Origin of the sequence: Cellvibrio sp. BR (assembly GCF_000263355.1) — a bacterium.
Taxonomy (GTDB): domain Bacteria; phylum Pseudomonadota; class Gammaproteobacteria; order Pseudomonadales; family Cellvibrionaceae; genus Cellvibrio.
Window position 1 is genome coordinate 760180 of sequence record NZ_JH668201.1, and the last position, 115343, is coordinate 875522.

99 protein-coding genes, 1 tRNA gene, 1 other RNA gene and 1 CRISPR repeat array (1 of these 102 running past the window's edge) are annotated in these 115343 nt (G+C 47.7%); of the genes, 34 read left to right on the forward strand and 67 right to left on the reverse strand.

The window, feature by feature from the left end; all coding sequences use genetic code 11:
* Nucleotides 1-33 precede the first annotated feature (33 nt).
* The 12 genes from O59_RS08490 to ffs all read right to left on the reverse strand — a co-directional run bounded on the left by O59_RS08490 (nucleotide 34) and on the right by ffs (nucleotide 12490).
* Nucleotides 34-2919 carry a TonB-dependent receptor gene (locus O59_RS08490; protein ID WP_232283054.1) on the reverse strand — a complete coding sequence of 962 codons (2886 nt, stop codon included), beginning with the start codon at nucleotides 2917-2919 and terminating at the stop codon, nucleotides 34-36.
* Between the two features lie 458 nt (nucleotides 2920-3377).
* Nucleotides 3378-3845 carry a Dps family protein gene (locus tag O59_RS08495; RefSeq protein ID WP_040391772.1) on the reverse strand — a complete coding sequence of 156 codons (468 nt, stop codon included), beginning with the start codon at nucleotides 3843-3845 and terminating at the stop codon, nucleotides 3378-3380.
* Nucleotides 3846-3988: 143 nt separating this feature from the next.
* On the reverse strand, nucleotides 3989-4480 hold the full coding sequence (locus O59_RS08500) for a GNAT family N-acetyltransferase (protein ID WP_040391775.1): 492 nt from the start codon (nucleotides 4478-4480) through the stop codon (nucleotides 3989-3991).
* Nucleotides 4481-4485: 5 nt separating this feature from the next.
* Nucleotides 4486-6468 carry a vWA domain-containing protein gene (locus tag O59_RS08505; protein ID WP_157152515.1) on the reverse strand — a complete coding sequence of 661 codons (1983 nt, stop codon included), beginning with the start codon at nucleotides 6466-6468 and terminating at the stop codon, nucleotides 4486-4488.
* A 234-nt stretch (nucleotides 6469-6702) separates the two neighbouring features.
* Nucleotides 6703-7224: a hypothetical protein gene (locus tag O59_RS20980; protein ID WP_232283070.1), complete on the reverse strand. Its 522-nt coding sequence runs from the start codon at nucleotides 7222-7224 to the stop codon at nucleotides 6703-6705.
* A gap of 51 nt (nucleotides 7225-7275) precedes the next feature.
* Nucleotides 7276-7719 (reverse strand): YcgN family cysteine cluster protein, encoded by a 444-nt coding sequence (locus O59_RS08515; protein ID WP_007641574.1) that lies wholly within the window; start codon nucleotides 7717-7719, stop codon nucleotides 7276-7278.
* 32 nt (nucleotides 7720-7751) lie between these two features.
* Nucleotides 7752-8048: a YcgL domain-containing protein gene (locus O59_RS08520; protein ID WP_007641579.1), complete on the reverse strand. Its 297-nt coding sequence runs from the start codon at nucleotides 8046-8048 to the stop codon at nucleotides 7752-7754.
* Between the two features lie 31 nt (nucleotides 8049-8079).
* Nucleotides 8080-9216 (reverse strand): ribonuclease D, encoded by a 1137-nt coding sequence (rnd, locus tag O59_RS08525; protein WP_007641580.1) that lies wholly within the window; start codon nucleotides 9214-9216, stop codon nucleotides 8080-8082.
* Nucleotides 9217-9221: 5 nt separating this feature from the next.
* Entirely contained in the window at nucleotides 9222-9815 is a 594-nt protein-coding gene (gene recR, locus O59_RS08530; RefSeq protein ID WP_007641582.1) for a recombination mediator RecR, read from the reverse strand.
* An 81-nt stretch (nucleotides 9816-9896) separates the two neighbouring features.
* Complete coding sequence (locus O59_RS08535) at nucleotides 9897-10217, reverse strand: YbaB/EbfC family nucleoid-associated protein (RefSeq protein WP_007641584.1); 321 nt, start codon at nucleotides 10215-10217, stop codon at nucleotides 9897-9899.
* A gap of 31 nt (nucleotides 10218-10248) precedes the next feature.
* Nucleotides 10249-12171 carry a DNA polymerase III subunit gamma/tau gene (gene dnaX / locus O59_RS08540; protein WP_007641587.1) on the reverse strand — a complete coding sequence of 641 codons (1923 nt, stop codon included), beginning with the start codon at nucleotides 12169-12171 and terminating at the stop codon, nucleotides 10249-10251.
* Nucleotides 12172-12394: 223 nt separating this feature from the next.
* Nucleotides 12395-12490, reverse strand: an RNA gene (gene ffs / locus O59_RS21380) — signal recognition particle sRNA small type.
* Nucleotides 12491-12831: 341 nt separating this feature from the next.
* Here ffs and tpx point away from each other — a divergent pair.
* From tpx to O59_RS08565, 5 genes are all read left to right on the forward strand, one after another.
* On the forward strand, nucleotides 12832-13329 hold the full coding sequence (gene tpx, locus O59_RS08545; protein WP_007641589.1) for a thiol peroxidase: 498 nt from the start codon (nucleotides 12832-12834) through the stop codon (nucleotides 13327-13329).
* 269 nt (nucleotides 13330-13598) lie between these two features.
* On the forward strand, nucleotides 13599-15062 hold the full coding sequence (locus O59_RS08550) for a PAS domain S-box protein (protein WP_007641593.1): 1464 nt from the start codon (nucleotides 13599-13601) through the stop codon (nucleotides 15060-15062).
* Nucleotides 15055-15486 (forward strand): response regulator, encoded by a 432-nt coding sequence (locus O59_RS08555; RefSeq protein ID WP_007641595.1) that lies wholly within the window; start codon nucleotides 15055-15057, stop codon nucleotides 15484-15486. Before O59_RS08550 ends, O59_RS08555 begins: the two co-directional genes overlap by 8 nt.
* A gap of 30 nt (nucleotides 15487-15516) precedes the next feature.
* On the forward strand, nucleotides 15517-18021 hold the full coding sequence (locus O59_RS08560; RefSeq protein WP_007641597.1) for an EAL domain-containing protein: 2505 nt from the start codon (nucleotides 15517-15519) through the stop codon (nucleotides 18019-18021).
* Between the two features lie 176 nt (nucleotides 18022-18197).
* A complete protein-coding gene (locus O59_RS08565) occupies nucleotides 18198-18758 on the forward strand; it encodes a hypothetical protein (RefSeq protein WP_007641598.1) in 561 nt (186 codons plus the stop codon).
* A 113-nt stretch (nucleotides 18759-18871) separates the two neighbouring features.
* On the opposite strand, the gene O59_RS08570 is transcribed toward O59_RS08565, so the two are convergent.
* The 5 genes from O59_RS08570 to O59_RS20985 form a co-directional block, all read right to left on the reverse strand.
* Nucleotides 18872-19786: a LysR family transcriptional regulator gene (locus tag O59_RS08570; protein WP_007641611.1), complete on the reverse strand. Its 915-nt coding sequence runs from the start codon at nucleotides 19784-19786 to the stop codon at nucleotides 18872-18874.
* Between the two features lie 337 nt (nucleotides 19787-20123).
* Nucleotides 20124-22154 carry a TonB-dependent siderophore receptor gene (locus tag O59_RS22000; RefSeq protein ID WP_040391780.1) on the reverse strand — a complete coding sequence of 677 codons (2031 nt, stop codon included), beginning with the start codon at nucleotides 22152-22154 and terminating at the stop codon, nucleotides 20124-20126.
* A 36-nt stretch (nucleotides 22155-22190) separates the two neighbouring features.
* On the reverse strand, nucleotides 22191-24689 hold the full coding sequence (locus O59_RS08585) for an EAL domain-containing protein (protein ID WP_225318378.1): 2499 nt from the start codon (nucleotides 24687-24689) through the stop codon (nucleotides 22191-22193).
* On the reverse strand, nucleotides 24686-27394 hold the full coding sequence (locus tag O59_RS08590; protein WP_007641621.1) for a response regulator: 2709 nt from the start codon (nucleotides 27392-27394) through the stop codon (nucleotides 24686-24688). Before O59_RS08590 ends, O59_RS08585 begins: the two co-directional genes overlap by 4 nt.
* Before the next feature lies 1 nt (nucleotide 27395).
* The gene (locus O59_RS20985; protein WP_007641622.1) at nucleotides 27396-27956 is read right to left on the reverse strand and encodes a YfiR family protein; all 561 of its coding nucleotides are present in this window, start codon (nucleotides 27954-27956) and stop codon (nucleotides 27396-27398) included.
* Between the two features lie 171 nt (nucleotides 27957-28127).
* On the opposite strand from O59_RS20985, the gene O59_RS08600 reads away from it, so the two are divergent.
* Nucleotides 28128-28979: a 6-carboxytetrahydropterin synthase gene (locus tag O59_RS08600; protein WP_040392061.1), complete on the forward strand. Its 852-nt coding sequence runs from the start codon at nucleotides 28128-28130 to the stop codon at nucleotides 28977-28979.
* A 16-nt stretch (nucleotides 28980-28995) separates the two neighbouring features.
* On the opposite strand, the gene O59_RS08605 is transcribed toward O59_RS08600, so the two are convergent.
* The 3 genes from O59_RS08605 to O59_RS08615 all read right to left on the reverse strand — a co-directional run bounded on the left by O59_RS08605 (nucleotide 28996) and on the right by O59_RS08615 (nucleotide 32688).
* The gene (locus O59_RS08605; protein WP_040391782.1) at nucleotides 28996-29322 is read right to left on the reverse strand and encodes a YqcC family protein; all 327 of its coding nucleotides are present in this window, start codon (nucleotides 29320-29322) and stop codon (nucleotides 28996-28998) included.
* A 73-nt stretch (nucleotides 29323-29395) separates the two neighbouring features.
* Complete coding sequence (gene dinG, locus O59_RS08610) at nucleotides 29396-31534, reverse strand: ATP-dependent DNA helicase DinG (protein ID WP_007641625.1); 2139 nt, start codon at nucleotides 31532-31534, stop codon at nucleotides 29396-29398.
* A complete protein-coding gene (locus O59_RS08615) occupies nucleotides 31534-32688 on the reverse strand; it encodes a 1-acyl-sn-glycerol-3-phosphate acyltransferase (RefSeq protein WP_007641626.1) in 1155 nt (384 codons plus the stop codon). The genes dinG and O59_RS08615 overlap by 1 nt, the downstream gene beginning before the upstream one ends.
* A gap of 151 nt (nucleotides 32689-32839) precedes the next feature.
* Between O59_RS08615 and O59_RS08620 the strand changes: the two genes are divergently transcribed.
* Together O59_RS08620 and O59_RS08625 are read left to right on the forward strand one after the other, a co-directional pair.
* Nucleotides 32840-33274 (forward strand): YchJ family protein, encoded by a 435-nt coding sequence (locus O59_RS08620; protein ID WP_007641628.1) that lies wholly within the window; start codon nucleotides 32840-32842, stop codon nucleotides 33272-33274.
* 201 nt (nucleotides 33275-33475) lie between these two features.
* The gene (locus O59_RS08625; RefSeq protein WP_007641629.1) at nucleotides 33476-34768 is read left to right on the forward strand and encodes a diguanylate cyclase domain-containing protein; all 1293 of its coding nucleotides are present in this window, start codon (nucleotides 33476-33478) and stop codon (nucleotides 34766-34768) included.
* A 19-nt stretch (nucleotides 34769-34787) separates the two neighbouring features.
* Here O59_RS08625 and O59_RS08630 read toward each other — a convergent pair whose 3' ends face one another.
* The 8 genes from O59_RS08630 to O59_RS08665 all read right to left on the reverse strand — a co-directional run bounded on the left by O59_RS08630 (nucleotide 34788) and on the right by O59_RS08665 (nucleotide 40984).
* The gene (locus O59_RS08630) at nucleotides 34788-35804 is read right to left on the reverse strand and encodes an aspartate carbamoyltransferase (protein ID WP_007641631.1); all 1017 of its coding nucleotides are present in this window, start codon (nucleotides 35802-35804) and stop codon (nucleotides 34788-34790) included.
* Between the two features lie 115 nt (nucleotides 35805-35919).
* On the reverse strand, nucleotides 35920-37089 hold the full coding sequence (locus tag O59_RS08635) for a glycerol-3-phosphate dehydrogenase/oxidase (protein ID WP_007641637.1): 1170 nt from the start codon (nucleotides 37087-37089) through the stop codon (nucleotides 35920-35922).
* A gap of 81 nt (nucleotides 37090-37170) precedes the next feature.
* Nucleotides 37171-37470 (reverse strand): lipid asymmetry maintenance protein MlaB, encoded by a 300-nt coding sequence (locus tag O59_RS08640; RefSeq protein WP_007641638.1) that lies wholly within the window; start codon nucleotides 37468-37470, stop codon nucleotides 37171-37173.
* Entirely contained in the window at nucleotides 37463-38140 is a 678-nt protein-coding gene (locus O59_RS08645; RefSeq protein ID WP_007641639.1) for a phospholipid-binding protein MlaC, read from the reverse strand. The genes O59_RS08640 and O59_RS08645 overlap by 8 nt, the downstream gene beginning before the upstream one ends.
* Complete coding sequence (mlaD, locus tag O59_RS08650) at nucleotides 38133-38615, reverse strand: outer membrane lipid asymmetry maintenance protein MlaD (RefSeq protein ID WP_007641644.1); 483 nt, start codon at nucleotides 38613-38615, stop codon at nucleotides 38133-38135. Before mlaD ends, O59_RS08645 begins: the two co-directional genes overlap by 8 nt.
* A gap of 2 nt (nucleotides 38616-38617) precedes the next feature.
* Nucleotides 38618-39409: a lipid asymmetry maintenance ABC transporter permease subunit MlaE gene (mlaE, locus tag O59_RS08655; RefSeq protein ID WP_007641646.1), complete on the reverse strand. Its 792-nt coding sequence runs from the start codon at nucleotides 39407-39409 to the stop codon at nucleotides 38618-38620.
* Nucleotides 39406-40215 (reverse strand): ABC transporter ATP-binding protein, encoded by an 810-nt coding sequence (locus tag O59_RS08660; protein ID WP_007641648.1) that lies wholly within the window; start codon nucleotides 40213-40215, stop codon nucleotides 39406-39408. Before O59_RS08660 ends, mlaE begins: the two co-directional genes overlap by 4 nt.
* A 283-nt stretch (nucleotides 40216-40498) precedes the next feature.
* Nucleotides 40499-40984: a VOC family protein gene (locus O59_RS08665; protein ID WP_007641660.1), complete on the reverse strand. Its 486-nt coding sequence runs from the start codon at nucleotides 40982-40984 to the stop codon at nucleotides 40499-40501.
* A gap of 323 nt (nucleotides 40985-41307) precedes the next feature.
* On the opposite strand from O59_RS08665, the gene O59_RS08670 reads away from it, so the two are divergent.
* The gene (locus O59_RS08670; RefSeq protein ID WP_007641662.1) at nucleotides 41308-42006 is read left to right on the forward strand and encodes a hypothetical protein; all 699 of its coding nucleotides are present in this window, start codon (nucleotides 41308-41310) and stop codon (nucleotides 42004-42006) included.
* 245 nt (nucleotides 42007-42251) lie between these two features.
* Nucleotides 42252-46899: a CRISPR direct-repeat array (repeat unit 28 nt; unit sequence TTTCTAAGCTGCCTGTGCGGCAGTGAAT).
* A gap of 145 nt (nucleotides 46900-47044) precedes the next feature.
* Here the strand turns inward: O59_RS08670 and O59_RS08675 are convergent.
* The 10 genes from O59_RS08675 to O59_RS08720 all read right to left on the reverse strand — a co-directional run bounded on the left by O59_RS08675 (nucleotide 47045) and on the right by O59_RS08720 (nucleotide 59092).
* Nucleotides 47045-47896: a KilA-N domain-containing protein gene (locus tag O59_RS08675; protein WP_369728432.1), complete on the reverse strand. Its 852-nt coding sequence runs from the start codon at nucleotides 47894-47896 to the stop codon at nucleotides 47045-47047.
* A gap of 85 nt (nucleotides 47897-47981) precedes the next feature.
* Nucleotides 47982-48572, reverse strand: coding sequence for a type I-F CRISPR-associated endoribonuclease Cas6/Csy4 (gene cas6f / locus O59_RS08680; protein ID WP_007641668.1), 591 nt, complete (start codon nucleotides 48570-48572; stop codon nucleotides 47982-47984).
* Between the two features lie 3 nt (nucleotides 48573-48575).
* A complete protein-coding gene (gene csy3, locus O59_RS08685) occupies nucleotides 48576-49613 on the reverse strand; it encodes a type I-F CRISPR-associated protein Csy3 (protein ID WP_007641670.1) in 1038 nt (345 codons plus the stop codon).
* Between the two features lie 42 nt (nucleotides 49614-49655).
* Entirely contained in the window at nucleotides 49656-50567 is a 912-nt protein-coding gene (gene csy2 / locus O59_RS08690; protein ID WP_007641673.1) for a type I-F CRISPR-associated protein Csy2, read from the reverse strand.
* Nucleotides 50564-51865 carry a type I-F CRISPR-associated protein Csy1 gene (locus O59_RS08695; RefSeq protein WP_007641675.1) on the reverse strand — a complete coding sequence of 434 codons (1302 nt, stop codon included), beginning with the start codon at nucleotides 51863-51865 and terminating at the stop codon, nucleotides 50564-50566. The genes csy2 and O59_RS08695 overlap by 4 nt, the downstream gene beginning before the upstream one ends.
* Nucleotides 51858-55202, reverse strand: coding sequence for a type I-F CRISPR-associated helicase Cas3f (gene cas3f, locus O59_RS08700; RefSeq protein ID WP_040391786.1), 3345 nt, complete (start codon nucleotides 55200-55202; stop codon nucleotides 51858-51860). Before cas3f ends, O59_RS08695 begins: the two co-directional genes overlap by 8 nt.
* Nucleotides 55199-56167 (reverse strand): type I-F CRISPR-associated endonuclease Cas1f, encoded by a 969-nt coding sequence (gene cas1f, locus O59_RS08705; RefSeq protein ID WP_040391787.1) that lies wholly within the window; start codon nucleotides 56165-56167, stop codon nucleotides 55199-55201. The genes cas3f and cas1f overlap by 4 nt, the downstream gene beginning before the upstream one ends.
* Nucleotides 56168-56282: 115 nt before the next feature.
* Entirely contained in the window at nucleotides 56283-57131 is an 849-nt protein-coding gene (locus tag O59_RS08710; RefSeq protein ID WP_040391788.1) for a YafY family protein, read from the reverse strand.
* 46 nt (nucleotides 57132-57177) lie between these two features.
* Nucleotides 57178-58695: an FGGY family carbohydrate kinase gene (locus tag O59_RS08715; RefSeq protein ID WP_007641679.1), complete on the reverse strand. Its 1518-nt coding sequence runs from the start codon at nucleotides 58693-58695 to the stop codon at nucleotides 57178-57180.
* A 55-nt stretch (nucleotides 58696-58750) separates the two neighbouring features.
* Nucleotides 58751-59092, reverse strand: a complete 342-nt coding sequence (locus O59_RS08720; RefSeq protein ID WP_040392063.1) for a DUF1820 family protein — start codon at nucleotides 59090-59092, stop codon at nucleotides 58751-58753.
* 218 nt (nucleotides 59093-59310) lie between these two features.
* Here O59_RS08720 and O59_RS08725 point away from each other — a divergent pair, with 218 nt between their 5' ends.
* Nucleotides 59311-60687 (forward strand): DEAD/DEAH box helicase, encoded by a 1377-nt coding sequence (locus O59_RS08725; RefSeq protein ID WP_007641686.1) that lies wholly within the window; start codon nucleotides 59311-59313, stop codon nucleotides 60685-60687.
* A 123-nt stretch (nucleotides 60688-60810) separates the two neighbouring features.
* Here O59_RS08725 and O59_RS08730 read toward each other — a convergent pair whose 3' ends face one another.
* Nucleotides 60811-61137 (reverse strand): DUF6172 family protein, encoded by a 327-nt coding sequence (locus O59_RS08730; protein WP_007641687.1) that lies wholly within the window; start codon nucleotides 61135-61137, stop codon nucleotides 60811-60813.
* 210 nt (nucleotides 61138-61347) lie between these two features.
* On the opposite strand from O59_RS08730, the gene miaB reads away from it, so the two are divergent.
* On the forward strand, nucleotides 61348-62721 hold the full coding sequence (gene miaB, locus O59_RS08735; RefSeq protein ID WP_007641688.1) for a tRNA (N6-isopentenyl adenosine(37)-C2)-methylthiotransferase MiaB: 1374 nt from the start codon (nucleotides 61348-61350) through the stop codon (nucleotides 62719-62721).
* An 85-nt stretch (nucleotides 62722-62806) separates the two neighbouring features.
* Here miaB and O59_RS08740 read toward each other — a convergent pair whose 3' ends face one another.
* From O59_RS08740 to O59_RS08790, 11 genes are all read right to left on the reverse strand, one after another.
* A complete protein-coding gene (locus O59_RS08740) occupies nucleotides 62807-63013 on the reverse strand; it encodes a hypothetical protein (RefSeq protein WP_007641689.1) in 207 nt (68 codons plus the stop codon).
* Between the two features lie 187 nt (nucleotides 63014-63200).
* Nucleotides 63201-65129 (reverse strand): response regulator, encoded by a 1929-nt coding sequence (locus O59_RS08745; protein ID WP_007641698.1) that lies wholly within the window; start codon nucleotides 65127-65129, stop codon nucleotides 63201-63203.
* A 22-nt stretch (nucleotides 65130-65151) separates the two neighbouring features.
* Nucleotides 65152-65595 carry a response regulator gene (locus O59_RS08750; protein ID WP_007641700.1) on the reverse strand — a complete coding sequence of 148 codons (444 nt, stop codon included), beginning with the start codon at nucleotides 65593-65595 and terminating at the stop codon, nucleotides 65152-65154.
* Between the two features lie 38 nt (nucleotides 65596-65633).
* Entirely contained in the window at nucleotides 65634-67163 is a 1530-nt protein-coding gene (locus O59_RS08755) for a CHASE3 domain-containing protein (protein ID WP_157152516.1), read from the reverse strand.
* Nucleotides 67160-67390, reverse strand: a complete 231-nt coding sequence (locus O59_RS08760) for a histidine kinase dimerization/phospho-acceptor domain-containing protein (protein ID WP_007641709.1) — start codon at nucleotides 67388-67390, stop codon at nucleotides 67160-67162. Before O59_RS08760 ends, O59_RS08755 begins: the two co-directional genes overlap by 4 nt.
* Before the next feature lie 11 nt (nucleotides 67391-67401).
* Nucleotides 67402-68727, reverse strand: a complete 1326-nt coding sequence (locus tag O59_RS08765) for a sigma-54 dependent transcriptional regulator (RefSeq protein ID WP_007641714.1) — start codon at nucleotides 68725-68727, stop codon at nucleotides 67402-67404.
* A 111-nt stretch (nucleotides 68728-68838) separates the two neighbouring features.
* A complete protein-coding gene (locus tag O59_RS08770; RefSeq protein WP_007641716.1) occupies nucleotides 68839-69081 on the reverse strand; it encodes a hypothetical protein in 243 nt (80 codons plus the stop codon).
* Nucleotides 69047-69529: a hypothetical protein gene (locus O59_RS08775; protein ID WP_007641718.1), complete on the reverse strand. Its 483-nt coding sequence runs from the start codon at nucleotides 69527-69529 to the stop codon at nucleotides 69047-69049. Before O59_RS08775 ends, O59_RS08770 begins: the two co-directional genes overlap by 35 nt.
* A gap of 10 nt (nucleotides 69530-69539) precedes the next feature.
* Entirely contained in the window at nucleotides 69540-69833 is a 294-nt protein-coding gene (locus O59_RS08780) for a DUF883 C-terminal domain-containing protein (protein WP_040391789.1), read from the reverse strand.
* 83 nt (nucleotides 69834-69916) lie between these two features.
* Complete coding sequence (locus O59_RS21385) at nucleotides 69917-70078, reverse strand: DUF1328 domain-containing protein (protein ID WP_007641725.1); 162 nt, start codon at nucleotides 70076-70078, stop codon at nucleotides 69917-69919.
* A gap of 289 nt (nucleotides 70079-70367) precedes the next feature.
* A complete protein-coding gene (locus tag O59_RS08790; RefSeq protein ID WP_232283055.1) occupies nucleotides 70368-71489 on the reverse strand; it encodes an AI-2E family transporter in 1122 nt (373 codons plus the stop codon).
* 351 nt (nucleotides 71490-71840) lie between these two features.
* Here O59_RS08790 and O59_RS08795 point away from each other — a divergent pair, with 351 nt between their 5' ends.
* The 16 genes from O59_RS08795 to O59_RS08870 all read left to right on the forward strand — a co-directional run bounded on the left by O59_RS08795 (nucleotide 71841) and on the right by O59_RS08870 (nucleotide 89842).
* On the forward strand, nucleotides 71841-72545 hold the full coding sequence (locus O59_RS08795; RefSeq protein ID WP_007641729.1) for a BON domain-containing protein: 705 nt from the start codon (nucleotides 71841-71843) through the stop codon (nucleotides 72543-72545).
* 231 nt (nucleotides 72546-72776) lie between these two features.
* A complete protein-coding gene (locus O59_RS08800; protein ID WP_007641731.1) occupies nucleotides 72777-73853 on the forward strand; it encodes a PhoH family protein in 1077 nt (358 codons plus the stop codon).
* Nucleotides 73854-73855: 2 nt separating this feature from the next.
* On the forward strand, nucleotides 73856-74323 hold the full coding sequence (ybeY, locus tag O59_RS08805; protein ID WP_007641732.1) for an rRNA maturation RNase YbeY: 468 nt from the start codon (nucleotides 73856-73858) through the stop codon (nucleotides 74321-74323).
* Nucleotides 74324-74343: 20 nt separating this feature from the next.
* Nucleotides 74344-75219, forward strand: coding sequence for an HlyC/CorC family transporter (locus O59_RS08810; protein ID WP_007641733.1), 876 nt, complete (start codon nucleotides 74344-74346; stop codon nucleotides 75217-75219).
* A gap of 88 nt (nucleotides 75220-75307) precedes the next feature.
* On the forward strand, nucleotides 75308-76846 hold the full coding sequence (gene lnt, locus O59_RS08815; RefSeq protein WP_007641734.1) for an apolipoprotein N-acyltransferase: 1539 nt from the start codon (nucleotides 75308-75310) through the stop codon (nucleotides 76844-76846).
* Between the two features lie 701 nt (nucleotides 76847-77547).
* Complete coding sequence (locus O59_RS08820; RefSeq protein WP_007641735.1) at nucleotides 77548-80490, forward strand: ribonucleoside-diphosphate reductase subunit alpha; 2943 nt, start codon at nucleotides 77548-77550, stop codon at nucleotides 80488-80490.
* Between the two features lie 124 nt (nucleotides 80491-80614).
* Nucleotides 80615-81925, forward strand: coding sequence for a ribonucleotide-diphosphate reductase subunit beta (locus tag O59_RS08825; protein WP_007641736.1), 1311 nt, complete (start codon nucleotides 80615-80617; stop codon nucleotides 81923-81925).
* A gap of 101 nt (nucleotides 81926-82026) precedes the next feature.
* Nucleotides 82027-83475, forward strand: a complete 1449-nt coding sequence (locus O59_RS08830) for a P-loop ATPase, Sll1717 family (protein WP_007641738.1) — start codon at nucleotides 82027-82029, stop codon at nucleotides 83473-83475.
* A 29-nt stretch (nucleotides 83476-83504) separates the two neighbouring features.
* On the forward strand, nucleotides 83505-83903 hold the full coding sequence (locus O59_RS08835) for a hypothetical protein (RefSeq protein WP_040391790.1): 399 nt from the start codon (nucleotides 83505-83507) through the stop codon (nucleotides 83901-83903).
* A 159-nt stretch (nucleotides 83904-84062) separates the two neighbouring features.
* On the forward strand, nucleotides 84063-84653 hold the full coding sequence (gene lepB / locus O59_RS08840; RefSeq protein ID WP_050977005.1) for a signal peptidase I: 591 nt from the start codon (nucleotides 84063-84065) through the stop codon (nucleotides 84651-84653).
* A gap of 128 nt (nucleotides 84654-84781) precedes the next feature.
* Nucleotides 84782-85228 (forward strand): hypothetical protein, encoded by a 447-nt coding sequence (locus O59_RS08845; RefSeq protein WP_007641745.1) that lies wholly within the window; start codon nucleotides 84782-84784, stop codon nucleotides 85226-85228.
* 199 nt (nucleotides 85229-85427) lie between these two features.
* Nucleotides 85428-86198, forward strand: a complete 771-nt coding sequence (locus O59_RS08850; protein WP_007641746.1) for a hypothetical protein — start codon at nucleotides 85428-85430, stop codon at nucleotides 86196-86198.
* A 90-nt stretch (nucleotides 86199-86288) separates the two neighbouring features.
* The gene (locus O59_RS08855; RefSeq protein WP_007641747.1) at nucleotides 86289-87032 is read left to right on the forward strand and encodes a class I SAM-dependent methyltransferase; all 744 of its coding nucleotides are present in this window, start codon (nucleotides 86289-86291) and stop codon (nucleotides 87030-87032) included.
* Between the two features lie 29 nt (nucleotides 87033-87061).
* Nucleotides 87062-87724: a sulfotransferase gene (locus O59_RS08860; RefSeq protein WP_007641748.1), complete on the forward strand. Its 663-nt coding sequence runs from the start codon at nucleotides 87062-87064 to the stop codon at nucleotides 87722-87724.
* 8 nt (nucleotides 87725-87732) lie between these two features.
* Nucleotides 87733-88116: an MmcQ/YjbR family DNA-binding protein gene (locus O59_RS08865; RefSeq protein WP_007641754.1), complete on the forward strand. Its 384-nt coding sequence runs from the start codon at nucleotides 87733-87735 to the stop codon at nucleotides 88114-88116.
* 88 nt (nucleotides 88117-88204) lie between these two features.
* The gene (locus tag O59_RS08870) at nucleotides 88205-89842 is read left to right on the forward strand and encodes a glycosyltransferase family 39 protein (protein ID WP_007641755.1); all 1638 of its coding nucleotides are present in this window, start codon (nucleotides 88205-88207) and stop codon (nucleotides 89840-89842) included.
* Here O59_RS08870 and glp read toward each other — a convergent pair.
* The gene (gene glp / locus O59_RS08875; protein ID WP_007641756.1) at nucleotides 89832-91067 is read right to left on the reverse strand and encodes a gephyrin-like molybdotransferase Glp; all 1236 of its coding nucleotides are present in this window, start codon (nucleotides 91065-91067) and stop codon (nucleotides 89832-89834) included. The two genes, O59_RS08870 and glp, sit on opposite strands and share 11 nt — an antisense overlap.
* A gap of 183 nt (nucleotides 91068-91250) precedes the next feature.
* Here glp and O59_RS08880 point away from each other — a divergent pair, with 183 nt between their 5' ends.
* A complete protein-coding gene (locus O59_RS08880) occupies nucleotides 91251-91634 on the forward strand; it encodes a transmembrane 220 family protein (RefSeq protein ID WP_007641759.1) in 384 nt (127 codons plus the stop codon).
* Between the two features lie 121 nt (nucleotides 91635-91755).
* Entirely contained in the window at nucleotides 91756-91989 is a 234-nt protein-coding gene (locus O59_RS08885; protein ID WP_007641761.1) for a hypothetical protein, read from the forward strand.
* Nucleotides 91990-92024: 35 nt separating this feature from the next.
* Here O59_RS08885 and O59_RS08890 read toward each other — a convergent pair whose 3' ends face one another.
* Nucleotides 92025-94433 carry a DNA internalization-related competence protein ComEC/Rec2 gene (locus tag O59_RS08890; RefSeq protein ID WP_040391791.1) on the reverse strand — a complete coding sequence of 803 codons (2409 nt, stop codon included), beginning with the start codon at nucleotides 94431-94433 and terminating at the stop codon, nucleotides 92025-92027.
* A gap of 181 nt (nucleotides 94434-94614) precedes the next feature.
* Here O59_RS08890 and O59_RS08895 point away from each other — a divergent pair, with 181 nt between their 5' ends.
* Entirely contained in the window at nucleotides 94615-95151 is a 537-nt protein-coding gene (locus tag O59_RS08895; RefSeq protein WP_007641766.1) for a DUF2062 domain-containing protein, read from the forward strand.
* A gap of 53 nt (nucleotides 95152-95204) precedes the next feature.
* Here the strand turns inward: O59_RS08895 and O59_RS08900 are convergent, their stop codons facing one another.
* Genes O59_RS08900 through O59_RS08910 form a run of 3 tightly spaced genes read right to left on the reverse strand, consistent with a single transcriptional unit; the run spans nucleotide 95205 to nucleotide 98426 of the window.
* Nucleotides 95205-96434, reverse strand: coding sequence for a lipoprotein-releasing ABC transporter permease subunit (locus O59_RS08900; RefSeq protein WP_007641768.1), 1230 nt, complete (start codon nucleotides 96432-96434; stop codon nucleotides 95205-95207).
* Entirely contained in the window at nucleotides 96434-97150 is a 717-nt protein-coding gene (gene lolD / locus O59_RS08905; protein WP_040392071.1) for a lipoprotein-releasing ABC transporter ATP-binding protein LolD, read from the reverse strand. The genes O59_RS08900 and lolD overlap by 1 nt, the downstream gene beginning before the upstream one ends.
* Before the next feature lie 34 nt (nucleotides 97151-97184).
* Nucleotides 97185-98426: a lipoprotein-releasing ABC transporter permease subunit gene (locus tag O59_RS08910; RefSeq protein ID WP_040392072.1), complete on the reverse strand. Its 1242-nt coding sequence runs from the start codon at nucleotides 98424-98426 to the stop codon at nucleotides 97185-97187.
* A 125-nt stretch (nucleotides 98427-98551) separates the two neighbouring features.
* On the opposite strand from O59_RS08910, the gene O59_RS08915 reads away from it, so the two are divergent.
* Both O59_RS08915 and O59_RS08920 read left to right on the forward strand, forming a co-directional pair.
* Nucleotides 98552-99124: a PilZ domain-containing protein gene (locus O59_RS08915; protein ID WP_007641776.1), complete on the forward strand. Its 573-nt coding sequence runs from the start codon at nucleotides 98552-98554 to the stop codon at nucleotides 99122-99124.
* A gap of 16 nt (nucleotides 99125-99140) precedes the next feature.
* Nucleotides 99141-99482, forward strand: a complete 342-nt coding sequence (locus O59_RS08920; protein ID WP_007641778.1) for a hypothetical protein — start codon at nucleotides 99141-99143, stop codon at nucleotides 99480-99482.
* An 81-nt stretch (nucleotides 99483-99563) separates the two neighbouring features.
* Here O59_RS08920 and sthA read toward each other — a convergent pair whose 3' ends face one another.
* The 8 genes from sthA to O59_RS08960 all read right to left on the reverse strand — a co-directional run bounded on the left by sthA (nucleotide 99564) and on the right by O59_RS08960 (nucleotide 107218).
* Nucleotides 99564-100979 (reverse strand): Si-specific NAD(P)(+) transhydrogenase, encoded by a 1416-nt coding sequence (gene sthA / locus O59_RS08925; protein WP_007641779.1) that lies wholly within the window; start codon nucleotides 100977-100979, stop codon nucleotides 99564-99566.
* Nucleotides 100980-101036: 57 nt separating this feature from the next.
* Entirely contained in the window at nucleotides 101037-101288 is a 252-nt protein-coding gene (gene nqrM, locus O59_RS08930; protein ID WP_040391792.1) for a (Na+)-NQR maturation NqrM, read from the reverse strand.
* Between the two features lie 94 nt (nucleotides 101289-101382).
* Nucleotides 101383-102603: an NADH:ubiquinone reductase (Na(+)-transporting) subunit F gene (gene nqrF / locus O59_RS08935; protein ID WP_007641783.1), complete on the reverse strand. Its 1221-nt coding sequence runs from the start codon at nucleotides 102601-102603 to the stop codon at nucleotides 101383-101385.
* A 17-nt stretch (nucleotides 102604-102620) separates the two neighbouring features.
* A complete protein-coding gene (gene nqrE, locus O59_RS08940; RefSeq protein WP_007641784.1) occupies nucleotides 102621-103229 on the reverse strand; it encodes an NADH:ubiquinone reductase (Na(+)-transporting) subunit E in 609 nt (202 codons plus the stop codon).
* The gene (locus O59_RS08945) at nucleotides 103229-103897 is read right to left on the reverse strand and encodes an NADH:ubiquinone reductase (Na(+)-transporting) subunit D (protein ID WP_007641786.1); all 669 of its coding nucleotides are present in this window, start codon (nucleotides 103895-103897) and stop codon (nucleotides 103229-103231) included. The genes nqrE and O59_RS08945 overlap by 1 nt, the downstream gene beginning before the upstream one ends.
* A 2-nt stretch (nucleotides 103898-103899) precedes the next feature.
* On the reverse strand, nucleotides 103900-104676 hold the full coding sequence (locus O59_RS08950; RefSeq protein WP_007641787.1) for a Na(+)-translocating NADH-quinone reductase subunit C: 777 nt from the start codon (nucleotides 104674-104676) through the stop codon (nucleotides 103900-103902).
* Nucleotides 104669-105871, reverse strand: a complete 1203-nt coding sequence (locus O59_RS08955) for an NADH:ubiquinone reductase (Na(+)-transporting) subunit B (protein WP_040391793.1) — start codon at nucleotides 105869-105871, stop codon at nucleotides 104669-104671. Before O59_RS08955 ends, O59_RS08950 begins: the two co-directional genes overlap by 8 nt.
* Nucleotides 105872-105874: 3 nt before the next feature.
* Nucleotides 105875-107218: a Na(+)-translocating NADH-quinone reductase subunit A gene (locus O59_RS08960; protein WP_007641796.1), complete on the reverse strand. Its 1344-nt coding sequence runs from the start codon at nucleotides 107216-107218 to the stop codon at nucleotides 105875-105877.
* Between the two features lie 581 nt (nucleotides 107219-107799).
* Between O59_RS08960 and mfd the strand changes: the two genes are divergently transcribed.
* Together mfd and O59_RS08970 are read left to right on the forward strand one after the other, a co-directional pair.
* Nucleotides 107800-111261: a transcription-repair coupling factor gene (mfd, locus tag O59_RS08965; RefSeq protein WP_007641799.1), complete on the forward strand. Its 3462-nt coding sequence runs from the start codon at nucleotides 107800-107802 to the stop codon at nucleotides 111259-111261.
* A gap of 35 nt (nucleotides 111262-111296) precedes the next feature.
* Nucleotides 111297-112157, forward strand: coding sequence for a CsiV family protein (locus O59_RS08970; RefSeq protein ID WP_007641801.1), 861 nt, complete (start codon nucleotides 111297-111299; stop codon nucleotides 112155-112157).
* Between the two features lie 76 nt (nucleotides 112158-112233).
* On the opposite strand, the gene O59_RS08975 is transcribed toward O59_RS08970, so the two are convergent.
* The 4 genes from O59_RS08975 to O59_RS08990 all read right to left on the reverse strand — a co-directional run.
* On the reverse strand, nucleotides 112234-112452 hold the full coding sequence (locus O59_RS08975) for a cold-shock protein (protein WP_040392075.1): 219 nt from the start codon (nucleotides 112450-112452) through the stop codon (nucleotides 112234-112236).
* A gap of 177 nt (nucleotides 112453-112629) precedes the next feature.
* Nucleotides 112630-113097, reverse strand: coding sequence for a methylglyoxal synthase (locus O59_RS08980; RefSeq protein ID WP_007641807.1), 468 nt, complete (start codon nucleotides 113095-113097; stop codon nucleotides 112630-112632).
* 113 nt (nucleotides 113098-113210) lie between these two features.
* Nucleotides 113211-115115, reverse strand: a complete 1905-nt coding sequence (gene htpG, locus O59_RS08985) for a molecular chaperone HtpG (protein WP_040391794.1) — start codon at nucleotides 115113-115115, stop codon at nucleotides 113211-113213.
* 163 nt (nucleotides 115116-115278) lie between these two features.
* Nucleotides 115279-115343, reverse strand: a tRNA-Val gene (locus O59_RS08990); it runs 12 nt beyond the window's last position.

The following is a 115343-nucleotide window of genomic DNA, read 5'->3' on the forward strand; positions in this document are numbered from 1 at the left end:
CGGCTTTTTTGGTTGCGTTACAGCAGCTAATAATTAGAAACTGTAACGAGCACCCAGGTTGTAACGAGCACCAGTTTCAATATAGTTAAACGTCATATTCTCATGACGGCCATATTGACGCGTGGTTTCGTTGGTAATGTTTAGACCTTCAAGTGACAAAGTCAGGTTGTCAGTAAGCTCGTAACTCACGCTCGCATCCACCTGACCATAGGCTTCAGTGTAGCGTGGGTTTCCACCGCCACCGGCGAGGAAATCATCACGCCAGTTGTATGCAATACGTACCTGCAGGCCATCCTTATCGTAGAAGCCAATCAGGTTGGCTGAATCGCTCAAACCATAAATCGCAAACTGACTAGCCTTGGATACATTGTTGTATTCGGTATCGGAATCCACTTTGGTAACGTTAGCCTGGAAACCATAACCCGACTCACCAAAACTATGTTGCACAGCGATCTCGATACCATCAATGGCAACATCTTCATTGTTGATTGGGCGAGTCACTTCAAAAGGCAGAATTGGATCTTCGGGCAATGCAAATACATGGTTATTTGCCGCATCCACGCTACCGGGATAGTTAGCAACAATATATTCGTTAATTGCCGTCAGGTTATTACCCACCGCTGCAACCGCCGCGTTCCAACGTGGCCCACCGACTGGAGTATGGAAGCCGCTGTCTGTGATAGTGACAGGCGCACTGCTACCAATGAAATCCACAACGTCTTTCTTGAAGAATCCAAGAGATACATAGCTTGAATCAGCGTAGTACCATTCAGCAGACAGATCGAAATTGGTTGACTCCATTGGGTTCAGGTCAGGATCGCCAGCGGAGGCAGAACCCATGCTGACGCGCGGCGCTGTGCCCCACACAAATCCACCCTTGAGATCATTGTAGTTTGGACGAGAAATCGTTTTGCTAAATGATGCGCGCGCTTTGATGTCATCGGTCAGCGCTATATCAAAATCCAAATTAGGCAAGGTTTTTGAGTAGCTACCGGTGGTGACACCGTACTCACTACCATTAGCTATCAGGGAGTACTCGTTACCACTGTTCCAGCGAATGTAGGGAGTATAGGCAGACACGTAAGCGGTTGATTCGACGTCCGTAGTCTCATGGCGAACACCTACCGCCAAATTAGCAGGCATACCGGCAATCTCAGGTTTGAAACCAAACTGTAAGTAGGCAAAATCTGACGTTTCTACCGTGGTTTGATCGTCCAACCCGTCATTCGCCAAGGCAGGGTCCCGAGTGGTGCAATAGGCTCTGATGCAGTGACCGGTATCTGAACCATAAAGGTCTGCGCCGACGGCCAACAGCTCGTCCCATTTACCGCGGACAAAACTGTTTTGGAAGTTAGCGCCATTCGTGGCATCGTGATCAAAATAGTTAGATAGCTTATCTACAATCCAGTAGGAGCGAGGAATATCGCCAACACCGTTTTCACCCTGCACACCACTCCAGCTACCCTGGTTTTGCGCTTGGTAGCCAAGGAAGAAATACTTGTTGGTGATTTCGTTAGTACCTACACCGGCTTTGACGTTGTCGATAAAGCTATCATCAAAGTTATAGGTTCCTTTTAATTGATATTCATCAACCGAGGAATCCTGCTCTTGAATGCGGAAGATGTTGTTGGTCAATTGCATCAGAGAGATATCCGGCGCCACGTTAGTGCGGCCATCCTCATGGCCAATTCTATTCATGACCGGGAACTTGCCAGAGAAATCCATAGACACTCGGTAGTTATCGATAGAACCAAAGTTAAATTGGTTGTTACCACCCCACTTGCCGTTTGGACCTGACAACGACGTTGAGTTGTGTGCGTCAAACTCCAGTTCCAGATTGTCAGTCGCATCCCACTTAACATTTAAACCGGATGACTTTAGGTTGGATTTGGTCTTGTTGAACTTAACAATACTATTGATTTCATGACGACCCGAGTTTTCCGTGTAAGACAGCGGATACGCAGGGTTGGTATCACTCCATTCAATGTCCAAATCGTTATCGCGGGTAAACCAAAAGCCGGTACCAAAATTGTTAACTTCGTTTTGCTGGGTTACATAGAGGTAATCCGCCGTCACGGTTAGCTGCTCTATCGGTTGGTATTGCAGGGTCAACTGGCTATTCAAGCGCTTACGGTTTACTTCATTGACCGAATACATCACCTCAGAAGGAATGGCGTAGGTTCTGCCATCTCCCGGCTGATGTTCGGCAGGAATTCCAGCCCAGTCGCCACCATCTGTGGCATGCACAAACCAGTCACTGACGCTGGCATTGCGATCGCCGCTGTTACGCTCTTGATAACTACCTGTCAGCGCAACACCGATGGTGTCGTCCGCAAAGGTATTACTGAACAAGCCGGAGACTTCCGGAGTCAGGTCATCCTTCATTACCGAAGAATCGTCATATACCGCTTTGCCGCCGAGCACGGCTTTCAAACCGGGGCTGCTGAGCGGACGCGGGGTGACAATGTTGATCAATGCACCCATACCGCCAGATTGCACATCAGCACGGCCGCTTTTATACACCTGAACCCCGGAAACACCTTCAGAGGCCAGGTTCGCGAAGTCAAAAGAACGGCTGGTACCGAATGATGATGCAGGCATTTGACGGCTGTTTAAGGTCACCAAATTGTAATCGCCTGACAAACCACGCACCGTTACCTTGCTACCTTCACCGTTTACACGGTCGATCGATACACCGGGGATACGTTGCAGGGATTCGGCAAGGTTGGTATCAGGCATTTTGCCGATATCTTCCGCCGAAATAGCATCGACTACACCCACTGCTTCGCGTTTTACATCCATAGAGGCCTGCAGCGACGCTTTAATACCGGTAACAATGACCTCTTCCAAGGCATTGTCTTGCGCCATTGCCACTGAACTGAAACCAGCTGCCATCACCGATGCCACTGCCGTAGCCATGATCTTTCTTTTAAAGTTGATTGGGTTTTGCATGAGCATAATCCTCGAACCGTTATTGTTATCGTAACTTGCCTCTCGTTGGGGCCTGTGCAAAAACACAGAACCTTGTGCCAGTTACTCACTAGTCTTATTTTTTCCTACGCTAGCCACCCATGAGGTGGCATTCACGCGAGCCTATAGTTGCGCGTTGGAAAGGTTCGGGCGTCCGAGTTAGTTAATTAGGGTTAAGGTGGGAAGTTCGAGTTGAGTGTTTTTAAGCGAACACTGAAAATAATCCTTTATTATCAAATAGTTAATAAACAACTTTAACGTTAGATTAGCAGTATTTTTTGCTAAAAATTGGCACCCTATTCCACAAAAAATACTTTCTGAAGGCCAGTTTTAAGGTGCGCGCAGTGAATTTGGGGCAATAAAAAACCCGGCAAGCCGGGTTTTAGGAGCGCAAAAATGGAGAATGATCACTCCAGCAAGCTGCGTAGCATCCAGGCGGTTTTTTCGTGTAACTGAATGCGCTGGGTTAACAAGTCTGCGGTCGCTTCATCGCTCGCAGCTTCCACTGAGGGGTAAAGTGAACGCGCGGTGCGGACCACCGCCTCCTGTCCTTCAACCAATAAACGAATCATGTCTTTGGCCGCGGGGATGCCCTCTTCCTCTTTGATGCTACTCAACTCTGCATACTGCTTGTAAGTGCCGGGAGCCGGGAAACCCAGGGAACGAATACGTTCAGCAATAAGGTCAACAGCCAAGGACAGCTCGTTGTATTGGGTTTCAAACATTAAGTGCAAGGTTTGAAACATTGGCCCGGTGACGTTCCAGTGAAAGTTGTGGGTTTTCAAGTAGAGCGTGTAGGTGTCGGCTAATACTCTGGACAGACCGTGGGCGATGTCTTCGCGGTGCTCTTGGGAAATTCCGATATCTATATTCATAGTGACTCCTTTAAATCGCTGTTTGAATCGTTTTTCTAAAAAATCGCTCAAATGAGCATGTGGGTGTTTATAAGATAAATCTCCATGATTCGCATCACCAGTTGCTTTTGCCTATGGCTGGTATTGCCAAATGGCGATGCATATCAGGTTTGACCATGATTTGAGGCTAAATATCCCATTAATAACCAATCACGGCCACGTGCACGGTATTGCTGGTATTTTTGTTGGATATCTGTAGGGCAGTGATTGGGCTCTAATTCATAACCCAAACGGTCATAAAACCCCTTCAAATGCGGCAATGCAAAACAGTAACAACCTTTTGGGTAAATAAGCGGCAAGGAGTATTGCAGCAGCGCACTCGCCAACCCCTGCCCGCGCCGCTCTTTGGCAACCAGCAAATTGCGCAGCCAAAAGTGCCCCGAGTTTTGGGGGACATAACGTGCCGCTGCAATGATTTCAGTGGGGCCGCCCGTTCCCCCAACCCCGTAAATAACATACACGGATTCACTAGCAGCCGTTTTTACCTTGTAACCCTGAGCGCGGTAAAAACGATCGACCACTGCGTAACGCTCAGGTTGCTCTGCGCAAAAAACCATTTCGGAGTGTGGCGAGGGTGTTTGTAATAATTCGGACACGGGTATCAAGTTTTATCTTTGTTACTATCGTCTTCCATATTATCCAACGGAAACAGGTTGTCGGCCATCAGGTCATCGGGCATGGATAAATCCATTCCCCCGCCACTATCCATCGCCATCTCACCCGCACTATTACCGCCGGAATCCATTGCTGCCGGGGTGTCTTTTGCGGTGGCTTTTTTAAGGCTATCGGGTGACATATTCAAGGTCTTTTCCATCTCTTCCAGCTCTGCTTTGTGGCTCTTGCCGGCGATAACCCTGTAGGCGACAAACCCCATTACAAGCACCAACAAATTGGCTGCAACAATCGCAATATATACCCAGGTATTGGATGAGTCCGCGGCGGCGGATGTATCAGTGGTTACTGGCGCTGCCTCGCTGCTAGCAGAAGACGACTCTGTACTCGCCTCACTGGCAGGCACTTGACCAGCCAAGACGGCGGCCTCATCCGGGTAGGCAAAATCATCCAGCGCAATTGTCTCGCTCAATGGGCTGCCATCGATCTGGGTACCCGTTACCTGCATGGCGATTGTGTAACGCGCAGTTTCCGCTGGCGCGAAGGAAAATTCCCATTGGGATTGTTCAATCGCATTCAGTTCACGCTCCAGATTATTACCCTTGGAGTTTTTAATCGTTGCCATTACCTTGGTGCTTGCCACATCAACAATCTCAAGATCTGCAATCAACTTATACACATAGGTTTTTTTATCGCCCTGCTCATCAATACGCTTTTCAACGCGGAACGCAGAATCACTCACATTGACCCGATGGATAAACTCACGCTTGAAGGTTTTACCATCAATCAGAATCTTAATATCGTGGGCACCTTGGGTAGTGAAACCCTCCAGCTGATCAGAGAAGACACCATTGGCCGCAGCCGGTTTGTTCAAGGTATGGGTTTTGGTTTCCTTGCTTGCTGCGGGAGTCACAAACGCCTCACCGGTCAATAAACTCAAGAATTCGGTATTAGTGAGCGTTTCATTATTGGCAATAAACGAATAGGCGATATCAATAGTTTCATTGAGTTTGATATTGCTTTTAAGCGGCTGCACCACCAACTGTAAATTACTCACCACAGTCACGCGGCTCCCCGGTGCCATGTCAGTTTTTACTTTCCATTGGCCAGCCACAGGTTGCTGCACAGTGATAAGGTCATATTTGTCGGTGCGATACCAATTAACATTGTTAGCAGGGTCAGTCGCGGAATACTCTTTACCGTCAGGCGCAATAATCACCGTAGCGGGAACTTCGGCGCGCCGAAAAATCAGCGCGGTAAACTCTTGAATGCTGTTATCGACTAAAAAACCATTTTCATCCAACGGAACCCGTTCGGCAGGCACGGCCTGATCAAAAATACGCAGGAAGGTCGCCATCAACTCATCGGCGGTATCGGCCACCTCAAAAATGCCGTCGGTGGCGATGGACAGTTTCTTCATCAGCTCTTGATCAGCATCAGCAGAAAGCGCAATGGTATGGATACGGTAATCAGAAGCTTTTAAGCGCGGCAATAATTCGGTGAGGATGCGTTTGCGCTCGTTGAGATTAACCACCGCCTCTTTGCTGATATCGACAACACCGTCGGTAAGCAAAATAACGTTGCGCTGGTAAGCGCTGGATTCCGTTGCGTGATCTGCTGCCGCTGCCTCCAAGGCACCACCGATATTGGTAAACATCGCCACCGAGTTAATTGAGTTCGCTTTTTTTGCTCCCTCTTCGCGCCATTGGGAGTCAACTACACGGTGCGGCACCAACATATTGACCGACTGTCCAAAGGTCCAAAGCCCTGCTTTACTTTGATCCGGTAACAAACGCACGATCAAATCCACGGCGGGTTTACGTAAATTGTTGGGGTCAGTCTTTTTCATACTGCCCGATATATCAATCACCACCCGCACATCGGCCGGTTTAGGGGCAGTAATTTCACTGGCATCACACACTGCGGAGAACAGTGTGCAACCGAGCAATAAATAATGAAGAACCTGTCGCATGGGTATTTCCACCAAAACAAAAAGCTAAGAGCGCCGATATTGAGAATGCCAAGATAAAGTGCCGTTTACTGGCCATATTGCCATTAGTTATAGCAGCTCCACCCCGATTCGCCATTTATGAAAAAATCCATTCACTGAAAGCACTCAAAAAATGCAAACAACAGAATGCAAAAAGCCAGCACTCAGGCTGGCTTTTAAACAACGATTGCTAGCGAAAAGCTAATAGATGATCAATTAGCGAATAGCTCTGATGGGCTCTTCGTTTAATAACTCATCCCGTGCGATGCGCTCCTCACGGCTCAAACCGCGACTACTATTGGCACGGCGCGCCTGGGGGCTGTAATCAAAATCAGGTTCATCGTCGTCAACATAGGCCTTATTGCGGTTTTGCCGCGTTGACTGACGGCGACGCGGTTCAGGGATCTCATGAGTAGCCCCGCCTCTATTGCGGGTCAGCAATTGATAGATCAGGGACAGAATAAGGGCACAGCCCCATAACCCTAACATAAGCTTCAAGACTGGTTTAACGCTGGCAAAGCCTCCATCCAGGAACCCGAAAAGTAGCGTATAAACCGCAGGCGCCATAGTCATTTTCTCTGCATCAATCGCATAGGGTGTGAACAGCACAACCATCACGGTGATGACAAAAAAATGCGTAACAGCGCGACCAAAACGGCGGAACATTAGCCATGCCGCAAGCACACAACCTGTTGCACCTGTCAGGTACAGCATCCACGCATATTGATAGTCAGTCATATTTTCCACAGCAAATTCTCCTTCCGGTTCGCCAGCACTGGTTTCAGCCGCTCAATTAACCCAGCGAATAACATAATCTTCATAATCCTCAGGATCGACATCCTGCTCATGCACTACACGCCCCGCCACCGAAATACCGGCTTTATGCACCGAGTCAGGGTCGCCTGAAACCAGTGGATGCCAATCAAACAGCGGAATACCATCGGCCACTAGCCTATAAGCACAGGTCTCCGGTAACCAATAGGTTTCCTTAACACTGTCCGGCGTTAATACGGCACAGGCTTCTACTAATTGTTGACGATCAGTGTATTCCTGACAACGACAGGTGTCATGATCCAAATAACGACAGGCAACCTTGGTGTAATACACATCACCCGAATCTTCATCTTCCAATTTGTGCAGACAGCACTTGCCGCAACCATCGCAGAGGGATTCAAACTCCTCCGGCGACATTTCCTGAAATGTTTTACGTTGCCAAAAAACTTGTTGTGCCATGACATGCCCAGATCATTAAAAAAGTGTCGATACTACTGGCCAGCCAGCTTGGAATTGAACGCACGCAAACGCTCAGCTTCCGGGTCGCGATCATTGCGTGGCGGCAATTGCAAATAAAAACCTTGTGTTTCCAGGCTTTCAGCAACTTTTTCAACCGTCGCGTGGGCAAGCTTTTTACCGGGAGTTAACAGCAGAACCATTGCCTGCTGTGGACGACCAAAAAGCTTGAGTAAATCTGGAGGTACCTTACTCAACCCCTCCTCCTTTTTCACGTACAGATACATGCCCTCTTCCTTGGTGCTACGATAAATTTCACAAATAATTTTCACGGGTCTTCACCTTGTTATACGCCTAGTGCGACTAAACATTCTGTTGCCGAACAATACGCAACAAGCCTTCGCCAATTAGATCAAAACGCCAGCCCAATAAACGCTCGGGCAAACGATATTCGCTACCATTCATCCCGGAGCGAACCAAATGCTCGTAATCCTTTTTGCGAATCAATACTTCGGGCGGCAACTGGGCTTGTTCGGCGTATTCGCGCACATAATTTTTCAACGCCTTCATCAGCGGGCCTTCGCTTTGCGCTAAAGGCGGATCGAGTCGCGCAGGCCATGCAGCTTCATCCATTGCCAAAGCGTCGCTGACTATTTGTAAAATAGTTTCACTATCATTTTTTAAAGTGCGCGAGGGAATATCCGGTACACGCTGTAATTGCGTCGCATCCTGAATTCTTTTACGCGCAATTTCCCATAATGAAGGCTCTTTTATTAACCTATTGCGCGGAATGTTACGTGCCCGTGCTTCAGTTTCGCGCCAAATACAAAGCTGCTTTAAAATTAATAACTCCTGTTCACGCAATTTCCAGGCAAAACCTACTTTTTGATACGCCTCGCTAAAATCATCTGCTTTGCGCGCATTGCTTATCAAATCAGCACAATCACTTTTCACCCACTCCAAACGCTCGGTTGTTTTTAATAACTGCAATAATTTTCCATACACAATCAGCATATGCGCAACGTCAAGTGCGGCGTATTTTAATTGCGCTGCACTGAGCGGGCGCTGCAACCAATCCGAGCGAGTTTCTTCTTTGGGAATTTCAATAGTTAGCAGGTTTTTGACTAAATTGGCGTAACCCAACCCAAAGCCCAAACCTGCAAATGCGGCTGCCACTTGTGTATCAAATAATGGCGCCGGCACTACTCCCAACCAGCACTGAAATACCTCCAGATCTTCCGAACAAGAATGCAATACTTTGGTGACTGCAGGGTTTAGCATCAATTCGCGCAAAGGTTCGAGATTGCCAATCGCAAGCGGATCAATTAAATAGCATCCCTTGCCATCGCCAATCTGCAGCAAACCTGCGATGGGATAAAAGGTATCGCTGCGCATAAATTCAGTATCAATCGCCAGCGCCGCTTGCTGTTGCCAGCGCACGCAAAGTTCAGCGAGTTGATCGTCCTGATCAATCCAAATAGGTTCAGTGGGTATTAGCATTAAAATTACAAACTTCTGCGAGAGGAAAAAGCGTGCGCGAGAGTGCCGCCATCGATAAATTCCAGCTCGCCACCGAGCGGGACACCATGGGCAATACGCGAGACAGTTACATTCAAATTTTTAGCGCGTTCACTGATGTAATAAGCTGTCGCTTCACCTTCCACTGTGGGGTTGGTGGCGAGAATGACTTCAGTGATCGGCTCTTGCTGTAACAAATTAATTAATTGATCGACACCAATATCTTCCGGGCCAATGCCATCAATCGGCGACAAATGCCCCAGTAGTACAAAATATTTACCTTGATAAGTACCCGCCTGTTCGATCGCCAATACATCGCCGGGGGTTTCAACCACGCATAGCAAACTGTTATCGCGCCGGTTATTGGCACAAATTCCACAATGGGCTTGCTCTGTAAGCGTGCGGCAGCGCTGGCAGCGCCCGACACCTTCAACTGCCTTATGCAAACTCAGCGCGAGCCGTTCAGCACCGGCGCGGTCACGCTCCAATAAATGCAACGCCATGCGCTGGGCAGATTTAGGACCCACGCCGGGCAAGCAGCGCAGTGAGGCCATAAGGTCATCGATTAAAGGGCTGAACATTCAATTTCCAAAATTTGTAAGGGCGCCGCTTGCTACGCCCTGATATTTTTACGGTTTTTCAGGAGGCGCACGCGCCAACGATTAAAACGGCATTTTGAATCCCGGTGGGATTCCCATACCCGCAGTCATTTTTTCCATTTGCTCGCGATTTTGCAGTTCAATTTTACGCACTGCATCGTTCACGGCTGCCGCCAGTAAGTCTTCCAACATTTCTTTGTCTTCAGTCATCAGGCTTGCATCAATGTGTACGCGTTTTACATCGTGACGGCCAGTCATGACCACACTCACCAAACCGGCACCCGCCGCACCAGTGACTTCCGCTTTCGCTAAATCTTCCTGCATTTTTTGCATATTGGCCTGCATTTCCTGGGCCTGTTTCATCAAATCGCCGAGACCTTTCATAGCATCCTCTTCAGTAAATTAGATAAGTAAATTAGATTGGTTGAATGGTTTCTTCGCGCAATGTCGCACCAAATTGAGCGATGAGTTGCTGCACTATAGGATCATTTTTAATCGCATGGATTGCATCTTGTAAACGCTCCTCGCGCAAACGAATCGCCATCATCGACGGTGTTTCGGCCGTCACTTGCCCCAGCTGGATATGCACGCGCACTGGCTCGACAAAATAATCACCCATTAAATCGGCAAGGCGCTTTTCATGGCTCACGTCATACAGGGTGCTATTGGCTTCATCCAGCACAAAAAAGAATTCATTGCCCTGGCGTTTAACCATTTGGCAATTCGCCACCGTACTTTGCAAAATACCGGTAACACCCAAGCCTAAATAAATTTCCGTCCAATCCGCAGGGCCCGCTTGTTCATAGGGAACTTTGCGTAGAGTTTTTGGCGTGGGAACCTTCACCGGTTCCGGCGCAGCTGCAATTTGTGTCGCAGGAACTGTAACTTGCTGCACTGCCGTTGGCGGCGGCTCAGCCGCCTCAGGCTTTTTTGGCTCGTTTACCTCGGGCGCAACGGGCGCTTCGTAATACGCGGGTGCGGGTTCGTATTCGTCTTCACTGGCCGGAACATAATCATCTTCGGGGGCATTGCCGTAAGCCTCCTCAAACGCAGGCGGAGGCTCAGACTCAACCGACCCACCCTGAGCTACAGGCTCAGGTGTAACACTCGCAGGGGGAGCTTCGCTTACCGTCGGAACTGGCGCCGGCGCGGCCACCGGAGCGACAACTGCCGGAGCCGCGACCTGTGGAGTCGATGAAGGCTTTATGGGTGCAGTCGATTGTGGCAATGTCTGGGTCGGCATCTCAATAACGCCCTGCGGCTTAAACGCCAGCATGCGCAACAACACCATCTCAAACCCGGCGCGCGGATCGGGGGCAAGCGGTAAATCGCGGCGCCCCAATAATGCAGTTTGATAAAACAGCTGTACGTCTTCCGAGGGCAATTGCTGCGCAAGCTGCATGATCCGCTCGCGATCACCGTGACTATTATCAACCGCTTCAGGTAGCGCCTGGGCAATCGCAATGCGATGTAGTACTGCTAACATCTCAGCAATCGCACTGGCGTAATCAGGTGCCTGTTCAGACATCCGCTCAACAGCAGCCAACACTGCCCTACCATCCAGCGACGCCAGTGCATTTACCACATCGTACACCGCTGTTTGATCGATGGTGCCGAGCATGGTACTAACTTCAGCTTCCGTAATTTTGCCGGAACCATAGGCAATCGCTTGGTCGGTGAGGCTCATCGCATCGCGCATACTGCCATCGGCCGCGCGCCCCAAATGCCAGAGTGCCGACTCTTCAAACGGTACCAATTCTTCATTCAATACAAACTTCAAATGCTGAACGATACGCTCAGGGTTCATATTTTTAAGGTTGAATTGCAAACAGCGCGACAGAATTGTCATCGGCAGCTTTTGTGGGTCGGTGGTCGCCAGCAAAAACTTTACGTGGGGTGGAGGCTCTTCCAGGGTTTTTAGCAGCGCATTAAAACTGCTATTGGAGAGCATATGAACTTCGTCGATCAGGTAGACCTTATAACGGCCGCGGGTAGGCGCATATTGCACGTTCTCCAGCAGCTCGCGGGTATCTTCCACTTTGGTACGCGACGCCGCATCCACTTCAATCAAATCAACAAAACGCCCCTCGGCGATTTCACGGCAACTGGAACACTGGCCGCAGGGCTCAGAGCTAACACCGGTTTCACAATTGAGGCATTTGGCGAGAATCCGCGCGATGGTGGTCTTACCCACACCCCGGGTACCAGTGAAGAGATAAGCGTGGTGCAAGCGGTTATGATCCAGCGCATTAATAAGTGCCTGCAGGACATGCTCCTGCCCGACCATTTCCCGGAACACACGCGGGCGCCACTTGCGCGCCAGAACTTGATAGCTCATGCCAATTGCTGCTCTCTGTATGTGAAGTGTGCTGGTTGCAAAAACAGGGCGCGATTATAGCTGCCAACGACGGAAATAAATACCGAACATAAGTACCCGACAAGCAGGACGAAGAGCAAAGTGTTAGCAAGGAAACAACAATGAAGTGAGCAACACAGAGTTTGGTAAATTGAATTAAACAGGAAGTTATAAAGAAGGAGGATTCACAATAAATGGGTGGCGACCTAACCAGCCACACCCCGGCACATAACTTACTGCTACCGTTGCTCCCTTCCGGGCCTGGCGGGGTTTACAGATCGTCATTGCGAGGGGACCGGCTAGATCACCATAGCAGCTTACGCAGTAATGCTCACTGGGAGTGGGCTACGCAAGAGGCGCGCATTATCATCAGTTTACCTCGGCATTGCAAGGCTCAATTTAAAGGGCAACTGGTTTAATTACCTCTACCGCACCACCTTAATTTACAGATGTCCCGATTGCAGTTCGCTGCTGATCAAAAACGCAACAATCAATAAGCACCGTACGAAATTGTAATAAATCGCACCAGAACAAAGATTTTATTGCAGTGGCACTCATTGCAATTCCCTTTTGCGCCACTATCAACTAGGCTTGTTTAATATTTTAATGATCAAACACACCTAACGCTCAGGAGCATTATTTATGGCAACAGTGACCCTCAAAGGAAATCCATTCAACACTAACGGCAACCTGCCCGCTGCAGGCAGCAAGGCTCCCTCATTTAAACTGGTTAAAACAGATTTATCGGAAGTCTCTTTGGCTGATTTGGCAGGCAAGCGCGTAGTGCTGAACATTTTCCCCAGTGTCGATACCCCAACCTGTGCACAGTCAGTGCGTACATTTAACGCACAAGCAAGCGCACTGGAAAATACGGTAGTGGTCTGTGCCTCTCAAGACCTGCCTTTTGCATTAGCACGCTTTTGCGGTGCTGAAGGTTTGGACAAGGTAATTCCCGCATCTGCCTTCCGCTCAGACTTTGCCAGCGACTATGGCGTAAAACTGATTGATGGCCCACTGACTGGTTTAACAGCGCGCGCTGTTGTAGTAGTAGGCACCGATGGCAAAGTATTGCACACGGAATTAGTAAGCGAAGTGGCGCACGAGCCTAACTACGACGCCGCATTAAAAGCACTCGCATAATCACGATTGTGCGAAAGCCAAAACGCCAGCCCTTGCGCTGGCGTTTTTATTTCCATCTTTAGGTGGTTTCTCGACCAGCCGATAACAGCAACAATCAACAAAACCCCTATCAATCAAACTTCTTATCAAAAAGTCATTTTTATGACTAAAGACTCTTAAAAAATAAGATTTTTTAGCCTGCCCAACACGCCTGCCGCGCCTCGCCACCTATACTCAACCCTAATACTACTTGTTGTAGCGCATTAGCAATAATAGGGAGCCGAGTGCACATGCTCACTCAGGATGAAGCAAAAAAATCCGGCAGCGACTTTACCCGCGAACTTTTGGATGCAGTACCTGCAGGGATTATTGTCAGCCGTCAGGATGGCCGGATTAGCTACCTCAACGAAGAGGCTGAACGTCTGTTTGGTTACTCGCGCCATGAACTAATCGATCAAAATATCGAGACCTTACTGCCGGATCGCTTTAGCGGTAACCATGCCGATTTACGCCAAAGCTATTTGCAGCAACCGTCCACTCGCTACATGGGTGCAGGCCGCGACCTTTACGGCAAACGTAAAGACAACACTGAATTCCCGCTGGAAATTGGCCTGCGTCCACTGATTGCCGACGGCGAGCGATTTGTGGTCGCCACCATTGTGAATATCACCCGCCGCAAGCAACTTGAAGACCGCCTTGCCGCTGTTATCGATGCCTCGCCCTATGGTCAATTACTGGTTGATGATAGAGGCATTATTCAACTGATTAACCCCAGCCTCCTGACATTGTTTGGCTACGAAAAAAATGAACTGCTGGGTAAGTCCATGGACGTGTTATTGCCTGAGCGTTACCGCGAGGGACACCAAAAGCTGCGCGAAGGTTATGTGCAAAAACCCTCACTCAGAGCCATGGGTTTAGGTCGCGACTTAACCGGCCGCCATAAAAACGGCACTGAAATTCCCATCGAAATTGGTTTAAGCCCTGTGGATAGCGACGCAGGGAAAATGACATTGGCAGTGGTGACGGATATATCCGAGAGAAAACGCCTCGAACTCAATTTAAAACAAGCGAATGCTCATCTGGAAGAATTCACCTATGTCGCCTCCCACGATTTGAAATCACCTTTGCGCGGCATTGCTGATTTGGTTGAATGGATTGCAGAAGACCTGGGCAATAACGTACCTGCACCCGTCACCAATAATATTGACCGAATCCGCATCCGCATCGGGCGTATGGAGCGGTTGATCGAAGACTTACTGCTTTACGCCCGTGCCGGTAGGCGCCATAAAGAATCAGCGGCGGTAAATGTGCCGGAACTAATCAATAACATTGTGGATATGCACCCGGTTCCCGCGCAATTCAGCATCAAACAAGATATCCACATCAATGAAATTTATGCTGCAAAAACACCACTGGAAACCGTGTTGCGCAATTTATTCAGCAACGCCCTTAAACATCATCACGGCACCACACCGGAAATAACCATCAGTGCTGAGCCGAGCGGCAGCTATTGCCTGTTTAAAGTAATTGATAACGGACCCGGCATTCCCGAAATAGCACAAGAGCGCGTTTTTCGTTTATTTCAAACCCTTAATTCTCAGGAGGCAGGAGGTAGCGGGATTGGTTTGGCATTGGCAAAGCGATTGACAGAAAGCCACGGTGGGCAAATAGAACTCATCAGCAACAGCGAGCAACCAGGCTGCAGTTTTCATGTGTGGTGGCCGCGTTTTTCGAGGAAAGATATCGATGACTAGCGAACCCAAAATTAACATTTTGCTTGTTGACGACGATGATGTATCCGCTGAATCCGTCGTCCGCAGCCTGCGCAAAAATGCTGTTGATTTTCCCATCACCCTTGCGCGCGACGGCATGGAAGCCTTGGAAATACTGCGCTCCGCACACCCTCACCTCAGCATCACCAAACCGTATCTGGTATTGCTGGATTTAAATATGCCGCGCATGAATGGTTTTGAATTTTTACACGAAGTACGCAACGACAAAAAACTTCACAACAGTATTGTTTTTGTGTTGACCACGTCCGATGCCGAGTCGGATCGCGCTCGCGCATACGATGAAAACATTGCCGGCTACATGGTGAAATCGGCGGTGGGCCCACAATTTTCCAAGCTTGCATCGCTGCTTGAAAGCTATCGCTCAACAATCAGCCTTCCCAATTAATTAACGTCAATATCAGGATGATTCATTGATATGCAAGTAACGACTGTAGTTCGCCCGGTATCGTTACTCATTATTGAGGACGACGATGTTGATTTAGAAAAAATAAAACGACTACTGCAAAAAGGTGCACTCAATGTCACCATTACTACCGCCACCTCGACCAACCAAGCGATAGAACTTATCAATCAACACACATATGACTGTGCAATTTTGGATTATCGCCTTCAAGATGGATTGGGCTCGGAATTACTACTGCAGATAAAAAATCACAAACAAAACCCCACTCCCGTAATTATGATTAGCGGCAACAGCGACGAGCGCATTGTCGCTGACATTATGCGCGAGGGTGCATTTGACTACCTACCCAAACGCCAACTTACTGCTGAGACCTTAATTACTACCCTTGAAGCAAGCCTTATTTGGGCGGAACAAGCGCGCCTGCAACAAGAGGATCAAGCGCGCGTACACCACCTTGCCGAAGGCTTACCTCACCTCGCATGGACATGTACACCGGATGGGGCCTGTGATTATTTAAACCAACGTTGGTGTGATTACACCGGTATTCCCAAAGCAGAACAAATGGGCACAAACTGGATAAACGCAGTGCATCCTGATGATCGCGAATACCTTGCTCGCAACTGGGCAAAAGCAGTCGCTAATCGGGAGGAAATGTTTGTCAAATTTAGGATTCGTCGAAACGACGGCCACTATCGTTGGTTTGATACCCGTGCAATACCGCAAAAAAATTCACAAGGTGATGTACTTCGTTGGTTGGGCACCAACACCGACATTACCGAAATGGAATCGACTCGTCAGGCACTGGCTCACAGCGAGCAGTTATTCCACGCTGCGTTTGATTATGCACCGCTGGGTATGGCGCTGATTAATATGCAAGGAATTATCATCCAAACCAACCCGGCACTGCGGCACCTACTGGGGTATGACAATCAGGGAAAAACACAAACTGCCAGCTCAGCAAAACCACTGCTTAAAATCAGTGATCTTTTTATCGCAGAGGATATAACCAATGCGCTGGTTGAGCTGGAGCGACTTTACAGTGGCAATCAACTATTTGCCCAATATGAAACCCGCTGCCAAACCCATAATGGCAACAGCATTCCCACTATGATCAATGCGGCTTATATTAAAGAATTTTCTGGCGAACCTTGTTACCTGCTACAAATTTACGATTTATCCGAGCGCAAACGCTATGAACATCAGCTGCTGAAACTCGCCCATTTTGATAGCCTTACCGGTTTGGGCAACCGCGAAAAAATGAACCGGGAAATTGAATTTTTAATTCGCAAAGCCAGCCGCAGCACAGCTCCTTTTGCAGTTATTTTTGGCGACCTGGATCACTTCAAACAAATCAATGATGGATTGGGGCACGAGGCGGGCGACATACTGCTAAAAACTGTCGCGCGTCGACTGCAAAAATCGCTGCGCCACGAAGACATTATTTGCCGCTTGGGCGGCGATGAATTTGTAATTTTATTACCTGACATTCCGCGCTTTGAAGCCGTAGCTTCGGTAGCCGATAAACTCCTGCAAAAAATTCACAAACCGATTCGCCTGGGGAAAAATCGCGTACATGTCAGCATGAGTTTTGGCATTGCCCTTTACCCCACCGATGGCGATGATGCCAAAACCCTGCTGCGCAATGCCGACAGTGCTTTGTATGATGCCAAAGCAAAAGGCCGCGGTTGCTATCAACTGTACCGCAAAGAGCTGACTGAATACGTTCACAATCGCTTACAGTTGGATGCCGACCTGCGCAAAGCAATTATCAATCACGAATTTGAGGTGCACTACCAACCGGTGATTGATCTTGACACCAATCAGGTTGTTTCTGCCGAAGCACTTATTCGCTGGAATCACCCCAAACGCGGGCGCGTAGGGCCGGATGAATTTATTCCCTATGCACAAGAAAGTGGTTTGATCTTGCCCATCGGTAATTGGATCATCAACGAAGCATGTCATCAGCTTGCGCAATGGAATAGCGAGGGTATACATATCAATATATCTATTAATGTTTCTGCGCGGCAGTTTATGCAGCAAGATCTATTGCCCGTTTTTGAACAGATGCTTGAGCAATACAACTTGCGCGGCGACCAACTTACCATCGAAATCACCGAGCAAATGTTTCTGGAAAATACGGAAAACAATTTGCGACAAATTACCCAACTTAAAAACCTGGGCATTAAAATATCGTTGGATGATTTTGGTATAGGTTATTCATCGCTGAGCTACATTTTGCGCTTTTCCCCGCAGTACCTGAAAATTGATCGCTCGTTTGTCAGTCTAATTGGTACCGGCAAGGAACATGATGAAATGGTAAATGCGATCATCGGGCTCAATAAAATAATTCCCATGCACATTGTTGGCGAAGGAATTGAAGAGGAAAACCAACGCCACTTCCTACACTCACGCGGCTGTGATTTAGGCCAGGGTTATTTATTTTCAAAGCCCGTACCGCCCGACCAGTTGGCACACTTTATTAACAGCAAACAACCCGCCACACTCTTGCTAAATTGAGCATCAACCCCCGCAAAAGCGACCCTATATTCACACACCGGTGTAGATTTTAACGTCACATTATATTAGTCTTGCCAAAGCTGTTAGCAGGGTATTTTTTGTAAAAAACCAATAGATATCCCTGCTAACGGCTTACCAAATAGTCATTAACTTAATACGATAAAAAGGAAAACAGGATGTCTCGTTTCAAACTATCTGCGTTATTGGTTCTGGTTACTGCATTGGTTAGCGGCTGTGCTACTCAGGTAACGGAAACCCCGTCAAAAGTAACACCAGCAACTACCGACTTGGGCGAATTCAGTCAGGTTATTTTAGTCAAAACTGAAATTGCACCAACCTATGCTTCTCACCCCGCCAACTTAAAAGCAGTCAAAAAAATTGATGAAATTCTTGCTGAACGTTTGGGTGGTGTTTTGGAGAACATGCAGGTAAAAACTCTGGATCAAATCAAATCTGAAAATTTGGCTAACAATGGCAATGTGCTGTTCATCAAGCCCTATGTTAAACAAATCAAATTTATTGGCGGTGCAGCCCGTTTTTGGGCTGGTGCAATGGCTGGCAGCTCTGTAGTAATTATGGACGTAGCTTTTGAAGACGGCGCAAATGGAACCAAACTAAGTAACCCCGGTTTTATGCGTAAAGCAGGGGCCTATACCGATGCATTTGGTGTTGCGTCCAACGCAATGTTGGATGACGTTGCACAAGACGTTGTTAACTATGTAGCAGCGAACAAATAATCACGCGTTAAAACTCACGCGCTTGATAAATACTGTTCGTATAGATAAAAGGCTGCCGGAAAAATAGGCGGCCTTTTTTATTGGCTGCAACCTGTGCACCAAACCCACACAAGCTAGAGCGCAATGACACCTTGCAAATTTTTCAGGCAATGGGCCTTGGCCAGTGCCAAAAAATCCTGCACATAAGGTAGCACCAAATATTCTTCACGCACTGCCGCATAAAGTGTGGGCCAAATACCTTGTGGCCCGGCAGAACGTACGCTAATCAAACCCTGCGCCACATATTCAGCCGCCACCCAATTTGGTAAAGCACACACACCGCGCCCACTGGCAACCAATTGCACCATCATCAAAGTTAATTCCGAAGTGCGCACAGCGGCTGGCTCTACTCCGGCGGGAATTAAAAATTGGGTAAACACATCCAGGCGATTGCGGCTCACGGGGTAGCTAATTAACGTTTGGTCAGCAAGATCTTGCGGCTGTAAATATTCCCGGGCGGTCAACCGATGCTCATTCGCCAGTGCGATTTGCATTTCGTAACCAAACAAGGGCACATACTCAATACCCTTGATTACTTGTGGATCAGAAGTAATTACCAAATCAATATCGCCCTGCGCCAAGGCTGGTAGTGGCTCAAAGGTAAAACCCCCAGAGAAATCCAATTCAATAGCAGGCCATTGATTGCGATATATATCGATAGTCGGCATCAACCAGTTAAAACAACTGTGACATTCAATTGCCATGTATAAGCGCCCTGCCTCGCCGTGCACTAATTTTTTTACATCGCGCTCAGCATCGCTAACTCTGGCGAGCACATCGTCTGCCAATAGCAGCAATCGTTTTCCTGCCTCAGTAAACCGCAACGGCCGACTTTTACGGATAAACAATTCGCACTCCACGCGCGACTCCAGTTCTTTGAGCTGGTGAGACAGCGCAGACTGCGTGAGAAATAAACGCTCTGCCGCCTCCACCAAACTGCCGGTTTCACGCAGAGCGATAAGGGTTTTTAAATGGCGAATTTCGATCATAGTTATGCTCTCACGTAGCTTGGAAAAGCGTAGCGCCTTCCGACGATGCAGCCCAATAGCAGTGATATGCCTGAATATTTGTTGTGTCGGAAGTCGCTGCGTTTTTCCAACCTACCCACTCAATGAATCAATCCGCACAGGGTAACATTAACCATATTCACGTTAAAACCGAAAATCACCAGTTTTATTCATGTTTGTGTTTCGCCCAAAATAATCCTGTCGTCAACAAAGGGCGTGGACGCCGATTGACCGCTATTGGGTGTAAATTGCCGATTACATTACCAGGCACAAACAAAAATGCCGCCGTGTTTTGCACGGCGGCATTTTTAGTGAATCATTACCAACGCCACTGAATTTCCGCCGTTAACTCGCGGCCACGACTAGGTACACCATCCAATTTACCGAGCCCTTGTGCCGGAGTTGCATAATCCTCATCGGTAAGATTTTTTATTTGCAAACTAATGTCGTAACCACTGGTAAAGCGGTAGCGCCATTGGGTGTTGAGCACCCAAAAATCATCCAGTGTTATTTCAGTTGTTGCCGACACAGGAGCTTGGTGTTCATCTTGATATACACCAAGCAAATTCCAATTCCAACGCTGGGCGGCGTAATTAATTTCAAAGGATGCCAGCGATTCCGCTTCGCGAAATGCCGTCTCCGGTAAATTCATATTGGTATAAGTGCTGCGCAGTGACCAGCGATCGCCGAATTTTTGTAGCCACTCTATTTCAAGGCCATCACTGCGCTCGCTATCGCCATTGACATACGTACGGGTAGTGCCAATAAAACCAGTCATGATCGGTTGTTCGTAGCGGTTTTGAAACACACCAGCGCTAAGGCTGGTGGTCTGCCAATTGCCCATTAGAATCAAGTCCCAGGTTTTTACCACCTCATGTTCAAGATCCGGATTGCCAAGCAATGTGGGGTTATTAATAAACGCTGTCTCTGCCAGCGTCGGTGCGCGGAATGCTTCGCCGTATAACAACTTCAGGCTGTAGGTTTCATTGAGTTGTTCTACCAGTGCCAAACGCGGGCTAAAACGTGCCTCTACATCTGAGTAGTCATCATAGCGGCCCCCAATGGTGAGCCTGGTTGAATCGCGCAGGCTGCGAATATATTGACCATGAATACCCGTGGTGGATTGTGAACCTGAAACCCCCAGGGGTGTGCGTTCACTCATTTCGCCGTAATAAGTGATGGGGAATTGTCGCTGGATTAATTGCACCAGATCGTAGTTGCTGTAAGCACGCGCTTTGATCTCTTCGTGGTGCGCCGCTTGTATGCCCCATTGGGCGCTGGACTTGTCGTCTATAGTCCAGTCCGTTGTGTAGGCCAAGCGATAGCTTTCGCCGGCTTGTGTTGCTTGAATCCTAAATGGTTCATTGCTGCTGGGTACGCTTACCGCCGCCAAGGCCCCCGGCCCCTGCACAAACCCTTCAAGCTCAAAGGTGAATTGTTGATAGCTGAGAGAGAAATTGGATTTGATCGCAGGTGTCCATTCAATGCCCTGATCCACACTTAAGTTCCACAGCTCACGGGCGTGATCATTCACCCCGTTGGCAGTATTTTCCGAGAGATAAAAATCCTCCGACTCGCCGCGATAATAGGTCAGATCAATTTGGGTTTTGCCGCGACTTAACCCCAGATCCATATTCAACAAACGACGCGGATCTTCAGTCTCCAGTGGCAAACGGCTGAAGCTATCGGTAATCGTCAAATCTTGCCCTTTGTCCTCATAGGCATGCAGGTACGCATCCGCCTGCCATTCTTCACCGGCGTGACTCCAAAGTGCATCCAGTGCGCGCCGCTGCTCACTGCCCACGCCCACAGCGAGGGCTTTTTGCTGTTTGCGGGTGACAATATTAATTACACCAGTGAAAGCAGAGCTGCCGTAAACCGCAGACCCTGGGCCGCGAATCACTTCCACCCGCTCCACCTGCGCTAATGGAAATAGCGGCAAGGTGACATCGGGGCTGCCAGCACGGGGGTCGTTAAATACCTTGCCGTCAATCAGCAACAGCACCTCCAGCGATACCTGGGTGGTGCGTCGGCCACGCGCGCTGTAGGTGTAAGCCAACCCACTATTGGCATTGCGATTAAATTGAAACCCCGGCACCAACCCGAGCAACTCGTGCAGGTAATCCACACCCAAGCGCTCTATGTGCTCATGAGTAAATACCGACACCGCCGCCGGTACCGTTTTAATCGACTCTTGGGTAAGGGTCGACCCAGTCACCGGGGTTTCCAGCAACTGTTCAAGGCTTAATTCGAGGTAGGCAAATTCATCCGCGTGTGCGCCCATACTGAGCAGACACATCAACGCCAACAAGCAGCGCGGTGCGCGATAAACTTTCGGTTTGATGACCATAGTGCGATTCTCCACGTCAGTAATACCGGGCGCAGGTCAGCGAGCTGACCAATCTGCCAACCAGGCATCAAACTGCCCAGGCGGTAAGGGTTTGGAAAAGTGATAGCCCTGCATTAAACGACACCCTTCATTCACAAGCAGAGTCATTTCATGGCTGGTTTCTACGCCTTCAGCAATGGTATCCATACCCAGTGACTGTGCGAGACGGATGATGTAACTAACAATCGCCAGCGACGCCTCATCCGACTGCATATCACGAACAAACGATTGATCAATTTTTAAAATGTTTACCGGCAAGCGGCGCAGATAATTCAGGCAGGAAAAGCCAGTGCCAAAATCATCAATTGCAATGCGATAGCCCAAGTCGCGAAACTTCTGCAACACCTCGATAGAGGCATCCATATCGCTCATCAGCATGCTCTCTGTCAGCTCCAACTCCAACGACTGGGGTGCCGCGCCCGCGTCGTCCATGATGGTTTGCACCTCTGCCATAAAACCAGGTTGGTGGAATTGCAGTGCTGAAATATTCACACTGACCACCAGTGAAATGGCACCTTCCGCCTGCCAGCGAGTGACCTGTCGCGCCGCTTCGGCGATCACCCAATTGCCGATAGGAATAATCAAACCAATTTCTTCCGCCAGCGGAATAAAATCATTGGGCTGAACCAAACCGCGCTCCGGGTGACGCCAGCGAATTAGGGCCTCAGCACCGTAAAGTTGCTGATTAGTGGCATCCATCTGCGGTTGATAATGAAGTTCAAACTGCCCCAACTCCAAGGCTTGCCGCAAGTCGTACTCAAGTTTTAAGCGATCCAACGTGCGCGAATTTAATAGCGGTGTATAGAACTGATAATTGTTGCGGCCTTTTTCTTTGGCGAGATACATTGCAGCATCGGCATTTTTAATCAGTTCGCTCGGTGAACTGCCATCCTCAGGGTAAATCGCGATACCAATACTTGGGCTTAAATGCAGTGGCATCTCTTCCACTAAATAAGGCTTTAATAATTCTTCGCGCACTTTGATTGCCACTTCCGCCAAATCGCGCTCATCATGCACACGCGGCAATAACACCACAAACTCATCGCCACCCAGGCGCGCAACTGTATCGTCATTACGGATAACTTTTTTCAAACGCAGGGCTGTCTGGCGCAAAATTTGATCGCCCGCTGCATGGCCGAGCGAGTCATTGATATTTTTAAAACGATCCAAATCGATAAACAGCAAGCCAACTTTTTCCTGACGCCGTTTGGCAGTATTAATCGCCATTTCCAAACGATCATTTAATAAAGTGCGATTGGGCAACTCGGTGAGGCTGTCGTGGTGCGCAAGAAAGTCGAGTCGTTCGCGGGATTTTTTGCGCTCGGAAATATCAGTAAAAATAGCGATGTAATTTTCTATCTGACCGTCGCTACCCAATACGCGGCTAATTGAAAACCAGGAGGGGAATGTCTCACCATTTTTGCGCCGGTTGCTAAGCTCACCCAACCAGGCCCCACGCTCGTTGAGAATGGCAATCAGGTTGCGGAAAAATCCTCGCGGATGTTGGCTCGCACCTATTTGGGCGGCGTCCACACCCAACACATCTTCAGCACTGAAGCCCATCATTTTTTCGTAGGTTTTATTCACCAGAACTATGCGGAATTGGTCATCCAAAATCATGATCGCTTCATTGCTGCCTTCAAATACTTTGGCCCACAAACGCAATTCCGCTTCCTGATGTTTACGCTGGGTGATGTCACGAATCACCATCACCACTTCTTGCTGCTCGCGCAGCATTACCCGTGCCTCCCAGGTGCGCATTTTTCCTGCCAGAGGCGACCAATCAAACTCGACTAATTGTTCACCTTTACCGGCAAACACCCGGCGAATTTGTGGTGCAAGAATGCGATAGACAGGTGCAGGCAAGTGCCCTTCACCACTGTCCTCATCGTAACTAACCCAATGATCCATCTCATGAGTGTAAGCGCCGACTTGCATATCAATTACATGACCATCGCGGTCAATACGCAAAATCATGTCGGGAATACCCGCCAGCAGCGCGCGGGTTTTACCCTCACTTACACTGACATCGCGAAAAGCTTTTTTGGCGCGCAGAATAAATTGCAAACGATACGGCAGAGAGCCCCAACTGACGGGCTTGGTAATAAAATCTGTGGCGCCGGATTCATAGGCGTGATGAATGGATTCTATATCGCCCAGCCCGGTGACCATGGCGATAGGTAAATCGTGGCCGCGTGGGTCTTGCAGCAACTCACGACACAAGCTGAAACCATCACCGTCGGGCAGGAGCACATCTAACAAAACAATATCTGGTTTACGCTCTGCAAAACGTGCGCGTGCAGAGGCGCAGTCGACCGCCTCCATCACCTGAAAGCCTGACTGCTCAAGGGTGATGGTAGTCATTAAGCGCGCGGCTTCATCGTCATCAACAACCAATACCAGATTCACATTGGCATCACCCAGCGTGATCAGCGGCATACCGTTGCTGGTTGTTAGGTTGAGTGCTGAATCAGGCATCGAGCGGGTTTCTTTCACGTGGATAACTCCTTTCGCTCTAATTCAGCCAAACCTTCTAGCGATAAATCATAGAGCCGTAAAATGCTGTCGACCTGCTGCGCGGCACCCTCCATTTCACCTTTGCGCGCGCTGGCCTCACAATCGCGACAAGCCGCTGCCAAATCCAGCAAACCTAGATTAGCAGCACTGTTTTTAAAATTGTGTGCGGTTTTGTAGAGTAAATTGGCATCGCCCGCGGCCACTGCCTGATGCAGCTGGGTAATTAGCGCAGGACTAGCGCCGCGAAATAAACCAATAATTTTTGGCAACAAACCAACACGTAACTCGCGCAGTTGGCGAATAACCTGTTGATCAATTTCAATTTTGCCTGACGTGGACGATTCAACAGGCGTTGAATCCTTTTCGGGTAACCAACGGCTCAGGGTTTGGTTCAGCTGTAATTGTGAAAAGGGTTTGCTCAGGTAATCATCCATCCCCTGCGCCAAACAATGCTCACGATCACCACTGATAGCATTCGCGGTAAGCGCAATAATGGGTAAAGGATTCAAGCCCATTGTTTGCTCGCGCTGACGAATTCGTCGGCTGGCTTCAAACCCGTCCATCACTGGCATTTGGCAGTCCATCAACACCAGGTCGAATGACAGGCGATCAATAAGCGCCAGCGCTTCCTGACCGTTGTTGGCAATTGTCATATCCAACCCCATGCGCTGCAGCATGGCTTTGGCAACTTCCTGATTCACTGGATTGTCCTCCGCCAGCAATACCCGACCGCGCAGCGGTTTTACACCGGGCATTGGCTTTGCGCCCTCACTGACCAGGGACTCGGAACCCAGCGGTTGGTAGATAAAATCACCAGCCGCAACCTGGGCGATAAGCCCATGTAACTCCGTCTGGCGCGCCGGCTTGAATAACATCAATGCACGGTTGGCAAGGGACTCCTGAATCGCAATGCCGGCGGGGCACAGCACAATTACCGCTAGCGATTCAAATATTGGTGAGGCCGCCAAATTATCCAGCAATGCACCGGCATTCATATCCGGCATCGCCCAGTCAGTTAATAGCAGTTCAAATGGAGCGTCCGTTTTAGCCTGTTTATTTAACAGCGCCAGCGCCTCGACAGCGGACTCTGCAAGCACCGGAGTGATTCCCCAAGCACGCAACCAATCGTCCAGAATATCGCGGTTGACCTCGTTGTCATCCACTACCAATGTGCGCAAGGGCTTGAGTGGCTGAAACTCCGGTGCCGCCTCAGTATTAATATGCTGCGCCAGCAATAAATCAAAATAGAAACGACTGCCCTCTCCCGGCTGACTTTCCAACTGAATCTGCCCACCCATCATTTCAATCAGGCGCTGCGAAATTGCCAACCCCAAACCAGTGCCGCCGTACTTGCGCGACATGGAGGAATCCGCTTGGGTAAAGGATTGAAATAGTTTTGCGCTCTGCTCAGGAGAAATACCAATTCCTGTATCGCGCACAGCAAAGCGCAGCTGCAATTGGTCTGCCTTGTTAGCCACAAGCCCAACACTGATTTCTACTTCGCCGCTGTCGGTGAATTTGATGGCGTTGCTCAATAGATTGGTAATTACCTGCCCGAGCCGCGGGCCGTCTCCTATCACAGAGACAGGCGGCAATGGTGTTCTACACAGGAGCTCCAAATTTTTCCCGTGCGCAATAGGCGCGTAACGCTCCGCGATATCTTCAATCAGGGTATTGAGCGGGAATGGCAGTAACTCTAATTCCAATTTGCCGGCTTCGATTTTAGAGAAATCAAGAATATCGTTAATGATAAGAAGCAAATCTTCGCTGGAGCGACGTGCCACCCGGGCAAATCGTTTTTGTTTGCTGTCCAGCTCTGTCTCCAACAACAAACCGGTCATGCCCATAATGCCATTTAAGGGGGTGCGGATTTCATGGCTCATGACCGCCAGAAAATCACTTTTGGCTTTACTGGCTGCTTCCGCTTGTTCACGCGCGTATTGCAACTCCAGGGTGCGCTCCAGTACCCGCTGCTCCAGCAGCTCCTGGTTTTGGCGCAACTCGCTGTCTTGCATTTCAATACGATCCAACATGGCGTTAAAACGCCGGGTCAGCAGCCCCACCTCATCGCGTACAGCGGACTCAGGTGCGCGGGCATCGTAATGCCCTTGATCGCCCACCCGCCGCGCCAATTCACTCAAGCTCCCCAAGGGGCGCATTACGCGGGAGATCAAAGCCCAAGCCAAAATACCGGACACCAACAGTGCCACAAAAGCGGCAGCCAACACCCAACCGATCTGGCCATAAAACTGTTCGCGCAATGGTTTTAGCGTGACATCCAACTCCAAATAGCCCAGAGGCTCTTCTGCCCAAAAAACGTCTGCGCGCACCCGGATATCGCGCTCAGGGCCGAGCGCTACAGTATCGCCAAGCGCAGCGCGGTATTCAGCCAGCAACTCGTTGTTGCTGAGAATCAAACGTGCCGCAATCACTTTAGGTTCCACACGCAATACGGCCAGCGTTTGTTGGGCGGCTTCTTTGTCGGCAAACATACTCGGCGCTGCCATATTCAGCGCAGTTGCTTCCGCCAAAATTTGCAGCTGGTTATTTACTTGATTCACAAAGTAATTGTATTGCTGCCAACTGGTTGCTAGTGCCGCACCCAAGACTGCAATGCTGGTTAATAACATGGCGAGCAAAGTGATTTTGCGGGTTAGCGAAGTATTAGGAATGGAGTTTGGCATCTTAGCGGCGCTCCATTGTTGGCTTTTTAGCCAATTTGAGCAGCTGGCTACTGACTTTTACACCGGCACTGGCAATCGCCTGTTCGTTGATCACAAACTCAATACGATTATCATTCGTACGCAGCAGTGCGATAGCAACACGCCCATCCCGGGGATCAGGTTCATCCGCTACGAGCAAGACACCCGGTGGCAATTGTGCGGGCAAGGAAATACGTTCACCGCTTGCGGGGCGATAAATCATTTGGCAAGAATTTAAATACTGATCGAGATCCGCCGTTTTATCGAGATAGACAACTCTGGTCTGACGCTGCGGTTGGGATTTTTTTTCCAACTGCGCCAAGGCTTGACGGGTAACACCTTCTGCCCCCAAAGCACAAAGCGAAACCGATTGATCTTTGTGTGCGGGCCATTCGATGAATTTCAAAAAGTTATAGACAAATGCAACGCGCAAGCTAGCCTCGGACGCATTCGCCGAAGCCACAAAAAAAGGCGTGAAGAGCAAGACTCCCACACCAGAATAAACCAAGCGACGGCCAGTAACTTTGGCCCACCTTCCCAGCACAGACTTCACCTTGTGCGATTCCCTCGTGTAAAGCGTTTTAATCTGCTCAGGATAGCCCAGCGGAGGTGGTTTTGCGATAAAGGGTTTTGCTTTTTCCGTCGCCTCCAGCCACCTTAATAAGACTAAGTGGTATCATGGCAGCCCTCAATTTCCATTCTTATGGCCACTTTTATGCTGTTGTTTGTCGATAACCTAACCAATGTCGATTTCAGTTTCCTTGACCCCCAGCGCGGCCTTCTCGGCGAGACCTGGTTAGCAAATGTTCGTTTGTATGGGGAACTGGATGAACAAGGCATGGTGTGCGATTTCGGCACCGTTAAAAAAGTCATGCGTCATTGGTTGGATACAGAGTTAGATCACCGCTTGGCTGTGCCCATTCGCTCACCGCAAATTGGCATTGACGATGAAGGCGACTTTCTCACCATTCATTGGCAATTTGGCAGCAATGGTGAATTTTTACACACACGCTCACCGCGCGATGCAATTGCTCTTGTCGATGCAGAGGTTCTAACACAAGAATCTATTGCCGAATGGTGCATTAGCCAACTCAAGCAACGATTCCCAATGAGCGTGGCACGTTTGGAGTTGGACTTCTCATTGGAGCCTATAACTGGAGCCTATTACCACTACAGTCACGGTTTGAAAAAACACCGGGGTAATTGCCAACGCATTGCACACGGCCATCGCTCACGCATAGATATTTGGGCCAACGGCAAAAAATCACCGAAACTGGAGCAGCGTTGGGCCGATGAATGGAAAGATATTTATTTGGCTACTCGTGAAGATCTGATTGGCAAACCGCAACACCAAGGCACGAATTACTACCACTTTGCCTACGAGGCGGAGCAAGGCCCGTTTGAAATTACCCTGCCGCAACGCTGCTGCTATCTGATCGATACCGAAACTACCGTAGAGTTTATCGCCCATCACATTGCGCAAAAAAGCCGCCAGGAAAACCCCGATACCTTTATTCGCGTGAAAGCGTATGAAGGCATTAACAAAGGTGCAATTGCAGAAGCCTAAAACAGTAGTGCAATTATTAATTGCGAGTTAAAAGATTATCAATTTTTTGCAGGTGGGTAATCAGCGGTGCTGAGTGTAAATTCAACACTGAAAAATACTCTTCAGCCATAGGTGCTACTGAGCAATATTTGGGAAGCTCCATTTGTTGCTCAATCATAGAATACAAGCGCGGTAAAAAAATAAACTGCAACCACTGCGGAAAGTTCATGGTATCTATCGCGAAAGGCTCCGTACTCGCCAGCGCCTCCTCGGAAATCATTTCAAATTCCCACAGCTGTAATTGCCGCAGTTGTTGTTCAACGTCCATTAACACTTCGGCAACGGCGATGTGGAGTTTATTCATGGTATATCCGGCAGTCAGGGTGCTTCGTAGGTTGGTGCTGAGCGCAGCGATGCCCAACACGCTTTTTAAAAAATCATTTGTGAACGATATGGGTAAACGGCGGCAGCGAATTCAAAATCGCTTTGCCGTAACGCTTGGTAATAATGCGGCGATCAAGCAGGCTGATTTTGCCTGTATCCGTTTCAGTGCGCAGCAAACGCCCACAAGCCTGAATTAATTTTAGCGATGCATCCGGTACGGTAATTTCCATAAATGCATTGCCACCACGCGCTTCAATCCACTCCGATAATGATGCTTCAATTGGATCATCGGGAACCGCAAACGGCAGTTTGGCAATAATCACGTGCGTGCAATATTTACCCGGTAGATCCACCCCTTCGGCAAAACTTGCCAACCCAAACAGCACACTACCGCGCCCTTCATCGATAGCTTTTTTATGCTGCACCAACATTTCCTGCTTGGAATTATCACCCTGCACCAAAATAATTTCGCGTAGATCTTCCGGCATATCCTCAAATACATCGAGCATTTGTTTGCGCGATGAAAACAACACCAGAGTGCCCGCATCGGGATCAATTAAATTCGGCAGATCGTCAATAATGGCAAGGGTATGCACATCCGCATTAGTCGCCTCCACTGCAGCCACGGGAATTTCCAGCGTCGCCTGTTGAAAATTAAAAGGGCTGGGCACTACATGGTAGTTGGCGTCCGCAGGAGTTCCCGCGCGCATTTGAAAGCGTTGAAAATTCCCCAACGCGGTTAAAGTTGCGGAGGTAATAACCGCACCGCAGGCTTTTTCCCACAAACTGTATTCAAGGGTTTTGGCGGCAAGAATCGGGCTGGAGCAAATTTCCAAATCGAGGCTGCCAGTGTGGTCTATGGGGGTGATCCAACGGGCTTTGGGAACCGAACCGGGTTTATCGGGCGTAGCAAAACTCGCCCACAAATCGCGATTGGCTTCCGCACGCGACTGCCAGGTTCCCAGCAGCGGATAATTATTTTCCAAATCAATTTTGGGTACGGGGCAATGCGCATCTTCCATCGATTGGGTTAATTCATCGCACATTTTTTTGAGCAATTCACTCAGGCGATCAAAGCCTTTGTACAACTCAACACAAGGCAGGAGTAGATCCTGAGGAATTACGCCGCTGTCAAAACGATAATGATTTTGGCGATCATCAAAGGCAATGCTCTGCGCCAACTGATCAAACACCGGATACAACTGATCCAGTCGTTGTTTGCAATCGATTAATGCCTCCGGTAATTGCTCGCCATAACGATCCACATTCCCAGCGCCACTCACCGCACCTAAAATTGCGCCGAGCGCTTTATTGCATTGATCCAGCCATTTGCTGGTCGCGAGCATGCGGCTGTGATGCGCAAAATGATTGAGTGCTTTTTGCGGTAAGTGATGACCTTCATCGAACACAAAAATCGCGTCCTCCGGTGCGGGCAAAATAGCACCACCGCCTAAGGCCAAATCGGCCAGCACCAAATCGTGATTGGTAACAATACAATCCACGGCATGCATTGAATCCCGCGCTTTAAAAAAACTGCACACCGACACATTGGAACAGCGGCGTCCGGTACATTGGCGATGATCAGTGGTAATGATTTGCCACTCGTTTTGTTCGAGTGCTTGCGGCCAGGTGTCGCGCTCGCCATTCCATTTATTGCCAGCGAGGGATTCCATCATGGATTGATACAGTTTTACGCTTTGTGCAGACACACTCGGATATTCATCTTCATAGAGCGCGCGGGTGGGGTTTACACCGCTTTCGTATTCAGCAATGAGATTATCGAGCTTACTCAAACACAAATAGCGACCACGGCCTTTGGCGAGCGTGAAGGAAAAATGTAGCCCACTGTTGCGATGTAAATCGGGTAAATCTTTATTTACGATTTGCTCTTGCAGCGCGACTGTCGCGGTAGAGACAACTAACTTCTTACCCAGAGCTTTGGCCATGACCAGCGCCGGCAGTAAATAGGCGATAGTTTTGCCCGTACCTGTACCTGCCTCAACCACACAAATATGACCACCGGCACGATCCTCCACTAGACGATGATTTTCATCATCCAATTTAATACTTCCAAGCGCTTTAGCGATTTCAGCGATCATTAATTTTTGGCCATAGCGGGACTTTAAGCCCTTATTTTCCAAAAATGTGCTGTAGGCGCTTTGAATTTGTTTTTTGAGGTCATCGGTTAGCATTAGCTGCTGCTACTCAGTTTGCTCACAACCGGGTTAGCATAAATTCCCAGCGCAATTTCGCGCTGCCCTTCGGGGATTGCATTCATACGCTGGGCAAAGGCTGCTTTTTCTGCACTTAAAGTTGCAGGGTCATAAGGTGTGTTGTTTACACCATAATTCACTGTCGGCACATTGCCATGCAACATTTCATAAGCAATACAGTTAGTAGCATGCAATACATAGTTGCCAAGAATTTGTTTGTCCAAGGCGGCAACCAGCTCATCAGTATCGGTGTAATCGCCATCCAAAATATCGCCGAATGCCAAATGCACATTACCTTTGTCGCCAGCAATTCCCATGGCGATGCTTTTTACATCCTCATGCTCTTCTTTTTGGTAACTGCCTTGCGTGCGCTGTAAATAAAGCTCGCGCGCTTTCGCTGCATCGCAAGGGTCCAACTCGTAAGAAATAGATACCGGCACTATGCGCAACTGCCGGATATAAGTGGCCAACTCTTCCGTTTTGGGTTTATTTAGCGCGATCATACCCAGCACCGCGGAATTGGTTTTATCGCAACCATCTTTGGCGCGACCTTCACGCTGGGCGATCCAGATACTTGAATGTTCATTGCAAATTGAATGATGAATATAAGACGACAAATATTTTGCCGCTTTGAGTTTTTCACGCGGCGCTTTTGCCGAACGGTTAACAATAAAACTTTTATTCAACCGCATTAAATCTGACACAAAAGGTTTGGTCAGCAAGTTATCGCCAATCGCGATACGCAAAGTATTGCTGTGGTTGTGATAGAGAACCCAATTGACAAATGCCGGGTCCATCGCGATATCGCGATGGTTGCTTATAAACAAATAGGCCGTTTTTTTATCCAGCTTATCCAGGCCTGATGTAGTTAATGCGGTGACGCGCTTGGCCATCATAGCCGCCATATAGTTTTCAACCACATGCTGAAAACCATCCACATCCTGAATGCCGGATAACTGCTGTTTGAGCTTCGCTTTTACCAGAGGTTTTATCGCCCACCCCAACCATTGGTGCGCACCGGGAAAACGCAAACGGGTTACGGCATCGACCAATTCCGGGTCGGCTAACAGGCGATCAAGCGTGGAGCGAACTTCATCATCGCGGTAGGGGCGAATATCATCAAATTCAGTCATATAAGGGAGTCATCAGTAAGAAGGCAATTTCAACATCTATCGGAATGGGTTTATATCCAAACAGACATTATGCGCTCCAAGAACAAGCGCTTTGCATAAGGGCCGGAAGCCAGCGAAAATAGGCGCACAAAATACCGAAAAGGGTCGCAAAATGCCACCAAAAACACCACACATCAATCGCAATACTGATAGCAACGCCCCCTGCCCCTGCGGTAGCCAGCAATCACTGCAAGCCTGTTGTCTGGATTTTATCGAAGGCACCCGCCTGCCCCCCACGGCTGAAAGCTTAATGCGCTCGCGCTATACCGCGCACAGCCTTGTCGCCGTCGATTACCTGTGGGACACCTGGAGCCCGGAACAGCGTTTGCGCTCCAGCAAGAGCGACATTCGCGCCTGGGCTGAAAGCTGCGACTGGTTGGGTCTGCAGATACGCAACACCCACGCAGGAGCAGAGTATGATGATTCCGGCATCGTTGAATTTGTAGCGATTTTTCGCCAACAAGGGCAACTGCATCAGCACCATGAAACTTCATTATTTAGAAAGCACTTGGGTAAGTGGTTTTATGTTGATCATGTGGAGCCGTGACAGAGTCAAATTTTCGACACAAATAATAAAGAAATGTGATGCAACCGGCGAAGCGCACAAAAATCCGCCACTGATCGCATTAGCTGATCACCTCATCACTCACTAATGCTTAAAATAGCGCCAAAATCATAATATCCATTGCGCTATTAGCGGCTACACTCTCCGGTGTGCCATTTGCCAAGACTCTAACTCTCTGACTCTATGAAAATTTTGCTGGTCGAAGACAGTGCAACCCTGCGCCATGCCATGCGCAATTATATTCTCGAAGCGGGTCATGAACCCTTGATTGCACGCAGTGGCGAAGAAGCGCTGCAGCTGCTCGAAAATACCCCGGTCGATATGATCATTATGGACGTGGAAATGCCCGGCTTGAATGGCTTTGAAACGACACGCCTCATCCGCGAGTGGCTTGCGGGCCACTGGATACCCATCATTTTTGTAACCGGCCTGAATGAGGACGAAAATTACCGCGAAGGCATAGAAGCCGGTGGCGATGATTATCTGATCAAGCCGGTCAGCTTCATGATTATCAAAGCAAAAATCCGCGCGATGGAGCGTATCGCCGAAATGCGCGACCAGCTGAATCAGCTCAACGTGGAATTGGAGGCACTGAGCCAGCTCGACAGCCTCACGCAAATATATAACCGCCGCACCTTTAATGATTTGGCACAGCAACAGTGGTCGCTGGCTAAACGCCATCAACAACCCATTAGTGCGTTGATGATCGACGTGGACCACTTCAAATTATTTAACGATCACTACGGTCACCCGGCGGGTGATGCCTGCCTGAAAAAAGTCAGCCAGGCGATTAAAAGTTGCCTGCACCGCAGCGGAGATATTTTGGGCCGCTATGGCGGCGAAGAGTTTGTAGTACTACTGCCGGAAACCGATGCGAAGGGTGCAATGCGCGTATCCCAATCTATCGGTGAAGCCTTGGCGCAGTTGCAAATACGCCACGATGTATCACCCACCGACAGCTATGTAACCGCCAGCATTGGCGGTGCAACTTGCCTGCGCACCACCGGCCATGATTTGGAAGAACTGATTAAAAATGCCGACCGCGCTCTGTATAAAGCCAAACGCGCGGGGCGCAATCGCAGTTGGGTGGAGGAAGTAGCCACCCACAAAACTATTTTGCTGGCGGATACAGATCAGGAGTTACTGCGTCATTTCAGCGGCTGCTTGCAAGCGCACTTTAATTTGCTCACCGCCGAAACACAGCGTGAATGCCTGGAGTTAGCGATTGAATTGCATCCAGACTTAATATTGTTAGGCAGTGGCATTGTAGATACCCAAGCCGGTGCCGAACTGTGCAACTGGCTCGCACGTACCCCAAAAACAGCCAACAGCCTGTTAGCGCTTGTGAGCGAACAAACCGACGACAAAATCAAAACACTTGGGCAAACACTCAATATCAACCATTTTTTTGATAAGAGCCTCAGTGCGCCCACGCTGCTCAACAACATTGTCAAACTGCTTAACGACGCGCACTGATGAGCAGCCATTCACCGCATTAATTGCTGCGCAGCGAGTTGTACCAATTTACCTCGCGTGAATATTTATCCACCTGATCGGCCACATCCAACACCAGCGCAAACAGCGCCATGCGCACCAACACGCCATTGTCCGCCTGGCGGAAAATGGCCAGGTTGGGGTTTGCATTCAAATCATTATCCAGCTCATTGGCGTCTGCCCGTGAATCTCGCGGCAGCGGGTGCATGATCACCGTATTCGGTTCGCAGTATTGGGTATAGATGGATTGATTCAAACGGAACCGACCGCGATACAAATCGGCCTCTTCTTTACTGGCGAAACGCTCTTCCTGGATACGTGTTGAATAAGCGATATCGATATTGCCGATGCTGGATGCCAAGTCATCCGTAATCGTCACCTTGTGCCCTGCACTGCGCAACCCCTCAACGATATAGTCCGGCATTGCCAACTCTTTGGGTGACACCAAACACACGCTAATGTTTTGAAACAAGCACAGCAACTTACACAGAGAATGCACTGTGCGACCATGTTTTAAATCGCCGATCATCGCAATGCGCAAGCCATCAATACTGCGCCCGTTAGCCCGCAACTCTTTGCGAATGGTGTACAAATCCAGCAGCGCTTGGGTCGGGTGTTCGTTGGCACCATCACCGCCATTTAATACCGGCACGCGACTGCCTTCGGCAAATTCTGCGACCGAACCTGCTTGCGGGTGACGCATACAAATCACATCGCTGTAACCGGACAGTACGCGGGCGGTATCAAACAGGGATTCGCCCTTGGTGAGCGATGAGCTTTCAAAACCAGTAGTTTCGCGTACATTGCCGCCCAGCAAATTAAACGCCGAGCCAAAACTCACCCGGGTGCGGGTACTGGGTTCAAAAAACATGTTGCCCAAAATCGCCCCTTCCAATACCCGCGTGACCTTGCGACGCAGGGCGTAGGGTTCCATGGCGTCGGCCACGTCGAAGATGCGCTGGATGTCCGCGCGTTCAAATTGTTTGATAGAGAGAATGTGCGCGCCTGTAAAATTCACAAGAAGTCCTTAGCGGTGAGACCGCTGACCAAAGAGGCAAAACCAAAGGGGGACAAAAACGGCCGCCATTTTAACGACAGCAAAGCGCGATACCAACGGCTAATGATAAAAAAACCTAGTGCACCGGAATCAGCGAGACCAGGCGCGTATCGGCACGCCGCTCTTTAGTGGGCAGCGATGGCATCATGCGCTCCAATGCCGCCTCGGCCGTAGCGCGATAAGTGGTTAACTTGCCGCCCATTACCGAGAGCACTCTAGGCTGGTGTTCGTTATCCACCGAGAAAATCACATCGCGCGAACGACCAAATGCCGCCTTGTCACTCTTGGGCAGCACTCGCAAGCCGGCAAAAGTATCGACCTGACTATCCTCCACTGGCAATTCCGGGAAATAGTGACGCAAGGTCGCGAGCAAATAAGCCTTTTCTTCATCACTACAAAACGCTGTTTCCGGGCGCCCTTGGTGCAGCTTTTCAGTGGTGCCGACCATTAACTGCCCTTCCCACGGCAATACAAATACCGCGCGTTTATCGGCTGGAGCCTCCAGATAGAAATACTGCGCAAGCAGCGGCGGCAATAGCAAATGACTGCCCTGCACTAGCTCGACCTGGGGATGATTTATCGCCGGTTTAATCTTGGCCAATACCTCCGTCGCCCAAGGGCCAGCGCAATTGACCAATACGCGACAGCTGATCGACTGTTGGCCGGATTCGGTTTGGATATCTACCTTGCAACATTGACCATTGCGCTCTGCGCCCACAAAGCGCGCAGGCATGAGCATATCTGCTCCCAACAAAATGGCCGACTGCAATACCGAACGCGTGAGCGCCGCATCATCGGTTTGCGCTTCGTGATAACGGAACACAGCTTTCAACCCCTGCTGCTTTAACCCGCTCAACTGATCCCATTCCGAGCGCGACAATTGACGAAACAAGCTGTTTTTATCAAACCCCGCCAAACCAGCGTAAAGGCTCAGCCCCGCCCGAATTGTCAGCGGTGAGCGAGTTGAATTCTCATAAACGGGAATGTGCAAGGGGCGCAGTTTTACCAATTCGGGGGCAAGCCGTAATAGCAGCGCTCGCTCGCGTAAGCTCTCGCGCACCAAACCGAACTGGGCTGTCTCCAGGTAACGCAGCCCGCCGTGAATCAGCTTGGAAGATTTGGAGGATGTACCCGCCGCCGGCGCAGTTTGCTCGACGACCAATACCGAATAACCCGCTGCCGCTGCCGCCTGAGCGACACCGGCGCCCTGAATACCTGCGCCTACAACGACAATGTCGTATTTCATTGAATTTCGTCCGGGAGAAAAATCAGCCAGAGTATAGACAGACTTGTAAGAATGATCGACAGCTGTGCGCTGGAAATGCGATTAATGGTGCTGAATAACACCATCCAGGTCATAAAGCCCAAGCAACTTCCTCGCCGCCAGGGGCAGCTGGGCAATGGAAAGCTTCGTACCGGCAGCCTTGGTCAAACTCAATGCCGCCAACAAGAGTGAGGCGATGGAAGAATCCACCTTGGTTACACCGCTGCAATCCAGAGTGCGTATATTGGATTGCACACTGGTGTGAAGGGTGCGCTGCAATTGCTCCCGCAAGTGAGTCACCGTTTTAAAACTCACCTCGCCGCGCACATAAAGCACATGCTCACTCAGTATTAATTCACTCATTTTTAGCCGCTGCCGCTTTGTCGTTTTGTTCAGTCAGGTTTTTTAAAAAAGCATCCAAATTAGTGCGATTGATTTCCTCATCGAACACCCCGCGGGCAGTAACCACCAAACTAATGCCCTCCACATTGATGTCCACAATTTTCCACTTATCATCTTGCAGCTCCAACCGCAAAAATAAAATTACCGCCTCACCGCGCTCGTTATTTACCCGCACTTTAAGGGTGGTTTTGGTTTCACTCTGACTGCTGTTTTTATTATCACGACCGAGCATTTCCGGTTTGGTATTGCGGTACAGGTACAAGGTTTTGGTGTAGCTACGAATTAAATAGCGCTGAAATTCGCGCAAGTAAATTTCCCGCTGCTGCGCACTGGCACTACGCCAGTGTTTTGCCAACGCGAGTTGCGCCATACGTTTAATCGCCAGGTTAGGTAATGCAGACTCAGCCACAATACTGCGCAGTTGTTCCGGGTCAGTTTGATAAAGCGCCTCATGTTTTTTTAACTGGGTTAATACATTTTCAATCGCAACCTGCATTACCCCAGCCGGATCTGCTTTTTGGTTACCCGCCGTATCGGCACGAACAGCCAATGATAGTGAAAACAAAAACAAGGTACAAAAAATCGCCCTGAATGAACGCAAAAAAAATAATGGTGTTAGTAAGTTATTCATGATTCGTTTCCTCTGCGGAAGTGCTCGTGGCTTTGTTCAAGCCAAACTCACCGATTAATTTTTCCAGCAACAGCGCAGAAGAAGTGAACTCAATAGTGTCACCAGCCTTGAGCATGTCCTCTTCCGCTCCTACATCCAAGCCGACATACTGCTCGCCCAGCAAACCGGAGGTAATAATACTCGCCGAAGAATCCACACTAAATTCATAGCGGTTATCAAGCGCCATACTGACTTTGGCTTGGTAATTTGAAGTATCCAACTGAATATCTGTAACACGCCCTACCACTACTCCAGCGCTTTTAACCGGCGAACGCATTTTTAGCCCACCAATATTGGTAAAGTAGGCATGCACCTCATAACTCGGTGCGGCGCGAAAGCTGGATTGATTTGCAACCTTCAGCGCTAAAAAAACCACTGCCGCCATTCCCAGCGCGACAAAAAAACCAACCCACAAATCAACCAGTGTGCGATTCATTCTCAAAACCCTCTGAACATAAAAGCAGTCAGCACAAAATCCAATGCCAACACCACTAACGCTGAAACCACCACTGTGCGTGTTGTCGCCCGCGAAACCCCTTCGGCAGTCGCCACCGCAGAATAACCTTCGTATACCGCGATCAAACTTACTGCCACCGCAAAAATCAGGCTTTTAATAATGCCATTGACAACATCCTGCCGAAAATCCACCGCGTTTTGCATTTGCGACCAAAAGGTTCCTGCATCCACACCCAGCAATCGCACCGCCACTAAATAGCCGCCAAAAATTCCGAGCGCGCAAAAAATTACATTGAGTAATGGCAGCGAAATAACGCCCGCCCAAAAGCGCGGTGCAATTACTCGCGCCAGTGGTTGAATCGCCATCATTTCCAGCGCATTTAATTGCTCAGTCGCTTTCATCAAACCGATTTCTGCTGTTACCGCAGAACCCGCGCGACTTGAAAATAGCAATGCCGATAATACCGGCCCCAATTCACGCACCAGTGCTAAGGCTACCACCATGCCCACACCATCACCGGAACCAAAACGCTCCAGTGTGTCGTACATTTGCAAGCCCAGCACCAACCCCACAAATAAACCGGACACCACAATAATTAACAGCGAGAGCACACCAATAAAATAAACTTCGCGCACCACCAACCAGGGGCGGCGCAAACACATTGCAGACATCAATAAAATAGAAATTAAAAACCGACAAATAGCGCCGAGCAATATCAACCGATCTGTCACCTGCCGCCCAATGAACTCAACGCCCTGCAAAATAGATTTCATCGCTCAGCTCCCAGTAAGTGGCTGGCATAATCCGGCGCAGGGTAATGAAATGGCACCGGCCCATCGGCTTTACCGTTGACGAATTGTGCGAGGAAAGGATGATCGGACATTTGAATATCAGCAGGAGTACCTTCGGCGATAACCGTACCGTCGGCGATCATATAAACGTAATCCACTATTTTGAGCGACTCTTTAATATCGTGAGTCACCACAATCGAGGTTGCACCCAGCGCATCATTAAAGCGGCGAATTAACTGCCCGATGACACCGAGTGAAATTGGGTCTAGCCCTGCAAAAGGTTCATCGTAAAGAATTAATTCCGGGTCCAGTGCAATGCAGCGCGCTAAAGCTACGCGCCGCGCCATACCGCCCGACAGTTCGGACGGCATTAAATGATGTGCGCCACGCAAACCCACCGCGTGTAATTTCATTAGCACCAGGTTGCGAATTAAATCCTCAGGCAGATCGGTATGCTCGCGCATTTGAAAGGCAACATTTTCAAACACGGTTTGATCGGTAAATAGCGCACCCATTTGAAACAACATGCCCATTTTGCGGCGCAACAAAAATAACTTTTGCGCATTTAATTCCTCCACCGATTGGTTATCCACCAACACTCGCCCGGAAGTTGGTTTCACCTGCCCGCCAATCAAGCGCAAAATAGTTGTTTTGCCGCAGCCACTCCCGCCCATAATGGCCACCACCTTGCCACGCGGAATGCGTAAACTGATGTTATGCAAGATCTTGCGCGAGCCATAGCCAAACGAGACCTGCTCCAATTCCACCATCGCCGATTGATCATTCATGCCAGTTATTTCATCCCTCTTGCAAAGGTCACACTGCGAAATATCAAATAAACCAAAACACTGTAGGCGCGTCTTTTTAAGATAAAAAGACACTAACCTAAGTGTTACCTTCGTAATGGAAATTACAAGTGAGGATTCTGATATGGATCAACTGGAAGGGAATTAAAATACGCACGCTGATAAGCAAGCAATCTATTACCTGGATCGGTACATAAGGGCGCCTCTTTCGACACCCAGATGCGCCTTATTTTAACCAGGGCGCGGAAAGCGGCGCGCCTACACCTTACCCACGCAACGCAGCCTCAATAGTGGCGATGTCGATTTTTTTCATTGTCATCATCGCATCAAAAGCACGTTTCGCCGCAGCAGGATCAGGATTCACAATGGCCTGCATCAAGGCAACGGGCGTAATCTGCCAGGACAACCCCCACTTATCCTTACACCATCCGCACTCACTCTCCGCGCCGCCATTATTGACAATTGCATGCCAATAACGATCAGTTTCTGCCTGATCAACTGTGGAGACTTGAAACGAAAATGCTTCACTGTGCGTAAAAGTATCACCACCATTAAGTCCAAGACAGGGAATCCCCATGACGGTAAACTCCACCGTCAACACATCACCCTGCTTCCCCGACGGATAATCACCTGGCGCACGAAATACAGAACCAACCGACGAGTTGGGAAATGTTTCCGCGTAAAATTGCGCCGCCGCCTCAGCATCATCAACATACCAAAGACAAATTCTATTTTTTGCGTGATTACTCATAACGATTCTCCTTTATGAAATTTTAGTACCCACCACCGCAACCCAATAGCAACGCTAATTTTTCTAGAGGCAGCACTTGCTGCCCCCAATTTACCAGATAAGAGAAAAACGCCAAATAAATCAAAAAATCAAAAAATCAAAAAATCAAAAAATCAAAAAATCAAAAAATCAAAAAAACGGTTAACTATTGAGTTGCGCGCCAAACATATTTAATTGAACCACTATGAACTTATAAACACTACTAAATTGCTTCAGAGGCTGCTACTTTGGGGCGCAGGTATTATCTGTATGCATCATCCATCAATCACGATAAGGAGTCGGTTATGAAAGCACCACGGTTTTATTCCGTATTTTACAAACCTCTTGTTTTTATTATTTTCGCTCTATGGGGTTCCAATGCGCTTGCTTATTTAGTGATTAATTATGATAGCAATGACCTCATGTGGCAGAGCGAGGAGTTGCGAATTGACGACGACGATTACGCCTCTTACGGGGACTTCTTTATAGACCAGACGATCAACTTCAAAATAAAGATTATCATTCCAGATATTGAATCTTCAAACCCAGAAACAGCGCCGTCTGTTTTCAATGATGTTATAAAAAGTATCAGCACATCTAATATTTTCACATCTCCACTGATAACTAAAAGCCGATTTGAGTTAATACCTGAAGGCCCCCTATTCTCTTACTGGAGCCTGACGTTTGACGTTATTGAAAGCGGACCTCTGACAAATGGAACTGCAAGCGGCGGCTCATTCTCCACGGGAGGTTTTATTAGTTGGAACCCGGATGGCTCCGGTGTTGGAAATGGCATCGCTAATTTTATGTATTATTGGGACAATTGGGTTTACAGACGACAACAGATGGAATGGATATTAAACACGGACGTTCACTTTGCAAATTATGAGAGTCAATTGACTATAGAAAAAGTATCCGTAGCGGAACCCATTCCACTTGGGTTATTACTAGCCGGAATGATCTTTATTTTTTTCGCGCGTCGTCCAATCAAACTTAAAATCTAAGCGCACAGTACCAACAAAAATCAGGCAGCTGCTGGAGATGCGATTAGTCGCTGGAATGTCAGGTAGAGTAAGCGGATCGATTGCTATAACAAAGTGTACCCAAATTTCCAAACCGTATGGACGCTGCTTGCTGCGCCCAATTTCCTTCCAAAACAACGATATTCAATTATGTGAAAAAATATTTTCAGTTAAATATTTTTAGGGAACGTCAATCAGGATATTTAATTTCCCGCACAAACCTGCACGCTCCAAACTGCCTGTGCGGCATTGAATCTTAACCATTTGTCGGAATCATCAACTTGCATTTTCTAAGCTGCCTGTACAGCAGTGTATCGTTTTGGGTATCAACTTTTTGCATGTTGGAATTTCTAAGCTGCCTGTGCGGCAGTGAATGATTTTTGCATACCGCGCACCGCTTTCGCTTTTTTCTAAGCTGCCTGTGCGGCAGTGAATCCGAGCTAGAAGCGCAATGGCTGCGCGACCAATTTCTAAGCTGCCTGTGCGGCAGTGAATTCGTCCATTGCGAATGCTGTGGTTTTTTGTGCTTTCTAAGCTGCCTGTGCGGCAGTGAATAATAACATTCAGTCTGCAATGTCTACCGGTAATTTCTAAGCTGCCTGTGCGGCAGTGAATAGGCGCTGACAGGCGATAGCAACTGGACGTTGTTTCTAAGCTGCCTGTGCGGCAGTGAATTACCCATAGCAAGCGCTAACCCTGCTATTTGATTTCTAAGCTGCCTGTGCGGCAGTGAATTATTGACCCATGTGCCAACCTCTCCAGCCTGTTTTCTAAGCTGCCTGTGCGGCAGTGAATGTGGATTTTTAGATAAATTCGCTTTACAGCAATTTCTAAGCTGCCTGTGCGGCAGTGAATAGCAGGAGGTAAAACCTTGTCACTATCGTACTTTTCTAAGCTGCCTGTGCGGCAGTGAATACGGACACCCAGGAGCTGAACGACGTCCTTTTTTTCTAAGCTGCCTGTGCGGCAGTGAATCGCACTGGTAAAGACCACGGCCAGCACCGTTATTTCTAAGCTGCCTGTGCGGCAGTGAATACGCGCAAGCGGTGTGTGATGTGCTTGGCCGTTTTCTAAGCTGCCTGTGCGGCAGTGAATATGATAACGAACTGATCGGGTGCATATTGCGCTTTCTAAGCTGCCTGTGCGGCAGTGAATGACTTATTGACACAAATTGAACTTGAGTCATCTTTCTAAGCTGCCTGTGCGGCAGTGAATCACACCGTAACCGCGCAAGACCGCTTCGGCCTTTTCTAAGCTGCCTGTGCGGCAGTGAATACCATTTTCAAAAATGTAACGGGTATCTACCTTTTCTAAGCTGCCTGTGCGGCAGTGAATAGCAATATTTCCAAACCGGTGGGGGCTGATCATTTCTAAGCTGCCTGTGCGGCAGTGAATTGATATCGCGACAGTTTAAAGCGGTGACTGTGTTTCTAAGCTGCCTGTGCGGCAGTGAATGAAGACATAGAAGTAAATGGATACAGATTAGATTTCTAAGCTGCCTGTGCGGCAGTGAATGATTGGCAAACTGCCCTGTTTGCCGGAGGTCTTTTCTAAGCTGCCTGTGCGGCAGTGAATTGGTGTTGCTGCACCAAGCTCCGCCTTTTTTGTTTCTAAGCTGCCTGTGCGGCAGTGAATAATTTTGTGCGTGGCCTTCGCGGTACTGAATGTTTCTAAGCTGCCTGTGCGGCAGTGAATTTTAGATTCAATCGCCTCAATGATCCGCTCTTTTTCTAAGCTGCCTGTGCGGCAGTGAATGAAATAAAAAAGCCCCAACGCTTTCGCACCGGTTTCTAAGCTGCCTGTGCGGCAGTGAATCGATATCAAGCCTTTTAGAGTTTAGGATTGATTTTCTAAGCTGCCTGTGCGGCAGTGAATAACCGCAGGCGATGAAATCACCGTTCTTGAATTTTCTAAGCTGCCTGTGCGGCAGTGAATATGTCCGCCTCGGTCAATGCGCGCAGCTCAATTTTCTAAGCTGCCTGTGCGGCAGTGAATTCGCGCATTCCGCGTTAAGCATTATTCAGAATTTTCTAAGCTGCCTGTGCGGCAGTGAATTTACTTTGCTCCGATAAATTATGAATAGTAATTTTCTAAGCTGCCTGTGCGGCAGTGAATATGTCGGCCTCGGTCAATGCGCGCAGCTCAATTTTCTAAGCTGCCTGTGCGGCAGTGAATGCAGGAAAACTTGCCTTTGTTTGATTGATAGCTTTCTAAGCTGCCTGTGCGGCAGTGAATCGCGCTTGGTGATCTGCTCGGTCTTTTCGTCCTTTCTAAGCTGCCTGTGCGGCAGTGAATCTAAATCTATCCAGACTAACGAACGCCCAATATTTCTAAGCTGCCTGTGCGGCAGTGAATATGCCAGAGTCTAACGGAAAGCGAAACTGGCATTTCTAAGCTGCCTGTGCGGCAGTGAATGTTATCTCTTGCGACGATATAATCGCCTTCAATTTCTAAGCTGCCTGTGCGGCAGTGAATTAAAGTATTGGAGCTTCCGCCTAGCACTGAGCTTTCTAAGCTGCCTGTGCGGCAGTGAATAGTTTTTGACGTAATCGAAACTGGTACTGGTGTTTCTAAGCTGCCTGTGCGGCAGTGAATTTGATTTGGGTGAAAGTTTTCACGTCGAGACCTTTCTAAGCTGCCTGTGCGGCAGTGAATCTTCCATTCAATCTCTCCAATCTTTCGTTATCTTTCTAAGCTGCCTGTGCGGCAGTGAATCAGCCCCGACAATTTCACCCACACAATTGACCGTTTCTAAGCTGCCTGTGCGGCAGTGAATTTGCCAGCATTGCACGATCCATTCTTTCGGATTTTCTAAGCTGCCTGTGCGGCAGTGAATGACCGCTACATTGAAGATTGGGAATACGAAAATTTCTAAGCTGCCTGTGCGGCAGTGAATGCGAAGTGCGCGCATTTTTAATTAAGTATTACTTTCTAAGCTGCCTGTGCGGCAGTGAATGGCAGCATGAAAGTAAACGTAATCCAGGCGAATTTCTAAGCTGCCTGTGCGGCAGTGAATGCCTTTGCGCTTCTCTATCTCGCTTATTGCTTTTTCTAAGCTGCCTGTGCGGCAGTGAATATTTTCTTGGCTTATTGATTATCTTGCTACTGTTTCTAAGCTGCCTGTGCGGCAGTGAATGCGCTGCGCACTGTTTCGCTTATACTCGCCACTTTCTAAGCTGCCTGTGCGGCAGTGAATACTAAACGCCAGTGAACAGTACGTGGGTTCCTTTTCTAAGCTGCCTGTGCGGCAGTGAATTAGTCAGTGATACCAGGGCACCGGTTGGTCTTTTTCTAAGCTGCCTGTGCGGCAGTGAATTCACCTCAAAACGCTGGGCGTAGAAGGTGTTGTTTCTAAGCTGCCTGTGCGGCAGTGAATTAGACCTTTGCTGCATAAGTGGCAGGGCTGGTTTTCTAAGCTGCCTGTGCGGCAGTGAATTTTACCGTTGTTAAGTGCGTGCTCCTTTGCTTTTTCTAAGCTGCCTGTGCGGCAGTGAATATCAGCATCTGACACAACATCCGGCAGGGTTTTTTCTAAGCTGCCTGTGCGGCAGTGAATTCTTACCACCATTTTCAGCCGTCAATTCTTTGTTTCTAAGCTGCCTGTGCGGCAGTGAATAGGAACCCGAGTTCATGACAACATAATCAACGTTTCTAAGCTGCCTGTGCGGCAGTGAATCCATAGATCCGATTGAAGCCCAAACGCATCACTTTCTAAGCTGCCTGTGCGGCAGTGAATAGCGAGTTGGAGGTGGTTGCCGGAGAGTTACATTTCTAAGCTGCCTGTGCGGCAGTGAATATCCAGCTTCTCGGATTGCGTTGACTCACTCATTTCTAAGCTGCCTGTGCGGCAGTGAATAAAATGGGTGTTGTCACAGCGTAACCTCCAACTTTCTAAGCTGCCTGTGCGGCAGTGAATTGTCAGCTCCAAATGCAGCTACGATTTCTCGCTTTCTAAGCTGCCTGTGCGGCAGTGAATCCATTTCAGGCGTCACCGGAACTATTGCCAACTTTCTAAGCTGCCTGTGCGGCAGTGAATCCTGCTTAACCTCAACCACCTTAGCTACCTCGTTTCTAAGCTGCCTGTGCGGCAGTGAATGTGAAATCCAACTCATCATAAGTGAAGGAAAATTTCTACGCTGCCTGTGCGGCAGTGAATGAGAAAATGTACCCCGGCGAAACGTCTGTCAATTTCTAAGCTGCCTGTGCGGCAGTGAATTTCCACAGCAAAACCGGCGCCGCCATACCTATTTCTAAGCTGCCTGTGCGGCAGTGAATCGCCATTAGGTCGGCTGCTCTTGGCGTCTTCATTTCTAAGCTGCCTGTGCGGCAGTGAATCTGCCACATGCAATATGACCGGATCAAACGCATTTCTAAGCTGCCTGTGCGGCAGTGAATAACACTTACATAAACCCAACTTGCCTGAACATTTTCTAAGCTGCCTGTGCGGCAGTGAATGGTAAACAGAATCAATGCTACGCGCACCCATATTTCTAAGCTGCCTGTGCGGCAGTGAATCATATGGCTATTTTTTGGCTTTGATAGCAAAATTTCTAAGCTGCCTGTGCGGCAGTGAATCGAAGCAATCTCACGCTGCGAAACTTTGAAATTTTCTAAGCTGCCTGTGCGGCAGTGAATACGATGGTTATGTAGTGAGGGTATTTGTCCGTTTTCTAAGCTGCCTGTGCGGCAGTGAATGCATCCCTGCTAACGCGGTTCGCTCAGTGGATTTTCTAAGCTGCCTGTGCGGCAGTGAATTCATCATCTTCACCGGGTAGGCCCTTGTCATTTTTCTAAGCTGCCTGTGCGGCAGTGAATTTGGCGATGGCTATTCGCAGTCTGCTGCCGATTTTCTAAGCTGCCTGTGCGGCAGTGAATAGTAGTCTAACTACAAAAAAGACTTATGCAACAAAGAGTTATGCGTGATAACCCATTTTTACCATTATATTTTAGGGGTTTTCTAACTATCTGATTTTTAAACGATTTTTTAAAGGGTGATTTTTAATGGTCTGGAGGTTGGTAATTACTGGGTTGTTTTAAGGGAATTTGGAGAGACGTATTTTAATAACACCTTCATTTGCGATATGGCCAGCGCATTCAACTTGGCCAAGCGCTCCGATTGAAGGACGCCCTCTGCAATGTAGTAAGCATTCATTGATTCCAAATTTGCCAAACACACTAATTGATGGATATTCGCATAATCCCGCATATTTCCTTTCACAGCCGGGTTCTGATCTCGCCACTGTTTAGCAGTAATGCCGAACAAGGCCATATTCAATAAATCTGCTTCGGATGCGTAAACCGCATTAATTTGCTGTTTAGTTAGCGTATCGGGAATTAGATTCTCTTTAATGGCATCGGTATGAATTTGATAATTTACTTTGGCAAGATTACGACGAATGTCCCAACCCAGCTGAACAAACTCCTGCTCTTTCAACCGCTGGAATTCTTTGATCAGATACAACTTGAACTCAACCGAAATCCAACTTGCAAATTCAAACACTATATCCTTTTGAGCGTAGGTACCGCCATAACGACCGGCCTTCGAAATTATTCCAATCGCATTAGTGGATTCGATCCACTGTTTAGGGGTGAGGGTGAAACTATTAAGGCCTGCCAATTTTTTAAACCCGTCGAATTCCACGGGTTTAAAATCAGGGTTGTTGAGTTGCTCCCATATACCTAGAAAATCCACCGTGTTGCGGTTCCTCAACCAATTACGGATCAAATCATCTGTGTTAGTGGAGCTTTTATATCGAGCGATATCTGTAATGCAAATGTACTCAATGCCGTTGACTTGCGACGTGCCTATTTCCTGATCTAATACCTGTATTAATCCCTTGATTATTGGCTTGCGAAGCCAACCACTGTATATAAAAACAGTTTCTGCATCAAGAAAAAAAACAGCCAGTAGGTTACAACTTGTAACCTACTGGCTGAATCATTCTTACAGGGGATAACTAAAACCAGGGGATGGTGGCGGTATTACTCAAACCATAGCAATTAAAGCTACCTTCCTGCGGTTGTGACACTATTTTCTGATCGATAAACAATTTAAAACGATGATTAGCATCTGTCGCTGGTGCTGTCGATAAACTTTCTAACTCGACAAAAGGTAATGATGAAAACTCGCCATCGAAACCGGCAAAGTGCGCTAGCGCTTGCTCAAAAGTTTCGCCTTTGCGCTTGGCACGCCTGCGCGCCAAGCGCTCGGGATTATTCACACATTGCTTGCGATTGAAAACGGCATATAGCATTTTCTCAGGCACACCACGAATGCTGCTGATATGACAGTAATCACTCAAACGCTCCAGCCATTTTTGAGCATTAAACTGCACGAGCTGCGCCTCAGATGGAGCAAACACACGAACTTTCCGTCCAAGGCGGGGCTGCTTGGCACTGTATTCGGGAAAGGAAAAACCAACACTCCCACCCTGCCCTGCAGTCAGTTCCACCAAAGCCAAATGTAATTGCTGATAAATTTTGCTCCATAGAAAATAATGGCCGATATCGTCGGTAGGGAGCAAGGTAATCTCTACATAATGCTGCATGCATTACTCCTTATCGCTAGCTCCAAATACACCGCCACGAATTAACGTAGCCATTACGTAGTGCTCATCTTCAACACGCGCTAATTTTTCACCTAATGCAAAGGAGTCAAAAAAGGTGTAAAAATCTTGTTTGTCTTTGGGCGTGCGGAAGGCTTTACCTAAATTAGTCACAGCGCCATAGGGTTCTACTGCAATTGGCCCTGCTGATTGTTCTGGATTAGAAAAATCGGCATACCAGGTATCTATAGTGCGTAAAGCATTGCCGATCTTTTGCGTGTGCATTGCGGCTATACCGTTATTGCTGTAAAGAATCTTGCTCTTCTTCTCTTTACTATTGCTTTTATCCAAGACTAATTCTTCGCTTGGGTAAACTTCTTGTGCCTTACCCACTTTTGCAAAGCAAGTAACCTCTAGCATTAAAAATTGATCTTCACTGACTAACACTTCTGCAATGCGCTTTGCCAAGCTATTAATTTTTTCATCTTGAACGCTAAAATCGCGTAGCGGTACTTTAGTAGCATCAAACTCCCAGCTCTGCTGGGCGTTTTCATTTAATGCTTTGACTTGCACAATAATATGCTCAGCTCCTAAACGGTTACGCCATAAAAAGCGCGCATTTGCTATATTGGTTGCATAGCGCTTTGCTAATTCAGCAAAACCATGTTCCTCAATATAGCCCGCAACAGCAGCTCTGTAGCTTTGCTTAAACTCTGAACTATTACAGGCAGAAGGCTTTTGTACGCCACCCAAAATCTTTAAAGTAAACTGCAATTTGAGCGTATCTTGTTCAGGTAACAAAGAGCAGGTATCCACACGCTGCAAATTGGGTTTTTCAACTTCAGCATTAAGTTTTAAGGGATCATTTTGAACAGCAGGTTTTAAACGGTTTGAGATAGTCCCTCTCACAGATTTTTCCGTCAATGTCAAAGCAGTGAATTCATTACGCTTATCCCAAGTTGTACCGAACATATAACCATCTGAAGGCACTAATTTTTTCTCGAAAGAAAGTACAGAAGCAATTGAATTTTTGTTTTTAGCCATGATCTTTTCCTTTTTTTGATTAATTAAAAAATAATGTGAAAACTAAAAATAAGCCGACAAATCGTCCGATGCCTCTATTTTCCTCGGTTGGCAAAAGTACAAATTTTTATCTAAATCGGTTTGGTAGCGCCAGAGTATGGATTCAATATCGTCAATGTGATGAGCCATTTTAAATTCCCCCAGCGTCACCAGAGCCTCAGCAAACCTATGAGGCGTATCCGCATCGCGCTGATTCAATGCCTGCCCAATGGGGCTAACGCCCTGAAAACCCACAGCTATTGGTACTAACCAGCCCTTCTCCTTACGCCCGCTTTTCCATTCAACCTTTTCATTCTCTTGGGTACAGCTATGGTGGATAGCAAGGTAGTCAATTAAGGCATCTAAAGCATCTTGGCCAGTTTGCATTGCTGCTTGTATAAGTTCACGTCGTTCTAACAACACATACCCTGGCATTAACTTGCGTAGTACTTTTTGGGTATCGGCAGAGTTTTCTGCGTTCGTAAAATAGGGTTTTCCGAAGGCTAAAATATCACCACCAGCAATTTTTAATTTGCCGTGCATTAATTGAGTTATCTGAATTAACGTATTGTCTTTATCGTCAGCATCCAAGCCAGTGTATTCAATGACTAAAGATGCTGTTAAATGTGCCCTTGCCTCTTCAATGAACGAAGGACGGTTTCCATCTTTGTCGAGTGGATTGCCAGTACCAATAATCGAGGTAACATAATCGCCGTTGTGGCGATGAGTTTGTAAATCAAATTGATGCGAAACAACCCCCACAGACTCTAATTTAAGTGATTTAAAACCCGCCTGTTGCAAGTTTCGTTGTAACACATGTACAGCCCCTAACCAAGCCGTCATCGCAGGGAACCCAATCGTAAACGGACTGGATAACGCATTGGCGTTTTGCACTTGAACACGCGGGATTATCAATAGCCGCTTCAAATCACTCATCGTAAAAACTCCCTATTTTCAGAGACTCTGTGCTCTATGAGTTTCTTTATTTCATTAAATTCTTCGTTACCCAGCAAAATCTGTTTATCGCCCAATAACTTCGCATAGGTGTAATTCAGCCAACGTGTACAATCATGAATAATTTCATCCAACCATGCATCACTACTATCTCGCTCATCAGCTTTTTCTGCACACAACCAAATCACTTGAGCGACCGGCAACCCAGATGACTCTTTATATTGGGAAGCTGAGGACTCACGCATTAAATAAACAGAATCCATGATCTTTAGCACCAAGGCCTTAATGCGATTATCGCGTGCAGTCAATAGTTTCTGCCGAGTGATATTGCCACCCAACTCAATTTTCATCACCTTATGCAAGTCTTCAAACAGTTCTTTGAATTGACGATAATTCAAGGACTCATTGAAAAAATCACTTTTCGGGAAACGAAACTCACGAATTGAAACATGCGGTGGTACAGAAGCAAGTAAATATGCGGTGCCGTTGTACCGATTATTTAGAGAGCTAATATTTAATGGTTTGGAACCGCCAAAAACAATTGTTGTAATATCATAAATTTCACTATATCCACTCTCGCTATATTCGGCTTTCTTTTTTAACTCACGCTTCGACTTTACACCCTCACCAAAATGCATATTATTTAATCGCTTACGCAATTCAAACACCAAACCAGAATTAGCCAATACAGAAAGCTGGTGATAACTTTCTTTCACTGGAAAATATACTTGTTTGATTCGAGAATTTGTAAAAATAACTCCCCCTGAATCCTTAGCCATACCTCCAAGCAAGCTACCTTTCAACCACTCACCATCGAGCTTTGAGCACTCATAAAGCTCTTTGGCGACCTGGGTATCATCAAGCAAATGATTAACCAATAATCGACCATCAAAATCAGTTTTAATCTTTAAAAAAGCCTCAATTTTTAAAGCACCGGCATCTCCTATAGAGTCAACTTCACAACCAGTAACATTACCTGTTTTTAATAATCCATCCTCCGAACGCTCCCCATAAAACATAATTGAACTAACATAAGTTCCATTTTTTACATTTGTTTTTCCAACACCTGTATCAGGATGACTGAATTTACTTGGGTGAGTAGTCATTGCACGACTAGCAGCTTTCGGCGCATTTACAGTCAACCACTCTGTAATATCAAAAATCGCATCGCATTCGATCTGTTTTTGTGCCAGCTCCTCTCCTTCTAGCTTTTTAGCATTCTCAGAAAGCCAAGCAGTTTTTTGATCTTCGAAAAATTTTGATATAGCAGGATCAATCATTTTTTTCCCCTTTGTTAATTCGATACATCCCCAATTGCGGATTGTATTCAAACATATCGCTGTCACTATAAATCGTTAAGCTAAGCTCACCATAGCGCAAGCTCATTTTGTGTATAGTGGAATCACTCTTTTTTGCCCATTGAGTTAGCAGCAATTCATAATTTCTTTGTAACCATAATCTCTCGCTATGCACCGGATTCAATTCAACACTTTTGATTCCTCGTTGTTGTTCGCGGTTAACTGGCTTTCCATCATCATCTTTTTCTGCCCAGTAAAAGCGCTGCTTATTTTCGTCCCACACATAAAACAGAGACACAGCAGGCTTGGATCGCCTAAATGACTGGAACATTTGAGGCAAGGCAGTTAACCACCATGAATGCTGTAAATAGCCTTGAATATTGCTTACGCTGACATTGCTGTATTCAGTAAGAAGCTGTTTGGTTGCTCCGTGCTCTATTCCTGCAAAAACGTGATCGCTTGTTTGCTGCTTGGGAGCTTGAATACGAGGAGCGGCGTCCAGGCGCCTAGCAAGCAGCACCAAATCAACAAGCTTTGCAAGATTATGATTGGGTAATGAATCTTTTATCTCGCTTTCATAACCTGGTCTAACAAAGTACCTACCTTTTTCATCATCCCTTTCAAAAGCTTTCCAGTTATATTGAAGCAACCCCACGTTTGGGCTGGCAACCTCTCCCGCACGATGGCGACGCACTCGTCCGGCTAATTGAACAATCGAACGATAAGATGAAGGCTCTACTATTGCCCAGTCGAAATCATGGTCACGCCCTACTTCCTCTACCGGAGTCGCAACCAAAATGAATAAATAATTTTTTGCTGAAGACTGATCCAAATGTGTGCGAATAACTGAGCTTGAAAATGCTTGTGGTTGCGCACCTGCAACTTCCTTTCGTTTTAATACAGAATCCAAATGTTGTTCTTGTGCATGACGCATCAATAAAACTTGTTGGCTATGGTAGGCCATAACACGAATATCAGTATCTTCTGGCAAAGATACACCTAATAGAAAGCGCGTGAGATCCACACAGGTTGGAATATTGGCTACCCGCACCACACCAAAAGAGACATTTTTTTTGCTTATAGCGTCAAGGGTATTGTGCTCAATATGCTTCGTCAAAATAGCTTGCCAAACCACATTGAAATAGTGCTGCTGCTTTGAAGCACTTTTATTATTCTTGTCTATCGGCTTCAATGAGCACTCAACGATATTAGCCTTTCGTTTGGCAGGTTGTTTGGCGAGTTTGGCTACACGTTTTTCTATAAACTGCGTATGAATGTCCCGATAATTTTCAATTCCTTTTTCATCGCTATTGATCTTTACAGCCTCACTAGCAAACTCATCTACCCAAATACCACAAACAGTCGCGGGTTTATTTTGACTAAGGCTAAATAGTTGCCAACCTAAACGGTAAGCATTAAAAAAACCTTCTGCCAAAGCTGGTGGAATAGTCGCCGATGAGATCATCACTTTACGGCCAAGCATACCAACCAAATGCACCAAGCGGCCTATAGCGGCTAGATCCTCACCGGTAAAATCATCAACCTCATCTATAACCAAGTCCGAAGATAGCAACCGAAGACTAGGCAATATGTAACGACCACCGCGTTTAGTTTCCGTAGCACCCATAATGTGATCGATGGTGCAAGCCAGTACCGGTGCATATAAAAATTTTCTTGCACGCTCATCTGTTAATACAGTACTTAAACTGTCCTCGCGCAACAACCCACTGAAATCTATGTCATTTTCAAGCAATGGCTCTAAAGATTCAGAACCAGAATCTTCAAAACTCAATACACTATCGTCGGTATTCGATTTTGCTTTGCCACCATTATGTAATTCACTCACAGCTTTGGAACCTATAAGCACGGCCAATTCATCGCCGCTCAAACCTATACGTTCACGGTATTCATCACCAGTTTGCAAGGTAAGTGTGCGCAAGCCCAAAGCTAATATATAACGCAAGCTATCGCCCTCTGGCGAGAGCGCTTGCATAATTTTGGCATTGGCAAATGTTTTACCACAGCCAGTGCTTGCCATATTCACAATAAACGCACCGCTATCACCTTCTTGCTTTTTATAAGCACCAATACAATTAACTACTTTTTGCTGCCACGCATAATCACCCGTACTTGGTTTGCGCAATGCGGTATTACCAAATACTGCCGTTGCATCGTCATGCTCTAAACGCTGAACACTAGGCAGCAAATTAGCCACTTCGAGCGCATACGTTTTAACTCCCACCAAATGCTCATCTAATTTTTGCTTTAACTGCTTTGTTTTTCTGTCTGTATTAGCAAATAAATATACTGGAGACTGCCATTTTTGATCCTGTGGCTGCGATGAATAGCGATGATCGCCAAGCATTAAACACAAACGCGCATGGTGAAGCACCAAACGTATCCCGTTGTTTTCAACCAACGAGTCAACCTGAGACCTTAAAGATTCAAGCTTCGCAGCCCAACGCTTTAGGTCTTTTAACCATAAGCTGGATGCCGTCATCAAACCATTAGGAAAATCAAAGCAGCCGCTCACGCGTTTAGCAAACTCGGCCTCATCTTTGCGATTCTCGTAACCCCACGCTTTAGTAATTTGTCTCAAGCATGCCGCCATGGTTTCAGCATGTACTTCTTTAAAGTGTTTCAAATCTTCACGATTACCTTGAGGCAAGGGTAAGCGATGATGGGAAACAATAAGCCACATCAAAAGCTGGGCAACAGTGTCATGCCCTGCAAAAAGTTTTTCAGGCTTCGTTAAAAAATTAGCTTTAACTGACTCCTCATGAATATTTCCCTCTGCTAACTCAAACAGCCAATCACGTTGGTTAGATTCGCAATAACGAATAAACGAATCGAGCAACACACAAGAAATCCATTCATGGCGAATTGGATCACCTAAATTACTCTTAAAATTTGGCTGTAATTTTTCCTGAAATACTTTTGTTGCCTTACCCCAATCATGCAGTAACGCTGCCAGTGCAGCTAACGCACGAATAATAGGTAAGTATTCCCAGTTGCTTTCCTCTAGTTGAATTCTCTTTTCGGTACTATTCACCGGCACCCTACCCACCTCATCAAACTGATTTCTATTTCCCACCACCCATAACAACTCACTGCGCGAGCGGCTGCGTATCCAGTGGCAAGCTACGGCGGTGTTTTTACTCGCGGTTTGGCGCAGCATTTTTTTAACGGTTAGCAGACCATCTTCCGTTATCACGGTTTGCCAGGTGTTATCGCCTATTCTGTCTGCAAATGCATCCAATACCCTGCGGGTCTTTTTAAGGGAGTTTTTTTGGCATTGTGAGACAAAGGTAACCATCATAGTGTGCTACCTTCTTCAAGCTCACCCCGCAACGCGATAGCTTTGACTTGATCGAACATAAAGTCCAAGGCTTTATGATTCGTAAAGGACTGCAGGCATTGCTGCCGGAACTCTTGTTCAGTGGCATTTTCTTTGGCACAGATAAATGCCCACGGCAAGACAATGGCATCTTTTATTAAATCAGCCACATCAAACACCAAAGCGCCACGCCGGGTTTTACCGTGCATTACTGCAAAACCGTGTGGAATACCTAATACCCACAAGGTGCAAGCCGCTAAACCATAGGCTAAATAATTGCCGTGATTTAAAAACGCATTGGCTTTATCCAGTCCTTCACGCTCACGCGAAAAACCGTCTTGCTTGGTTAGAAGTGCAGCGTATTTGTAAAGAGCTTTGGTGAGTTGCGCTTCGGTTAATAAGATGTCAGCTGATTTTTGTGCAGACTCTATTCGCTGGCTGTAATTCTGGATGGCTTGTTGTATATCTGAATCGGCAGCATTGAATCCTTCTGCTTTTAAATCCTTATCCTTTTGCCAGACAGTGTTTAAAAAATCTATCCGCGCCATTTGAATATGCTTTGCGGCCTGAAAACGCTGTGCATCGTCAAACCAAAAGGATAACCACCCTTGAAGGTATTGCGTTGGGCGGTATTCACTTTGAGGCGTAAGCCATTCAATTTCATTTGCCATATACAGTGGTGTACCACCGCCACCCGAGAACCCAAGTAGTACACCCGCCTGCGCCAACATGCGCACAGCGGCTTGTGTAATGGAAGTACCCGTACCCAACATCAATACCGTCGTATTGGCGATAGGAATGTTCCAATACTGGTTTTCGTGTTTGGCTTCTTGCAAATAAAGCACGCGACCATCTTTCTGCATGACCCTACAATGCTCTAAATAGTAAAGATTGGCTCGCTTGGAATGTAGAATTGCTTTTAAATCCGAGGGCGATAAATCATCCATTACACATACCTGTTTCGTTTATTGCTACCGCAATCTACGGCTATTTTTATATTTCGCAACACTGCCCAAAAACACAGGTAAACAGACTGTGCAGGTTTTTGGCAATTACACGTTATTACCCCTCAAACAACCACGGTTTTATGTCAGCTTGGTTTACACATACGAGTTGTTGCGCTTCGGGAGTGCCGTCCAGCATTTTGGTGCTGACTTGCATTTCGCGTAGTAAATACTGCACCAAACAACCTTTGGTGGTGATGTGTAATTGGCCTGCTTGCATTTGGTAGTCGTTTTCCAACACCTCGCGTTTGGCGAGAGATAAGCGTGGGTCGGGTTGCAGGATGATGGTGACTTGGGTGTTCCAGCCGTGATCTTGTTTGGCGGTGTGTTGGGTTTTATCGCGCAATTCGGGTACGCCGCGAAAACGGCTGAGCACAAAATCGCGGTATTGTTGGGATTTTTCACACCATGCACGTAAATGCCAGCGTAAGCCGGTGTTTACAAAACTGTGCGGGGCGATGATGCGGCCTTCGCGGTTGGGGTTGCTGAGTGAAACGTAATCCACCTCTATACGTTTTTGTTGACGCATGGCGGCAACTAAACCGCGCATTATATCGGGTGATATTTTGCGTGCCGGCAGTTGCAAATTTTCGGATAAGAGTGAGCGTGCAAAGGGGGTTTTATTTTCGCGCGCACTGAGCTGACCGGAATGAAACCAATAGAGATATTCGTCCGGGCTGGCGCTAATGGTGTGGGGAATAAATTCAGGGGTGGGTAAATAGGCTTTGTGCGAAGCGTCGTAGTGCAAATTATTGGGCATTAACTGCTTGTAACTATTAATGTCTGCACTGCTTTGCTGTCGGCTTTGGTTAAAATAATTTTCCAGGTCCTTGGCATTGACTCGCCCTTCCCAGTAGGCAAGCAATTCGATTAATTGAAAGCGTTGATGAGCGGTCGATTTTTCCATGCTTACTCCATGTTTTTTCATAATTTTTTTACCCGTTCACCATAGACTACTTCAGCCAGTTATCCATGGCCACTTGCCAGTTTGCGAAGCGTTGTTGCAATACCGGGTTTTGCTGCGGCCTAAATACATCTTCCTGCAAAGCAGGCTTCCAAGTTTGTGGTAACCCAGCAGCCATGCAGGCGATACCTTGTACGGTTGCGTCCGGGTTATCACTGCGGTGAACTGTTGCGTTAGTGAGGTCTGCAATTTTTTGGCAAACGGTATCGGCTTTGCTGAAGCCGCCACTGATAATTATTTTTTGGGTATCGCCCAACTGATTCATCAATTGCACGTTGATAACAATCTGGAAAATAACGGATTCAATCCACGCAAGAATTTTTTCTGCTGCGGATAAATTTTCGCTGAAGCCTGATTTCAAATCAGTTCGCCAATAAGGCGCACTTAGGCCACCGACGGCGTTAAGGAAATAACAATCACCCGCGGGATTTAATTCAAGAGCACTGTCAATTTCTTGCGGGGTAATTGCTAAACCGGTGTGCTGCTGGATAAAACTGATCGCAGCCGCTGCACCGTTTACGGTTGCCTCCCAGGCGTAATATTTTTTTGCTGCCGAATTTTCTGGCAATTCATTTTCAGGCAACCCATTTTTAGGCAACCATAGGGGACTGACTAATAACCCTTCTGGCGCATGCAAATTTTCACTCAGACGCTGGATAAATGCGCCGGTGCCGATATTGATGTAGCAGGCATCGGGCTCCGGCAAACCACGCGCAAACAATGACGCACCTTGATCGCGGGCGCTCGCGGTGAAGGGAATTGTGTAATCGCCCAATTGCAAATTTCCAAAGTGACTATTGTGGTGTTGGCAATGCGGTAAAACCGCGCGCGGGATTTTAAAAAGTTCCAACAGCGATTGATCCCATTCATTGCGCCGCAAATTCCATAACAGTGTGCGCTGGGCGTGACCGGGATCGACAAGGGATTGTTTATGTATTGCTGAAGAGTTATCCAACAAATGCCAAAAAATATAACTGACGATGGGGCCAATGCTGAGGCAATTATCTTTTTGTGCTTGGGCGACTTTTTCATTGTGTTCCAAACACCAGCGCATTTTTGTTGCGCCGTAATGCGGCGATAAACGTAACCCCGTCAGTTGTTGAGTTTGTTGGTGTGTCAGTGAAATATCGTTTAAGTAGGGTTCGCCGCGAATATCCTGCCAGCTCAACACCGGTGTTAAGGTTTCACCGGTTTGATTATTCCAACATAAGAGCGATGAGCCCTGCCCCGCAAATCCGGCGCTGACAATATGCTGCACATCGGCACCGAGTTGCTGCTGGATTTTTTGCAAGCAAGTGCGTATGCCCGCAAGAATCTCAGCGCCATCTTGTTCGATAAAGGGATAGGCAGAATTTTCGGGTTGATATGTGCGTGTTGCGCAGGGTGCGGAATAAATACAAACCTGTTGGCCGCTGCTGGTATAAATGGCGACGCGTGTGCTTTGACCGCCTTGATCGATGGCGAGGTGCAGGTTGTTGCTAAAAACGGGAGAGGAAACCGGGGGCATAATGCTTGCTCGATAATAGTGGTGTCATCGAGCAAGTGTAGCGAGAATTTACCGTTTATTCGCCGGATTGAGGACCGGGCATAAAACCGCTGTAGGGGAACTGGGCGATTTTATCGCTGCCACCTTTGACTTCGGTGATTTTTGCAGGGCCTTCTTTTTCCACTTCATCGATACGCACGATCGAATGCATGGGAATATAAGAGCGCTTTACGCCCGCAAATTCGGTTTTGAGCTTTTCTTCGGCCGGGTCAATTAACAGGCCGCTGCGTTCACCAAACACAAATTCTTCGATTTCGATAAAGCCGTACATTTCACTTTGGTAAATCGCCGAGCAAAACACCTCGTAGACCTGAGCCTGGTTGAGGAATATCACTTTATAAACGGGTTTAACTGCCATAACTCTCTCTGCTGCAATGCGCTCACTCAGAACGCGACCAAAACACACCATCGCGGTCGGCTTTACCCCATCGCGAGGGGGCGCGAAGAATAACACACCTTCCTGGCGATTCACGCCCCAACTGCACAAAAAGTAGCCGATAACGGAGGGCAATCCACTAAAGCGCCCCATTAACCGGTATACTGCGCGCCATTTTTTCCCTTTTCAGTCGATTATTTATGAATTTTGCTTCGCTCGGCCTTGCCCAAGAACTCCTGCACGCGATTAAAGTCATCGGGTTTAAAACCCTTACCCCCATTCAGCAGGAGGCGATTCCCGCCGCCCGCCGCGGTATCGACTTGCTCGCTACCGCACAAACCGGTACCGGTAAAACTGCCGCCTACAGCTTGCCCGTACTGCAGCAAATGCTGGAAAAACCCAAACATACCGAAGCCGGTTTTGTGCGCACGCTGATTCTGGCGCCCACCCGCGAGCTGGTGGAGCAGATCGCCACCGCGATGCAACAATTTGCGCAGTTCACGCCCTATAAAATCGCCACCGTTTACGGCGGTGTAAAGCTCACCGGCCAAAGCACCAAACTGCGCGCGGGTGTGGATATTCTGGTCGCCACACCGGGCCGCCTGAAAGAACATGTGGAGCTGGGCAATATCAATTTGGCTAAAACCGAATTTGTGGTGCTGGACGAAGCTGACCGCATGATGGATATGGGTTTTGTGAACGATATGCACACGATTCTCACCAGCATTGTGCGCAAACATCAAACGATGTTTTTCTCCGCCACTAGCTCGCCCTTGGTAACTAACCTCGCCAAACAGGCAATGAATCGCCCTACCCTGATCTCCATCTCCAAGCGTAACTCGGTGGCAGAAACCGTCGATCACGTGCTGTATCCGGTAGATAGCGACCGCAAATACGAGCTGTTTATCCATTTGTTGCGCGAGCAAAACTGGCATCAGGTGATGGTATTCAGCAGCACCCGCGACGAGGCAGAGAACCTATACAAGGCATTAAAAGAAGACAAAGTAGACGCTGCGGTGATTCACAGCGAAAAAACCCAGGGCTCACGGCGCCGTGCCCTGCAGGAATTTAAGGAAGATAAGCTGCAAGTATTAGTAGCCACCGAAGTCGCCGCGCGTGGGTTGGACATTCAAGGGCTGGACTTTGTAGTCAACCTCGATTTGCCCTTCTTCACCGAAGACTATGTGCACCGCGTAGGCCGCACCGGTCGCGCGGGTAAAAAAGGTGTGGCGATTTCGTTGGTCACACCGGCGGAAGAACACAAGATTTCGCTGATCGAAGAAGTGATTGGTACCAAAATCAAACGCGAAAAAATCAAAGGTTTTGATGTAACCGAGCAAGTGGTTAAAACCGTCACCAAACCCAAAAGCGGATTGTTGAAACTGGCAACCAAGCCAAGCGGCCTTAAACTGGGAGCAAAATCGCGCGCGGGTGATCCGAAAAAATCGGCCTTTGCCAAACCGGGCAAATCCGGCTCCAGCGGCCATACCGCTGCCAAAAAACCGGTGCGCAAAGGCAGTAAAGATGCGCGTCCGGCGAGCAAGTTAGGCTCATCTACCCGCCCTAAAAAGAAGTAACACAAATGGATACCCGCGTTCGCGGGTATGACAAAAGGTGCAGTTGTTTAAAGCTGAGCCTAATAAAAAGCCGCCCTCGATCACTCGGGGGCGGCTTTTGTTTTTCGGGCGATTAGTTGGGAACTAGTCGTTCAAGTCTTCGTCGTCATCCAGCTCATCAAACTCATCACGCGCTTTGCGAACACCGTGAGCAGCAATAATCTCCACATAAAAACTGTCGCCACCGGCGCTGGCAACTTCATCCATCTTTTTAGTGATTTCGCCTAACCGCACCACTTCTGCCTGCTCGGCAGTCACACCGAATTTGCAATCAAACGCCCAGAAATCCACACCCGCTGGCAGGGTTTTGCGGCGCTCACGTTTCACGTATTTGCGCACTTCGTGTTTGATGGCCTCCAATAAACGATCGGGATGCTTGCCTTCGACCTGGAGTTTGAACGTCTTTTTCATGGCTTACCTGTAGATAAAGAAGAGAATGTATATAAAGAAGAATGTGCGCGGCAGTAAAGTGGCGCGCATGGTAACACGGGCGCCATTGCCAAGGGGCATTTGTGTAGGCTTTAGCGCCCAAGATGGCTATAATGCGCGCCTCCTTTTTCTGCGTGTTTTTTAATCAACACTTTTGCTCCAACCATTCTTTTTTAACCAGGTAGTAGTTAGATGTCGACCACCGAAATGCCGATCAAAAAGCTCTATATCAAAACCCATGGCTGCCAGATGAATGAGTATGATTCATCACGCATGAAGGATTTGTTGGGTGAATCGCACAATATGGTACCGACCGAAGACCCGGAAGATGCCGACGTAATCCTGATTAATACCTGCTCAATCCGCGAAAAAGCCCAGGAACGCCTGTTCCACGAATTGGGCCGCTGGAAAAAACTGAAGAAGAAAAACCCCGATCTGGTGATTGGTGTAGGCGGCTGTGTGGCTAGCCAGGAAGGTGAAGCTATTGCCAAACGCGCGCCCTATGTGGACCTGATTTTTGGCCCGCAAACCCTGCATCGCCTGCCGGAAATGATGGAAACCAAACGCGAAAATGGCGTAGTGGTGGTGGATGTCAGCTTTCCGGAAATCGAAAAATTTGACCGCCTTCCCCAACCGGATGCCGATGGCGTGAGCGCGTTTGTATCGATTATGGAAGGCTGCTCCAAGTATTGTACTTTCTGCGTGGTGCCCTATACCCGTGGCGAAGAAGTGAGCCGCCCAGTGGCCGATGTGATGGCAGAGATTCTCCATTTGGCCAAACAAGGTGTGCGTGAAGTGAACCTGCTCGGCCAAAACGTGAATGCTTATCGCGGCGCGACCGCCGATGGCACTTTTATCGATTTGGCGGAATTGATCACCTATGTAGCGGCGATTGATGGCATTGACCGCATTCGTTTCACTACCTCGCACCCGGTTGAATTTACCGATGCGCTAATTGAAGTGTACAACCAGGTGCCCGAGCTGGTCAGCCATTTGCATTTGCCGGTGCAAAGCGGTTCAGATCGTATTTTGATGGCGATGAAACGCGGCCATACCGCACTGGAATACAAATCCAAATTGCGCCGTATTAAAAAGAATCGCCCGAACATCAGTTTTTCATCGGACTTTATTATTGGTTTCCCTGGCGAAACCGAAGCCGATTTTGAAGCGACCATGAAGCTGATCCACGATATGGATTTTGATACTTCCTACAGCTTCATCTACAGCCCACGCCCCGGCACACCCGCGGCAGATTTGCCCGATGACACACCGGAAGAAGTGAAAAAACAGCGTTTGGCAATTTTGCAGGATCGGTTGATTCAACAAGCAATGGCAATCAGCCGTCGCATGGTGGGCAATACCGAGCGCATCTTAATTACCGGTTATTCACGCAAAGATCCAGGCCAATTGTGCGGCCGCACCGAGAACAACCGCGTCGTTAATTTCCGCAGCGACAATGCCGACTTGATTGGAAAATTTGCTGACATATTGATTGAAGAAGCACTGACCAACTCCCTGCGGGGCACCCTGCTCAGCTCGGAATTGGATGCAGACTGGGTCAAATAATTACTATTGTTTTAAACCCATCAAGAAAAACCCCGTGCTGGCACTGCCAACACGGGGTTTTGTTTGCCAAGACTGCCTATTTGCACTAGCAGTTCTTGTCGGATGCCTCTTCACAAGCATCCTCAACACCATCCTTGATTTCATCTGCCGCGTCATCCAATTTATCGCGGGTTTCATCAAGCGCTTTATCAACATCCTCACCCAATTTTTCTGCAGGGCCATCGCTGGAATCACAGGCCGCCAAGGGCAAAGCTAATAAAGCGATGATAAATACACGTTGAAGTAAATTCATAAAAACTCCCTATACGTTGTTTTAATGACATGAAATTCTTTGCGTATTGCGTGCCAACTCCCCCAAACCCGCTACAGACGGGAGTTTCAAGCAAATAAAAGAACAGAATAGTTAATAATGCAGATTATTTTTTGCAATTTTTACAACAAGTAAGCGATGAGTACAAAAATAGGGATACAAAAAGCATTCAATCCAAGATTGCTTCAAGTTGTGCGAGCGATACGGGTTTTAATAAGCTCGCAGCAATGCCTGCATCTGCCGCACGCTGCGGATCTACTGTCTCACCACTAGCAACTATGAGGCGCACCTCTGGGTTGCGCTCGCGGATTTTCGCTGCGCATAAATAGCCACTCATATCCGGTAAATTCAAATCGATTAGTACAGTATGCAGCTTGTGTTTATCCAACTCTTCCAATGCGGCGGCGGCGCATTGCGCGCAAAATACCTGCCACCCCAGCAGAGTTAACAAGCCAGTCATCGCCGCCAAAGTATCTGCATCATCTTCCACAACTAAAATAGATTTAGCAGGAGATGAGGTGGTTAATGCCGAAGTGGAAGGGGTTAAAAATCTTGCCAAACAATTATAAAGCCGGGCCTGATCAAGCGGCTTACCCAGATAAGCGGTAAATCCCGACTCAAAACAATGATCCATATCGCCTTTCATGTGCGCGGCAGTCAAAGCAACCAGTGGCAGAGTGAATCCTTCACTGCGCAATTGCTGCGCAGCTTGATGACCATCCATAACGGGCATATGAATATCCATCAATACCAAATCAAAATGTTTACCCAATAATTTATCAGCATTGATGATCCGCACGGCGTTGGCACCATCAGTGGCATAAACAACTTCTGCACCGGTTAACTGTACAAAATGGCCGATTAAGGTGCGAATATCGCGCAGGTCATCGGCAACCAAAACCCGCCCGTTAAAACGGGGAATTTCCACATTGTGTTCCGTCGCCGCTGCAATGTTTAACGATAAAATGGCAGTTTCCGTGCAGTCGGATTCTTCTATAGCGAGGGTAAAACTAAACTCGCTACCCTCTCCCACCACACTGCTTACCTGAATATTTCCGCCCAGTCGCTCAACTAATTGCTTGCTGATAGTGAGCCCTAAACCTGTGCCCGCTCGCGGATGTACCTGCGCATTTTTGGATTGCACAAAAGGCTCAAAGATTACCTTGAGAGTTTCTTCGCAAATGCCGATACCGGAATCTTTCACAGAAAAACGGATTTTGTCTTTCCGGGTTTGATCAACCCAATCGATAGTGAGCACCACCTCGCCTTGATGCGTAAATTTTATGGCATTGCCCATCAGGTTTAATAAAATCTGTCGCAAGCGCATAGGGTCGGTATTAATGGTAAGCGGCAATGGTTGCGGAGCTTCTATGCGCAGCTGCAAATTTTTATCGGCGGCGGCACCCTGCATTAAAAAATAAATATCAGTCAAAAAAGCCGCGAACGAAACCGGCTGCTTTTCCAATTCCAATTTTCCCGCTTCAATTTTGGAGAGATCCAGAATATCGTTGAGTAAGCCGAGCAAATGTTTGCCATTGCGATGCACAATGCGTAAATGCCCTGCATTCTCGGAATCAGTCGTTTTATTGAGCAGCAGCTCGGTAAAACCTAAAATAGCCGATAAAGGGGTGCGCAACTCATGACTAAGGTGCGCAAGGAATTCACTTTTGGAGCGATTTTCTGATTCCGCTTTCAAGCGTTCTACTCGCTCGCGCTCCACATCCCGTCGTGCCAGCGCATAGCGAATGGCGCGCGCAAGTTGCTCTGCACTGAGCGTGGATTTCACTAAATAATCCACCGCACCAGCTTGCAAAGCTTGCCGATCCACCTCAACTTGATGCATACCCGTTAAAAGAATAACTGGGCCGGAAAAACCAACTTCATGCGCAAACTTTAATAACTCGATGCCATCGCGTGCGCCGAGTTTATAATCCATCAAACACAAATCGTGTTTGTCTTCCTGCAGCAATCGCTGCCCCATCTCATAAGTTGGAGCCCAATCCAATATGCAGCTTTGGCTAATATCGGTTAATAAATCTTTGACGAGAATAAAATCATCTTCGTCATCGTCAATAATTAATAACCTTATATTCTGCATCCCATCCTCACTGCTTCGCCAATCATGGCAACTCTACAAATTCAACCCAATATTTTCCCAAAGTGCGCATCAGATCTACCAAGGCATCAAATGTTACTGGCTTGGTGATATAAGAGGCAGCGCCCAGGTCATATCCCTTCACCATATCTTCCTCTGCTTTGGATGTTGTTAAAATAACAACAGGAATACGGCGCAAACGAGGATCGGCTTTAATGTGTGCGAGTGCTTCACGCCCGTCCATTTTGGGCATATTTAAATCCAGAAGAATCAACCCGGGCATGGGGTAAGCCTGACGATCGGAAAACTCACCATCACCGCGCAGATAACGTAAAAGCTGCACACCATCCTCAACAAAATACAATTCATTAAGCACGCGGCTTTCGTGCATGGCTTCTTGCGCCAATAAACGATCATCAGCATCGTCATCGGCCATTAAAATAATTAATGTTTTTTTGGGAATACTCATAGTCATATCCTTAATCGCAGGAATAGCATAACGTGTTGCTATGAAGCATCAGCGAGCAAATCCCTCAAGGGTTCTATAGATGTTTGAGTCATAGGCAATAACAGTGTAAACACCGCACCTTCACCGGGTTCACTTTGTGCGGTAATAGTGCCACCATGACGCTCAATAATTTTTCGGCACAATGCCAAACCGATACCAGTACCAGAATATTCCTCGCGTCCATGCAGACGCTGAAACAAACTAAACACTCGCTCGGCATACTGCGCCTCAAAGCCGATACCCTGATCAGCAAAACGTAAACAGCACCAGGCTCGATTGTCACCCTCCAGCGGGGATACAAGATTAGTTTCACTGGTTACCGTTACTATTGGGCGATGACCCGGCGCATGAAATTTCAAACTATTGCCGAGCAAATTCATAAATACCTGTGCCATCTGGGAACCGTCTGCATCAATGGTCGGCAATGGATCTATATGAACCTGAGCACCACTGTCCTCAATTGCATAATCCAGGTCATCCATCACACTGTGCATAACGGTATTTAAATCCACTGCAACAAATGGCCGCTGTTTAGTGGTTACCCGTGAGAAGCTAAGCAAATCATCAATTAACGCCGACATACGCCCGGAAGCCGCTTGCATGCGCAGTACGTAATCCGAACCCGTCTCACCTAACTCGGCAGAAAACTTTTGCTGCAAGCGGTCACCAAAGGCGCGAATTTTTCGCAATGGCTCTTGCAAATCATGTGATGCAACAAACGCAAATTCTTCCAGCTCACGATTGCTACGCTGCAACTCTTCAGAATATTGCAATAGAGCCTGGGTGCGCACACCAACCTTTTCCTCCAACTCGGCATTGGCTGCCGCGAGCGCAGAATTCAGCTCAGCCACATAAGTCGCATTGCGATACCAGAAATAAAAAACACCTAGCGACAAAAGCAAACCAATTGCATTGGCAAGTAATAACGCCATGATAATAAACTGACGATTTTCAGCGGCAAGTGCTTTATTTTTTTCCAACACCAAACGCTCTTCACTTTCCATTTCTATTAACAGCTGGGAAATAGCACGCATAAGCTCAATCCCTTCATCTGTTTTTACTTGTCGTATTGCGGCGCGAATTTCCTCGCGATTGGTCAAGGTAACAATACGGTGCATATCATCAATTTTATGCCGAACATAATAACGCAGGGATTCAAAGCGTTTTTTCTGCATTGGTAATTGCGCGGTTGAAGCACCAAGCTGATCGAGTAAATCATCCACCACCGCCAACGTTTGGCGGTAAGGGTGCAAGTATTCAGGGTCTTCCGTAAGCAGATACCCTCTCTGACTGGATTCGGCCGCCATGAGTTCGCGATTTAAATCCTTGATGAGATTAATCGTCTGCAAGGTGTTATTAATGCCAATATTGTTTTGCGTAATGACATCGATGGAACGGTAAGCAAGAACGGCACTGACCGTAAAAAAAGTAATGGCCGCAGCAAGCGCCATTACCCAAACCGAGCTGGGGAGTTTGTTGATAACAAATTGATTAAATGATCGGCCATCCACAAGTGGGCTCTCGCTCATTCTTGCGACTCGCTATGGCTTTCGTCGCGGACGAAGCGGGTATCTTTTAGGGTTTCCAGTAGTTGGCTGCACTGACGGCATTCCAGCAGAATGGTTTCAAATATACTGATTGCTTTACGTATATCGCCCGTGCGCTCCAGAGTCAGCTTTCCCAATTCAGCATTGACCGAAATGGTATTTAGTGGATTCCGTAAATCATGCACAAAACGATTTTTTTCACCATCCATTTGATTTCCCCTTACAACTCAACACTACCATAGGTATTTAAGCGGTTATAAAGTGTTTTTAAACTGATACCCAAAACATCCGCCGCTTGTTTTTTATCGCCATCAAAATGCTCCAGGGTTGACTCGATCAGCTCGCGCTCCACCTCCTCCACTGTTTTTCCAACCCGTATTCCGGTCTTATGTTGGCTTGCAACTTTTGAAAAGGGCGACGTCAAATTATCAGGCAATACCAATATTTTCTGTTGTTGATCCGCCATGATATAGCCACGATGAATTGCATGGCGCAACTCACGCACATTGCCCGGCCAGTCGTAATCCATCAGACGCTTCAGCGAGGAGCTACTAATACCTATATCGCTTGAATACTCCTGATTAAATGCTTCAAGAAAATATTGCACCAACAAGGGAATATCTTCTTTGCGCTCACGCAGTGGTGGAATATGAATTGGAAATACTGCCAAACGAAAATATAAATCCTCACGCAGGCAACCTTGTATCGCAATATCCTGCTCTGAACGATTTGTTGCCGACACCACGCGGGCTTCAATATCAATACTAGACGTTGAACCAAGCCGGGTTACTTTTTGCGTCTCTAATACGCGTAACAAATTGGGCTGTAATTCAATCGGCATTTCTGTTATTTCATCCAGAAATAAAGTACCTTTATTAGCTTGTTCAAATACACCAATTTTCCGCTGTATCGCTCCAGTAAAAGCACCTTTTTCGTGACCAAATAATTCACTGCTAATTAGCTCGCGGGAAAATGCACCACAATTGGCAGGGACATAATCACCTTCTGCCTGGCTGGCATAATGAATAGCGGCAGCAACCATTTCTTTACCAACACCGCTCTCACCTAGCAACATCACATTAGCTTTGGTGGTCGATACCCGCTCAATCATTTGATACACATGCTGCATGGATGCGGATTCACCCACCAAATGATTAAAATGCAAACTAACGGATGACTCGTTCTTTTTTGTTGCCAGCCGTTTGTCTTCAAATAGAGATTCCAGCTGTTGCAGATCAATTGGTTTAATCAGGTAATTTATATTCGAACCATAGAGATCAGTCACAATGGACTTAATGGAGGGATGCCCGGTAATAAGTGTGATTTTTGTTTGATTTCGCTCAGGTAATGCCTCCAATAAATGCAAGCCACTGCCATCCGGTAAAATTAAATCCAAAATCACATGCGAATAGCGATTTTTGCCAAGCAATTCACGTGCTTGCGCCACCGAATCGGCCGCCATCACCTTGTGGCCCAACAAACTTAATAACTGAACTGTTGCATCCAAGAACCGCCGATCATCGTCAACCAATAAAACTTCAGCCACGATTTATATCCTCATGTTGCCAGTTAGCGCGAGGCTCATTCTAGCACCAGTCAGATATAGGAATGCACCACCGATCAATAACTTAGCGATGCAATTCACTTTTTTGAATATTTAAAAAAATGGCAAAAGGCGCAATCCGGGAAACGCAACGCGAAATATTCGCTGCATGGTAGACCCTGTGGGTGCAGAGGCAATTCCCGCGACAACACCCACTAACAATGGGGCAAACACAAAGGTAATCAGAAATGAACTAAATGCCGGTTTATTAAGCGCCAAATTCAGACATTGTTGTAGCTCCGCGCCCTGCAATGCCAAGCGATCACTCTTTTGTTTCACTTCGACGACTAAATTCATTTTTAGTACTCCGCACAAAATTATCAATGTGCGCACGGGTATAAGGAAAAGTCATGCGTGCACGATATTTCACAAACAACCAACGGCAAACAAACAAAAGCAAAACCTGCAGCAAGAAAAACGTGAGCATGCCCAGACCAAGTTGTTCGCTTAAAGCCACAACTGACCAGGCAACCAATGCGGAAAATGAACACCAGGTCAGCAAAATAATGGGCATCATAATCAACCACAGCATCATTACTTTGGGCAGTGTATGTACTGCCAGTAATGCTTCTGTGCGCGCCAAGTCAATAACGCCGCCCGCAAAACCAATTAACTGCTCGCCCAGCTGTACGGTTTGGGCCACATCAGCTTCCCAGTTAGCTGCAGGTTGATCAGATGACGGTGAAACACGCTCCTGAGGCTGGGTAGCCTCAGGAGCCTGCTGATTGCGCTCAGGGATATGCATATTTGCTTACTCAGTGACGACGAGTAAGTAAATACGACACCAGACAACCGGCTGCAAAAGCAACACCCACCGTTACCAAGGGTTTGGCTCTAACGGCTTCTTCGGCTTTCTCTTCCAACTCAATAGCACGCGCCTTACCTTCATTGAGCTTGATTTTGGCATTAGCCGCTGTAGCCGTACCAATAGAACCAACCGCATCATAGATACTGGAGGTGGCTTCCTTAAACTGGGCGATAGCTTCAGACATGGAGATATCGTCCATTTTACCGTTCTCATTACTTTTTACTGAAGTTTGAGTAGCCATGGTTATTACCTCTTGGGTTGTTGAAAAACAGGTTTAGGATTTTACCAATTTACGTTCAAATCACTGACACAGTTTCTACAGTACTAAAGGCGACGCCGGCCAAAAATAAGCGACAAGATAAACAGCACGAGAAATACAAAAAATAAAATTTGCGCTATTCCTGTTGCTGCCCCAGCGATACCACCAAAGCCTAAAAGACCAGCAATAATGGCAACAATAAAAAATACTAGTGAATAGTAAAGCATGGGATGCTCCTCTGTTTAACATTCACTGTATTACTTTCAATGAACATGCCAACTCATTTTAACTTGGCTGAAAAAAATAGAAAAAATTAGCAATGGAGTATAGCTTTAACACTGTAATGGAGCTGGCTACAGGCATTTTTGATCGCAATCAAAACTCAACAAGCTAGATATTGATAAAAATCATAAAAAGCATGGCGCTAACAAAAAAATCATCCTTTGGCGGAGTAATATTTGCAAAGACTACAAAAATTCGAAAAACTTACACCCCTATTCAATTTGCTATTAGCCACTACTCTTTGTTACTAGCGACATCTCCATCAAGAAGATTGATCCAGCAACCGAGCAAATTCAAGTGTAATGATAAAATTTTAAAGCACACCAACAAAGGAATGGCAATTAGCAAGCCGATAACCCCCCACAGCCAACCCCAGGCGAACATCCACAACACGACCAATAAGGGATTCATATTAAACCGTCGACCTAATACTGTTGGCGTTACCAACTGCGACTCAATAAAATTTAATGCCAAAAAACTACCTGGCACCAGCAGCGCCATACTCACTGACTCGTATTCTAAAAAACCGACACCGGTCAGAATTACGCACAACAATAATGGTCCGATATAAGGTGCAAAATTTAACATGGCCGCCAACGTACCCCAAAGCAACGGATCTTCCACACCTATTATTGCCATTACACAGGCCGTTGCTGCCCCCAAACCAATATTGATAATAGAAATTAACAATGCATAGCGGGATATATCGTCGCGCACAGTCTGAAAGATAATCACCGCTTTCTTTTTTTCGGCAAATGATGATTGGGAGCGAACAAAATTACGCATCAGGTTATCACCGTATACCAGAAAGAAATAAGTAATGACAAATACTGCAGCAACCTGGACTAAAAACATCGCCGTAGTACCTGCGGCGAGTGACACTGCAGAAAAAAGAATCGTTTCAAAGAGGCTGCTAACAGCATTACTTTCTTGACTAGCCGAGGGCATGACCTGTGATCGCAACAAATTAAACTGATCAGCAAAGCCATTTAGATGTGCAGTTAATTTATTCCCCAGCTCGGGCAAACTACCTAACCAATGCGCAGCAGGCCCACCGAGGAAAACACAGGTCAAGCCCAGCATAAAAAGCAGAAAAATAACCACTAATGCGGCAGCAAGCGGATGCGGTAATTTAAAATCGGCGAGGAGCCGCACAAGCGGACTGGAAAATAATGCAATAAAACCGGCAACAAATATCGGTAGTAATAAGGTGCGGCAAAAATACAAGGTATAGAGTACTGCAATCACTACCAATATATTTAGAGCCATGCCTATAGTATTGGAGAAATTAATACGCCTTATTATCTGTGTATCAGGCGTACTCCCCGGGTTGTGATGCACAATTGGACTATTCATAACGACTCCCTGAGCATTGGCATTGACTCAGGATATCTGCTATTTCCATACCAGCTTTATGCGAAAAAGATACACTTAACTCTCATAATGCAATTGCCTTTAATAAAAATTTACATATTTTTGTAGTTTTTTCATAAATCTTAATTTATTGCCCGCCATATAAACCAAAAATAATCACATCAAATATCCCCCTCAGATTTTTCCCACACGCAAAAACAGTGGTTCCCGGGTAATTTTTGATTAATTGGCATGAATTAAGCTTTATCCTTTCCGTGCCCTCTTTAACGAGCGCATGTTTTTCAACGAAATATTTTCAATATTTTTTGAAAAAATTTTCCAAAGGAGAACATCATGAAAAATACTTTATTTGACTCAATCACCATTTCTCTTAGCGCCCTTGCGCTCACCACGTCACTGTCTGCCGTCGCAGCCAACACAGAGCCTGCAGCAAATAATAGTGCCCATACAGAGAACACTTATACCGAAAAAACTTACACTGAGAAAAGAAGCGCGGCAGAATTTTGGGCCGACTTTAAACAGGATAGCAAACAGACCTGGCAGGATAGTAAAGCAGCATTCAAAGACGGCTGGATTGAAAGCAAGCTGGAAACAGCGTTAATCCTGAATGAGCACCTCAATGCATTCAAAATTGACATTGAAGTCGATAAAGATATGGCCACTCTGGGTGGAGAAGTTCACTCCGATATTGAAAAAGAACTGGCCGAAAATATTGCGCTGGGCGTTGAAGGCATTGACGCAGTGACCAATAACATCAAGGTAATTGAAAAACCCGCTAAAACCGCAGAATCTGTTGCCCCGCAAGGTCGTAACTTCGCACAGTATGTCGCTGACGTTTCCACCACTGCGGCAATTAAAACCGAACTGCTGGCTTCGCCCAACATTAAAGGCTTGGCAATTGATGTGGACACACTAAACCATAAGGTAACCCTTTCCGGTCAAGTGAGTTCACTGGAACAAAAAGCATTAGCGCAAGCAATAGCCGCCAAACACGAAAATGTGAAAGGTGTGGTGAATAATTTGCAAATTAAGTCGTGATTCCAATGAGCACAAAACTTGATGTGAATATTATTAACGGGGCGGGTACCGCCCCGGCTTCGCATTAAGGTAAAAACAAGTGCAAATACAACAAGTTATAAAACAAACCTCACAAAGACATGCAACTTCAGCAAAGGGTTCAGCGTTTGTTCAGCTGTAATTTAGGCTTTATCCCTCCCGCTGAATGGTTTAGTCTTACTTTTAATTAAGTCACACGAGCCTACTAACCACTTGAACACCCACGTTATATCCCCCCCGGAAATTATTACCCAGCCTCTATCGCTGGAGCCTAGTGATAGTCGTCGCCTTGCCAACCTCAATGGTCTGCTCGGCCAACACCTGCGCCAGATTGAAGAGCGCCTTGATATTGAAATTCGCAATCGCGGTTCAGAGTTCCAGCTGGTAGGCCCCGCCAACAAAACCCGTGCGGCCGCCGAACTACTGCGAAATCTTTACGAATTTACCGGTCACAGTGAACTCACCCCGGATGAAGTACATCTCGCTTTGCAAACCTCAGGAATTGAACAGCTTATGCAACAACTCGATAACGCCGAGTCTATTGTGGATGACGCCGCAATCGGCGCTACAGCACCTGCCACCGAAACCACGGGTGACGAAGGCGGCATTACGCTTATCCGCACTAAAAAGTGCACTATCAAGCCACGTGGCCTCAACCAACAGCGTTACGTGCGCGCCGTGCAGCGCCATGACATCAATTTCGGTATTGGCCCAGCCGGTACGGGCAAGACCTACCTCGCTGTAGCCTGTGCGGTAGAAGCCTTATTGAAAAATGAGATAGAGCGTATTTTGCTGGTGCGCCCTGCGGTTGAAGCAGGTGAGAAACTCGGGTTTCTACCAGGCGACTTAGCGCAGAAAGTCGACCCCTACCTGCGCCCGCTCTACGACGCCCTGTTTGAAATGCTGGGCTTTGATACCGTAGGCAAGCTGATGGAGCGCGGTGTGATTGAAGTGGCGCCCCTCGCGTTTATGCGCGGCCGCACCCTGAACAATTCTTTCGTGATTCTGGATGAAAGCCAAAACACCACCCGCGAGCAGATGAAAATGTTCCTGACCCGCATCGGTTTTGGCACTACCGCCGTAATCACTGGCGACCCAACCCAGATCGACTTGCCCCGCGGCATGGCCTCTGGCTTGCGCCACGCGATTGAGGTGTTGGATAACGTCAACGGTATCAGCTTTACCCACTTCACCTCTAAAGATGTGGTGCGCCACCCGATTGTTCAGCGCATAGTCGAAGCCTATGACGCATTTGAACAAAAGAACCCCAAACCGGATGACGCGCGCTAATCATGGCCTACCAAATTGATATAGAAAGCAATAGCCAAAGCCAACAGATACCGGCTCTGGCTGAACTGGAGCGCTGGATTGGTGCCGCGCTGCACAGCCAAAAACTTGAAGATGCAGAAGTAAGCCTCTATATCGTCGACGAAGACGAAAGTCAGCAACTTAATAGCCAGTATCGCAGCAAAGACTACCCCACCAACGTGCTCTCCTTCCCGGCAGATATTCCCGAGGAAGTGGGTGTACCGCTCTTGGGTGACTTGGTGGTCTGCGCCCCTGTGGTGGAGCGCGAAGCTCAGGAACAAGGTAAAACCTTGGCCGCCCACTGGGCACATATGCTGGTGCACGGCAGCTTGCACCTCCTGGGCTTCGATCACATCGACGATACTGAAGCCGACGAGATGGAAGCGCTTGAAACAGCAATTATCACCGGGCTGGGTTACCCTGCTCCCTATAATGAACTTACGGCAGAATAAAAACCTTGGGAACTAGCATCATGTCGGACGACCATCCGAGTAGCACAACTACTGACAAATACGAACGCAGCGATAAACACGAGCGATCGTGGCTGGATAAAGTACTGCACGCCTTCAGCGCAGAACCTAAATCCCGCGATGAGCTGCTGGAAATTATTAAAGACGCCGCCGATAACCAATTGCTCGACCAGGAAGCCCTGAGCATTATCGAGGGCGCACTGGATGTATCCTCCCTGCAAGCGCGTGAAATTATGGTGCCGCGCTCACACATAGTCGCCATTCGCCTGGAAGACTCACCGCAGGAATACCTGCCGCAAATTATCGAATCCGGCCACTCACGCTTTCCGGTGATTGGTGAAAATATCGATGATGTACGCGGTATTTTGCTCGCTAAAGACTTACTGCCGCTCGCCTTAAAAGGCACCGACAACTTCAATCTGGAAACCATACTGCGCCCCGCCAACATTGTGCCGGAGAGCAAACGCGTAAATATTTTGCTGAGGGAATTCCGTGAAAATCGCTATCACATGGCATTAGTGATGGACGAATACGGCGGCATTACTGGCCTGCTCACCATTGAAGATATCCTGGAAGAAATTGTCGGCGAAATTGAAGATGAAACCGACGAAGAAGATGAAGCCTCAGACTTCATCAAACGCGTGAGCGAAACCGACTATATAGTCAAAGCGCTGACCCCCATTGAAGACTTCAACGAATTTTTCAACACCCAATTCAGCAACGAAGACTTTGATACCCTGGGCGGGATTTTGATGCAGGAGTTTGGCCATTTGCCCAAGCGCAACGAGGTGGTACAAATGGACAAGATGCAGTTCCGCGTGCTCTACGCCGACAATCGCCAAATCCATTTATTGCGCTTAACAATCGCAACAGATTAATCTTCGCAGCTGTAACAGAGCAAAAACCTGGAAATCCCGCCCTCTCCCGGCGGGATTTTTTTAACCGTCTAAAAAAGATTACCCACCCATGGCCGATACCTTTCGCAATCTCCCCAACCCACTGGCACTGCTGTTTGCACTGGTTAGCGGTGCGCTTATCACCCTGAGCTTTGCACCGTTTAACCTCTGGCCAATTACCCTACTGAGCCTCACCACCTTTGCCTTGCTGCTCAAAGAGCAACCCAGAAACCAGGTACTCTGGCGTAGCTTTGCATTTGGCGTAGGGCTGTATGGCGCAGGTATTCACTGGATTTACGTCAGCATCCATAACTTTGGTGGCGCTGCCCCCCTGTTTGCCGCCTTTTTGGTATTGATATTCGCCTGTTTTATGGCGCTTATTTTTGCACTGCCGCTCTATATTTATGGCCGCTGGTTTAGCTACCACCGTTTTGCCTTGCTCATCGCCCTGCCCGCATGCTGGTTGCTCGGGGAGTGGACACGCACCTGGTTACTAACAGGTTTCCCCTGGTTATTTTTAGGCTATAGCCATGTGGATACCTGGCTCGCTGGCTGGGCACCGGTTACCGGTGTGATGGGCATTAGTTTTATTCTGGCAGCCAACGCCGGTGCAATCGCTGAACTGGTATGGCACGGCAAAGCTGCCCGCCAACAAAAGCCGGTAGTCATAAGTGCGATCACTCTTAACCTTGCGTTCTGGGTGAGCGGCGCCGTGCTAAGCAGCATCACTTGGGCTAAACCGGAGCAAACACCCATCAAGATTGGCATGGTGCAGCCCAACGTAGATCAGAGCACCAAACTCACGTTCAATGAGGAAAGCACCCTCGCCGCCCTGAACCAATTACGCGAACTCAGCACTGACCTGTGGAATAACGACTGGGTAGTCTGGCCGGAGGCCGCCATCCCCACCAGCCTTACCTTCCATGAAGCACTGCCCTTTTTGGAGGAGATGAACAGCAAAGCCGCTGCCGCCAATACCGCGCTGTTCACCGGGGTGATTTATGAGGATCGCGACAAACAGAAATACTACAACTCAATAGCCGGGCTGGGTGAAGGCTATGGGTTTTATCACAAGCGCCGCTTAGTGCCCTTTGGCGAATACGTACCGCTGGAAGACCAACTGCGCGGGCTGATCGAGTTTTTCAACCTGCCTACTTCGTTTATCCATTTGGGCCCGCAGGATCAACACGGCCTGATTGCCAAGGGAGTACGTATCACGCCCGCGATTTGCTATGAAATTGTCTACCCGGATTTAATTGCACAAGCAGCCAAAGAGACGCAAGTGCTGCTCAGCGTTAACAACCTCGGCTGGTTCCTGGATTCCATCCAGTCCAAGCAGTTTATGCAGATGGCGCAAATGCGCGCCCTCGAAACCGGCCGCTATCTGGTGTACAGCACCAACAACGGCCCCAGCGCGATTATCGACAACAAAGGTAAGATCATCAGCCAAAGCAATTCCTTTACCGCACAAACTTTTACCGGTGTGATTCACGCAGTGAAGGATTGGACGCCGTTTATGATTACCAGCAGCGGGCCACTGGTTATTCTGTGCACACTGCTGTTATTGGCGCTGCAACTGCCCCAGCTGTATCGCAAACAACCAGACTGATCATCACTGCACCATCAACCGCCAGCGGGTCAGCTTGACTAAAACCCGCTGGCGCCCCCGCAAAAAAACAGCAATCTGTAGCAAAAACCAACAGACACTATATGTAGTCATAACCCGACAATTGGATTATTAGAAAAAAGTCTAAGTTTCACGACAAACCGTCACATTTTGCATACGTCGCCAATTGCGGGGCTTTTCCGGCGCAACGCCTGATTCTTGCTGACTTGCCCCCAGTTTGTACCCCTGTCACCCACACCTTATCCACAGCTTTTCAAGCTTGCATAAAACCCACAATCGCATTATCTTGTAGCCCATTCACGATTTACCCCTAGATATAGGTGTTAAGCGCGCCAAGCACACTAATGGTGCCTAACCCTGCAGAGCTAAATCGTCAAGCAAAATTTTGACCCAATTGAACGCTTACCTATTGTTTGTCGTATTGGCAGCAGTAATTAAGTGGCTGGGGCGCTACTCCAAGTGGGTATCTCCGGCATCAGCTGTATGGGCACCAAGTGCAATGGAGTCAACCACAAGATCTTGTGGTCAGACAAAATAGGCAAAACCGTGTTGCAGACCCTGATTTTAATAACAACGGCTGCTTTTAGAATGCAGCGCCCGGGTCACTCATACACAATGCTTTATCACAGTTTTTTTACCAACCAGTCATTTCAACCAGGAAAGACCTCACGCGGGAGACGTCTATGCAAACTGACATTGAAACCACCACCGGTACACGCAACGTGCAACAGGATATTCACAGCGGCGGCGCGCCGCTCTCGGCCACAGCGCCCGGCCAACTGCGCGTCATCAAACGCAACGGAACGGTGGTTCCCTTCGATGCCAGCAAAATTGCCATCGCCATGACCAAAGCCTTTTTGGCGGTAGAAGGTGGCACTGCTGCTGCTTCTACACGGGTACATGAAGTGGTGAGCAGCCTCACCCAGCAAATTACCGCCACCTTCAAACGCCGTATGCCCTCGGGCGGCACTATCCATATTGAAGAGATCCAGGATCAGGTTGAACTGATTCTGATGCGCTCGGGCGAGCAAAAAATCGCCCGCGATTACGTGCTCTACCGCGAAGAGCACGCTCGCCTGCGTGCCCAAAAACAATCCAGCTCCCAAGAGCCAGACCCGGATTACCCCAGCCTGAACGTGATTCTGGCCGATGGCAGCCGCGCGCCGTTGGATATTGGCCGTATGCGCACCATCGTGCGTGAAGCCTGTGCCGGTTTAGCCGGTGTAGAAGAGAAGGCGATTCTCGATGAAGCCATGCGCAACCTCTATGACGGTGTGGCGGAAAAAGACGTAAACACCTCATTGGTGATTACCGCCCGCACCCTGGTAGAAAAAGAGCCAAACTACTCTTTTGTAACCGCTCGCCTGCTGATGGACAAACTGCGCGCTGAAGCCCTGAGCTTCTTTGGTGTAGCCAACTCAGCAACCCAAGCGGATATGGAAACCCTCTACGCCCAAACCCTGCCGCTCTACATCAAAAAAGGGGTTGAGCTGGAACTGATCTCCCCTGAATTGCAAAACTTTGACTTGGAGAAACTGGGCAAAGCCCTGATCGCCGAGCGCGATCTGCAGTTCACCTACCTCGGCCTGCAAACCCTGTATGACCGCTACTTCATCCACAGCAACGACACTCGCATCGAACTGCCGCAAATATTCTTTATGCGCGTTGCTATGGGCTTGGCGATTCAAGAAAAGAACCGCGAAGACCGCGCGATTGAGTTCTATCGCCTGCTCTCTTCGTTCGATTACATGAGCTCCACTCCAACCCTGTTCAACTCCGGCACCTTGCGCCCGCAGTTGTCCTCTTGCTACCTGACTACCGTACCGGACGACCTGCACGGTATTTATGGCGCCATTCAAGACAACGCCATGCTCAGCAAATTTGCTGGCGGCTTGGGTAACGACTGGACGCCGGTGCGTGCACTGGGCGCCTATATCAAAGGCACCAACGGCAAATCACAAGGTGTAGTTCCCTTCCTGAAGGTAGCCAACGATACCGCCGTGGCGGTAAACCAAGGCGGTAAACGCAAAGGCGCCGTGTGTGCGTATTTGGAAACCTGGCACTTGGATACCGAAGAGTTCCTTGAACTGCGCAAAAACACCGGTGATGACCGTCGCCGTACCCATGACATGAACACTGCCAACTGGGTGCCCGACCTGTTCATGAAGCGTGTGTTTGACGATAAAGAGTGGACCCTGTTCTCGCCCAACGATGTGCCCGACCTGCACGACCTGTACGGCAAGGCATTCGAAGAGCGCTACGAGCATTACGAGCGCGAAGCCGCCGCCGGCAAGATCAAAGTCTTCAAAACCGTGCGCGCACTGGATTTGTGGAGAAAGATGCTGGGCATGCTGTTTGAAACTGGCCACCCATGGATCACCTTCAAAGACCCATGCAACCTGCGCAGCCCGCAGCAGCATGCCGGTGTGGTTCACTCGTCCAACCTGTGCACCGAGATCACCCTCAACACCAAAGCCAACGATGAAATCGCGGTATGTAACCTCGGCTCCATCAACCTGGCGCAACATATTGTGGATGGCAAACTCGATCAAGCGAAGCTGGAGCGCACCGTTAAAACTGCAATCCGCATGCTCGATAACGTGATCGACATTAACTACTACGCGGTGGCTACCTCCAAGCAGTCCAACCTACGTCACCGCCCTATCGGCCTTGGCATTATGGGCTTCCAGGATGCACTCTATGAGCAGCGTATCGCCTACAGCTCGCAAGCCGCTGTGGATTTTGCCGATACCTCCATGGAAGCCGTGAGCTACTACGCGATCAAAGCCTCCAGCGAACTGGCAGCCGAGCGCGGCAAGTATTCAACTTTTGACGGTTCCCTGTGGAGCAAAGGCATTCTGCCCATCGACTCGATTGAAATCCTCGCGCAAAACCGTGGCGAGAATTACATCAAAGTGGATCGCAGCCAAACCTTCGACTGGGCGACCTTGCGTGCACAAGTAAAAGCACAAGGTATGCGCAACTCCAACGTGATGGCGATTGCACCCACGGCAACCATTTCCAACATCACCGGCGTAACCCAGTCGATTGAACCGACTTACCAAAACCTCTACGTGAAATCCAACCTCTCAGGCGAATTCACCGTAGTTAACCCGCACTTGGTACACGACTTAAAAGCCCGTGGCTTGTGGGATGCGGTAATGGTTAACGATTTGAAATACTACGAAGGCTCACTGCAAAAGATCGACCGCATCCCGGCCGACCTCAAGGCCATCTACGCCACCGCGTTTGAAGTAGAACCCAAGTGGATCGTAGAAGCCGCCAGCCGTCGCCAGAAGTGGATTGACCAAGCGCAGAGCTTGAACCTCTACATCGCTGGCGCTAACGGCAAAAAATTAGACATTACTTACCGCATGGCATGGTTCTCCGGCTTAAAGACTACGTATTACCTGCGTGCCTTGGCGGCAACCACTACTGAGAAATCCACCATTAACACCGGTGCATTGAACGCCGTATCGGCTGGTGGTGGTGCGAGTGGATTGTCAGCTGCACCGGCTGCTGCAAAACCTGCCGTATCAGAAGTAGAAGCCGCGAGTTTCGCCGAAGCAGCGCCAGTGCCATTGGCTTGCTCGATAGACAATCCGGATTGTGAAGCCTGCCAATAAAGATGTTGCGGTTCGCAGGCTCACCAGCAACCTACAGGGTGCTTCGTAGGTTGCTGGTGAGGAACGAACCGCAACAAAAACACAAAATACGCGATACACGCACGCAGAATTAAACGAGGATCACATGCTAAGTTGGGATGAATTCGATACCGAAGAAGCCGTAAAAGAAACAGCACGTCAAGACGCCATCAGCGCCGCGCAAACCAAGGCAGCCGCACCCGTGGCGCAACCAACACCAGCCCAAGTAGCGCAAGCGCAGGCCACCCAGGTAAGTGCCGCTGCCGATGCACAAGCCGTGAACACCGCCTTTGCTGCCGCCGCCAAAGAAGCAGGCATCAGCCCTGAACTTGCCAAAGCGCGCGCGAGCCTCGCTGCACTTGACCCGGCACCCGGTTTGCAAGAATTGGAAATGGGTGCCGCCCGTATCCAGGTTGATGAAAAGCGCATGATCAACTGTCGCGCTGACTTGAACCAACTCGTCCCGTTCAAATACGACTGGGCATGGCAAAAATACCTTGATGGCTGCTCCAACCACTGGATGCCACAAGAAGTAAACATGACCGCCGACATCGCCACCTGGAAAAGCAAAGACGGCCTGACCGACGACGAGCGTCGCATTGTGATGCGCAGCCTCGGTTACTTCTCTACCGCTGATTCACTGGTAGCAAACAACCTCGTACTCGCGATTTACCGTTTGATCACCAACCCAGAATGCCGCCAATACATTTTGCGTCAATCATTCGAAGAAGCGATCCACACCCACGCTTATCAATATTGCATTGAATCGCTGGGTATGGATGAAGGCGAAATCTTCAACATGTACCGCGAATTGCCAAGCGTTGCGAACAAAGCTGCATGGAGTTTGAAACACACACAAACCCTGGGCGACCCAACCTTCACCACCGGCACACCGGAAACCGATCAGGAATTGCTGCGCAACCTCGTTGCGTTTTATGTAGTGACCGAAGGTATTTTCTTCTACTGCGGATTCAGCCAAATTCTCAGCATGGGCCGCCGCAACAAAATGACCGGCGTTGCCGAACAGTTCCAATACATCCTGCGCGATGAATCCATGCATTTGAACTTTGGTATCGATGTAATCAACCAAATCAAATTGGAAAACCCGCACTTGTGGACTGCAGAATTCCAACAAGAAGTTATCCAAATGATTTTGGAAGGCACCGAGCTGGAAATCCAATACGCGCGCGACTCTATGCCACGCGGCGTACTCGGCATGAATGCCGCGATGATGGAAGAATACCTCCACTTCATCGCCAACCGCCGCTGCGCACAAGTCGGTTTGAAAGAACAATTCCCAGGCGCACAGAATCCATTCCCATGGATGAGTGAGATTATGGATTTGCGTAAGGAGAAGAATTTCTTTGAGACGCGTGTGATTGAATATCAGACTGGTGGGGCATTGAGCTGGGATTAATTTAGCGTAAACCGAAAACGCCGAACTACAGAAATGGGTTCGGCGTTTTTTATTGCTAAGAAACCATTAATACAAATCAACACTATAAAAGGAATGAGAAAATGGAGCTGAATCAAATTATTTGGGGCGACGACAGCGCAGAAAGGGACCCAAACCTTTTCGAGTATTTCGTATCATCGCAGCCCTTCAAAAGGCTAGCAGAAAAAACCAAAAGCATTGTAATAGGAAGAAAAGGATCAGGAAAATCCGCCTTACGCACAATGCTAGCAGAAACATTTGAAGATCAAGACAACACCCATGTCATAACACTATCCCCCAAATACAATGCAATTCGCACAATTTTAAACGACGAAGAAATCAACAATGAGTTCGGAAAAGAAATATTCTTTCAGCATACATGGCTGAGACAAATACTTTTAGACTCCCTCTGTAAAATTGGTGACAACGCCAAAGGAAAATACGCGGAAGAAAGCCTAAGATTTGCAAGAGATATTTCCTTATCACTCAATAGAACATCAAAGGATCTCGTCGAAAATATTGCAGAAATATTATCATCAATAAAAATTAAAGCAGGATCACTTGGCGACCTAGGGCTAGCCCTTGAAAAAGAATTGCGAGCTGTGGCTGAAGTTGAAGCACTGGAGCACCATCTAATTCAGATCTGCAATACGAACGCCAAATTTGTGGTAATGATTGACGATCTTGATTTAGGCTGGGATAACAGCGAAACAGCAAACAACCTTTTGCTTGGATTGCTAAGCGCAACCAACCACATTGCAGGACTACACAAAAATATTCATACAATAATTTTTTTGAGAGAAGATGTTTACTCAATCTTAATAAGCAAAACTCAACACTCTGACAAATACAGAAACGTCGAAAGACTACGCTGGGAAAAAGAAGAGCTAATTCAAATATTAGTTAACAGAATTGCATTTAATTACTCAAAGGCAGGCGAATCAGTCCCTGCGCATCTTTTTCATGCAGTATTCCCTGAAATGGTCAGCACCACCTACTGTGACAATTGGCTAACTGAACGCACCCTCTCTCGCCCACGCGAATTGATTCAGCTTTCACGCTACTACACAGAGTCCGTAGAAGGTGACGCACCAAACGACACAAAATTAAAAGATTCTGAAAGTAATTACTCCTCATGGAAACTTGACGATCTATGCTCCGAATACTCAAATCAATATCCCGGCATAAATGAAATAATGTCCTACTGGAAAACAAAATATTTCAGGCATAAATATCATTTAAAAAGAAACGAAATTGAAGAGATGCTGTTCAACATAATAGCGGACGTCACACTAAACCAACCTTGGTTTAACAAAATAGTAGCCGATGCAAACTATACAAAATTTTTGGAAATATTATATGAAATCGGATTTATAGGCGATTTTGTTCTTGGAGGCGAAGGCGGAAGCAAAACATTTTATTCTCATAGTGAAAGACATGAGCCTAGATTTGAGGAGGTGCAGATTCATCCCTGCTTCCGAAAAGCAGTCAATACCGTAGACCGAATTAGGCATAAATCTGATAACTTGTAGCTCGTAGGTTGGGTTTATGTAGATTGGCGGTGAGTTTGCGAACCCCAACATTCGTAATCGCAAATGGCACGCTGCTTTGTGAATGCGAAAAACCAATTAACGGCACATGTATTTTGGTTTTGGTGGCTGCGGATGTATGGTCATGTTGCGGTTTGTTCCTCAAGCTACGCGCCCCGCCGCAACCTACAAATAGTTCAATCATGAATAACGAATTTATTTCACAACTGAGCAATGGAATTCTTTCGACGATAATCGCCCTGCTCTTTTTGGCTATTCTATCTATGCTTATTGGTTATCGTTTTATTACAAGAGAGCTGGTAAAAATTGGCATGAAAAAAGGTGACGCAAAAGCGCTGGGCCACGCCGTTACGGTAATGACATTTTTGACACTCGGTGCGGTTTATTTGAAATTTTTTGTGCTGAATTAATACGAAAACCAATCAACGGCACACATAATTTGGCTCTAGTGGCTGCGGGTACATGATCATGCTTGGGGGCTGTTTTCCATTGCAAGCCCCGATGACACGCCAATAAAAAACACGTAATCACTTTTTAATTGATAAATTGCTCGCCTCACTGGAACAATAATGAACATAAAAAAACTAAACCCAGTTACTCAAAACATACTGTATTTGCTCGGCGCTATCGTGTTATCGGCGGTTTTGTTTTTCTCTATTTACATCCCGCGCACTTTTCTTTACGACATATATTCAATACCCGCTGGATCGATGGCACCCACAATAAATGTTGGCGATACAGTTATCGTTAACAAACACATTTACCGAGACACCATAAAAGGCAAGCCCGACAGCAACCAACCCCGGCGGGGGGATATAATTGCATTCAACCCGCCACACCAGCCGAATACGGTTTACTTAAAACGTGTTATAGGAATTCCAGGAGATGTTATTCACTTCACTGACAAACAATTGACAATAAATAATAAACCCGTTGAAACCAAGAAGCTAAATGACGCATTATTTTCGGAAACACTTAACGACACCACATATCAAGTACAATATTTGAATGAAGAAAACCTTTATCGTGATATCAAAGTCACCACCCCTGTCGACCACTATTTCGTAATGGGTGACAACAGAGACAATTCGCTGGATAGCCGTGAATGGGGGTTTGTGCCAAAAGAAAAACTGATAGGAAAAACAACTATAGTCTTCTAATCAAAAAAACTAACAACATCACTTCAACTGCGCATTCTTTATAGTTTTGGTGGTTACGGATGTATGGTCATTTTACGGTTATTCACCCACAACACCCCACCAGTTCAATTTAATTTGGATAATAACAAATGGAAACCAACACAATTTACGATGCCCCCAAAGCAAACCTTGTTGACTTCAACCCCCAACAAACCGAAGGGCTGGAAAACGTTTTACATGTCGCTAAACAGCAAAAAGCGCTTATTTATACCTTTCTCGTATATTTTGTAGCGGCAGTGCTCGTGCAAGCAGCGCCGCCAGAAATCAGGCAAGTCGCAAGCCTTATTGTTATTCCGATATGGATTGCCATCATTATTTTAAATGCGCGCTTATGCTGGAAAGTGTATGGAAAGTTTTTTGCAGTAGTGATGATTATTCTGGGTATTGTTCCCATTATTAACTTTTTAGTGGTAGTTGCTGCCAGCTCACGGGCGAACAGATTAATTAAAAAAGCAGGATTCAAAGTGGGTTTTATGGGTGCCAACACCAAACAAATCAAGCAAGCTATACAACAAACCCAGCACACCGCCTTATAGGCATTCAATTTATTGAACTCTGTAAATGCACATAGATTAGATGCCGACAGAATTCTACAGAAGATAATCCCCGCCCCTACTAACAAAAAACCAATCACGCGTGATTGGTTTTTTAATTTTATTTACAAGTAAACTTTTCACTTTTTTCATAAGATATGTCCTACAATTATTTTTCACAATAATACAAAAGGACCCGTTTATGAAAATCATATCCTTCATCGCTACCGCGTTACTATTGACCGCCTGCGCCCACGAGCCGGTTACGTTACCTGACAGCTGGGCTTACCAAGGTGACGATGCCGTAACAGTAGTCGCCGCCATTGGACAAGCCACTCAAGGTGAATTCCAAAGTTTAATGTCCAACAACGAAATTGAACTGATTAGCGCGGAGAAGGCAGAACCGCTCTCCATTAAATTGAAACATTCCTCGCCACTGTTAACCAGTATGGGCGACTACAAAACTGCCGATGGGCGCTACGCCATTATTAAACTGCGATTAAAACCCGGCCAGTACACCATTAACGCCATTCGCTCCGCGACACCTTTGGACGCATCAGCCACCAGCCACGAGCGTTACAATTCAACTAGCACCCGCGACAGATTGCCGGTATTGGTATCGGACTCCTGGAGTTATAGCGGCGGCGCCAATTTCCGCTCGGAGGAACCCATCAATCTCACCTTCAACTTTGAGGCGGGCAAACATTACTATTTGGGAACTTTGACCGCGCACAGCCTGAGATCAACACGTAAAGTTCGGCCGAAATTCAGACGAATGTTAGCCAAAACATTTTGGGTCGTGGACACCAAAACACCCGCCAACCAAGCGGCGATTATTAAACAGTATCCCGAGCTTGGCGCCATAACACTGCAGCCTTACAGCGGCTCGTTTACGCGCCCACCCTACTTTTTTGAAAGCATCGAGCAGGCACAACAACAGCTGATGCAACAACAAGCAGCAACAGTGAATTAATTACAGCAAGGTGATTGGGCAAAAATGCCTAATCACCTTTAACAGTGCGAGCGTATACTAGGCGGCAATCTTTCCCGGACACCTCGCACCATGTCAGTTACCGCCCTCTACACCGACCTCTCTGGTTATTACGATTTAATGTGTGCCGATATCGACTATCGCGAGCAGAGCAATTATGTGCGCAGGCTGCATGAGTTGTTTGGCAATCAGGGGAAAAATGTGTTGGATTTAGCCTGTGGCACCGGCCCACACTTGCGGCATTTTATCGACTTTGGTTATACGGCTAGTGGTGTGGATATTAATCAGCCCATGCTGGATATTGCACAGCTACGTTGCCCCGAGGCGCAATTTACCCAACAGGATATGAGCGACCTGAATATGGACGCGCAGATGGACTTAATCAGCTGCTTTTTATATTCCATCCATTACAACCAAAGTATTGCCACACTTACCGATTGTATTGCCAGCGTTCACCGCGCGCTAAAACCCGGCGGTCTATTTTGTTTTAATGCGGTGGATAAAAGCACTATTGATAATCGCGCTGGCATTAAACGCCAACTCACACATGACCAGAGTAATTTTAGTTTTCAGTCCAATTGGTATTACTCAGGTGAAGGCGAACAGCAACAATTACAGCTGAGCATTGAACGAACCACCAACGGTATTACTGAACACTGGCGTGACCAACACGCAATGGTCGCCCTCACCTTTGCGCACTTACAACAATTGCTTGAACCCTATTTCGAAGTGCATATTCTTGCGCATGATTACGAGCGAATCGCCCCCTGGGAAAACGCGGCAGGCAATGCGTTTTTTGTTGCGATCAAGCATTAATTTCAAAGCCGCGAATTGTGCAGCACCTTATGAATAAACTTTTTATCATCGGATTGCCGCGTACTGGCACCACCAGCATCAGTGTGGCGCTGTTGGATTATGGATTTAAAGTGGCGCACACGGCGTATACCAAACGCGCATTTGAATTAGCCGATGTTGTTTCCGATGCGCCCTGCTTTTGTGATTACCAAGAACTGGATCAGCTATTTCCCCATTCGAAGTTTGTGTATCTGGAACGCAGCCTTGAGCGCTGGGTGCCATCCATTCAGATGTTGCTAAACAAAATGCTGCCGGAACTTGCACCTAAAACTGGTTACCTGAACCCGGTGTTGAAGCGGGTGATGAACCAAACGTTTGCGCCTCTCACCAGCAGCGATCCCTTAAGCAAAGAACACTTGGAAACCTGTTATATAAACCATCAACAACAGGTGATGAATTATTTCGCGCAGCGGGATGACTTTTTACGCATCGATATTAGCAACAGTAATAGCCTGCCAACATTATTGCGGTTCATCGGGATTGAACCACCGGTTACTGCACAGTTCGCGCATGCACAGTTCCCCCATTTAAATACTGGTAAACAAGTCGATAATTGGAAAGCTATCAAACATCCGAATAAAATTAATTCGCTCAGTGCAGGCACAGAACATCGCCAATTTTTGGATTACCGCCAGCTCAGGCTTAACAGGTGATTTAAACAATGAACCCGAATACAACATTACACAAGTATTTAATCAATCTCCCAGCCGCATTACTGGATTACCCGTTTGGCGATGATATTCATGTGTATAAAGTGGAAGGCAAAGTGTTTGCTATTTATTTTGAGGATGCGAAGAGCAAGCGCCTGAACCTAAAGTGCGACCCGGTACTGGCAGAACAACTGCGCATGGTTTTTAGCGAAGTAACCCCCGGCTACCACATGAACAAAAAGCACTGGAACACAGTGGATTTAACCGGCAATTTGCCACAAAGCGAGGTGTTCAAGCAGATAGATCACTCCTACGCGCTAATCGTAAAAAAACTCCCCAAGGCAGTTAAGCAGCGTTTGCGAATCCAACATGAGGGTTTGGCGTGGTTAAGCTAATGGCACAAGTAGCTTAGTTAACTGCTGCACCTGAGCGCAAAAGCCATCATAATAGCGACCGTTATCACCACGACTTCCCGATGTACCTATGGAAAACCTACCTGTAATTCGCCTGTTATTTAATCACCGCTATCTATTACTACTGCTGTTATTGACGGGTGCTGTTTTTTTTAAAGGTGTGACGCCGTCCTTCTCTTCCGATGACTTTGTCCATTTGGAAAATAATATTCACTTCAAAAACCTGGCGGAAGCATCCGAGGTTTTCATTACCCCTTATGGTCGTGAATATCGCCCACTGGTGCGGTTATCACTGTGGTTGAATCATCAAATGGGCGATACCGCACTCGCCTACAAACTCAGCAATTTATTGATGCACTTGCTGTGTGTTGTGTTGCTCTACGGAATAATGTTGCGCTTGGGTGTGGCTAAAACAACAGCCCTGATTGCCAGCAGCATTTTTGCATTGCACCCCATTCACACCACCAGTGTGCATTTTATTTTGGGGCGCACTGATTTAGTGGCAGCGGTATTTTATTTGGCTACGCTCTACTGCGTTGCGGGTTGGAAACAATCGCCCCGCCTTGGGCAACAGCTCATCACTCTGTTGTGGTTTGTGGCGGCACTGCTCTCCAAAGAGTTATCCATCACCCTGCCCGCAATGATGTTGGCGATTTTGTTATTACAGCGCCAAAGCCTTGCCTTCATGCCCATGTTTCGCACTGCGCTATCGCTCTGGCCTTACGCATTGCTGGCACTGATTTATTTGTTCGCGCGTATTTATCAATGGAAGTCCATGGATGCCGCTGTTGCGGTATACACCGATTTTTCGCCGCTGAATATTTTGACCAACTATGCAGAATGGGCATTTGCTCTGCTCTACCCCTTTGATCTTTACGTTGCCCGCGAATGGCAATTGCTGCACACACAACTGTTTGTCGCGCTAACGGTTATTGCTTGCTTATCAATTCTGGCTATTTCGGCCTATATCTGGCGACCAACGGCTTGTCGCCTTGTGCGCTCACCACTGCTGTGGCTGGGGGTTATTTGGATTCTCGTAACTCTGGTGCCTATGACGGGAGGCAACTCTCACCGCTGGTATTTATATTTACCCAGCGCCGGATTGAGTTTGATTTTTGCGACGCTGTGGCCAGCAACCAGCGGCATCAGGCGCACATTGTTAAATCTTCTGCTGGTAATCATTCTGTTAATTTACAGTGGCGAAACCTTACGCCAGTCATTTATTTGGCATGAACAAAGTCAAATAAATGAGCGCTTATTATCCGCAGCCGAAACCCATGAGCTGCGCCAGCACGAGGTGATCGCTATTGCCAATATGCCGTTTGGCTACCAGAGCGCATTTTTATTTACGCACAGTTCATTTGAGGAGGCGCTCAGGGTTCGCTATGGTCACAGCCCGCGTATTGAAGTGCTGAGTTATATGAACCTGGATACGCAAAACTCGCTTGCACTGAGCCACAGCGGGAATGAGATCAGCTTTGGCATTACCCCCAACGCTTACCGTTATTTCCGCTTGCCCAACCAGCAGATCTTTTTTGCCAAACCGGATATTTTCACCCAGGGCGCTACAACCCTACGCATCGACCAACTCGATACTACCGGGCGGATTACGGCTTACAGCTTGTTGCTTCCCGAGCAGTATCAAACACCAGTTTATTATTTTGATGGAGAGCGTTTTATTCGCCTGTCCGCATCTGCTAGCGAATAAATTTATCGAACGGCATAACATTTACCCATTCGCCCGCCGCTACCGAGCCGCGTTCGCGCTCCAGACAAATATAACAATTGGCTTTAGCCATGCTGCTAAGTACACCAGAGCTTTGCGAGCCAACGCTGATTACACGGTTAGCACCCTGCTCATTAGTGAGCAGACCACGCTGGAAATCCATACGCCCCGGTTGCTTTTTTAAGGGTGCAACGGCTTGCGCCATAATCGATGCGGCGGCAAACAATTGCTCGCCCGCCAAATGGCGCAGCGCCGGTACTACCAATTGGTGATAGGTGACTGCGGTGGAAACCGGGTTGCCCGGCAGGCCAAAAAACCAACCTTGCCCCAAACGCCCAAACGCAAAGGGTTTACCCGGTTTCATGGCGATTTTCCAAAAGTCGATAGCTCCCAACTCCGCGAGCACATCTTTGGTGTAATCCGCATCGCCCACCGAGACACCTCCGGTGGAAATCACCACATCAGCCCACTGGCTTGCAGTAGTGAACGCGGCGCGCAAGGCGTGTGGATCGTCAGGGATAATACCGAGATCCAGCAGTTCTACCGGCAATCGTTGCAGTAATGCCGCCAGTAACGGGCGATTACTGTCGTAAATTTTACCCAACTGTGGCGTCATGCCTGGCAGCAATAACTCATCGCCGGTGGTGAGCAAGGCAATGCGCAGTTTGCGCAGTACGTTTACGCTGGCACAGCCTACCGAGGCTAGCAGCCCGATATCCAACCCCGTAACAAATTGGCCAGCAGGTAGTAATTGAGTACCAAGGGTTATGTCTTCACCAGCGCGACGGATATTCTCGCCGGTAACAGGGGGTTGATTGATCTTTACCTCATCACCGACACGCAGGGTATTTTCCTGCATTACCACCGCATCAGCGCCCACCGGAAGCAGACCGCCCGTCATGATGCGAACCGCCTCGCCCGCACACAGCTCACCGGCATAGGGGTGCCCTGCGAGTGATTGACCTATAACGCGCAAGGTCACAGCACTCGCCCCGCTACAATCCGCAGCCCGCAGCGCGTAACCGTCCATCGCCGAGTTATCACCAGCCGGAACATTAATCGGCGCCATTACCGTTTGCGCCAATACGCGATCCAGTGCATCCGCGAGCGCCACTGTTTCAGTCTCTTGCACTGGCGCTAACTGATTTAATATGCGCTCCAGCGCAGCCTCAACAGCCAGTAACCCGGGTTGTGAACATTGATCCATTAACAAATCTCCACCGCCATCATCTACACCAAAACCTATACCAATAATCTGAGTCGCAGTTTAGCCTTATGTATGAGTTCCGCGACAACTAATCGCCCCTGGCAGTAAAACAAACTCGCTTGGCGAGCAGCGGGCCAGCTTGTTACTATCGCACGCCTGCCCGCTTCCCCAAGAGAATAATCTATGCGTTATGTAAGCAATGCTGTCCTCACCATCAACCTGCTATTGTTGCTCGCTTTTTCTGCCGTGCAATGGAACGATCCAGACCCAATTCTGTGGATTGCGTTTTATCTGCTCTGTGCCGCTGTCCCCTTTCTGGCGCTCATTAATAAGCCATTAAAAATCGTTGCGGTAGTAGCACTCATCGCCTGTGCTATTGAAATGGCGCGCACAGGGGCTGGAGCCTATAACTATTATTTGCATATGGCAGAAGAGCCGCTTATGCAAAGCATGAACCCCAACAAACCTTATATTGAAGAGGCGCGTGAATTTTTGGGGGCGTTAATTGCGCTGGCGCTGGTCATCATCAGCCAATGGCTTGCCGTATTTAAGGCAAAAAATAGATAATTTTTAGTAACAGGTTGGTGCCCAGGCGCATCAGCCTGAGCACTTTGTTTCAGCTAGGTTCTTTCGCCATTTTAATTTAACGATTAATTCCAAATTTCATAACAACAGGAGTGAACTCGCAATGCACTTTCAAAAAAAATTGGGCTTGGGTTTTATCGCATTTGGGGTGCTGATAATCCTACTGGCTTATGTACTTACCAATAGTGGCGGTTTTGTGTTTTCCGCATTGCTTGGTTTGATGGCGATATTTTTTGGCGCCTTTCAGCTGATGCTCTCCAACCTTGCCCTGCAAGCAAAAACTACCGGTAAACACCCCTCAAGCAAAGCGACTAAAACCAAAAAGGCACGTCGTTAATTTTCATATCCCCGTGGCAGTTAGCTCTGCTGGCGCTAGTGGTCATACCAATAGCGCCCTGCTCTTTCCCGCTGTAATTCAACGGCCTGCAGGCTACCATCACGCCAACGAAAAACCGCCGCGCCGGTATCGGCGGTATTAATCGTCTGACTGCCAGCAGCGCGATATCGCGCTTGCACCTGTGGATGCGGGTGCCCGTGTTGGTTGCGATAACCTGCCGAATACACCACGTAACGCGGTTGTGTGCGCTGCACCCACAACACGCCGGACGAAGTGCGACTGCCATGATGCGCAGCTGCAAGCAACGCCAACTTATCGGGCACCTGATCCTCATAGAGCAACTGATGTTCGACGCTGGTTTCTATATCGCCCGGCAAAACAATATGTTCAGCGCCATAACTGATCAGCAGCACACAAGAGTGATTATTGGCACTAGTCCGTGCACTGGTTGGTACGGGTAAAAAGCGGAATTCGACGCTCTCCCAACGCCAAGGTAAATGGTCATGGCAGCTTTGCAATTGTGTGGGCGCACTGACCACTCGCTCCGGCTCACCACCCAATAACTGCCTTGACTCAACTTTTTCCAGCAACCCCTTGAGGCCACCGGCGTGATCCGCATCCCAATGGCTAACCACCAAATAGTCGATGGTGCGAATACCCTGCGCATACAAGTAAGGGACAACTATGGCGCTACCGGCATCAAAACTGCGGGAATATTGCGGGCCGGTGTCGTACACCAAGGTGCGCGAGCCGACTTGCACCACGATGGCAGTACCTTGGCCGACATCCAGAACGGTAACGGTTAAATCGTCTGCCGCAGGCGGTTTAATTAAAAAGCTCAAACTGGCCGCCACAGCAATACCGATAACCCCCAGGTATTTAGGCAGCAAACCGCGCGGTAATAACATCACCACAACGCTCAGCGCCAATAGCAGTAATAGGCCGGGTGAAAAAGCCACCACCGGGCTAGCCCAAGAGCCGGCAAACGCGAGCAAGCCGTCCAAAAACACGGCAAGCCATTCCATCGCACCTGCCGCCATCGCCAGTAAACTGTTACTTAGGCCCAACCATACATCGCCCACCGCAGCACCAATCAGCAACAAGGGCACGACAAAAAAAGTGATCAGCGGAATGGCGATAGCATTACCCACCGGCGCGACCAGCGAAACCGTGCTAACCAATAAACTGAGCGGCAGCATAAGCCCAATAAACATTACCCACTGGGAGCGAATGAAGCCGATCAGCAGTTCTTTGAAGGTAAAACCAGCCCAGGGTTCTATAGTGCGTTTGGTCACCAAACGTCCGGAAAAATACATGAGCAACAGTGCTACAGCACCGAAAGACAGCCAAAAACCCATGTCGAACGCGGCCAGCGGGTCCAAGAGCACAACGAGCGCCAAAGCCCAGCAAAAAATATCGCTAATACGTAGGTTGCGGCGCGCCAAACACGCGGCGTAAAACAAACTAAGCATAATGAGCGTGCGCACCGTGGGAATATTAAACCCTGCCAAGGCCGCGTAAAAACTGGCGCAAACAATAGCGCTGAGCCAGGCGATCATCAGCGCCGGGCAACGATGCCACAACAATTGCACACACTTGCCCAGCAGCAGCCCCACATAAAACCCAAAGAGTGCAAGAAACCCCACATGCAGGCCAGAGATGGCAATTAAGTGGCTGGTGCCAGTTTGCTGCATACGCTGCCATTGGGCTTTTTCGACCAGCGCCGAATCGCCAATTAATAAGGCCACCAGAATACCCCGCTCGGGGCTATCGCTCTGCTGCACCACCCATTGCTGGAGATTATGGCGCCGCTGGTTGATCCAATCATCCCAGTGAAATGATGTATTGGTGGAATGAAGCGCGCGATTATCACTTGTCGCTAGCACGTACCCAGTGGCGCCAACGCCTTGCCGTAGTAACCAGGCGTGATAATCAAATCCCGCCGGGTTCACAAAACCGCGCGGTCGCTTGAGGCGCACGGTCAACTGCCAGTAGTCGCCAATTGCCAATTGCGGCAGCTCGCTGTGCGTTAGCCGAGCGGAATCTTGAACGCCATACGTTCGTGGCAAGTACCAACTCAATTGTAATTTGCGCGGGAATTGGTCAAGTGGGAGAGGTTCGCCACTGGCGCCAGTAATCGCCCGCACCCGAAAGTCAAAACGCAAACGATGTACATCGCGCTCAGGTAAACCAGTAATTTGCCCAGTTACCACAAGGTCGCGACCGACCAAGTTCTCCGCCAACTGCTGTTCGATTAAATTGTGGCCAGATACCAGCCCCCACGCGAGACCTGCGCTGAACATAACCGGGAGCCGAAATCGCGGCCAATAAATAGCGGCCAGAGCAAGGGGTGCAAGCAACCAAAGCCACGACAGTGAAATTAAGTGCGGGGAATAACCGAAGGCGATTACGCCCAGGCTGAAAAACAGGAGTTTTAATGGCAATTACAGAATCCTTTCGTAGGTGAGTAGTGAGTCCAGATGAGCTCCTTGTCATCAGATTGCAGCCCAGCTTATGGCATGATCCTTACGCAAACAAGTGCACCAGCCCGTAAAGTCTGCGTAGTGTTAATGCAGATTTATAGGCATAATGCGCAATCTTTTACGCTGTACTCTGGTTTCCAGCATGGCACGCAATTTACTGAAACGTTTTTTTCCATCACCCGCTGCAATTAAAAGCAATCCGGCACTGCATTTTTTGGGCGATCTGCTGCACGACCCAAACTTATTCCACCTGAATCGCCACTCTGTATCAGTCGCTTTTTTTTGGGGGCTTTTTATCGCATTGCTGCCTATTCCAGGGCAGATGCCCGTGGCGGCGGTAGCCGCGCTGATCTTTCGGTGCAACCTGCCTATTTCGGTGGCATTGGTATGGATTACCAACCCATTAACTATGCCCTTTTTCTTTTTCATCACCTATCAAGTGGGACGAGTAATTCTGCAAAGTGAGCCACTGCTGGTGCAACCAGAATTAACCTGGGATTGGCTGGCAAACGAATTTGGTCATTTATGGAAACCATTACTTGCCGGATCGGTTCTTACCGGTTTGGTGTTTGGGACACTGGGTTATTTTGGTATGCAATTATATTGGCGATGGCATGTGCGACATAACTGGGAAAAGCGGAAGCAAAAACGCATTCATAAAGCTTCTGAAGAAAATTAAAAGCATAAAAAAACCCGCTAGAGCGGGTTTTTTTATGCTTTTAATTTATCCAACTATTCATAGCGCAGCGCATCGGCCGGTTGAATTCGCGCGGCGCGCCATGCGGGGTAAAGGGTGACAAAAAAACTGATCACCAGTGCTGTGATCACCACCTTGGCAACATCTGCAATAACCAATTCGGAAGGCAGATAAGTAATCGGGTAGACATCCGAGTGTAAAAACTGAACGCCAAAGGTGCGTTCAATCCATTGCACAAAGGGAGTTACCCAATGGGAAAGTACAACACCCAGCACCAATCCAATTGAAGTTCCAATCAAACCAATCAGCCCGCCCTGCACCATAAAGATCGCCATAATTTCATACGTCGAGGCGCCCATAGTGCGCAGGATCGCAATATCGCCCTGTTTATCGACTACCACCATAATGAGTGTTGAAACCAAATTAAACGCGGCGATAGCGATAATCAAAAACAGCAACATGCTGACCATGTTTTTTGACATTTGGATGGATTGATAAACACCACCGTGGGTACGCATCCAACTTACACCGTAATAATCAACAGGCAGGTTTTGCATAATCTCACGCACAATTTGTGGCGCCGCAAATAAATCATCCACCTTGAGCCGGATACCTGTCACCTGCCCCGGGTAACCGGAAAGTTCAGCAGCGCTTTCTATATCCATTAAAGCCAAACCGTTATCGATATCGGTATGAGTATCCAGAATCGCTATTACCTGCAGCACTTTTACTGTGGGTGAGTTATTGCCTTCGTTAGGTAAAATCAAACTGAGATTGTCATCCTTACTAAGGCGTAATTTTTCAGCGACGCCGCGACCAATCACAATCGCCGATTTGTTGCCCGCCAATTGCAGCAACGTTCCCTCGGGTAAAAATTCAGGCAGTTTGGAGGTGGTGTGTTCCTGTGTTGCGTCGATGCCAAAAATATTGACCGGAGCTACACGCTTTTGTTGGCTGAGCAGCCCTTGCAGTTGCACAAACGGCGTAGCGCCCACAACACGTGGATGCTGCTTTAACTCAGCCACTAAAGCATGGGGATCTTCGATTGCCTGCCGGTGATAAACCATCGCTTGCGGCATAACGCCCAAAATATTGTCACGCAGCTCCTTTTCAAAACCGCTCATAATCGACATCACCAAAATCAATAAGGCGACACCGATAACCAAGCCTGCGATTGATAAACGCGATATAAAAGACACCAAATGATTTTGGCCCCGGGCTATGCCGTAGCGTGCGCCGATTAAAAAGATAGTGCGATTTAACATCAGTAAGCACCGGTCGCCGCAGAGGATTCTTCGTCCCGCACCAGCGCACCATCGACCAAACGCAAAGTGCGATCCATGCGTGCTGCCAGACGCGGATCGTGGGTTACCACCACAAAACTGGTACCTATCGCTTGATTTAACTCCAGCATCAACGCCTGGATAGCATCAGCAGCATGACTGTCCAAATTGCCGGTGGGTTCGTCCATCAATACACAGGCAGGATTGGTCACCAAAGCGCGGGCAATCGCCACCCGTTGACGCTCGCCCCCCGAAAGCTCGGAAGGCTTGTGATCGACCCGTTTAGCCAAACCCACTCTCGCTAGCAATTCCAGTGCACGGGCTTTGGCTTGAACAGGTGCACAATTGCCAATCAACAGCGGCATAGTCACGTTTTCCAGCGCCGTGAATTCTGGTAGCAAATGATGAAACTGGTAGACAAAACCCAGGCTGCGATTGCGCAAACGACCGCGCGCATCGGCACTCAAACGCGACAACTGCTCACCCGCGACAATCACCTCGCCACTATCCGGCACATCCAGACCACCGAGAATATTAAGTAGCGTCGATTTACCGGAACCCGAGGCACCGACGATGGCGACGCGCTCACTCTTGTTGATTTGAAAGTCCACGCTGTGCAGCACATCAACTGCCAGCGAACCCTGACGATAAGATTTACTCACCTGACGACACACTAATACGGCGGCAGAATCATTCATAACAGCTTTCGGATTATTCATAACAGCCTTCGGATTATTCATAACGCAGCGCTTCGGCCGGTTCAATTTGGGCCGCGCGATAGGCGGGATATAAAGTGGCAATAAAACTTAACAACAGCGCCACTGAGCAAATAAATACAACGTCAGTCCACAGCAGTAGCGAGGGCAACTGACTAATAAAATACACCTCAGGATCAAATACCTGCAGCCCGACCAGAGATTCCAAAAAGCCCATCACCGGGGTCAGTGACACCGCGATAACACAACCCAATACAGCACCAATAAGGGTGCCAATAAAACCCACTGCACTGCCCTGCACGATAAAAATAGCCATCACCTGGCGCGCACTCACACCCATGGTGCGCAATACCGCGATATCAGAGCGCTTATCCGCCACCATCAATACCAAACTGGAAACAATGTTGAACGCCGCCACGGCAATAATGATCATCAACAGCGAGCCAATAACGATTTTTTCCATTTTCACCGCTTGAAATAAGCTGCCTTGAGTTTGGCTCCAATCCTTCACCTGATATTGCTGTTCACCCAATTGCTGGCGCAGCTCTGCCATTACCCGGCCCGCGCTGTATAAATCCGTGGTTTTTACGTGCAGCCCTTGCACGCCCGGCTGGCGCAGGAATTTTTGTGCATCTTGCAAATGAATCAACGCAAGCGTGGAATCAACCTGTGCCTTCACCTCAAACACACCCACCAGCGTAAAGCTGCGTGAGCGCGTAAATGCGCCCATGGGGGTCATATTAATTTCCGGCGAGGTCACGCGCACTTTATCGCCGGGTGTCAGCATCAAACGACTCGCCAATAGGCGCCCCATCACAATGCCGTATTCGCCGGGTTGTAATGCTGCCATATCGCCAACCACCATGCGTTGATTGACTATAGATACCCGCTCCTCGGCGTCTGGCAGAATCCCCTGCAGCTCTATCGCCTCAAAACCACCGGCGTAACTCACCATCGCACTGCTGGCGATATAGGGAGCGGAGGTAATAACATCGGGGTGTTTTTCAACTGTTGCAGAAAGCGCTTGCCAATCTTTTAATGCTGGCAGCTGATCTATGTAGCCGTGAGGAATCACGCTGAGAATGCGCTCCTTCATTTCACGATCAAAGCCATTCATCACCGAAAGTACGATGATCAGCGCCATAACGCCCAGCGCCATGCCGACCAATGAAAAGGCACTAATGAAAGAAATAAACTGATTGCGACGTTTAGCGCGGGTATAGCGCAAACCGATATAGAGGGGAATGTTTTTTAGCATGAGCGCATTAAACCCAATTGCCTTGCGTTGCTCAAGTAAAACCACCCTCCCCACCGATAAATCGGCGCCAGCAGGACCAGCTTGTGCTATGTTTACTCAATCATCACAGCGGGAAGATTTTTGTCATGAGTGAACGCCGCAGCTACTTTCGCATCGATGAAAGTATCGCCATCGAATTTAAAGAGGTGGAAGAGATCACCGCCAATACCGCTGCACCCGAGCTGCAGTTCCCCGACACTTTGTCGTTAAAGTTTTTCGCCGAGCTGCGCAAGATTGATAATGACAACGCGCACCTTTTTCATCAGATCAAGGAAACCAGCCGCGCAATGGGTGAGTATTTACAAAATCTCAATCGCAAAATTGACATCATTAGCCAGCAGATAATGGCGGATTCCAAACCCCTGCCGCCCTCAAAAACCATCAAACAGGTCAATCTCAGTGAAGGTGGTGTGGCCTTTGGTAGTTCGCGCCTCGTTAAACCAAACTCTTTTATCGCCATGCGTTTGATTTTTTTACCCAGTAATGCAGGGCTGGCGTTGTTTGCCAAGGTCATACGCTGTGAACCCAATAACAGTGGCGAATATCAGATTGCGGCAAAATTTCATCGTGCCACGGATGCTCACCAACAACTGATTGGCCAGCAAATCATGCGCGCCCAAATGGCCGAGCGACGTAAAAGCCAACATTACCTGCAATAATTCGGGAGACTACTGAGTGAATACCGCCAACAGTCTGCGTAAATTTATCATCACCAGCGCCATAACGTTCTTCGCGGCCAACATTATGGGCGGCGTCCATGCCGAACAAATAAAAATACCGATAGGGCAACAAACCGCCGCCAAAGCTTCAGTGAAAATGCCCGCAAAAGGAATGATCAAAGCAAGCGTGCAAGCGGCCTTTGGCGAGCCACTGGAAACCACCCCCGCCAAAGGAGAGCCACCTATTTCCAGTTGGAAATACAGCGAGTTTGTGGTGTATTTTGAACATGATCATGTCATTCATACCGTAGCCAAATTCAAACCACAGGAAGATCAAACCATTATATTGGACGAATAAAAAATATCTCCGCAGACAATAAAATAAGGGCGCTTGAAGCGCCCTTATTTATATCTGTGAGTCAGCACCAAACAGATTCTACTAACGGCGACTAATGCGATTAATGCCATCCAATGCCGCAACACGATAAGCTTCGGCCATCGTTGGATAATTAAAGATGTTGTTGAGGAAATAATGAATATTATTTCCCTCGCCTTTTTGCGTCATGATCGCCTGACCAATATGAACAATCTCCGCGGCCTCAGCACCAAAACAATGAACACCGAGGATTTCAAGCGTATCCACATGAAATAGCAGCTTCAACATGCCCACATCTTCACCGCTGATTTGGCCGCGTGCGGTATTTTTAAATAACGCACGGCCGACTTCATAGGGAACCTTGGCCTGTGTCAATTCAGTTTCCGTTTTGCCCACCGAACTAATCTCCGGTAAGGTATAAATTCCTGTGGGCACATCTTGAACCGGGCGGCATTCGTCGCCAAAAATGCCACCGGACACTGCTCGCCCCTGACCATAGGAGGAACTCGCCAAGCTGGGCCAGCCAATCACATCACCAACCGCATATATATTTTCAATTTGCGTGCGATACTCTGCATCAACTTTAAGATTGCCACGATGATCTGCTTCCAACCCTATCGCCGCTAAATTCAGCTGGTCAGTATTACCACTGCGTCCATTACACCAAAGGATGGCATCCGCCTTTAAACGCTTACCGGACTTTAAGAAGAGAGTGACACTGCTATCGCTCGCCTCTATAGCCTCGTACTCCTCACCATGACGTACAGTCACACCACTGTCGCGCAGGTGATAACTGAGCGCGTCAGAAATCTCATCATCTAAAAATGACAACAATCGCTCACGATTATTGATTAAATCTACCCGCATACCCAAGCCCGAAAAAATCGAGGCATATTCACAGCCAATAACACCCGCGCCATAAATAATGATGTGACGTGGGGTGTGCTGCATTTCCAGAATGGTGTCACTGTCATAAATACGGGGATGATTAAAATCAATATCAACTGGACGATAAGGACGTGAACCTGTAGCTATTACGATCTTATCGGCATGAATTGTCTCTGTACCACCATCCAGCATCGCCAAATTAATCACATTCGGATTACTAAAGGATGCCTGCCCCATATGTACCGTTACCCGGTTGCGTACATAAAAGTTGGTATGCAATTCAACTTGTTTAGGAATCACTTTCGCGGCAGATTGCAGTACCCGAGGAAAGGTTAAACGGCGGCTATCACCAATTTCACGAAACAGGCTATTAGCTTTAAATTGCAATATTTGTTTGACCACATGGCGCAAAGATTTAGAAGGAATTGTGCCTTTATGTGCGCACCCACCACCAACCAGTGCCCTATTTTCTACCACACCAACACGCTTGCCCGCTTTGGCGGCTGCTATAGCAGCACTTTCTCCCGCAGGGCCAGAACCGATTACTAAAAGATCGTAGCTGTGATCTGCCGATTTTTTACGACCAGTCAATTTATTCCCCTCTAATCATCAAATGAGACATCCAAGACTTGCTGAGTCTTGCAACAATTATTCCTTCTTCTTACTCGCATCATACGAAAGGTCATCTGCCTTCAACTCAGTACGGACAGGCTTGGATTTTTCTTCCGCACATTTTGCTTCGTCGCCACCGCACAACTCGCACACGTAATTGGGATCCCCCAAGGCTTTACCCACACCACCACAGGAACCCGATACAGGTTTACGGCCAGCCAACACACTGATTGACAAAGCGAATGCAACAAACAACATCACCACTAGTGTAACCACAAGTACAGCCATGATAGACCTCCAAGCTTTACTGCTTTTGTTAAAAGCAAATGAACTATCGTTAAAAAAAAACGAGGCGGGTTTCCCTGCCTCGTTTTCCTTTTCATTAACCGCCGAAGTCGTCTAACAAAATATTGTCGTCTTCTACACCAAGACTTTTCAACATTTTAATCACGGCGGCATTCATCATTGGTGGGCCGCACATGTAGAACTCACAATCTTCTGGCGCCGGATGATCTTTCAAATAATTCTCATAGAGAACATTGTGAATGAAGCCCGTGAGGCCGGTCCAGTTATCCTCTGGCTGTGGATCTGACAGCGCCACATGCCATTTAAAGTTCTCATTCTCTGCCTGCAGCATATCGTAATCTTCTTTGTAGAAGAGTTCGCGCAGCGAGCGAGCACCGTACCAGAATGTCATTTTACGATCGGTTTTCAAGCGGCGCAGCTGATCGAAAATGTGCGAACGCATAGGTGCCATACCAGCACCACCACCGATAAACACCATTTCAGCATTGGTCTTTTTAGCAAAGAATTCACCAAATGGACCGTATACGGTGATTTTATCGCCCGGCTTCAAACTAAACACATAAGATGACATTTGACCCGGAGGAATGCCCTGAGATTTTGGTGGAGGTGTTGCAATACGAATATTGAACTTAACCACACCTTTTTCTTCCGGGTAATTCGCCATTGAATAAGCGCGAATCACTGGCTCAGTCACTTTTGATTCCAGATTAAAGAAACCAAAGCGCTCCCAGTCACCGCGATATTCAGGCTCAATATCAAAGTCTGAGAACTTGACGTGGTGTGGTGGACACTCAAGTTGCACATAACCACCCGCACGGAAGTCCACGCTTTCACCTTCGGGCAGACGCAGGGTCAGCTCTTTAATAAAAGTTGCCACGTTAGGATTGGATTCGACAGTAGTTACCCACTGCTTCACACCAAACACCTCTTCTGGCACATGAATTTTCATGTTTTGTTTTACCGGAACCTGGCAACTTAAACGCCAGCCTTCATTTTGCTCACGGCGATTAAAATGCGCTTCTTCCGTTGGCAAAATAGAACCGCCACCATCATTTACTACGCATTTACACTGTGCACAGCTACCACCACCACAGGCTGACGCCAGAAATACATTGTTAGCAGCAAGTGTTTGTAACAACTTGCCACCGGCAGGAACGGTAATGGTTTTCTCATCATTGATAAGAATTTGCACATCGCCGCTGTTAACCAGTTTTGCCTGCGCAACAAGAATCACCACCACCAGTGCCAGCACTATGAAGGTGAACATGCCTACGCCTAATAAAATCTCAGTATTCATTAGATTCCTCGCTTAGCCTAGAGAGAGATGCCGCCAAAGGACATAAAGCCCAATGACATCAATCCCACGGTGATAAAGGTAATACCTAAGCCACGAAGACCTTCAGGTACATCTGAGTATTTCAGCTTTTCTTTGATGCTCGCCAGCACAACAATTGCAATTGCCCAGCCAGCACCCGAGCCGACACCGTAAACTACGCTTTCAACAAAATGGTAATCGCGCTCAACCATAAACAGTGAGCCACCCATAATTACGCAGTTCACGGTAATCAGTGGTAAAAATACCCCCAGCGCGTTGTACAGCGCAGGCATATATTTATCCATCACAATTTCCATAATCTGCACAATTGCAGCGATAACACCAATAAATGAAATAAAACTGAGGAAGGTCAAATCAACACCGGTTACACCAGCCCAGGCCAACGCGTCTTCTTTCAACAGGTAAGTCAAAATCAGGTTGTTTGCAGGAACAGTTACTGTTTGCACCACAATAACCGCGATACCCAAACCAATAGCAGCATTGATTTTTTTGGACATGGCCATAAATGAGCACATCCCCAAAAAGAATGCCAACGCCATGTTTTCAATAAATACTGAACGGATAAACAAACTCAGTAGATGTTCCATTATGCGATCTCCTGATTTGCCGAAGAGTTAGGCGCTATTTTGAAATCGGCTTTCTCAACCTGGTTTTTCTTCCAGGTGCGCAGCGCCCAGATAATGATACCAATTAAGAAAAACGCACTGGGCGGCAGCAGTAACAGACCGTTAGGTACATACCACCCACCTTCGGTAACGGTAGGCAGAATTTGAATACCGAACCATTTGCCAGCACCAAAAATCTCACGGAAAGTGGCGATAACAATCAGCAGCGCCGAGTAGCCCAAACCATGACCTATACCATCAAGGAAGCTTGGAATTGGTGGGTTTTTCAAGGCAAAGGCTTCAGTGCGCCCCATTACGATACAGTTGGTAATAATCAACCCAACAAATACCGAGAGTTGTTTACTGATGTCATAAGCCACGGCTTTCAGCACTTGGTCAACCACAATTACCAATGCAGAAATAATGATCATCTGCGCAATAATACGCACACTGTTAGGCAGAAAGTTACGCACCAGCGATACAAAAAAGTTGGAAAAGGCAGATACCAAGGTCAGACCTATGGCCATTACCAAACTAACTTTTACACTGGAGGTTACCGCCAACGCAGAACAAATACCGAGGATTTGTAAAATAACCGGGTTATTTTCCAGAATCGGTTTTGTGAGGAGATCTTTCGTTTTCAAGCTCATAATTAAGCCTCTCCGTTTTTCAAGTTAGCAAGGAATGTTTTATAACCCTTGTCACCCATCCAAAACTTCATCAGGTTGCGCACACCATTGCTGGTCAACGTTGCACCTGACAAACCATCTACTTTGTACTCAGCATCTGCGGTAGCTGAATCTACGTGACCTTTGATCACATCAATTTTCACTTCGCCAGAATCCGAGTAGATTTTTTTACCAATCCAGATTTCTTTCCACTTTGGATTGTCAACTTCACCGCCAAGGCCAGGTGTCTCGGCATGAGAATAAAAACCGAACCCAAGAATAGTGTTTAAGTCTTTATCCAAAGCAACAAAACCTGACATGGTTGACCAGAGACCATAGCCACGCACAGGCAGAATGACTTTTGACAAACCATTCGCGTCGTTTACCAAAAATACCTTGGCATACTTTTCACGACTAATGATTTTGGCAATATCTTCCTCTGAGGATAATTTATCGGAAAGATCTGGCTTTTTAGCGGATGCATTTTGATCAAACTTTTCAATATCAGTGATAGCGTCGGTAAAACGACCACTATTCAGATCAACAATCTTTACTTCAACTTGTTTGAACTGCTCCTCCACTGATTGATCTTTATTCAAAATACCTGCGATAGATAAAACGTTACGCTTGAAATCAAGCGCTTTGTTGGCAACCTGTGCGGGGCGCAACAACACCGCAGAACCTGCCACCAATACGGATGCCACCAAACACATAATCAATGTGACTGTGATGGTGTATTTTGCTGTTTGTTGGTTAGCCACGCGCCAGTCTCCGCTTAATGTTGGATTGAACGACGAAGTAGTCGATGGTCGGTGCAAACATGTTTGCGAACAAGATTGCCAACATCATGCCCTCTGGATAAGCAGGGTTGACCACACGAATAGTAATCACCATGAAACCGATCAATGCACCATAGATCCATTTTCCCGCATCAGTCATCGATGCCGACACTGGGTCAGTTGCCATAAAGAAGAGACCAAAGGCAAAGCCACCTATAACAAAGTGCCACCAGAATGGCATTTGGAACATTGGATTACTGCTGCCTGCACCGGCCCAGTTATACAACAGGGTAGTCAGCACTGCACCAATCAACACCCCGACCACAATGCGAGTAGACGCAATGCCCATAATTAGTAGCGCAACACCACCAATCATTAAGGCCAGTGCTGAGGTTTCGCCAATAGAACCGTGCTCAAAACCAACAAAGGCATCAAACCAGCTAACGTGGTTGACTACAGCATCCATACCCTGTTGAGCAGCAATAGAGAGCGTAGTCGCACCGGTATAACCATCAACCGCAGTCCAAACTGCATCGCCTGACATTTCCGCCGGGTAGGCGAAAAACAGGAAGGCACGGCCGGTGAGCGCCGGATTAAGGAAGTTTTTACCAGTACCACCAAATACTTCTTTTCCGATTACTACACCAAAGCTGATACCCAAGGCGGCTTGCCACAAAGGCAAATCAGGAGGACAGGTCAAGGAGAAAAGAATCGAAGTTACAAAGAAACCTTCGTTAACTTCATGACCACGAGTAGTAGCGAACAACACCTCCCAGAAACCACCGACAATAAATACAGTCGCATAAATTGGCAGGAAGTAAGCAGCACCTAAGACAAAGTTGTCCCAAATACTGTCAGGGTTGTGACCCGCAAACATGGCTGCTAAAGCACCATGCCAGTTATCAATACCAGTAGCACCAGTCGCCGCTAAAATGGTATTGGCTTGCAAACCAACGTTGTACATACCAAAGAACATTGCTGGCCATGCGCACAACCAAACCGTGATCATGATGCGTTTCAGATCGATACCATCACGCACATGAGAGGTAGATTTGGTGACATCTGCCGGTTTAAACAAACCGGTATCAACGGCCTCGTACAGTGAGTACCATTTTTCGTATTTGCCGCCTTTGTGGAAATGCGGCTCCATGCTGTCGAGTAAACTTCTCAGACTCATTAATTAGCCCTCATTCTCAATGCGAGTAAGGTTATTGCGCAGGATCGGGCCGTATTCGTATTTGCCGGGGCACACAAAGGTGCACAGCGCCAAATCTTCTTCGTCCAATTCAAGGCAGCCCAGTTTTTGTGCTGTTTCAGTATCGCCAACAATTAAAGAGCGCAGCAGCTGCGTCGGCAGGATGTCGAGAGGCATTACCTTCTCGTAAGAACCCACCGGTACCATTGCACGCTCGGAACCATTGGTAGATGTAGTGAAGGCAAACTTTTTACCCCCAAACAGCTTGGACAAATAAATGCCCATCACGGAGAACTTGTTGGTGCCTGCGCGCAGGTAATGCAGCATTTCACGTTCGCGCCCCTCAAGCAAAACACTGACTTGATTGTGGAAACGCCCAAGGAAAGTGAGATTGCCATGAGAGCGACGACCACCAAATACAGAACCAGAAATGATGCGGTTCTCACCCTGCTTCAACTGACCGTTAACCAACGAATTCAGATCAGCGCCCAAGCGAGTACGCACCAAACGAGGACGCTCTACTTGTGGACCAGCAAGTGCAACAACACGTTCGGTATTCAATTGACCGGTGATAAACAATTCACCAATCGCAATAACGTCTTGATAACCAACAGTCCAAACGGTTTTACGTGCATTTACTGGATCAAGGAAATGGATATGGGTACCGGCATTACCTGCAGGATGAACACCAGTAAAGGTTTCGACCGCAATATTAGCGCCCAGACCTTTTGGCAATTCAACACCCGGAGCCTGACAAACAAACACTTTGCCTTCGGTAAGGCGTGCAATCACGGTCAAACCGTTCGCAAAAGCGTCTTTTTTAGCTGCGATAATCACAGCAGGGTCTGCGGCCAAAGGATTAGTGTCAATCGCTTGAACAAAAATCGAGTTTGGAATTGAGTCTAAGGCAGGAGCCTTGCTGTATGGACGAGTGCGCAATGCAGTCCACAAGCCAGATTGAACAAGGTTTTGCTGTACGCTTTCGCGAGACAAACCGGCCAGTTCAGATGCGGAATATTTAGCAAACTCAACAGCCTCGTTACCTTCCACATCAATTACTAATGAATGGAAAACACGTTGATCACCGCGATTAATTGCGCTGACAGTACCTGATGCTGGAGCTGTGTAGATTACACCCGGGGTCTTTTTGTCAGAAAAAAGTTCCTGACCAAGTTTAACTTTATCACCAACCTGTACCGCCATAGTGGGCTTCATACCATGGTAATCAAACCCGATTAAAGCTACTTGGCGAACCTGTGGGCCATCCTCAATAGATTGATTGGGGCTGCCAGTAATGGGCAAATCCAATCCTCGACGAATCTTGATCATACGTCTCTGCCTAGTCGTTCGTGTGGATGTAGACCTGGATAACCAGGCCGCGGGGGATGCGGTTGACAAGCCTTAAGCCAGCTATTGAAATCCGGTTACTTCCTGGCGGGAACCGGACACAATTTCGGGAGACGCTTGAACCGCGAGTACTCCGGCCATACTTACCAATAATTGGTACGTAGTGATTAAGCAGCCAGAGCATTTGAGCCAGTAACTTTCACGACATCACTCCAGACGACTCTGTTAGTAGCCCAAAGAACGCGCTCAAGAGATTGATTTATGTGAAGTTTTAATTGGCCCAAGTAAAACGCGGGAATTATAAACGCGCCCCACCCCTAGCACCATAGCAATGCATCGATTTGAGGCAGCTTTTATGCGGCTTTTCCACTGATTCGATTTATTTTTGCACAGAGCACTCTGCAAACCAGAGGGAAATAAAAACAATTCTCATTGAGAACCAATATCTTCACCCGGTAGACGTCAGGGCTATCAAGAGGTTTATTTATTAGACTTGCCACCCAGAGCACAACTAACACAGGTAAAATGCCCGCTAACTTTGGATATGACTTGAATATCGCGTTATGACTTATCAGTTAACCAGCAAACCACCTATCTCGGATAAATCAGGCAATCGACAATATTGGGGCCAATTACATGGTAGTGCCCAAGCGCTAACAATAGTAAACGCCGCCAAAGCCTACAACGGGCTAAGCCTGGTAGTCACTGCCGACACCAGCACCGCAATTCGCCTGGAATCTGAACTGTCTTTTTTTGCCAAAGGACCCGAGGCGCTTCCAGTGTTGCACTTGGCCGACTGGGAAACCCTGCCTTACGATTCCATATCACCGCACCAGGACATTATTTCCGAACGGCTGAGCACACTCTACAAACTGCCCAGTGTAAAACACGGCATTTTAGTGGTGCCAGTAACCACGCTATTGCAGCGATTAATGCCGCAGTCTTATTTGATAGGCAATAGCCTAATGGTCTCTGTCGGCGAGAAATTCGACACTAACGAGTTGCGCCAAAATCTGGAGCGGGCCGGTTATCACTGCGTAGACACAGTGTACGAACACGGCGAATTTGCCGTGCGCGGTTCGCTCATGGATATTTTCCCCATGGGCAGCGACGTACCCTATCGTATCGATTTATTTGATGACGAAATAGAAAGCCTGCGCACCTTTGACCCGGAAACGCAAATGACGGTGGACAAGGTTGAAAAAATTCAACTTTTACCCGCGAAAGAGTTCCCACTGAATAAACAAGGTATCAATTTATTCAAACAACAATGGCTCGAACGATTTGATGTCAATCACAAAGCCTGCCCGGTATTCCAGGATGTAAGCGCAGGTATATCGCCACCGGGCATCGAATATTACCTGCCGCTTTTTTTCGAAACCTGTAGCACGCTATTTGATTACTTACCTACCAACACATTGGTTTATGCGCTGGGCGATATTGAAAAATCAGCCGAAAATTTTTGGTTGGAATCACTGCGCCGCTACGAAAGCCGTCGCGTGGACCCACTGCGCCCGCTACTTGAGCCGCGCACCATTTATCTGGCGATTGATGAGTTTTTTGGGCAACTTAAAAAATATTCTCGCACATTCATAGAATCTGCCACGCTCGAAGAAAAAGTAGGCAACTACAACTTTGCCTCTACCCTCACACCATCGCTTCCAATTCGCGCACAAGCAGAAAATCCATTAGCCGCAATTCAAGCATTTTTAATGGAGTTCGATGGTCGCGTTTTATTCTGCGCAGAGTCAGCAGGCAGGCGCGAAACACTTTTGGAATTACTAAGTCGGATTCGCATTCGCCCTAATACGCTCGATACCTGGAACGATTTTTTAAATCAACCTGAAAAGCTCGCCATAACCATCGCTCCGCTGGAGCAGGGACTGTTGTTAACCGATCCGAAAATTGCATTAATTTCAGAATCGCAATTATTTGGTGAACGCATTCAACAACAGCGTCGCCGCAAGCAAACGCAAGATAATGCGGATCTGGTAGTAAAAAATCTGACCGAATTAAAAATCGGCGCATCGGTAGTGCATCTGGATCACGGTGTGGGTCGTTATCGTGGGCTGGAAACCATCACTATTGATAATCAAACCAACGAATTCCTTACTCTGGAATATGCGGATGAAGCAAAACTTTATGTACCAGTCACCAATCTGCATTTAATTAGCCGCTACAGCGGTGCGGATGATGACCTTGCACCACTGCATCGGCTGGGTAGTGAGTCATGGCAAAAAGCAAGACGCAAAGCTGCCGAACAAATTCGCGACACAGCCGCGGAATTATTAGAAGTTTATGCGCGCCGCGCCGCGCGTAAAGGCTATGCATTTCCCGACCCCAAAACAGCCTATGAAGCCTTTGCAGCCAGCTTTCCGTTTGAAGAAACAGCAGATCAACAACGCGCCATTGAAGCTGTTATAAAAGACATGTTGTCCAATAAACCCATGGATCGTCTGGTCTGTGGTGATGTAGGTTTTGGTAAAACCGAGGTGGCGATGCGCGCCGCATTTATCGCCAGTCACGGCGGAAAACAAGTGGTCATTCTTGCGCCGACAACACTGCTTGCACAACAACATTATGAATCACTCAAGGACCGCTTTGCAGATTGGCCAATTACCGTTGAGGTGCTATCGCGCTTTCGCACTACAAAAGAAGTCAATCAAGTGCTTGAGCGAATCGCTGAAGGTAAAGTAGATATAGTGGTGGGCACACACAAACTCTTGTCACCTGACATTAAATTCAAAAACCTTGGCCTGCTAATTATCGATGAAGAACATAGGTTTGGCGTGCGCCAAAAAGATCAAATTAAAGCGCTACGTGCCGAGATAGACATCCTCACCCTGACTGCCACACCCATACCGCGCACACTGAATATGTCAATGGCAGGCATTCGCGATTTATCGATTATTGCAACACCACCGGCGCGCCGCCTATCTGTAAAAACATTTGTGCGCACCTATGATGAGGCGACAATCAAAGAGGCAATCTTGCGTGAAATATTGCGCGGTGGCCAAGTGTACTACCTACACAATGAAGTCGACACCATTGAAAAAGTTGCGCGCGAAATACAAGAACTGATTCCGGAAGCACGGATTGGTATTGGCCATGGGCAAATGCGTGAGCGTGATCTGGAACGGGTAATGTCGGATTTTTATCACAAACGTTTCAACATTATGGTGTGCACTACTATTATTGAAACTGGTATCGACATTCCCAGCGCCAATACCATCATTATTAACCGCGCAGACAAATTTGGTCTCGCGCAACTACATCAACTGCGCGGCCGCGTAGGCCGGTCTCATCACCAGGCCTATGCCTATTTATTAACACCGGACCGCCGTGCGATGACCGACGACGCACAAAAGCGTTTGGAAGCGATTAGCGCCGCCGAAGATCTGGGCGCTGGTTTTACTCTGGCGACTTACGATATGGAAATTCGCGGCGCGGGTGAATTACTTGGCGATGAACAGAGCGGACAAATTCAAACTATTGGCTTCTCGCTGTATATGGATATGCTTGATCGTGCAGTAAAAGCAATTCGCCAAGGAAAACAAGCAGATCTTGAAAAAGCGATGAGCGAAGCAATTGAAATCAACTTGCGAATTCCTGCACTCATTCCGGCAGATTACTTACCCGATGTTCACACCCGGTTGGTAATGTACAAACGCCTAGCGAGCGCCGAAAACGAAGAGTCACTGCGTGACTTGCAAGTAGAAATGATTGACCGCTTTGGTTTATTGCCCGAGCAAATTAAAAATCTGTTCCGTGTCACACAAATTAAAATTACAGCAGAGGCTATTGGCATTACCAAACTGGAAGCTAATGCACGCGGTGGTAAAGTAGAGTTCTCCAGTGACACGCGGGTAGACCCGTTGAAAATAGTAAAACTGGTACAGAGCCAACCACGTATTTATAAACTGGAAGGCGCCAATCAACTGAAATTCACTATGGATTTGGAAGCAACTGAGAAACGCATTCAAACCGTAATAGATTTACTTGATCATTTAATGACAGACAAATAATGCAGAGCCCTATGCCTCACAGGTGGAATCAATTTATGCACTATCAATCACTAAAAAAATTAACAACTGCGCTTGGCATTGCAACACTAATCGCCAGCACGCTGTTGTCACAAATATGCCAAGCACAGACAGGAACTGCAGGTCACGAAGGTTGGTATCAAGTGGAGCTCATTGTATTTGCCCGCAAAAATGATACTAGTCAAGAACACTGGCCAAGCAATATTAAATTACGTTATCCAACAGACTGGGCAGAGTTAAAAGAAATTAATAGTGTAGAAGATGTCACTGTCGATTTAACCAAAGAGGCTTTTTATCACCTGCCTGCAACTGAGCGTCAACTTAATGCCGAGGCACAAAAATTGGAGCGTAACCCACGCTTCCAGGTGTTATTCCATAGTGCCTGGCGCCAAATCGTTACCCATGAAAAAGCCGCTAAATCAGTATTAATTCAAGGTGGACAAACGTTTGGGCAACACCAGGAACTGGAAGGTAGCATCCGTCTGAGCGTAGCAACCTATTTAAAGCTACAGACCAATCTGTGGTACTCACAATTTGATCTGAATGTAGGTCAGGAACAAACACGGCAATGGCCAGAGCTACCCAAACAACCTAACTATTTAGCTACACCTATCGCAGGCCTCTCCCTGGATTCCTCGTTGGAGCTTGAGCAAGCGCTAGCCGCTGAAAATCAGCAGTGGAATAACGAGGTACCCGCTACAGCAAACAGCAGCGAAACGGCGGCTGCAGAAAATAATTATCTGACACGGCAAATTATTCTGCTGCAACAAAGCCGAGACATGCGCAGCAGCGAAGTTCATTACATAGACCATCCCGTAGTCGGGATTATTATCCAAGTTACCCCATACCAGACACAAAGTTCAGAACCTGCCCTTTAAAAAGCCGGACGGTAGAAACAAAAACACCAGCCGAAGCTGGTGTTTTTGTAGCTCATAGCCCATCTATACTAATGATCTAGCTCAATAGCAGAACAACATCTTCCGCCTGTAATCCTTTATCACCTTGTTGGAGCTGAAACTCAACACTTTGGCCTTCCGCCAAGGAGCGATAACCTTCAGCGCGGATATTGCGATAGTGGACAAAAATATCCTCGCCACCTTCACCCCGAGTAATAAAGCCATACCCACGTACGTTGTTAAACCATTTAACCGTACCCATCTCACGTTCTGACATATGAAACACCTCTAAAGCCTTGATGCTTATTGTTATTTGCTCGGTTTGCTTCATCCAATGATCGCCGGCAGTAGCCAGCGGCTATCCAAAAACAACCCGGCTTTGGCACTAATAATTAGAACCAAAAACCCGGCGTTAACAGATATTAACAAAACTTGGAAATAAGGAGGGAATTTTTTATGGTTGTTTGCGCGAACGATTAAGGATGTAAGCTTCGTAATCAGGAACTATGTGGGATGACTCGCCATTAAATAGAGGAGATGTCACCATAAAATCAGCAGAACTCTGATTACACGCCACCGGGATGTTCCATACAGCAGCGATCCGTAGCAAGGCTTTCACATCCGGATCATGGGGCATAGGCTCAAAGGGATCCCAAAAAAAGATCAACATATCCACTTTGCCCTCAGTAATCAGAGCACCAATTTGTTGATCGCCCCCCAAGGGGCCAGAAATTAATTTAGTAATTTCCAAGCCGGTCTCGCCTGCAATCAAACTACCTGTAGTGCCCGTCGCATAAAGCCTATGCGCCAGTAAAGTAGTGTGATGGGTTTTACACCACACCAGAAGATCTTGTTTTTTGTTGTCATGCGCAACCAAGGCTATCGATTTTTTCGCCGGTAACACAATGCTTTTGTATTCCATAATCCTGAGACCTAAATAAGACTTAAAAAAAATGACCTTGTCCGATTATAGACAAGGTCATTTTGAATGACATTAGCGATAAACATTAATATATCGCTAGCACTGGCAATTTTTTAGTTACTTAACTCCAGCAACAATTTATTCAAGCGCTGCACGTAAGCGGCTGGATCTTGTAAGTGGGCACCTTCAGCAAGATTTGCCTGGTCGAACAAGATATGCGCCAAATCACCAAAGCGCTCTTCATTCGCTTCTGCTTCCAGCTTTTTAACCAAAGGATGCTCAGGATTCAATTCAAAAATTGGTTTGGAATCTGGCACTTTCTGCCCTGCTGACTCAAGCAAGCGTCGCATCTGTGCGCCCATATCGAACTGACCAACCACCACACAGGCAGGAGAATCAGTTAGCCGATGTGTAATGCGAACTTCCGAGACCTGCGCATCCAATACTGTTTGAACACGCTCCAGCAAGGGTTTTAATTGCTCAGCAACTTTTTCTTGCGCTTGCTTTTCTTCTTCTGTGTCCAGCTTACCTAAATCAAGCTCGCCTTTACCAACATCCTGGAAATTTTTACCTTCAAATTCTTGCAGATGGCTCATTAACCATTCGTCAACACGATCAGACAACAACAGTACCTCGATACCTTTTTTGCGGAATACTTCAAGGTGAGGACTATTTTTTGCAGTATTAAAATTATCCGCCGCGATGTAATAAATCTTCTCCTGGCCATCTTTCATGCGCGACACGTAATCATCCAAGGACTGATCCTGATCTGCACTGCCCGTATGGGTAGATGCAAAGCGCAACAGTTTGGCGATTTTCTCACGGTTGGCGAAATCTTCTGCCGGGCCCTCTTTCATAACCTGGCCAAATTCTTTCCAGAAAGTGGTGTAGTTTTCAGGCTCGCTTTTTGCCATTTTACTCAGCATATCCAATACACGTTTAGTCAGTGCGGAACGCATGGAATCGATATTGGGATCTTTTTGTAAAATTTCGCGTGATACGTTCAGGCTCAAATCGTTGGAGTCCACCACACCCTTAATAAAACGCAGATAAAGCGGTAGGAATTGTTCTGCATCGTCCATAATAAAAGTGCGCTGCACATATAACTTTACTCCACGAGATGCATCGCGGTTGTACAAATCAAACGGTGCGCGCGCCGGGATATACAAGAGGCTGGTGTAATCAAGGTTTCCCTCTACACGATTATGGCTCCAACTTAATGGATCAGTAAAATCGTGGCTCACATGCTTATAAAACTCTTTGTACTCATCATCGGTCACATCAGAGCGTGAGCGCGTCCAGAGCGCTGTCGCCGTGTTGATCACTTCATCTTCCGGTTCAGCCTTGTCAGCATCTTCGCCAGCAGGGTTTTGTTTTTGCATTACAACCGGAATAGCGATGTGATCAGAGTATTTTTTGATAATTGAACGCAAACGCCAATGATCAGCAAATTCCAAAGCATCATCTTTTAAATGCAACTCCACGGTCATGCCGCGACCTGGTTTTTCAACCGACTCAACTGTAAATTCAGCATCACCAGAACACTCCCAGCGCACAGCTTCATTTGCACCGGCACCGGCACGACGGGTTGTTACCACAACCTTATCCGCAACAATAAAAGCAGAGTAAAAACCCACACCAAACTGACCAATTAATTGTGCGTCTTTTTTCTGGTCGCCCGACAATTTTTGCATAAATTGTGCAGTACCAGATTTCGCGATAGTACCGAGGTTCTCAATTACCTCATCGCGCGACATACCTATACCGTTATCGCTGATAGTGAGAGTTTTTGCATCTTTATCGAAACTGATGCGAATTTTTAATTCCGTATCACCTTCATATAAGTCGCCATTTGACACAGCCTCAAAACGCAATTTATCCGCCGCATCGGATGCGTTAGAAACTAATTCACGGAGGAAAATTTCCTTATTGGAATACAGTGAATGGATCATTAAATGCAGTAACTGCTTGGCTTCGGTTTGGAAACCACGAGTTTCTTTGCGGGCATCAACTGTCATGTTTAACTCCTGAATTAAATGCACAAATAAGTAAACAAATAACGGCCATCAAGATTGATAGCAATGCACAGTAGATGGGGCAAACAGGGGGAAATTCAAGGGGGCGTAAATAAAACGAAATTGCGGGCAATAAAAAAGCCGCTTTAAAAGCGGCTTTTAAAATTGGTAGGACTAAGCAGACTCGAACTGCTGACCCCCACCATGTCAAGGTGGTGCTCTAACCAACTG

Excerpts from the sequence above, each read along its gene's own strand:
- O59_RS08490 (WP_232283054.1), bottom strand. The coding sequence starts at position 2,919 with ATGGCTACGGCAGTGGCATCGGTGATGGCAGCTGGTTTCAGTTCAGTG.
- O59_RS08495 (WP_040391772.1), bottom strand. The coding sequence starts at position 3,845 with ATGAATATAGATATCGGAATTTCCCAAGAGCACCGCGAAGACATCGCC.
- O59_RS08505 (WP_157152515.1), bottom strand. The coding sequence starts at position 6,468 with ATGCGACAGGTTCTTCATTATTTATTGCTCGGTTGCACACTGTTCTCC.
- O59_RS20980 (WP_232283070.1), bottom strand. The coding sequence starts at position 7,224 with ATGACTGACTATCAATATGCGTGGATGCTGTACCTGACAGGTGCAACA.
- O59_RS08515 (WP_007641574.1), bottom strand. The coding sequence starts at position 7,719 with ATGGCACAACAAGTTTTTTGGCAACGTAAAACATTTCAGGAAATGTCG.
- rnd (WP_007641580.1), bottom strand. The coding sequence starts at position 9,216 with ATGCTAATACCCACTGAACCTATTTGGATTGATCAGGACGATCAACTC.
- recR (WP_007641582.1), bottom strand. The coding sequence starts at position 9,815 with ATGTTCAGCCCTTTAATCGATGACCTTATGGCCTCACTGCGCTGCTTG.
- O59_RS08535 (WP_007641584.1), bottom strand. The coding sequence starts at position 10,217 with ATGAAAGGTCTCGGCGATTTGATGAAACAGGCCCAGGAAATGCAGGCC.
- dnaX (WP_007641587.1), bottom strand. The coding sequence starts at position 12,171 with ATGAGCTATCAAGTTCTGGCGCGCAAGTGGCGCCCGCGTGTGTTCCGG.
- tpx (WP_007641589.1), top strand. The coding sequence starts at position 12,832 with ATGGCAACAGTGACCCTCAAAGGAAATCCATTCAACACTAACGGCAAC.
- O59_RS08550 (WP_007641593.1), top strand. The coding sequence starts at position 13,599 with ATGCTCACTCAGGATGAAGCAAAAAAATCCGGCAGCGACTTTACCCGC.
- O59_RS08555 (WP_007641595.1), top strand. The coding sequence starts at position 15,055 with ATGACTAGCGAACCCAAAATTAACATTTTGCTTGTTGACGACGATGAT.
- O59_RS08560 (WP_007641597.1), top strand. The coding sequence starts at position 15,517 with ATGCAAGTAACGACTGTAGTTCGCCCGGTATCGTTACTCATTATTGAG.
- O59_RS08565 (WP_007641598.1), top strand. The coding sequence starts at position 18,198 with ATGTCTCGTTTCAAACTATCTGCGTTATTGGTTCTGGTTACTGCATTG.
- O59_RS08570 (WP_007641611.1), bottom strand. The coding sequence starts at position 19,786 with ATGATCGAAATTCGCCATTTAAAAACCCTTATCGCTCTGCGTGAAACC.
- O59_RS22000 (WP_040391780.1), bottom strand. The coding sequence starts at position 22,154 with ATGGTCATCAAACCGAAAGTTTATCGCGCACCGCGCTGCTTGTTGGCG.
- O59_RS08590 (WP_007641621.1), bottom strand. The coding sequence starts at position 27,394 with ATGCCAAACTCCATTCCTAATACTTCGCTAACCCGCAAAATCACTTTG.
- O59_RS08600 (WP_040392061.1), top strand. The coding sequence starts at position 28,128 with ATGCTGTTGTTTGTCGATAACCTAACCAATGTCGATTTCAGTTTCCTT.
- O59_RS08605 (WP_040391782.1), bottom strand. The coding sequence starts at position 29,322 with ATGAATAAACTCCACATCGCCGTTGCCGAAGTGTTAATGGACGTTGAA.
- dinG (WP_007641625.1), bottom strand. The coding sequence starts at position 31,534 with ATGCTAACCGATGACCTCAAAAAACAAATTCAAAGCGCCTACAGCACA.
- O59_RS08615 (WP_007641626.1), bottom strand. The coding sequence starts at position 32,688 with ATGACTGAATTTGATGATATTCGCCCCTACCGCGATGATGAAGTTCGC.
- O59_RS08620 (WP_007641628.1), top strand. The coding sequence starts at position 32,840 with ATGCCACCAAAAACACCACACATCAATCGCAATACTGATAGCAACGCC.
- O59_RS08625 (WP_007641629.1), top strand. The coding sequence starts at position 33,476 with ATGAAAATTTTGCTGGTCGAAGACAGTGCAACCCTGCGCCATGCCATG.
- O59_RS08635 (WP_007641637.1), bottom strand. The coding sequence starts at position 37,089 with ATGAAATACGACATTGTCGTTGTAGGCGCAGGTATTCAGGGCGCCGGT.
- O59_RS08640 (WP_007641638.1), bottom strand. The coding sequence starts at position 37,470 with ATGAGTGAATTAATACTGAGTGAGCATGTGCTTTATGTGCGCGGCGAG.
- O59_RS08645 (WP_007641639.1), bottom strand. The coding sequence starts at position 38,140 with ATGAATAACTTACTAACACCATTATTTTTTTTGCGTTCATTCAGGGCG.
- mlaD (WP_007641644.1), bottom strand. The coding sequence starts at position 38,615 with ATGAATCGCACACTGGTTGATTTGTGGGTTGGTTTTTTTGTCGCGCTG.
- mlaE (WP_007641646.1), bottom strand. The coding sequence starts at position 39,409 with ATGAAATCTATTTTGCAGGGCGTTGAGTTCATTGGGCGGCAGGTGACA.
- O59_RS08660 (WP_007641648.1), bottom strand. The coding sequence starts at position 40,215 with ATGAATGATCAATCGGCGATGGTGGAATTGGAGCAGGTCTCGTTTGGC.
- O59_RS08665 (WP_007641660.1), bottom strand. The coding sequence starts at position 40,984 with ATGAGTAATCACGCAAAAAATAGAATTTGTCTTTGGTATGTTGATGAT.
- O59_RS08670 (WP_007641662.1), top strand. The coding sequence starts at position 41,308 with ATGAAAGCACCACGGTTTTATTCCGTATTTTACAAACCTCTTGTTTTT.
- cas6f (WP_007641668.1), bottom strand. The coding sequence starts at position 48,572 with ATGCAGCATTATGTAGAGATTACCTTGCTCCCTACCGACGATATCGGC.
- csy3 (WP_007641670.1), bottom strand. The coding sequence starts at position 49,613 with ATGGCTAAAAACAAAAATTCAATTGCTTCTGTACTTTCTTTCGAGAAA.
- csy2 (WP_007641673.1), bottom strand. The coding sequence starts at position 50,567 with ATGAGTGATTTGAAGCGGCTATTGATAATCCCGCGTGTTCAAGTGCAA.
- O59_RS08695 (WP_007641675.1), bottom strand. The coding sequence starts at position 51,865 with ATGATTGATCCTGCTATATCAAAATTTTTCGAAGATCAAAAAACTGCT.
- cas3f (WP_040391786.1), bottom strand. The coding sequence starts at position 55,202 with ATGATGGTTACCTTTGTCTCACAATGCCAAAAAAACTCCCTTAAAAAG.
- cas1f (WP_040391787.1), bottom strand. The coding sequence starts at position 56,167 with ATGGATGATTTATCGCCCTCGGATTTAAAAGCAATTCTACATTCCAAG.
- O59_RS08710 (WP_040391788.1), bottom strand. The coding sequence starts at position 57,131 with ATGGAAAAATCGACCGCTCATCAACGCTTTCAATTAATCGAATTGCTT.
- O59_RS08715 (WP_007641679.1), bottom strand. The coding sequence starts at position 58,695 with ATGCCCCCGGTTTCCTCTCCCGTTTTTAGCAACAACCTGCACCTCGCC.
- O59_RS08720 (WP_040392063.1), bottom strand. The coding sequence starts at position 59,092 with ATGGCAGTTAAACCCGTTTATAAAGTGATATTCCTCAACCAGGCTCAG.
- O59_RS08725 (WP_007641686.1), top strand. The coding sequence starts at position 59,311 with ATGAATTTTGCTTCGCTCGGCCTTGCCCAAGAACTCCTGCACGCGATT.
- O59_RS08730 (WP_007641687.1), bottom strand. The coding sequence starts at position 61,137 with ATGAAAAAGACGTTCAAACTCCAGGTCGAAGGCAAGCATCCCGATCGT.
- miaB (WP_007641688.1), top strand. The coding sequence starts at position 61,348 with ATGTCGACCACCGAAATGCCGATCAAAAAGCTCTATATCAAAACCCAT.
- O59_RS08740 (WP_007641689.1), bottom strand. The coding sequence starts at position 63,013 with ATGAATTTACTTCAACGTGTATTTATCATCGCTTTATTAGCTTTGCCC.
- O59_RS08745 (WP_007641698.1), bottom strand. The coding sequence starts at position 65,129 with ATGCAGAATATAAGGTTATTAATTATTGACGATGACGAAGATGATTTT.
- O59_RS08750 (WP_007641700.1), bottom strand. The coding sequence starts at position 65,595 with ATGAGTATTCCCAAAAAAACATTAATTATTTTAATGGCCGATGACGAT.
- O59_RS08755 (WP_157152516.1), bottom strand. The coding sequence starts at position 67,163 with ATGAGCGAGAGCCCACTTGTGGATGGCCGATCATTTAATCAATTTGTT.
- O59_RS08760 (WP_007641709.1), bottom strand. The coding sequence starts at position 67,390 with ATGGATGGTGAAAAAAATCGTTTTGTGCATGATTTACGGAATCCACTA.
- O59_RS08770 (WP_007641716.1), bottom strand. The coding sequence starts at position 69,081 with ATGAATTTAGTCGTCGAAGTGAAACAAAAGAGTGATCGCTTGGCATTG.
- O59_RS08775 (WP_007641718.1), bottom strand. The coding sequence starts at position 69,529 with ATGCATATCCCTGAGCGCAATCAGCAGGCTCCTGAGGCTACCCAGCCT.
- O59_RS08780 (WP_040391789.1), bottom strand. The coding sequence starts at position 69,833 with ATGGCTACTCAAACTTCAGTAAAAAGTAATGAGAACGGTAAAATGGAC.
- O59_RS21385 (WP_007641725.1), bottom strand. The coding sequence starts at position 70,078 with ATGCTTTACTATTCACTAGTATTTTTTATTGTTGCCATTATTGCTGGT.
- O59_RS08790 (WP_232283055.1), bottom strand. The coding sequence starts at position 71,489 with ATGAATAGTCCAATTGTGCATCACAACCCGGGGAGTACGCCTGATACA.
- O59_RS08795 (WP_007641729.1), top strand. The coding sequence starts at position 71,841 with ATGAAAAATACTTTATTTGACTCAATCACCATTTCTCTTAGCGCCCTT.
- ybeY (WP_007641732.1), top strand. The coding sequence starts at position 73,856 with ATGGCCTACCAAATTGATATAGAAAGCAATAGCCAAAGCCAACAGATA.
- O59_RS08810 (WP_007641733.1), top strand. The coding sequence starts at position 74,344 with ATGTCGGACGACCATCCGAGTAGCACAACTACTGACAAATACGAACGC.
- lnt (WP_007641734.1), top strand. The coding sequence starts at position 75,308 with ATGGCCGATACCTTTCGCAATCTCCCCAACCCACTGGCACTGCTGTTT.
- O59_RS08820 (WP_007641735.1), top strand. The coding sequence starts at position 77,548 with ATGCAAACTGACATTGAAACCACCACCGGTACACGCAACGTGCAACAG.
- O59_RS08825 (WP_007641736.1), top strand. The coding sequence starts at position 80,615 with ATGCTAAGTTGGGATGAATTCGATACCGAAGAAGCCGTAAAAGAAACA.
- O59_RS08830 (WP_007641738.1), top strand. The coding sequence starts at position 82,027 with ATGGAGCTGAATCAAATTATTTGGGGCGACGACAGCGCAGAAAGGGAC.
- lepB (WP_050977005.1), top strand. The coding sequence starts at position 84,063 with ATGAACATAAAAAAACTAAACCCAGTTACTCAAAACATACTGTATTTG.
- O59_RS08845 (WP_007641745.1), top strand. The coding sequence starts at position 84,782 with ATGGAAACCAACACAATTTACGATGCCCCCAAAGCAAACCTTGTTGAC.
- O59_RS08850 (WP_007641746.1), top strand. The coding sequence starts at position 85,428 with ATGAAAATCATATCCTTCATCGCTACCGCGTTACTATTGACCGCCTGC.
- O59_RS08855 (WP_007641747.1), top strand. The coding sequence starts at position 86,289 with ATGTCAGTTACCGCCCTCTACACCGACCTCTCTGGTTATTACGATTTA.
- O59_RS08860 (WP_007641748.1), top strand. The coding sequence starts at position 87,062 with ATGAATAAACTTTTTATCATCGGATTGCCGCGTACTGGCACCACCAGC.
- O59_RS08865 (WP_007641754.1), top strand. The coding sequence starts at position 87,733 with ATGAACCCGAATACAACATTACACAAGTATTTAATCAATCTCCCAGCC.
- O59_RS08870 (WP_007641755.1), top strand. The coding sequence starts at position 88,205 with ATGGAAAACCTACCTGTAATTCGCCTGTTATTTAATCACCGCTATCTA.
- glp (WP_007641756.1), bottom strand. The coding sequence starts at position 91,067 with ATGGATCAATGTTCACAACCCGGGTTACTGGCTGTTGAGGCTGCGCTG.
- O59_RS08880 (WP_007641759.1), top strand. The coding sequence starts at position 91,251 with ATGCGTTATGTAAGCAATGCTGTCCTCACCATCAACCTGCTATTGTTG.
- O59_RS08885 (WP_007641761.1), top strand. The coding sequence starts at position 91,756 with ATGCACTTTCAAAAAAAATTGGGCTTGGGTTTTATCGCATTTGGGGTG.
- O59_RS08895 (WP_007641766.1), top strand. The coding sequence starts at position 94,615 with ATGGCACGCAATTTACTGAAACGTTTTTTTCCATCACCCGCTGCAATT.
- O59_RS08900 (WP_007641768.1), bottom strand. The coding sequence starts at position 96,434 with ATGTTAAATCGCACTATCTTTTTAATCGGCGCACGCTACGGCATAGCC.
- lolD (WP_040392071.1), bottom strand. The coding sequence starts at position 97,150 with ATGAATGATTCTGCCGCCGTATTAGTGTGTCGTCAGGTGAGTAAATCT.
- O59_RS08910 (WP_040392072.1), bottom strand. The coding sequence starts at position 98,426 with ATGCTAAAAAACATTCCCCTCTATATCGGTTTGCGCTATACCCGCGCT.
- O59_RS08915 (WP_007641776.1), top strand. The coding sequence starts at position 98,552 with ATGAGTGAACGCCGCAGCTACTTTCGCATCGATGAAAGTATCGCCATC.
- nqrM (WP_040391792.1), bottom strand. The coding sequence starts at position 101,288 with ATGGCTGTACTTGTGGTTACACTAGTGGTGATGTTGTTTGTTGCATTC.
- nqrF (WP_007641783.1), bottom strand. The coding sequence starts at position 102,603 with ATGAATACTGAGATTTTATTAGGCGTAGGCATGTTCACCTTCATAGTG.
- nqrE (WP_007641784.1), bottom strand. The coding sequence starts at position 103,229 with ATGGAACATCTACTGAGTTTGTTTATCCGTTCAGTATTTATTGAAAAC.
- O59_RS08945 (WP_007641786.1), bottom strand. The coding sequence starts at position 103,897 with ATGAGCTTGAAAACGAAAGATCTCCTCACAAAACCGATTCTGGAAAAT.
- O59_RS08955 (WP_040391793.1), bottom strand. The coding sequence starts at position 105,871 with ATGAGTCTGAGAAGTTTACTCGACAGCATGGAGCCGCATTTCCACAAA.
- O59_RS08960 (WP_007641796.1), bottom strand. The coding sequence starts at position 107,218 with ATGATCAAGATTCGTCGAGGATTGGATTTGCCCATTACTGGCAGCCCC.
- mfd (WP_007641799.1), top strand. The coding sequence starts at position 107,800 with ATGACTTATCAGTTAACCAGCAAACCACCTATCTCGGATAAATCAGGC.
- O59_RS08970 (WP_007641801.1), top strand. The coding sequence starts at position 111,297 with ATGCACTATCAATCACTAAAAAAATTAACAACTGCGCTTGGCATTGCA.
- O59_RS08975 (WP_040392075.1), bottom strand. The coding sequence starts at position 112,452 with ATGTCAGAACGTGAGATGGGTACGGTTAAATGGTTTAACAACGTACGT.
- O59_RS08980 (WP_007641807.1), bottom strand. The coding sequence starts at position 113,097 with ATGGAATACAAAAGCATTGTGTTACCGGCGAAAAAATCGATAGCCTTG.
- htpG (WP_040391794.1), bottom strand. The coding sequence starts at position 115,115 with ATGACAGTTGATGCCCGCAAAGAAACTCGTGGTTTCCAAACCGAAGCC.